Origin of the sequence: Microbacterium sp. NPDC012755, assembly GCF_042901325.1 — a bacterium.
Classification (GTDB): domain Bacteria; phylum Actinomycetota; class Actinomycetes; order Actinomycetales; family Microbacteriaceae; genus Microbacterium; species Microbacterium natoriense.
The window spans coordinates 3,559,066-3,664,117 of sequence record NZ_JBIBCT010000001.1; the positions used below are offsets into that span (position 1 = coordinate 3,559,066).

101 protein-coding genes and 1 tRNA gene (1 of these 102 cut by a window edge) are annotated in these 105,052 nt (G+C 68.8%); 21 read left to right on the forward strand and 81 right to left on the reverse strand.

Features of this window, described 5'->3' with window-relative positions:
- From dnaE to ACFY5A_RS16695, 5 genes are all read right to left on the reverse strand, one after another.
- Window positions 1–13: the 5' portion of a DNA polymerase III subunit alpha gene (gene dnaE, locus ACFY5A_RS16675; RefSeq protein WP_341941893.1), read on the reverse strand. Its footprint begins 3,506 nt before the window's first position; the window shows 13 of its 3,519 coding nt (coding positions 1–13); its start codon is at window positions 11–13; its stop codon lies beyond the left edge, outside the window.
- A gap of 178 nt (window positions 14–191) precedes the next feature.
- Window positions 192–764, reverse strand: coding sequence for a GNAT family N-acetyltransferase (locus tag ACFY5A_RS16680; RefSeq protein ID WP_341941892.1), 573 nt, complete (start codon window positions 762–764; stop codon window positions 192–194).
- A gap of 34 nt (window positions 765–798) precedes the next feature.
- On the reverse strand, window positions 799–1,521 hold the full coding sequence (locus ACFY5A_RS16685; RefSeq protein WP_387235701.1) for a hypothetical protein: 723 nt from the start codon (window positions 1,519–1,521) through the stop codon (window positions 799–801).
- Window positions 1,518–1,967, reverse strand: coding sequence for a DUF6114 domain-containing protein (locus tag ACFY5A_RS16690; protein ID WP_387235704.1), 450 nt, complete (start codon window positions 1,965–1,967; stop codon window positions 1,518–1,520). Before ACFY5A_RS16690 ends, ACFY5A_RS16685 begins: the two co-directional genes overlap by 4 nt.
- Window positions 1,958–2,575, reverse strand: coding sequence for a DUF6230 family protein (locus ACFY5A_RS16695; RefSeq protein ID WP_387235707.1), 618 nt, complete (start codon window positions 2,573–2,575; stop codon window positions 1,958–1,960). Before ACFY5A_RS16695 ends, ACFY5A_RS16690 begins: the two co-directional genes overlap by 10 nt.
- Before the next feature lie 98 nt (window positions 2,576–2,673).
- On the opposite strand from ACFY5A_RS16695, the gene ACFY5A_RS16700 reads away from it, so the two are divergent.
- Window positions 2,674–3,273: a TetR/AcrR family transcriptional regulator gene (locus tag ACFY5A_RS16700; RefSeq protein WP_341941889.1), complete on the forward strand. Its 600-nt coding sequence runs from the start codon at window positions 2,674–2,676 to the stop codon at window positions 3,271–3,273.
- Here the strand turns inward: ACFY5A_RS16700 and ACFY5A_RS16705 are convergent.
- From ACFY5A_RS16705 to ACFY5A_RS16795, 19 genes are all read right to left on the reverse strand, one after another.
- On the reverse strand, window positions 3,270–4,199 hold the full coding sequence (locus ACFY5A_RS16705; protein WP_341941888.1) for an RluA family pseudouridine synthase: 930 nt from the start codon (window positions 4,197–4,199) through the stop codon (window positions 3,270–3,272). The two genes, ACFY5A_RS16700 and ACFY5A_RS16705, sit on opposite strands and share 4 nt — an antisense overlap.
- A 2-nt stretch (window positions 4,200–4,201) precedes the next feature.
- Complete coding sequence (locus ACFY5A_RS16710; RefSeq protein WP_387235711.1) at window positions 4,202–4,747, reverse strand: signal peptidase II; 546 nt, start codon at window positions 4,745–4,747, stop codon at window positions 4,202–4,204.
- Window positions 4,748–4,843: 96 nt separating this feature from the next.
- Window positions 4,844–5,446: a DivIVA domain-containing protein gene (locus tag ACFY5A_RS16715; protein WP_105676458.1), complete on the reverse strand. Its 603-nt coding sequence runs from the start codon at window positions 5,444–5,446 to the stop codon at window positions 4,844–4,846.
- A gap of 153 nt (window positions 5,447–5,599) precedes the next feature.
- Window positions 5,600–5,896: a YggT family protein gene (locus ACFY5A_RS16720; RefSeq protein WP_341941887.1), complete on the reverse strand. Its 297-nt coding sequence runs from the start codon at window positions 5,894–5,896 to the stop codon at window positions 5,600–5,602.
- Window positions 5,897–5,899: 3 nt separating this feature from the next.
- Window positions 5,900–6,373 (reverse strand): cell division protein SepF, encoded by a 474-nt coding sequence (locus tag ACFY5A_RS16725; protein WP_105676460.1) that lies wholly within the window; start codon window positions 6,371–6,373, stop codon window positions 5,900–5,902.
- Window positions 6,374–6,416: 43 nt separating this feature from the next.
- The gene (locus tag ACFY5A_RS16730; protein WP_341941886.1) at window positions 6,417–7,100 is read right to left on the reverse strand and encodes a YggS family pyridoxal phosphate-dependent enzyme; all 684 of its coding nucleotides are present in this window, start codon (window positions 7,098–7,100) and stop codon (window positions 6,417–6,419) included.
- Complete coding sequence (ftsZ, locus tag ACFY5A_RS16735; RefSeq protein WP_105676463.1) at window positions 7,097–8,239, reverse strand: cell division protein FtsZ; 1,143 nt, start codon at window positions 8,237–8,239, stop codon at window positions 7,097–7,099. The genes ACFY5A_RS16730 and ftsZ overlap by 4 nt, the downstream gene beginning before the upstream one ends.
- Before the next feature lie 202 nt (window positions 8,240–8,441).
- Entirely contained in the window at window positions 8,442–9,362 is a 921-nt protein-coding gene (locus tag ACFY5A_RS16740; RefSeq protein WP_341941884.1) for an FtsQ-type POTRA domain-containing protein, read from the reverse strand.
- Window positions 9,363–9,366: 4 nt separating this feature from the next.
- Window positions 9,367–10,767, reverse strand: a complete 1,401-nt coding sequence (gene murC / locus ACFY5A_RS16745) for a UDP-N-acetylmuramate--L-alanine ligase (RefSeq protein WP_387235716.1) — start codon at window positions 10,765–10,767, stop codon at window positions 9,367–9,369.
- A 12-nt stretch (window positions 10,768–10,779) separates the two neighbouring features.
- Window positions 10,780–11,859, reverse strand: a complete 1,080-nt coding sequence (locus ACFY5A_RS16750) for a glycosyltransferase (protein WP_387235719.1) — start codon at window positions 11,857–11,859, stop codon at window positions 10,780–10,782.
- The gene (gene ftsW / locus ACFY5A_RS16755) at window positions 11,856–13,061 is read right to left on the reverse strand and encodes a putative lipid II flippase FtsW (RefSeq protein ID WP_105676468.1); all 1,206 of its coding nucleotides are present in this window, start codon (window positions 13,059–13,061) and stop codon (window positions 11,856–11,858) included. The genes ACFY5A_RS16750 and ftsW overlap by 4 nt, the downstream gene beginning before the upstream one ends.
- Complete coding sequence (murD, locus tag ACFY5A_RS16760; RefSeq protein WP_341941881.1) at window positions 13,030–14,562, reverse strand: UDP-N-acetylmuramoyl-L-alanine--D-glutamate ligase; 1,533 nt, start codon at window positions 14,560–14,562, stop codon at window positions 13,030–13,032. The genes ftsW and murD overlap by 32 nt, the downstream gene beginning before the upstream one ends.
- Window positions 14,552–15,664: a phospho-N-acetylmuramoyl-pentapeptide-transferase gene (gene mraY / locus ACFY5A_RS16765; RefSeq protein WP_387235724.1), complete on the reverse strand. Its 1,113-nt coding sequence runs from the start codon at window positions 15,662–15,664 to the stop codon at window positions 14,552–14,554. The genes murD and mraY overlap by 11 nt, the downstream gene beginning before the upstream one ends.
- A complete protein-coding gene (gene murF, locus ACFY5A_RS16770) occupies window positions 15,661–17,073 on the reverse strand; it encodes a UDP-N-acetylmuramoyl-tripeptide--D-alanyl-D-alanine ligase (protein ID WP_387235727.1) in 1,413 nt (470 codons plus the stop codon). Before murF ends, mraY begins: the two co-directional genes overlap by 4 nt.
- Before the next feature lie 31 nt (window positions 17,074–17,104).
- Window positions 17,105–18,883 (reverse strand): peptidoglycan D,D-transpeptidase FtsI family protein, encoded by a 1,779-nt coding sequence (locus ACFY5A_RS16775; protein WP_387235730.1) that lies wholly within the window; start codon window positions 18,881–18,883, stop codon window positions 17,105–17,107.
- A gap of 32 nt (window positions 18,884–18,915) precedes the next feature.
- Window positions 18,916–19,482 carry a hypothetical protein gene (locus tag ACFY5A_RS16780; RefSeq protein WP_105676475.1) on the reverse strand — a complete coding sequence of 189 codons (567 nt, stop codon included), beginning with the start codon at window positions 19,480–19,482 and terminating at the stop codon, window positions 18,916–18,918.
- A complete protein-coding gene (gene rsmH / locus ACFY5A_RS16785; protein ID WP_341941878.1) occupies window positions 19,479–20,417 on the reverse strand; it encodes a 16S rRNA (cytosine(1402)-N(4))-methyltransferase RsmH in 939 nt (312 codons plus the stop codon). Before rsmH ends, ACFY5A_RS16780 begins: the two co-directional genes overlap by 4 nt.
- Before the next feature lie 102 nt (window positions 20,418–20,519).
- Window positions 20,520–20,951: a division/cell wall cluster transcriptional repressor MraZ gene (gene mraZ, locus ACFY5A_RS16790; protein ID WP_105676477.1), complete on the reverse strand. Its 432-nt coding sequence runs from the start codon at window positions 20,949–20,951 to the stop codon at window positions 20,520–20,522.
- Window positions 20,952–21,221: 270 nt separating this feature from the next.
- The gene (locus tag ACFY5A_RS16795) at window positions 21,222–21,596 is read right to left on the reverse strand and encodes a DUF3040 domain-containing protein (protein WP_105676479.1); all 375 of its coding nucleotides are present in this window, start codon (window positions 21,594–21,596) and stop codon (window positions 21,222–21,224) included.
- A gap of 85 nt (window positions 21,597–21,681) precedes the next feature.
- Between ACFY5A_RS16795 and ACFY5A_RS16800 the strand changes: the two genes are divergently transcribed.
- Window positions 21,682–22,782: a polyprenyl synthetase family protein gene (locus tag ACFY5A_RS16800; protein ID WP_387235733.1), complete on the forward strand. Its 1,101-nt coding sequence runs from the start codon at window positions 21,682–21,684 to the stop codon at window positions 22,780–22,782.
- Here the strand turns inward: ACFY5A_RS16800 and ACFY5A_RS16805 are convergent, their stop codons facing one another.
- The gene (locus ACFY5A_RS16805) at window positions 22,783–23,142 is read right to left on the reverse strand and encodes an Rv2175c family DNA-binding protein (RefSeq protein WP_387235736.1); all 360 of its coding nucleotides are present in this window, start codon (window positions 23,140–23,142) and stop codon (window positions 22,783–22,785) included.
- Between the two features lie 122 nt (window positions 23,143–23,264).
- Here ACFY5A_RS16805 and ACFY5A_RS16810 point away from each other — a divergent pair, with 122 nt between their 5' ends.
- The 3 genes from ACFY5A_RS16810 to ACFY5A_RS16820 all read left to right on the forward strand — a co-directional run bounded on the left by ACFY5A_RS16810 (window position 23,265) and on the right by ACFY5A_RS16820 (window position 29,336).
- Window positions 23,265–24,416 carry a LysM peptidoglycan-binding domain-containing protein gene (locus ACFY5A_RS16810; protein WP_387235739.1) on the forward strand — a complete coding sequence of 384 codons (1,152 nt, stop codon included), beginning with the start codon at window positions 23,265–23,267 and terminating at the stop codon, window positions 24,414–24,416.
- Window positions 24,417–24,492: 76 nt separating this feature from the next.
- A complete protein-coding gene (gene pknB / locus ACFY5A_RS16815) occupies window positions 24,493–26,448 on the forward strand; it encodes a Stk1 family PASTA domain-containing Ser/Thr kinase (RefSeq protein ID WP_387235742.1) in 1,956 nt (651 codons plus the stop codon).
- 125 nt (window positions 26,449–26,573) lie between these two features.
- A complete protein-coding gene (locus tag ACFY5A_RS16820) occupies window positions 26,574–29,336 on the forward strand; it encodes an esterase-like activity of phytase family protein (RefSeq protein WP_387235745.1) in 2,763 nt (920 codons plus the stop codon).
- Window positions 29,337–29,402: 66 nt separating this feature from the next.
- On the opposite strand, the gene ACFY5A_RS16825 is transcribed toward ACFY5A_RS16820, so the two are convergent.
- Together ACFY5A_RS16825 and ACFY5A_RS16830 are read right to left on the reverse strand one after the other, a co-directional pair.
- Window positions 29,403–30,743 (reverse strand): class II 3-deoxy-7-phosphoheptulonate synthase, encoded by a 1,341-nt coding sequence (locus tag ACFY5A_RS16825; RefSeq protein ID WP_105676486.1) that lies wholly within the window; start codon window positions 30,741–30,743, stop codon window positions 29,403–29,405.
- A 26-nt stretch (window positions 30,744–30,769) separates the two neighbouring features.
- The gene (locus tag ACFY5A_RS16830; protein ID WP_341941871.1) at window positions 30,770–31,468 is read right to left on the reverse strand and encodes a lysophospholipid acyltransferase family protein; all 699 of its coding nucleotides are present in this window, start codon (window positions 31,466–31,468) and stop codon (window positions 30,770–30,772) included.
- A 128-nt stretch (window positions 31,469–31,596) separates the two neighbouring features.
- On the opposite strand from ACFY5A_RS16830, the gene ACFY5A_RS16835 reads away from it, so the two are divergent.
- Window positions 31,597–33,429, forward strand: a complete 1,833-nt coding sequence (locus tag ACFY5A_RS16835; RefSeq protein ID WP_341941870.1) for a long-chain fatty acid--CoA ligase — start codon at window positions 31,597–31,599, stop codon at window positions 33,427–33,429.
- Window positions 33,430–33,492: 63 nt separating this feature from the next.
- On the opposite strand, the gene def is transcribed toward ACFY5A_RS16835, so the two are convergent.
- The 3 genes from def to ACFY5A_RS16850 form a co-directional block, all read right to left on the reverse strand.
- Window positions 33,493–33,984 (reverse strand): peptide deformylase, encoded by a 492-nt coding sequence (def, locus tag ACFY5A_RS16840; RefSeq protein WP_387235748.1) that lies wholly within the window; start codon window positions 33,982–33,984, stop codon window positions 33,493–33,495.
- A complete protein-coding gene (locus ACFY5A_RS16845) occupies window positions 33,984–35,948 on the reverse strand; it encodes an AAA family ATPase (protein WP_387235751.1) in 1,965 nt (654 codons plus the stop codon). Before ACFY5A_RS16845 ends, def begins: the two co-directional genes overlap by 1 nt.
- A 68-nt stretch (window positions 35,949–36,016) precedes the next feature.
- Window positions 36,017–39,424, reverse strand: coding sequence for a pyruvate carboxylase (locus ACFY5A_RS16850; RefSeq protein WP_387235754.1), 3,408 nt, complete (start codon window positions 39,422–39,424; stop codon window positions 36,017–36,019).
- 93 nt (window positions 39,425–39,517) lie between these two features.
- Here ACFY5A_RS16850 and ACFY5A_RS16855 point away from each other — a divergent pair, with 93 nt between their 5' ends.
- Window positions 39,518–40,330, forward strand: coding sequence for a ParA family protein (locus ACFY5A_RS16855; RefSeq protein ID WP_387235756.1), 813 nt, complete (start codon window positions 39,518–39,520; stop codon window positions 40,328–40,330).
- A gap of 60 nt (window positions 40,331–40,390) precedes the next feature.
- Here ACFY5A_RS16855 and ACFY5A_RS16860 read toward each other — a convergent pair whose 3' ends face one another.
- The 3 genes from ACFY5A_RS16860 to ACFY5A_RS16870 all read right to left on the reverse strand — a co-directional run bounded on the left by ACFY5A_RS16860 (window position 40,391) and on the right by ACFY5A_RS16870 (window position 42,207).
- Entirely contained in the window at window positions 40,391–40,936 is a 546-nt protein-coding gene (locus tag ACFY5A_RS16860) for a MerR family transcriptional regulator (protein ID WP_105677517.1), read from the reverse strand.
- Between the two features lie 99 nt (window positions 40,937–41,035).
- A complete protein-coding gene (locus ACFY5A_RS16865) occupies window positions 41,036–41,722 on the reverse strand; it encodes a MerR family transcriptional regulator (protein WP_223586247.1) in 687 nt (228 codons plus the stop codon).
- The gene (locus ACFY5A_RS16870; RefSeq protein WP_105676937.1) at window positions 41,722–42,207 is read right to left on the reverse strand and encodes an FHA domain-containing protein; all 486 of its coding nucleotides are present in this window, start codon (window positions 42,205–42,207) and stop codon (window positions 41,722–41,724) included. The genes ACFY5A_RS16865 and ACFY5A_RS16870 overlap by 1 nt, the downstream gene beginning before the upstream one ends.
- A 99-nt stretch (window positions 42,208–42,306) precedes the next feature.
- Here ACFY5A_RS16870 and ACFY5A_RS16875 point away from each other — a divergent pair, with 99 nt between their 5' ends.
- Together ACFY5A_RS16875 and lpdA are read left to right on the forward strand one after the other, a co-directional pair.
- Window positions 42,307–42,939, forward strand: a complete 633-nt coding sequence (locus ACFY5A_RS16875; protein ID WP_387235758.1) for a copper resistance protein CopC — start codon at window positions 42,307–42,309, stop codon at window positions 42,937–42,939.
- A 9-nt stretch (window positions 42,940–42,948) separates the two neighbouring features.
- Window positions 42,949–44,346 (forward strand): dihydrolipoyl dehydrogenase, encoded by a 1,398-nt coding sequence (gene lpdA, locus ACFY5A_RS16880; RefSeq protein WP_105676939.1) that lies wholly within the window; start codon window positions 42,949–42,951, stop codon window positions 44,344–44,346.
- A 57-nt stretch (window positions 44,347–44,403) separates the two neighbouring features.
- Here lpdA and ACFY5A_RS16885 read toward each other — a convergent pair whose 3' ends face one another.
- The 6 genes from ACFY5A_RS16885 to ACFY5A_RS16910 are packed head-to-tail and all read right to left on the reverse strand — an operon-like array spanning window position 44,404 to window position 48,774.
- Window positions 44,404–45,510 carry an FAD-dependent oxidoreductase gene (locus ACFY5A_RS16885; protein ID WP_387235761.1) on the reverse strand — a complete coding sequence of 369 codons (1,107 nt, stop codon included), beginning with the start codon at window positions 45,508–45,510 and terminating at the stop codon, window positions 44,404–44,406.
- On the reverse strand, window positions 45,503–46,219 hold the full coding sequence (locus ACFY5A_RS16890; protein WP_387235764.1) for a methyltransferase domain-containing protein: 717 nt from the start codon (window positions 46,217–46,219) through the stop codon (window positions 45,503–45,505). The genes ACFY5A_RS16885 and ACFY5A_RS16890 overlap by 8 nt, the downstream gene beginning before the upstream one ends.
- Entirely contained in the window at window positions 46,216–47,376 is a 1,161-nt protein-coding gene (locus ACFY5A_RS16895) for a type III polyketide synthase (protein WP_387235767.1), read from the reverse strand. Before ACFY5A_RS16895 ends, ACFY5A_RS16890 begins: the two co-directional genes overlap by 4 nt.
- 52 nt (window positions 47,377–47,428) lie before the next feature.
- The gene (locus ACFY5A_RS16900; RefSeq protein WP_387235770.1) at window positions 47,429–48,061 is read right to left on the reverse strand and encodes a CYTH domain-containing protein; all 633 of its coding nucleotides are present in this window, start codon (window positions 48,059–48,061) and stop codon (window positions 47,429–47,431) included.
- Window positions 48,054–48,266 carry a response regulator gene (locus tag ACFY5A_RS16905; RefSeq protein ID WP_105676946.1) on the reverse strand — a complete coding sequence of 71 codons (213 nt, stop codon included), beginning with the start codon at window positions 48,264–48,266 and terminating at the stop codon, window positions 48,054–48,056. The genes ACFY5A_RS16900 and ACFY5A_RS16905 overlap by 8 nt, the downstream gene beginning before the upstream one ends.
- 4 nt (window positions 48,267–48,270) lie before the next feature.
- Entirely contained in the window at window positions 48,271–48,774 is a 504-nt protein-coding gene (locus tag ACFY5A_RS16910) for an A24 family peptidase (RefSeq protein ID WP_341941860.1), read from the reverse strand.
- A 154-nt stretch (window positions 48,775–48,928) separates the two neighbouring features.
- Between ACFY5A_RS16910 and ACFY5A_RS16915 the strand changes: the two genes are divergently transcribed.
- Genes ACFY5A_RS16915 through ACFY5A_RS16925 form a run of 3 tightly spaced genes read left to right on the forward strand, consistent with a single transcriptional unit; the run spans window position 48,929 to window position 54,674 of the window.
- Window positions 48,929–49,678, forward strand: coding sequence for a hypothetical protein (locus ACFY5A_RS16915; protein ID WP_387235773.1), 750 nt, complete (start codon window positions 48,929–48,931; stop codon window positions 49,676–49,678).
- Window positions 49,675–51,213, forward strand: a complete 1,539-nt coding sequence (locus ACFY5A_RS16920) for a DNA polymerase Y family protein (RefSeq protein ID WP_387235776.1) — start codon at window positions 49,675–49,677, stop codon at window positions 51,211–51,213. The genes ACFY5A_RS16915 and ACFY5A_RS16920 overlap by 4 nt, the downstream gene beginning before the upstream one ends.
- A complete protein-coding gene (locus ACFY5A_RS16925; RefSeq protein ID WP_387235779.1) occupies window positions 51,213–54,674 on the forward strand; it encodes an error-prone DNA polymerase in 3,462 nt (1,153 codons plus the stop codon). Before ACFY5A_RS16920 ends, ACFY5A_RS16925 begins: the two co-directional genes overlap by 1 nt.
- A 19-nt stretch (window positions 54,675–54,693) precedes the next feature.
- Here the strand turns inward: ACFY5A_RS16925 and ACFY5A_RS16930 are convergent, their stop codons facing one another.
- Together ACFY5A_RS16930 and ACFY5A_RS16935 are read right to left on the reverse strand one after the other, a co-directional pair.
- On the reverse strand, window positions 54,694–55,074 hold the full coding sequence (locus ACFY5A_RS16930; RefSeq protein ID WP_105676952.1) for a hypothetical protein: 381 nt from the start codon (window positions 55,072–55,074) through the stop codon (window positions 54,694–54,696).
- Between the two features lie 276 nt (window positions 55,075–55,350).
- Window positions 55,351–55,935, reverse strand: coding sequence for an NADPH-dependent FMN reductase (locus ACFY5A_RS16935; protein ID WP_341941856.1), 585 nt, complete (start codon window positions 55,933–55,935; stop codon window positions 55,351–55,353).
- A 96-nt stretch (window positions 55,936–56,031) separates the two neighbouring features.
- Between ACFY5A_RS16935 and ACFY5A_RS16940 the strand changes: the two genes are divergently transcribed.
- The gene (locus ACFY5A_RS16940; RefSeq protein ID WP_223586240.1) at window positions 56,032–56,400 is read left to right on the forward strand and encodes a VOC family protein; all 369 of its coding nucleotides are present in this window, start codon (window positions 56,032–56,034) and stop codon (window positions 56,398–56,400) included.
- Window positions 56,401–56,405: 5 nt separating this feature from the next.
- Here the strand turns inward: ACFY5A_RS16940 and ACFY5A_RS16945 are convergent, their stop codons facing one another.
- The gene (locus ACFY5A_RS16945; RefSeq protein WP_387235782.1) at window positions 56,406–57,053 is read right to left on the reverse strand and encodes a TetR/AcrR family transcriptional regulator; all 648 of its coding nucleotides are present in this window, start codon (window positions 57,051–57,053) and stop codon (window positions 56,406–56,408) included.
- 119 nt (window positions 57,054–57,172) lie between these two features.
- Between ACFY5A_RS16945 and ACFY5A_RS16950 the strand changes: the two genes are divergently transcribed.
- Entirely contained in the window at window positions 57,173–57,952 is a 780-nt protein-coding gene (locus ACFY5A_RS16950) for an alpha/beta fold hydrolase (protein WP_387235785.1), read from the forward strand.
- Between the two features lie 2 nt (window positions 57,953–57,954).
- Here the strand turns inward: ACFY5A_RS16950 and ACFY5A_RS16955 are convergent, their stop codons facing one another.
- Together ACFY5A_RS16955 and ACFY5A_RS16960 are read right to left on the reverse strand one after the other, a co-directional pair.
- Window positions 57,955–58,551 carry a TetR/AcrR family transcriptional regulator gene (locus ACFY5A_RS16955; RefSeq protein WP_105676964.1) on the reverse strand — a complete coding sequence of 199 codons (597 nt, stop codon included), beginning with the start codon at window positions 58,549–58,551 and terminating at the stop codon, window positions 57,955–57,957.
- Window position 58,552: 1 nt separating this feature from the next.
- On the reverse strand, window positions 58,553–60,562 hold the full coding sequence (locus tag ACFY5A_RS16960; RefSeq protein WP_387235788.1) for an MDR family MFS transporter: 2,010 nt from the start codon (window positions 60,560–60,562) through the stop codon (window positions 58,553–58,555).
- Window positions 60,563–60,733: 171 nt separating this feature from the next.
- On the opposite strand from ACFY5A_RS16960, the gene ACFY5A_RS16965 reads away from it, so the two are divergent.
- Window positions 60,734–61,084 (forward strand): VOC family protein, encoded by a 351-nt coding sequence (locus ACFY5A_RS16965; protein ID WP_387235791.1) that lies wholly within the window; start codon window positions 60,734–60,736, stop codon window positions 61,082–61,084.
- Between the two features lie 60 nt (window positions 61,085–61,144).
- Here the strand turns inward: ACFY5A_RS16965 and ACFY5A_RS16970 are convergent, their stop codons facing one another.
- The 4 genes from ACFY5A_RS16970 to ACFY5A_RS16985 all read right to left on the reverse strand — a co-directional run bounded on the left by ACFY5A_RS16970 (window position 61,145) and on the right by ACFY5A_RS16985 (window position 64,957).
- Window positions 61,145–61,819: a GNAT family N-acetyltransferase gene (locus ACFY5A_RS16970; protein ID WP_387235794.1), complete on the reverse strand. Its 675-nt coding sequence runs from the start codon at window positions 61,817–61,819 to the stop codon at window positions 61,145–61,147.
- The gene (locus ACFY5A_RS16975; RefSeq protein ID WP_387235797.1) at window positions 61,816–63,675 is read right to left on the reverse strand and encodes an alpha/beta fold hydrolase; all 1,860 of its coding nucleotides are present in this window, start codon (window positions 63,673–63,675) and stop codon (window positions 61,816–61,818) included. Before ACFY5A_RS16975 ends, ACFY5A_RS16970 begins: the two co-directional genes overlap by 4 nt.
- Window positions 63,672–64,271 carry a TetR/AcrR family transcriptional regulator gene (locus tag ACFY5A_RS16980; RefSeq protein WP_387235800.1) on the reverse strand — a complete coding sequence of 200 codons (600 nt, stop codon included), beginning with the start codon at window positions 64,269–64,271 and terminating at the stop codon, window positions 63,672–63,674. The genes ACFY5A_RS16975 and ACFY5A_RS16980 overlap by 4 nt, the downstream gene beginning before the upstream one ends.
- Before the next feature lie 119 nt (window positions 64,272–64,390).
- Window positions 64,391–64,957 carry a nitroreductase family protein gene (locus ACFY5A_RS16985; RefSeq protein ID WP_387235803.1) on the reverse strand — a complete coding sequence of 189 codons (567 nt, stop codon included), beginning with the start codon at window positions 64,955–64,957 and terminating at the stop codon, window positions 64,391–64,393.
- Between the two features lie 66 nt (window positions 64,958–65,023).
- On the opposite strand from ACFY5A_RS16985, the gene ACFY5A_RS16990 reads away from it, so the two are divergent.
- Window positions 65,024–65,443 carry a GNAT family N-acetyltransferase gene (locus ACFY5A_RS16990; RefSeq protein WP_341941844.1) on the forward strand — a complete coding sequence of 140 codons (420 nt, stop codon included), beginning with the start codon at window positions 65,024–65,026 and terminating at the stop codon, window positions 65,441–65,443.
- A gap of 198 nt (window positions 65,444–65,641) precedes the next feature.
- On the opposite strand, the gene ACFY5A_RS16995 is transcribed toward ACFY5A_RS16990, so the two are convergent.
- The 5 genes from ACFY5A_RS16995 to ACFY5A_RS17015 form a co-directional block, all read right to left on the reverse strand.
- Window positions 65,642–65,896: a hypothetical protein gene (locus ACFY5A_RS16995; protein ID WP_387235807.1), complete on the reverse strand. Its 255-nt coding sequence runs from the start codon at window positions 65,894–65,896 to the stop codon at window positions 65,642–65,644.
- A gap of 126 nt (window positions 65,897–66,022) precedes the next feature.
- Window positions 66,023–68,989, reverse strand: a complete 2,967-nt coding sequence (locus ACFY5A_RS17000) for a DEAD/DEAH box helicase (protein WP_387235810.1) — start codon at window positions 68,987–68,989, stop codon at window positions 66,023–66,025.
- Window positions 68,986–69,798: a Hachiman antiphage defense system protein HamA gene (locus tag ACFY5A_RS17005; protein WP_387235813.1), complete on the reverse strand. Its 813-nt coding sequence runs from the start codon at window positions 69,796–69,798 to the stop codon at window positions 68,986–68,988. The genes ACFY5A_RS17000 and ACFY5A_RS17005 overlap by 4 nt, the downstream gene beginning before the upstream one ends.
- Window positions 69,799–70,448: 650 nt before the next feature.
- Complete coding sequence (locus tag ACFY5A_RS17010) at window positions 70,449–70,640, reverse strand: helix-turn-helix transcriptional regulator (RefSeq protein ID WP_387235815.1); 192 nt, start codon at window positions 70,638–70,640, stop codon at window positions 70,449–70,451.
- A 229-nt stretch (window positions 70,641–70,869) separates the two neighbouring features.
- Window positions 70,870–70,943: transfer RNA gene (locus ACFY5A_RS17015), tRNA-Pro, on the reverse strand.
- Between the two features lie 110 nt (window positions 70,944–71,053).
- Here ACFY5A_RS17015 and ACFY5A_RS17020 point away from each other — a divergent pair.
- From ACFY5A_RS17020 to ACFY5A_RS17040, 5 genes are read left to right on the forward strand one after another with little or no spacing between them, the layout of a single operon-like run.
- Window positions 71,054–71,638, forward strand: a complete 585-nt coding sequence (locus ACFY5A_RS17020; RefSeq protein WP_387235818.1) for a GNAT family N-acetyltransferase — start codon at window positions 71,054–71,056, stop codon at window positions 71,636–71,638.
- 16 nt (window positions 71,639–71,654) lie between these two features.
- Window positions 71,655–72,110, forward strand: a complete 456-nt coding sequence (locus ACFY5A_RS17025) for a hypothetical protein (protein ID WP_387235821.1) — start codon at window positions 71,655–71,657, stop codon at window positions 72,108–72,110.
- Complete coding sequence (locus tag ACFY5A_RS17030; RefSeq protein WP_387235824.1) at window positions 72,110–72,769, forward strand: lysoplasmalogenase family protein; 660 nt, start codon at window positions 72,110–72,112, stop codon at window positions 72,767–72,769. Before ACFY5A_RS17025 ends, ACFY5A_RS17030 begins: the two co-directional genes overlap by 1 nt.
- Window positions 72,769–73,152, forward strand: a complete 384-nt coding sequence (locus tag ACFY5A_RS17035; RefSeq protein WP_223586219.1) for an RNA-binding S4 domain-containing protein — start codon at window positions 72,769–72,771, stop codon at window positions 73,150–73,152. The genes ACFY5A_RS17030 and ACFY5A_RS17035 overlap by 1 nt, the downstream gene beginning before the upstream one ends.
- Window positions 73,153–73,190: 38 nt before the next feature.
- On the forward strand, window positions 73,191–74,780 hold the full coding sequence (locus tag ACFY5A_RS17040; RefSeq protein ID WP_387235827.1) for a DUF222 domain-containing protein: 1,590 nt from the start codon (window positions 73,191–73,193) through the stop codon (window positions 74,778–74,780).
- Between the two features lie 182 nt (window positions 74,781–74,962).
- Here ACFY5A_RS17040 and ACFY5A_RS17045 read toward each other — a convergent pair whose 3' ends face one another.
- The 28 genes from ACFY5A_RS17045 to ACFY5A_RS17180 form a co-directional block, all read right to left on the reverse strand.
- A complete protein-coding gene (locus tag ACFY5A_RS17045; RefSeq protein ID WP_387235830.1) occupies window positions 74,963–75,859 on the reverse strand; it encodes an NUDIX domain-containing protein in 897 nt (298 codons plus the stop codon).
- A 112-nt stretch (window positions 75,860–75,971) separates the two neighbouring features.
- Window positions 75,972–77,444, reverse strand: a complete 1,473-nt coding sequence (gene der / locus ACFY5A_RS17050) for a ribosome biogenesis GTPase Der (protein WP_223587458.1) — start codon at window positions 77,442–77,444, stop codon at window positions 75,972–75,974.
- Window positions 77,445–77,484: 40 nt separating this feature from the next.
- Window positions 77,485–78,192 (reverse strand): (d)CMP kinase, encoded by a 708-nt coding sequence (gene cmk / locus ACFY5A_RS17055; protein WP_387235832.1) that lies wholly within the window; start codon window positions 78,190–78,192, stop codon window positions 77,485–77,487.
- Window positions 78,185–79,312 (reverse strand): prephenate dehydrogenase, encoded by a 1,128-nt coding sequence (locus ACFY5A_RS17060; RefSeq protein WP_387235978.1) that lies wholly within the window; start codon window positions 79,310–79,312, stop codon window positions 78,185–78,187. The genes cmk and ACFY5A_RS17060 overlap by 8 nt, the downstream gene beginning before the upstream one ends.
- Before the next feature lie 8 nt (window positions 79,313–79,320).
- The gene (locus ACFY5A_RS17065) at window positions 79,321–80,124 is read right to left on the reverse strand and encodes a pseudouridine synthase (RefSeq protein WP_374197870.1); all 804 of its coding nucleotides are present in this window, start codon (window positions 80,122–80,124) and stop codon (window positions 79,321–79,323) included.
- A gap of 386 nt (window positions 80,125–80,510) precedes the next feature.
- Window positions 80,511–81,092 (reverse strand): SMC-Scp complex subunit ScpB, encoded by a 582-nt coding sequence (gene scpB, locus ACFY5A_RS17070; protein ID WP_341941791.1) that lies wholly within the window; start codon window positions 81,090–81,092, stop codon window positions 80,511–80,513.
- Window positions 81,082–81,843: a ScpA family protein gene (locus ACFY5A_RS17075; protein WP_341942563.1), complete on the reverse strand. Its 762-nt coding sequence runs from the start codon at window positions 81,841–81,843 to the stop codon at window positions 81,082–81,084. The genes scpB and ACFY5A_RS17075 overlap by 11 nt, the downstream gene beginning before the upstream one ends.
- 172 nt (window positions 81,844–82,015) lie before the next feature.
- Window positions 82,016–82,906: a ParA family protein gene (locus ACFY5A_RS17080; protein WP_105676861.1), complete on the reverse strand. Its 891-nt coding sequence runs from the start codon at window positions 82,904–82,906 to the stop codon at window positions 82,016–82,018.
- A gap of 44 nt (window positions 82,907–82,950) precedes the next feature.
- Window positions 82,951–83,685 (reverse strand): gamma-glutamyl-gamma-aminobutyrate hydrolase family protein, encoded by a 735-nt coding sequence (locus tag ACFY5A_RS17085; RefSeq protein WP_387235835.1) that lies wholly within the window; start codon window positions 83,683–83,685, stop codon window positions 82,951–82,953.
- On the reverse strand, window positions 83,678–84,457 hold the full coding sequence (locus ACFY5A_RS17090) for a 3-oxoacyl-ACP reductase (RefSeq protein ID WP_105676864.1): 780 nt from the start codon (window positions 84,455–84,457) through the stop codon (window positions 83,678–83,680). Before ACFY5A_RS17090 ends, ACFY5A_RS17085 begins: the two co-directional genes overlap by 8 nt.
- A gap of 46 nt (window positions 84,458–84,503) precedes the next feature.
- A complete protein-coding gene (locus ACFY5A_RS17095) occupies window positions 84,504–85,904 on the reverse strand; it encodes an aldehyde dehydrogenase family protein (RefSeq protein WP_341941789.1) in 1,401 nt (466 codons plus the stop codon).
- Window positions 85,905–86,258: 354 nt separating this feature from the next.
- Complete coding sequence (locus ACFY5A_RS17100; RefSeq protein ID WP_387235838.1) at window positions 86,259–87,641, reverse strand: glutamine synthetase family protein; 1,383 nt, start codon at window positions 87,639–87,641, stop codon at window positions 86,259–86,261.
- 26 nt (window positions 87,642–87,667) lie between these two features.
- The gene (locus tag ACFY5A_RS17105) at window positions 87,668–88,390 is read right to left on the reverse strand and encodes a FadR/GntR family transcriptional regulator (protein WP_105676869.1); all 723 of its coding nucleotides are present in this window, start codon (window positions 88,388–88,390) and stop codon (window positions 87,668–87,670) included.
- Between the two features lie 9 nt (window positions 88,391–88,399).
- Window positions 88,400–89,944: an amino acid permease gene (locus tag ACFY5A_RS17110; protein WP_341941787.1), complete on the reverse strand. Its 1,545-nt coding sequence runs from the start codon at window positions 89,942–89,944 to the stop codon at window positions 88,400–88,402.
- A 391-nt stretch (window positions 89,945–90,335) separates the two neighbouring features.
- A complete protein-coding gene (locus tag ACFY5A_RS17115; protein ID WP_341941786.1) occupies window positions 90,336–91,655 on the reverse strand; it encodes an ABC transporter permease in 1,320 nt (439 codons plus the stop codon).
- Complete coding sequence (locus ACFY5A_RS17120; RefSeq protein WP_105676889.1) at window positions 91,655–92,377, reverse strand: ABC transporter ATP-binding protein; 723 nt, start codon at window positions 92,375–92,377, stop codon at window positions 91,655–91,657. Before ACFY5A_RS17120 ends, ACFY5A_RS17115 begins: the two co-directional genes overlap by 1 nt.
- 53 nt (window positions 92,378–92,430) lie before the next feature.
- On the reverse strand, window positions 92,431–94,041 hold the full coding sequence (locus ACFY5A_RS17125) for a hypothetical protein (RefSeq protein WP_341941785.1): 1,611 nt from the start codon (window positions 94,039–94,041) through the stop codon (window positions 92,431–92,433).
- 3 nt (window positions 94,042–94,044) lie between these two features.
- On the reverse strand, window positions 94,045–95,061 hold the full coding sequence (locus ACFY5A_RS17130) for a hypothetical protein (protein ID WP_341941784.1): 1,017 nt from the start codon (window positions 95,059–95,061) through the stop codon (window positions 94,045–94,047).
- A gap of 114 nt (window positions 95,062–95,175) precedes the next feature.
- Window positions 95,176–96,078 carry a site-specific tyrosine recombinase XerD gene (xerD, locus tag ACFY5A_RS17135; RefSeq protein ID WP_341941783.1) on the reverse strand — a complete coding sequence of 301 codons (903 nt, stop codon included), beginning with the start codon at window positions 96,076–96,078 and terminating at the stop codon, window positions 95,176–95,178.
- Between the two features lie 2 nt (window positions 96,079–96,080).
- Window positions 96,081–96,674, reverse strand: a complete 594-nt coding sequence (locus ACFY5A_RS17140) for an NUDIX domain-containing protein (protein ID WP_387235843.1) — start codon at window positions 96,672–96,674, stop codon at window positions 96,081–96,083.
- A complete protein-coding gene (locus ACFY5A_RS17145; RefSeq protein WP_105676878.1) occupies window positions 96,667–98,361 on the reverse strand; it encodes a CTP synthase in 1,695 nt (564 codons plus the stop codon). Before ACFY5A_RS17145 ends, ACFY5A_RS17140 begins: the two co-directional genes overlap by 8 nt.
- Before the next feature lie 17 nt (window positions 98,362–98,378).
- On the reverse strand, window positions 98,379–100,070 hold the full coding sequence (recN, locus tag ACFY5A_RS17150; protein WP_387235846.1) for a DNA repair protein RecN: 1,692 nt from the start codon (window positions 100,068–100,070) through the stop codon (window positions 98,379–98,381).
- Window positions 100,067–100,987 (reverse strand): NAD kinase, encoded by a 921-nt coding sequence (locus tag ACFY5A_RS17155; protein WP_105676881.1) that lies wholly within the window; start codon window positions 100,985–100,987, stop codon window positions 100,067–100,069. Before ACFY5A_RS17155 ends, recN begins: the two co-directional genes overlap by 4 nt.
- Complete coding sequence (locus tag ACFY5A_RS17160; protein ID WP_387235848.1) at window positions 100,984–101,781, reverse strand: TlyA family RNA methyltransferase; 798 nt, start codon at window positions 101,779–101,781, stop codon at window positions 100,984–100,986. The genes ACFY5A_RS17155 and ACFY5A_RS17160 overlap by 4 nt, the downstream gene beginning before the upstream one ends.
- Window positions 101,778–101,951, reverse strand: a complete 174-nt coding sequence (locus ACFY5A_RS17165) for a hypothetical protein (protein WP_181155975.1) — start codon at window positions 101,949–101,951, stop codon at window positions 101,778–101,780. The genes ACFY5A_RS17160 and ACFY5A_RS17165 overlap by 4 nt, the downstream gene beginning before the upstream one ends.
- Window positions 101,952–101,995: 44 nt before the next feature.
- Window positions 101,996–103,033: an HAD-IIA family hydrolase gene (locus ACFY5A_RS17170; RefSeq protein WP_386951643.1), complete on the reverse strand. Its 1,038-nt coding sequence runs from the start codon at window positions 103,031–103,033 to the stop codon at window positions 101,996–101,998.
- Window positions 103,033–103,992 (reverse strand): hypothetical protein, encoded by a 960-nt coding sequence (locus ACFY5A_RS17175; protein WP_387235850.1) that lies wholly within the window; start codon window positions 103,990–103,992, stop codon window positions 103,033–103,035. The genes ACFY5A_RS17170 and ACFY5A_RS17175 overlap by 1 nt, the downstream gene beginning before the upstream one ends.
- On the reverse strand, window positions 103,929–104,828 hold the full coding sequence (locus tag ACFY5A_RS17180; protein ID WP_387235853.1) for a hypothetical protein: 900 nt from the start codon (window positions 104,826–104,828) through the stop codon (window positions 103,929–103,931). The genes ACFY5A_RS17175 and ACFY5A_RS17180 overlap by 64 nt, the downstream gene beginning before the upstream one ends.
- Window positions 104,829–105,052 lie beyond the last annotated feature (224 nt).

Here is a 105,052-nt window from a genome sequence, read left to right on the forward strand (position 1 = left end):
AGTCGGATGCCATGCTTCGAGTCTACGGCGGAGCCCCGACACCGGAGGCCGGGGCGGGGGCTCCGATGGAGGTATGCGGCGCCGGGGGCGCATCGTCCGCGAGGCAGGGCCCGCCTGGTTCACCGACCGATCGTCGGATGATCGCTCCCCTGTGCGTCCTGGGAGATCGCGGGATCGGCTTCACGAATCGCTCATCTCAGGTCGAGTCTCATCAGCACCCGAGGGAAGCCGTCGAGCACCGAGCCGGTCTCGGCGGCCTTCGTGAAACCCGCCTGTTCGAAGAGGCTCCTCGTGCCGACGTAGGCCATCGTCAGGTTCACCTTCTCGCCGCCGTTGTCGACCGGATACCCCTCGACGGCAGGGGCGCCTCTCTCGCGTGCGTAGGCGATCGCGCCTTGGATCAGGGCGTACGAGACACCCTGCTTGCGGAATCCTGGTCGCACACGGAAGCACCACAGCGACCACACGTCGAGATCATCGACGTGCGGGATGAGCCGGTTGGTCGCGAAGCTCGTGTCCCGCCGCGGGTGGAGCGCGGCCCACCCCACCGGCTCCCCGTCGAGATAGGCGATGACCCCGGGCGGCGGATCCTGGTGGCACAGCTCGCGCACCCGTTCTGCGCGCTCTGGGCCGCGAAGGGAGACGTTCTCCTTGTTTCCGATCCGGTAGCTCAGGCAGAAGCACACGTTGGACGTCGGCTTCTTGGGGCCGACGAGCAGCGCCACATCGTCGAACTCGGTAGCCGGACGCACCTCGATGCTCATGCGCCCAGTCTCGCGCACGCCTCCGACATGCCTGCTATCTCGCCGCGACGATGCGCTGGTCGGTGTTCGAGTAGGTGATCCGATCGGCGATGCTGCCCACGAGGCCCATGCTGACGTTCAGCAGCCCCGGTTCGACGTCGGTGAGCGGCGGCGGCGTGTCGGTGCCGAGCGTCAGCGGGGCGCCGCCCATCGACGAAGCGGTCACCGACCCGATGTAGACGGTGACGTCGCCCTGCAGGGACATGGTGTCGGCCGTCGTGACCAGGCCCGGCCCGTCCGGTGGCCGCACGGTGAGGGAGAAGCCCTCGATCGTGATGGAGTCGGCGGTGATCTTCACCGCGCGAACGCTGCCTCCGCCGACCGTCGGCACGCTGACGATCGATATCCCCTTCAACCCCGTGAACGAGAGGGAGCTCGACCCCATCGACGCGGGCGTGCCCGTGAACACCGGCGCGCCCTCGTCGATCGGCGCAGGCACGGGCTCGGACGGCTCCGGTGTCGCTGACGGATCGACGGGCGCCGCCGGGTCGACGGGGGTCGTCGGAACCGCGGGCGCCTCCGGGGCGGCAGGGGGCGCCGGATCCGTCGGGGACGGCGCCGAGGGTGTCGGGCTCGGTGAGGGCGACGGGCAGTAGATCAGGGGGATGCAGAAGCCGGCGTCGCGGTACTGCGGCGCCGCCGCGGCGCCGAGGATCGACGGCATCACGACCAGGGACGCCACCAGCAGAGCGGCGAGGCTCGGGCGGCGGGAGGTCACGACGTCGTCACCTCGTCCGCTCCGTCCGGCACCGCCGCGGGTGTCGCCTTCGGTCCCATCCAGGCCACGACGAGGATCCCGCCGACCGTGGAGAGCAGCATGCCGATCAGGAATCCGCCGAGGTTCACCCCGATCAGCGAATAGATCGCGACGGCGAGGGCGATGACGCCGTAGAAGATGTGATGCGTCGGCATCGCGATGGCGAGGATGCCGAGCAGCAGCAGGAGCACAGGGATGATCGTGGCCTGCATGCCCTCGATGCCCATCTGCACGTGCAGGTGCCCGATGTCCAGCTGCCCGGAGAAGAACATCTCCACGCCGCCGAGCGCGACGAGCACCCCGCCGATGAAGGGGCGCCGCCTGCGCCAGGATCGGAATCCCCCGGGCTCGGCAGGAACCATTGCGGCTTCCTCATCGATCACGGCATCCGCTCCGTTCAGAAGCATCCCTGCGAACCGTCCGTGAGCTCGAGCGTCATGCCGGTCAGCGTGAACACGGACGCCTGGGTGCTCCATGCCGTCTGCTGCAGGTTCTTGATCGAGACCGTGTCGGAGTCCTGGGCGAAGTCGCCGGCGCTGCCCTTGGCCTCGGTGTTGACCGTGGAGGCGTCGACGCCGATCCTGATCTTGCCGAAGGAGGCATCGCCCTTGAGTCCGGTCATTCCGATCTGCAGATCGCTCGCGGTCGCCGGGTTGCCGCCGCCACCCGCTTTGATGAGCACTCCGACCGTGCCGAGGGGCGTCTCCGTGATGACGGACTGGCAGAGATCGCTCAGCGTCGCGCTCTTGATGTTCGCGATCGCGACCGTGTGCTCGACGCCCTCGGAGTCGGTGGCCACTCCCGCGTACTGCGAGAAGCCGGTGCCCTCGAGCTGGCTGGCGCCGATCTGGAACTGGCTGCCCGAGACGGCGAACGACACGGGAACGGCGCCCTGCGCCACTCCCCCGAGCAGGGATGCCGCGACGATGCCGACGGGGACGGCGACGAGCGTGATCCGGCCGGCGTGAGATGCCGTGACTTTCGACAGCGCCTGAGAGAGCTTCGGGAACTTCATCGATCCTCCTCCTTCGCACGGACGACGGCGTCCACGCGATATCTCGATACTAAGCATAATTGACCAGGAGTCAATACCATTCTGGCTAGGCTTCTCGCATGTCCTCCGAGCAGCGATCTCGCCTCAGCCCCGATCAGCGCCGCGCGCAGCTCATCGCCATCGGAGTGGGCTTTCTCGCCGAGCACCCGCTGGAGGAGCTGACTATCGAGGAGCTCGCCGCCCGCGCGGGAGTGTCCAAGGCACTGATCTTCCACTACTTCGACAGCAGGCAGGGCGTGGAACGCGCGATCGTGACCACTGCGCGCGACAGCCTCCTCCTGGCCAGCGAGCCCCGCCCTGACCTGCCGCCGCGCGAGCGCATCCACGACACGCTCCTGCGCATCGCCGGATTCGTCCGCGAGCACAGCGGGACCTTCTCCTCGCTCGTCCGGGGCGTGGCCAGCGGCGACTCCGCCGTGCGCGCGATCGTCGACGAGTCGCGCGAGCTGAACGCCCTGCGCCTCCTCGAGGCCTTCACCGAGCTCGACATACCCGACTCCGCAGCTCTCAGGGTGGCGCTGCGCGCGTGGGTGTCGTTCACCGAGGAGACCCTGCTCGAGCTCATCGTCGATCGCCGCGCCGATGACGACGCGGTCGTCGAGTTCCTGGAGCAGACATTGGACGGCGTCGTGGACGCCGCAGGGAGAGCCCGCTTCTAGACGCCGGCTTCGCCGCGCAGCACAGCGAGCGCGTGCCGGAAGTCCTCCGGGTACGGCGACTCGAACTGCACCCACTCCCCCGTCGCGGGATGGGTGAACCCCAGCTGGTGGGCGTGCAGCCACTGACGGGTGAGTCCCAGCCGCGCGGAGAGAGTCGGATCGGCGCCGTAGAGCGGGTCGCCCACGCACGGATGCCGCAGAGCGGCCATGTGCACGCGGATCTGGTGCGTGCGCCCCGTCTCGAGATGGATCTCGAGCAGAGAGGCGCCGGGGAACGCCTCGAGGGTCTCGTAGTGGGTCACCGACGGCTTGCCGTCCGGCGTGACGGCGAACTTCCACGAATGGTTCGGATGCCGTCCGATCGGGGCGTCGATCGTCCCGACCAGCGGGTCGGGGTGCCCCTGCACGACCGCGTGGTAGATCTTCTCGACCGTGCGCTCCTTGAAGGCCCGCTTCAGGGCGGTGTACGCGGATTCCGTCTTCGCGACGACCATGAGGCCGCTGGTGCCGACGTCGAGCCGATGGACGACGCCCTGACGCTCGGGGGCGCCCGTCGTCGCCACGCGGAAGCCGGCCGCGGCCAGTGCGCCGACGACGGTCGGTCCCTCCCAGCCCAGAGAAGGGTGCGCCGCGACGCCGGTGGGCTTGTCGACGACGACGATGTCATCGTCGTCGTACACGATGCCGAGTTCAGGAACGGCGATCGGCACGATCCGCGGCTCCTCCTTCGGCTGCCACTCGACGTCCAGCCAGCCGCCGCCACGAAGGCGGTCGGACTTGTCGAGAAGCGCGCCGTCGAGCCGCACACCGCCCGCGGCCGCGACGTCGGCGGCGAAGGTGCGGGAGAACCCCAGCATCTTCGCGAGAGCCGCATCGACGCGTACGCCGTCGAGCCCGTCCGGGACCGGGAGGGACCGCGATTCCACGGTCAGCGACTCTCGGAGGGCGCGTCGTCGCTGGTCTCGCCGTCGACGCGATCCTGGCCCGCCGCACGACTCTCGGCGATCGCGACCGCCTCGGCCTCCTCGTCGGTCTCGACGACGACGTGATCCCGCTCACGCGTGCCGTCGAAGCGCAGTCCGAACACGACCAGCAGGGCGACGGAGATCATGCCGGTGACGATGAAGATGTCCGCGACGTTGAAGATCGCCGGGAGCATCCACGGCATGGAGATCATGTCGACGACGTGCCCGACGCCGAAGCCGGGCTCGCGGAACAGGCGATCGGTGAGGTTTCCGAGCACGCCGCCGAGCAGCGCGCCGAGCACGACGGCCCACAGGCGCGAACGCAGGCCGAAGGCCTTCCAGACGATCACGCCGGCGACCACGGTGAGCGCGATCGTGAAGATCCATGTGACCTCGGAGCCGAGCGAGAACGCGGCGCCGGAGTTGCGGATGTAGAAGAGCTGCAGGAAGTCACCCAGGACCGGAACGGCCTCCTCTTTGGGGAGGTTCTCGATGGTGAGGTGCTTCACAAACTGATCGGCGGCCAGCACGACCGCTGCGAGAATCGCAACGATCGCACCGGCCGCCGACCGACGAAGGGGACGGCGTCCTGACAAGAGGGCGCCTTACAGACCGATCGCGGAGACCGGCGTGGAGTCCGTCGACGCCGACTTCTCGTCGAGGTCGCGGAGCTGGCCCTCGATGTAGCCGCGCAGCTGCGAACGGTAGTCGCGCTCGAAGTTGCGGAGCTCGGTGATGCGGGCCTCGAGCGTGTTGCGCTCGCGCTCGAGACGAGCGGTCTCTTCGCGCTGCTTCGCCTCAGCCTCGGTGCGGATGCGGTTGACCTCATTCTCGGCGTCGGCGATGAGCTGGTTGCGCTTCGCCTCACCCTCGGCGACGTGCTCGTCGTGCAGACGCTGCGCGAGCTCGATGATGCCGGCAGTGGCCGTGGCGGAGCCGGACGGAGCGGGCTCGGCGGCGACCGGAGCGGGCACCTCGGCGACGGGAGCGGGGGCGGGAGCCTCGGCGACAGGTGCGGCCTCTGCGGGCGCTGCGCCGGACTCGTAGGCCGCGAGCTTCGCCTTCAGCTCGGTGTTCTCCTCGATGGCCTTGCGCCACTCGATGACGATCTCGTCGAGGAAGTCGTCCACCTCGTCCGGGTCGAAGCCGTCCTTGAAGCGGACGTGCTGGAACTGCTTGGTGACGACGTCATCCGGGGTGAGTGCCATGGTGGCTCCTTCGATGATTTCGGTTGCCAGTTGTGAATGGCGCGGTCGTGATGTGGCGCGAACCCGGGGCGCGCACCTGGGAGCCAAGCATAGTCCTCGCTCCTGTCAGCCGCGACGCCGCAACACCAGGGCGCGACGAAAGTCGGGAATCTCTCAGATGAAGATCCGCACGATGTTCATGAGGATCAGCACGACGAGGATCGTCAGCGAGAAGCCGAAGTCCAAGGAGATCGAGCCGATGCGCAGCGGCGGGATGAACCGCCGGAAGAACCGGATCGGCGGGTCCGTGAGCGTGTAGGCGAACTCGGCGGCGACGAGGCCGGCGCCCTTGGGACGCCACTCCCTGTTGAACATCGGGATGTAGTCGAGGATCAGGCGCGCGAAGAGCACCAGAAGGTACAGCAGCAAAGCCAGGTGGACGATGCCGGCGACGACGGAGACCAGCTCCACGGGCTACGACTGATCGAAGCCCGCAGACTCGGCGTCTGCGTGCGCGATTCCCCCGTGACCGGAGATCGCGATGTTCTCCGGAGACAGCAGGAACACCTTCGAGGTGACCCGCTCGATACGGCCGTAGAGGCCGAGCGAGAGCCCGCTGGCGAAGTCGATGAGACGCCGCGCGTCGGCATCGCTCATCTGCGAGAGGTTGATGATGACCGGCACACCCTCGCGGAAGCTCTCAGCGATGAGCTGAGCGTCGCGGTACTGCTTCGGGTGCACGGTGAGGATCTCGTTCACTGCCCCTCCTGCGGGCTGACGCACGGCGACCGGGCGGCGCAGCGGCGTGATGGGAGCCGGGGTCGGCTCTTCGCTCGCGCGCTCGCGCTCCCGGTGGGAGCGGGCCGGTGCCTGCGTCTCTTCTTCGTAGACCTCTTCCTCGTCGGCGAGGCCGAGATACACCATGGTCTTCTTCAGCGGGTTACCCATTGTGTCCTCCGGTTCGAACGATTCGGGTTGGTCTTGTGACAGGTTAACCCCGGTCTGGCCGGGGTCCGGTGATTGCGGAGCCGATCCGCAGGTGTGTCGCGCCCGCCTGTATCGCCTCGACGAAGTCGCCGGTCATGCCGGCGGAGATCCAGGTGGCGGATGGGTCGAGTGCGCGGATGCCATCGGCGACGTCGCGCAGACGTGCGAAGGCGGATGCCGGTTCCTCGTCGAGCGGTGCGACCGCCATGACCCCGCGCAGACGCAGGGAGGGGAGGGTCATCACGTGTTCGGCAAGAGCGGCAGCGGCGTCGGGAGCGACGCCTCCGCGTCCGACGTCGTCGGTGAGGTTCACCTGCACCAGGACATCGAGCACACTGTCATCCTCGGCCGCTCGGTGCAGCGCATCCGCCAGCCGATCGCGATCGATGGAGTGCACGACCTGAGCACTGCGCCGGATCGCCGACGCCTTGTTGGTCTGCGCCTGCCCGATGAAGTGCCAGCGCAGGTCGTCCAGTTCGGACAGCTCCGCGCTCTTCGCGCTGAGCTCCTGCTGCCGGTTCTCCCCCACCTCGCGAACGCCGAGGCCGTGGAGTTCCCGAACGAGGGATGCCGGGTGGAACTTCGTGACGACGATGCGGGTGATCTCGTCCGCGTCCCTTCCGGCCAGGCGCGCGGCGTCGGCGATCTGCTCGTCGATCGCCGACAGCCGCGCTCCCAGGTCGGTCACTTCAGGAATTCGGGGATGTCGATGTCGTCGTCGACGATGGCGGGCTCGATGCTCGTCGTGGTGAAGCGCTGCACCGGCTCGGCGTCGACCTTCTCGGACGATGCGCTCTCGGGCTCCTCGGTGAGGGCGACCTCCGGCAGCGTCGTCGTCGCCGGGCGGGACACGACCATCGGGTCGAGGCGCAGCGACGGCTCTCCGCCGTCGAAGCCCGCCGCGATCACGGTCACGCGCACCTCGTCGCCGAGGGTGTCGTCGATGACCGTTCCGAAGATGATGTTCGCCTCGGGGTGAGCGGCTTCCTTGACGAGGTCGGCCGCGTCGTGGATCTCGAAGATGCCGAGGTTCGAACCGCCCTGGATCGAGAGGAGCACACCGTGCGCGCCCTCGATCGACGCTTCGAGCAGCGGCGACTCGACCGCGAGCTCGGCGGCCTTGATCGCACGATCGGCGCCGCGGGCGGAGCCGATGCCCATGAGCGCGGAGCCCGCGCCCTGCATGACCGACTTCACGTCGGCGAAGTCGAGGTTGATCAGACCGGGAGTCGTGATGAGGTCCGTGATGCCCTGCACACCGGCGAGGAGCACCTGGTCTGCCGTCGCGAAGGCCTCGATCATCGAGATGCCGCGGTCGCTGATCTCCAGCAGTCGGTCGTTCGGGACGACGATGAGGGTGTCGACCTCTTCCTTGAGCTTCGCGACGCCGGCCTCGGCCTGGCTCTGCCGACGACGCCCCTCGAAGGAGAACGGCTTGGTCACGACACCGATGGTCAGTGCGCCGATCGACTTGGCGATGCGCGCGACGACGGGTGCGCCGCCGGTGCCGGTTCCGCCGCCCTCGCCCGCGGTGACGAAGACCATGTCGGCGCCGGTGAGCGCCTGCTCGATCTCCTCCGCGTGGTCCTCCGCCGCACGTCGACCCACCTCGGGGTCGGCGCCGGCGCCGAGGCCGCGCGTGAGCTCGCGGCCCACGTCGAGCTTGACGTCGGCGTCGCTCATGAGCAGCGCCTGGGCGTCGGTGTTGACTGCGATGAACTCGACACCGCGCAGACCGAGATCGATCATGCGGTTCACGGCGTTGACGCCGCCACCGCCGACGCCGACGACCTTGATCACGGCGAGGTAGTTCTGGTTCTGGCTCATGGCCGGCCTCCGAAGTATTCGAGCCTGGATTTCTGACGAATACCGAGGGTTGAACCTTAAACCTCAACTAGAGGTGTAAAGTATTTCCCGGTATTGGTTTCTCTTGTTCGAAGGTAAGCGCCGCATACGCGCGCGCCCGCAGCGACACGGGCGTGTCGTCTGTTTGGCGTGCCGATTCGCCGATCACGCGACCGCGGCGCGGTCAGCCGATGACGGCGACGTGCGGCGAGGTGACGTCGATCGATGCGGCGCCGGGGTTCGCGGCCATCGCGGCTGCGAGTGCCAGGCCCTTCAGCGCCGACTCGTCGGAGCTCCCCCAGATGACCGTGAGCCCGCTGTTCAGCGTGAGGGTCACGTCGTCCGCCGTGCTCGCACGAACCCCCGTCAGCGCAGCCCGGACATCGGCGGGGAGGGACCGGATGACGAGCCCCGTGCTCTCGAACGCGCGGGAGTCGATGCCACCTTCGATATCGAGCAGCGGCTGCCCCGGGGGCTGATCCGTCGTCGTCGCGAGGGCGACCCCTGCCGCATCGACGAGGGTGTACCCGGCGTCGGAGCGGATGACGCCGATCGGCGTGCGCTCGACGATCCGGACCGTCAGATCGTTCGGCGGCTTCGCCTCGAGCGCATACGTCTCGATGAGGGGGAACGCGAGGAGAGCGGCCTTGACCTCGCTCGTGCTGACCAGCGCCAGCGGCGTGCCGATCTGGTCCGCGAGCGCGGCCTCGACGGCAGCCGGGTCCAGCGTCGTCGCGCCGACCACCGTGATGCGCTGCACCGCGAACAGGGGGCTGTACGCCGCGGCGACGCTGCCGCCGATGAGCAGCAGCACGGCGCCGATCACGCTGAGCCAGATGATCCTGCGGCGCCGGGAGCGCTGAGTGAAGCGGCGAATCTCGGCGCGGAGCGCCTTGCGACGAGCGCGAGCAGCGCGCCAGACGTCGCGCGCCGATGTCGGCTGCACCTCGGGCTCCTGCCCCGAGCTCGTCTCGTCGACGTCGTTCAGGTCTTCGGATGCGGCATCCGCCTCTGCACGCCCCCGGATGCGGGAGACCGGCCGCAGCGGTGTCTCCTTCTCGTCCGGGTTCTCCCGCGCGGCCGGGAGCGGAGCGGGGCGACGCATCGGCTCAGTCCTCTGACGACGCGCGCAGAGACTCGAGGACCTGCGGGATGATCTGGTACACGTTGCCGCATCCGAGAGTGACCACGAAGTCGCCGTCTCGTGCGACGCTCGCCGTGTAGTCGGCCGCCTGCTGCCAGTCGGCGACGTAGTGCACGTTGCCCTGATCCTGGAAGGCGTCGCTGACGAGCTCGCCCGTCACGCCGGGCACCGGGTCTTCGCGCGCCCCGTACACGTCGAGCATGACGGTGTGGTCGGCGTAGTGCTCGAGGACCTCGGCGAACTCGCGGAACATGTGCTGCGTGCGCGAGTACGTGTGCGGCTGCTGGATCGCGATGACACGTCCGCCGTCGGCGATGGAACGCATCGCCTCGAGCGCGGCGCGCACCTCGGTCGGGTGGTGCGAGTAGTCGTCGTAGACGGACACGCCCCGCTCGACGCCGTGCTTCTCGAGGCGGCGAACCGTGCCGGCGAAGCCCTCGACGGCACGGGCGGACTCCTCGAGGCCGTAGCCGAGTGCGCCCAGCACCGCGATGGCGCCCGCGGCGTTGATCGCATTGTGCAGCCCCGGGACCGCGAGCTGCAGCCGGACGCTGTCGTCACCGCGCGTGATCGTCGCGGCGACCGGCCCCGCGGCGACGACGTCGGAGACGCGCACGTCGGCGTCGTCGGCCTGCCCGAACGTGATGACGTTGCGGTGCGAGAGGCCCGCACCCACGCGCAGAGCGCCCGCGTCGTCGCTGGAGATCACGACGGCCTCGGACGCGGCATCGGCGAACCGCACGAAGGCGTCGTGGAAGGCCTCGTCGGAGCCGTAGTGGTCAAGGTGATCGGGGTCGACGTTCGTGATGAGAGCCACCGCGGTGTCGTACAGCAGGAAGGTGCCGTCGGACTCGTCGGCCTCGATGACGAAGAGGTCGTCCGCTCCGGTGGCGCTGGAGAGGCCGAGCTGCTCGATCACACCGCCGTTGACGAAGTTGGGGTCGGCGCCCAGGGCCTGCAGGGCCGTCACGATCATGCCGGTCGAGGTGGTCTTGCCGTGGGCCCCAGCGACCGAGACCAGTCGACGCTTGCCGATGAGCCAGTGCAGGGCCTGCGAACGGTGGATGACGTGCAGCCCGCGCTCCTTGGCGAGGAGGAACTCCGGGTTCTCCGGCCAGATCGCTCCGGTGTGCACCACGGTGTCGGCGTCGCCCAGGTGGGCGGCGTCGTGTCCGACGTGCACGGTGGCCCCTGCCGCGGCGAGGGCGCGCAGGTTGTCGCTGTCCGCACGGTCGGAACCGGAGACGCGGATGCCGGCATCGAGGAACATCCGGGCGAGGCCGCTCATACCGGAACCGCCGATGCCGATGAAGTGCGCGGAGGTGATGTTCTCGGGGATCGGGAGGGAGAGGTCGGGTCTGATCATGTCCGTCTCAGTTTAGTTCGAGGCGTCGAGCGCGCGGTCGACGAGGGCGATGACGTTGTCGGTGCCGCTGCGGGTTCCGACGCGCTCCGCGGCCGCGGCCATGCGCGCGATCCGCTCGGGGTCGCCGAGGAGCGGCACGACGATGCGGCGCACAGCGTCGGCGTCGAAGGTGGGGTCGTCCAGCAGCTCAGCGGCGCCTGCGGCCACAGCGGAGGCGGCGTTGAGGCGCTGTTCCCCGTTGCCCACCGAGTACGGCACGTAGAGTGCGGGGATGCCGAGGGCGCTCACCTCGCTCACGGTCGCGGCTCCGGAGCGGGAGACGATCAGATCGGCCAGGGCGAACGCGAGGTCCATTCGGTCGACGTAGCGCCGCAGCGCGTATCCGGGCACGCCGGGGTCCGCCAGGTCGCTGCGCTCCCCCGTGACGTGCAGCAGCTGCCACCCGGACGCGAGGATGTCGCCCCACGAGCCCGCCAGCGCCTCGTTGAGACGCTGCGCCCCGAGCGATCCGCCGAAGACGAGGAGCACGGGGCGGGATTCGTCGAGGCCGAAGTACTCGGCGGCCTCGGCGCGGCGGGCGGCGCGATCGAGCTCGATGACCTCGCGGCGCAGCGGCATGCCCACCACTTCGCTCCCCCGCAGCGGGGTGCCGTCGAAGGCGACTCCCGTCGCGGCGGCACGGCGTGCGCCGAGCACGTTCGCGAGTCCGGGCTTCGCGTTGGCCTCGTGCACGACGAACGGAACGCCTTCTCGGCGCGCCGCCACGTAGGCCGGAGCCGAGGCGTAGCCGCCGAAGCCGACCACGACGTCGACGCTGTGCGTCCGGATGTGCTCCCGCACCTGTGCGATCGCACGGCGGAAGCGTCCGGGGAACGCGAGAGCCTGCCCGTTCGGACGACGAGGGAACGGCACCTTGGCGACGATCAGCAGCTCGTAGCCGCGGGCGGGGACGAGACGGGCCTCGAGGCCTTCGGCCGTGCCCAGCACCAGGACGGATGCGTCGGCGTCCCGCTCGCGCAGCCCATCGGCGACGGCGAGCAGGGGATTGACATGGCCGGCGGTGCCCCCGCCGGCGAGAAGGTACGTGGTCACCGTGTGACTTTACCCCGCTCGGCTGCGGGGATCGTGCGCGCGAAGGCCAGCAGCACCCCGCACGCGATGAGCACGGCGAGCAGCGCCGTACCGCCCTGCGACATGAAGGGCAGCGGCACGCCCATGACCGGGAAGAGCCCGATCACGACGCCGATGTTGAAGATCGCCTGGCCGACGATCCACACCGTGATTCCGCCGGCGGCGACCCGGATGAACGGATCCTGCGTCTTGCGGATGATGTGGAACACGCCGACAGCGAAGGTGGCGAACAGGGCGAGCACCACAAGGCATCCGATGAGCCCGAGCTCCTCGCCGACGATCGCGAAGATGAAGTCGTTTCCGGCGGCCGGCAACCAGCCGTACTTCTCCTGGGAGTTGCCGAGTCCGACGCCGAAGATCCCCCCGGATGCCATTCCCCACATGCCGTGGATCGACTGGTAGCAGTCGCCGGTGTAGTTGTTCATGTCGGAGCAGACCGCGGTGATGCGGCGCATGCGGTCGGTGCTGGTCACTGCGAGGAGGACCACCGAGAGCACGCCGAGCAGCACCGGGATGATGAACAGCCGCAGCTTCACCCCGGAGAAGAACAGACAGCCGAGGAGGATGAGCACGAGCACCATCGCCGTGCCCAGGTCTTTGCCTGCGAGGACCGTGCCGATCGCCAGCGCCCCGACCGGAACGACCGGGATGAACACCTGATGCCAGGTGCCGAGCATGGTCCGCTTGCGCAGCAGCACGTAGGCGATCCAGAGAGCGAGAGCGAGCTTGAGGAACTCCGAGGGCTGGAGGGTGAAACCTCCGACGAGAATCCAGTTCCTGTTGCCGCCGTCGGCCTTGCCGAGTGGGGTGAAGACCAACAACTGAAGTGCGATGGCGCCGAACAGGGCGGGCCACGCCATCTTCTTGATGAAGTCGATCGGGAACCGTGAGATGACGAACATCAACGGGATGCCGAGCACCGCGAAGATGCCCTGTCGGAGCGCGCCGTCCATGGGGTTCTCGCCCTTGGATACGGCGACGGCGCTCGTCGCCGACAGCACCATCACCAGGCCGAAGATCGTGAGCAGCAGAGCCGTCGACGCGATCATCATGAACTCGGTCGACACCGGGGTGAACCGCCGACCGAGCGAGACCCTGGCGGCGAGACCGCGCGACTCGGAGCGCGCGGGATCAGAGCGAGGTGTGCGAGCCACCTGCGTCATCGGTGCTCCCCCGGTCGATCCATTCCCGCACCGCTTCGGCGAAGCGGTGGCCGCGATCCGCGTAGCTGGAGAACTGATCGAAGGATGCCGCGGCGGGGGCCAGCAGTACGGTGCCCTCGTCGACGATCCCCGCAGCGATCTCCACGACGCGGTTCATGACCTGTCCAGTCTCGCCAGCATCCACCTCGAACACCGGCACCGTCGGCGCGTGTCGCCGGAATGCCGCGACGACGGCCTCGCGCTCGACGCCGATCACCACGGCCGCACGGGCGGTGCCGCCCACGTCGGCGACCAGCTCAGCGATGTCGACGCCCTTGAGATCGCCGCCGACCACCCAGACCGCGCCGGGATAGGCGCGCAGGGACGACGCCGCGGCGTGCGGGTTCGTGGCCTTCGAGTCATCGACCCACGTGATGCCCGCGTGCCGCGCGATCACCTGGATGCGGTGGGCGTCCAGACGGAACCTCTGCAGCGCGGAGTGGATCGCCTCGGGCTCCACGCCGAGGGACCGAGCGAGCGCGCTCGCGGCGAGGATGTTCTGCACGATGTGCGGCGCGGCGAGGCCGACATCGTCGAGATCTCGCAGGGTCGTGAGCTCGAGGGCGCTGCGCGCGCGATCGTCGAGGAAGGCCCTGTCGACGAGCAGTCCCTCCACGACGCCGAGGTCGCTGGGGCCGGGGGTGCCGAGGTCGAAGCCGATCGCTCGCGCCCCCTCGATCACATCGGCGTCCTCGACCATCCGCCTCGTCGCCTCATCCGCCTTGTTGTAGACGCACGCGACCCTGGTGTTGCGGTACACGTACGACTTCGCCTCGCGATAGGCGTCGGCGCTGCCGTGCCAGACGAGGTGGTCGTCGGCGAGGTTCAGGCACACCGATGCGTACGGGTACAGCTGGCCCTCCGCGCTCGACTGGCCGATGTACCAGAGCTGGTGACTGGAGAGCTCCACGACGAGCACGTCGAACCCGGCGGGGTCGCGCACGGCGTCGAGCACGGGCACTCCGATGTTGCCGCACGGCGCGGCTCGCAGCCCGCCCTCGACGAGGAGGGAAGCCGTGAGCTGCGTCGTCGTGGTCTTGCCGTTCGTGCCCGTGATCAGGACCCACTCTGCCGGAGTGCCATCGACACGGGTCACCTTGTCGCGCACGCGCCAGGCGAGTTCGATGTCGCCCCAGATGGCGATCCCCGACTCCTGCGCCCAGCGGATCACCGGATGCGACGGAGAGAACCCCGGCGAGGCGATCACGACGTCGGCGTCGAAGCTCTCGAGCGCCTCGGGCACCTCGGAGAGGGAGCCCAGCTCGAGGCGCGCGCCGATCACCGGGAGCAGTCGCGCGTACTCCTCCTCGGCGGACTCGCTGAGGACGAGGACGTCGGCGCCCAGCTCGGCGAGGGTGTCGGCGACGGAGAAGCCGGTCATCGACAGTCCGAGCACGGCGACCCGCAGACCGGACCAGTCGGAGTGCCAGCTCGTCAGAGTCGAGAGGCGCTCAGCTGACACGCGTCAGCCACTCCACGTAGAACAGGCCCACCGCCGTCACCGCGAGGAGTCCGGCGATGATCCACATCCGCACGACGATCGTGACCTCGGACCAGCCGCGCATCTCGAGGTGGTGGTGGAAGGGACTCATGAGGAAGAGCCTCTTGCCGCGCGTGATCTTGAAGTAGGTGCGCTGCAGGATGACCGAGCCCGAGGACAGCACGAAGACGCCGGCGATCACGAACAGGAGCAGCTCGGTGCGGGTGAGGATCGCCATCGCAGTGATCACGCCGCCGATCGCCATCGAACCGACGTCACCCATGAACACCTTGGCCTTGGGGGCGTTCCACCACAGGAAGCCGATGAGGCCGGCGGCGAAGGCGGCGGCGACGATCGCGAGATCCAGCGGATCGCGCACCTCGTAGCAGCCTCCGAGGGCGGCCTTCTCGATCGACTCGCCGACGCAGGACTGCTGGAACTGTCGGAAGGAGATGAGGCCGTAGGCGCCGACGACGATGATGCCGGCGCCGGCCGCGAGGCCGTCGAGCCCGTCGGTGAGGTTCACGCTGTTCGACGTGGCGACGCCGATCACAGAGATCCAGACGAGGTAGAGCGCCCAGCCGATGACAGCGGCGAACGCGAAGAAGTTGAGCCACGGGATGTCGCGGAACAGCGAGACGGCCCCGGATGCCGGGGTCTGCCCTGCGTGGTTCGGGAAGTTGAGCGCGACGATGCCGAAGGGCACGATGACGAGCAGCTGTCCGATCACCTTGCGCCAGCCCGACAGGCCGAGGCTGCGCTGACTGCGGACCTTCATGTAGTCGTCGATGAACCCCACGACGCCGAAGCCGACCATGAGCCAGATCACCAGGATCGACGAGAGCGCGGGGACCCGCCCGCCGGCGAAGACACCGGCGAAGTAGCCGACCATGGTGCCGACGATGAAGATCACGCCGCCCATCGTCGGGGTGCCGCGCTTGGCCTCGTGGCTGGGGTTCTCGACCGCCTCGGGGGTGCGGATGACCTGCCCCCATCCCCACTTCCGGAACAGTCTCAGGAAGATGGGGGTCAGGAACAGGGTGAAGGCGAGCGAGATCGCCGCCGCGATGATGAGAGACCTCACGAGAACAATTCTCCCAGACGATCGCCGAGATGCCTGAGGCCTACGGAGTTTGATGACTTCACGAGGACCCTGTCCCCGTCGCGCAGCTCGGTGCGCAGATACTCGAATGCCGCATCCTGATCGGGCAGATGCACGGCCTCGCTGTCCCATGACCCCTCGCCGACGGCGGAGAGATACAGTCGACGCGCCTCGGGCCCGACCACGACGATGCGCTGGATGTTGAGTCGCACCGCGAGCAGGCCGATGCGGTCGTGCTCCTCGCCCGCGGTCTCGCCGAGCTCGCTCATCGCGCCGAGGACCGCGACCGTGCGCTCCCCCGGTCCGGTGATCTGCGCGAGGGTCCTCAGGGCGGCCGCCATCGAGTCGGGGCTCGCGTTGTAGGCGTCGTTGATGATGCGGATGCTGTCGTTGCCCATCGGCTGCATGCGCCAGCGCTCGGCGACGTCGAGCGTCTCCAGGCGGGCGATCGCATCGGCGGCCGGGATGCCGAGTGCTCCGGCTGCCGCGATCGCGGCGAGGGCGTTGCTGATGTGATGGGCTCCGAGCACGCGCAGGTGCAGCGGCATCCGCTTTCCGTCCGCCTCGATGATGCAGGAGGTTCCGGATGCCGACACGACGAGGTCGTGGGCCCGCACGTCTGCCGCAGCGGTCTGGCCGAAGCCGATGACGCTCATGCCGCGGGACTCGGCGAGCTCGCGCATCGCTGCGACGCGCGGGTCGTCGAGGTTGAGCACGGCGACCCCGTTCGGCGTCGCCGCGGCGACCAGCTCCGATTTGGCCTTGGCGGTCTCCTCGATGCCTCCGAAGCCGCCCGCATGCGCCATGCCGACCATGAGGACGACGGCGACGTCGGGCTCGACGAGTCCCGCGAGACGCGCGATGCTGCCGGGAGCGGCGGCCCCGAACTCGCTGACCAGGTACCGGGTGCTCTCCGTGACGCGCAGCATCGTCACCGGCGCTCCGACCTCGTTGTTGTACGAGTTGATCGGGGCGACCGTCTCGCCCTCGTCCGAGACGATGCGCGCGAGGAAGTTCTTCGTCGTGGTCTTGCCGTTGGATCCGGTGATGCCGACGATCTTGAGATCTCCCCGCGCGCGCACGCGCGAGACGACCTCACGGGCGAGATCGGCGAGGGCGGCGACGGCGTCGGCCACGACGATCTGCGAGACCGGCTCGTCCACGGGATGCTCGACGATGGCGAGGCGGGCGCCCGCGGTCACGGCGGCGCCGACGAAGCGGTGGCCGTCGGTCTCGGCGCCGGGCTTGGCGACGAAGATCGACCCCGCGGACATCGTGCGGGAGTCGGTGTCGACGACACCGTCCAGGACGGTCTCCGCCGTATCGGTTCCGATGAGGCGCAGCTCACCGCCGAGGATGGCGGCGATCTCAGCGAGCGACAGGGCGATCATGACATCTCCAGGCGCGGCATGGGGGTGCCGGCTATTCGAACTTGGGAAGAAGGGCGTCCATGGGGACGGTCGAGGGCATCACGCGGTAGGTCTTCATCACCTGCGTCATCGCCTTCTGGAAGGCGGATGCCGTCGCAGCGGACGATGTAACTCTAGTCGGCTGGTCGAGAGTGACGATCACGACGTACTGCGGATCGTCGACCGGCGCGAAGCCCACCATGCTGGTGTAGTAGACGCCCGACTTGTAGCCGCCGTTGCCGTCGGGGATCTGCGCGGTGCCGGTCTTGCTGGTCACCCGGTAGCCGGGAACCTTGATCCGCTCGGCGTTGCCGCCCTGCACCGCGACGTTCTCCAGCATGCGCGTGAGCTCCGCAGCCGTCTCCGGCTTGATGATCTGCTCCTTCTTCGGCGCGGCCGCCTCGTGCACGGTGCCGTCGGCGTCGGTGCACGACTCGATGAGCGAGAGGTCGATCTTCTCTCCGCCGTTCGCGATGGCCTGGTATGCGCCGGCCACCTGCGGGGCGGTGACGGTGAAGTGCTGGCCGAACGTCGTGGTGTACAGCGACTGGTTGTCCCATTCGCTGGTGGGGTGCAGCTCTCCGCTCGTCTCGCTCGGGAACCCGACCGTCTCGGTGCCGACGCCGAAGCGCTGGAGGTAGTCGTAGCGCACGTCGGGGCTGACCATGGTGCCGAACTTCGACAGCGCGACGTTCGAGGAGTCGATCAGGGCTCCGGCGAGCGTGTAGTTGTAGGTCGGGTGCACGAACGCGTCGTTGATCACGGCGCCGTTCTCGAACTTCTCCTTCGAGGAGGCGGTGACGGTGGGGCTGGTCGGCGTCACGCCGGCGTTCTCCATGATCGCTGCGGCCGTCACCGGCTTGAATGTCGATCCGGGCTCGAAGGCGTAGGTGAACAGCTTGCTGTACCAGGAACTCGGCGACGATCCGTCGAGGTTGTTGGGGTCGACCGTCGGCCACTCGGCGGCGGCGCGGATCTTGCCTGTCTTGACGTCGACGACCGTGACGGTGCCGCCCTGCGCTCCCTGAGCCTGGGCTTCCTCGGCGATCATCTGCTGCATGTACCAGTTCAGGTCGCTGTTGATCGTGAGCTGCACGGTGCCGCCGTTCACGGCGTCCACCGTGCGCTCACTGCCCGGGATCACGACGCCGTCCATACCCCTGCGGTAGCTCTGCGTGCCGTTGCTCGGCGCGAGGCACTGCCCCTCCATCTTCTCGATCCCGGCCTGGGCATCGCCCGACCCGTTGAGGAAGCCGATCACGTTGCCCGCGACAGCGCCGTTCGGGTACACCCGCTTCTCGCGCTCGGTAGCGTGGAGATAGGGGAGCTTGAGCGCCCGCAGCTGCGTGTACTGCTCGGCGTTCAGGCCGTTCTTGAGCTGGTACCACTGCGTGTCGGGGTTCTCCGCCTGAGCGGCGGCGACGCCTGCGCGCAGCTCGTCGGCGTTCAGGCCCATGATCTCGGCGATCTTCGTGGAGGCCTCGGCCCACGGGAGCTTCGGCGGGTTCTTCTCGTTGTCCTCCACCGTCTTCATCGCCTTCGGGTCCATGACGTAGTCGTAGACCGTGACGCTCTCGGCGAGCACCGTGCCGTCGGCGTCCACGATGTCCCCGCGCTGCCCGGGGATGGAGTCTCCCTCGCCGAGATACTTCAGCGACTGGTTGACGTGCTCGTCGGCGCTCACGACCTGGATGTCGACCAGGCGCACGATGAACACGCAGAGGATCGACAGGATGACGGCGAGTGCGACGACGGTGCGTCGCCGGGGACTCCGGGTGGCTCGTGTCGTCATGGACTCTCTCCGTCAGATGGTGGTCGTGGGTGTCAGTGGGTCGTGGGGCTGGGAAGGCCGTCGGTGATCGCCGGCGGCAGCTGCTCTGTGGGCGTCGTCGCGTCCTCGGTCACGGGGCCGTCGGTCGCGTCGTTCGTCGGCGCCTGCAACAGGGAGTTGCTCACCGCTCCCGCTCCGTTCGGATCGACCGTCGAGGCCCATCCCGCCCCGGTGCCCGCACCGATCACGGCGCCGTCGCTGAGCCGCAGGTACGAAGGAGCGCCCGCCACGACCATGCCGAGAGCGGAGGCGCCCGTCGCCAGCGCCTGCGGGGAGCTCACTCCGGTGAGCTCCTCCTGCAGCGCCTGCGTGCGCAGGTTCAGATCCCCCTGCTGCGACGACAGGGAGGCCAGCGTGAAGGAGTCCTGGGTGATCGCGAGCGAGAGCCCGATCTGCGCGGCGCCGATCGCCATAGCTCCCCCGAGCGCGACGAGCGCGTAGGCGAGTTTCGGCTTGCGTCGAGCCCGCGGCGCGGTGACCGGCTCGAGACGCGCACGGGGCGCCCGAGACGGCGCCTCGGGGGCGACCTTGGGCGTGCGGACGACGGCGTTCAGACTCATGCGCTCTCCCGCACCTTCTCGGCTGCGCGCAGCCGTACCGGGATCGCACGCGGATTGCGCGCGCGCTCCTCGTCGTCGGCGAGCTCTGCTCCCCGCGTGATGATGCGGAACTTCGGTGCGTGCTCGGGAAGCTCGACCGGCAGCCCCTTCGGAGCGGTGGATGCCGCGCCCGCCGCGAACGCCTGCTTGACCAGGCGGTCTTCGAGGGACTGATAGGACATGACCACGATCCGCCCGCCGACCGCGAGCGCGTCCATCGCGGAAGGGATGGCGTCGGCGAGCACGTTGAGCTCGGCGTTCACCTCGATCCGCAGCGCCTGGAACACCCGCTTTGCGGGGTGACCCGCGCGCTGAGCGGCCGCCGGTGTCGCGGCGATGAGGATCTCGACGAGCTCTCCCGATCGGGTGATCGGCTGCTTCTGCCGCGCATCGATGATGAAGCGCGCGTAGCGGCCGGCCAGTTTCTCCTCGCCGTATCGCTCGAAGATGCGACGGAGGTTGCCCTCGTTGTAGGTCGCGATGACCTCGGCGGCGGTGATGCCCTTCGTCTGATCCATGCGCATGTCCAGCGGCGCATCCTTCGAGTACGCGAAGCCGCGCTCGGCCTCGTCGAGTTGCAGGGAGGAGACGCCGAGGTCGAACAGGATGCCCGCGGCGCCCTGCGCGTGCAGGCCGATCTCGTCGTAGACCGTGTGCACGAGGGTGATGCGGTCTTTGAAGCGCGCGAGCCGCTCCCCCGCGATGCGGAGGGCGTCGGTGTCGCGGTCGAGACCCACGAGGCGGATGTTCGGGAACCGCTCGAGCAGAGCCTCGGAGTGCCCGCCCATCCCGAGGGTGGCGTCGACGAGCACCGCTCCGTCCGCCTGGAGGGCGGGAGCGAGCAGCTCGATGCAGCGCTCGAGCAGGACGGGGGTGTGTATGTCTCGGAGGTTCATGATCTTTCTCGGGGTGACCTTCGGCTCTGATCCCCCTCCGCTGCTCGACCCGGCACCGGGGAAGTGTGTCGGGGCGGGAGCGGCGGGGCATCACAGCCGTGGTCAGAAGAGTCCCGGAATCACCTCCTGCTCCAGCTCGGAGTAGGTCTCCTCGCCGGCGGCGAGGTAGGTGTTCCAGCTCTCGGCGTCCCAGATCTCGGCGTGTGCGCCGACACCGGTGACGATGAGCTCCTTCTGAAGCCCGGCGTACTGACGCAGGTGAGCGGGGATGGTGATGCGGTTCTGGCTGTCGGGCATCTCCGCACTCGCACCGGAGAGGAACAGGCGCATGAAGTCGCGCGCCTGCTTGTTGGCGAGCGGCGCCTGACGGATCCGCTCGTGCATGGACTCGAACTCGGCCGTGCTGAAGACGTAGAGGCAGCGCTCCTGACCACGGGTGACGACGATGCCGCCGCCCAGGTCCTCGCGGAACTTCGCGGGCAGGATGACCCGCCCTTTGTCGTCCAGCTTCGGTGAGTGCGTACCCAGCAGCATCGGCCATCACCCCCTCTCCGTCCGGCCAACTCGAGGTGCGCCCCACTTTACTCCACTTCCCTCCACTTTCCTACGACAATTCGGTGAAATACCAGCATCGTCCGATCAGAGCACCCCAAGTTTCCGCGGAAAGACGCGGTGGAGGAGAGTGGAGTGCCAGTGGAGGACGGGTGGAAGCCCGTGGAGGACGGCTCCAGCCCCCTCCAGCGCCACACCGAACACGAAAAAGGCCCGGATGCTGAGCATCCGGGCCTTGAGAAGTTTCTGCGGTCAGTGACCGTCTTGGCGGCGATCCCATCGATCGTTCATGCGATCCATGAAGGAGGCCGAGTTCTGCTGCTGCTTCTTCGCGCGCTCGCGGGGAACGGCGGAGACGGGGCGTCGAACCGGGGTGACGGCGAGCATCACACCGCCGAGCATCGCGGCGAAGGCGACGACGCCGACCACGATCCCCCAGACGTCACCGAGGATGACGCCGACGATCAGACCGCCCACGCCTGCCAGGAGCAGCAGGGCTCCGTAGACGAGATTGCGATAGCTCAGAGTGCGGTCGCCGGTAGGCGCGCTCACGACATCCGCGTCGTTGTGGAGGAGATGGCGTTCCATCTCATCGAGCAGACGCTGCTCCTGTTCGGAGAGTGGCATTTCGTCCCCCTCGGGTTTCTTCCGACCATTCTACGCGCGCCTCGGCGCCTCGGGGTAGCCGTTCGTGCCCGGATTCCCTTTACGTATGCTGGGAGTCGTGCCGTCACCCAATCCCGTCCCCGACGCCGTCGCCGAACGCCTCGATCTCTTCATCGAGAGGATGCGCGTCGAGTCCGTCGAATACGGCCCCGACGCGGCCGCGATGCTCCACGCGGCCGCGGACACCCTCGTCGGAGGCAAGAGGCTGCGCGCCCGGTTCTGCCATTCGGGCTGGAGCGCAGTAGCACGGTTCCGCGACCGCGACGCCGCCGAGACACCTTCTCTCTGGGACGTCTGCGCCGCACTGGAGATCTTCCAGTCGGCCGCGCTGGTCCACGACGACCTGATCGACAACTCCGACACGCGACGGGGCCGGCCGGCCGCGCATCGCGCCCTCGAGGGTGCTCACGAGAGCTCGGGCTGGACCGGAGACGCCGCCGCGTTCGGACGCTCGGCAGCCATCCTGCTCGGAGACCTCCTCGTCGCGTGGAGCGACGATCTGCTGGAGGACGCGCTGGAGACGCATCCGCACGCCGCTCGCGTGCGACGGGAGTACGCACGGATGCGCCGCGACGTCACGGTCGGCCAGTTCCTGGACATCGCGGAGGAGTCGGCATGGAGCGTGAACGCCGCCGACTCCCACGTCGAGCGCGCACTGCGCGTCGTCTCCCTGAAGTCGGCCCGCTACAGCATCGAGCAGCCGCTCGTGCTGGGCGCGTCCCTCGCGGGCGCCGACGAGGAGCAGCTGCGGGCGCTGCGCAGGTTCGGACATCCGGTGGGGATGGCGTTCCAGCTGCGGGACGACGTCCTCGGCGTCTTCGGCGACACGGCGGTCACCGGCAAGCCGGCCGGAGACGATCTCCGTGAGGGCAAGCGCACCGTCCTCGTCGCACTGACGAGGCAGACCCTCGACGCCTCCGCCAGGAATCTGTTCGACGAGATGCTCGGGGATCCGGATCTCGACGCGCAGCAGGTGTCCTTCCTGCAGGCGACGATCGACGGCTCCGGCGCCCTCGCCCGCGTCGAGGAGATGATCGATACCTATGCGAAGGATGCCGACCGTGCGCTCTCGGGCGCTCGGCTCGACAACGCCGCCGTCAGCGGCCTGCGCGACCTCGCCAGGGCGGCGACGACGCGATCCGCCTGATCAGGCGAGCGTGCGCGCGATGCGCCGCACCTCGCTCTTGTGCCCGGCGAGCAGCGCGGCGATCGGCGAGCGGCCGAGCGTCTCCTCTTCGCCGCGGAGCCAGTCGATGACCTCGTCGTCGCTGAATCCGGCGTCCTGCAGCGCGATGATGGTGCCGCGCAGCGACGGGAGCGGGTGGCCGTCCACGATGAACTCGGCGGGAACGGCGAAGACGCCGCTGCGCTTGGAGCCGATGAGGTAGTGCTCGTCGATCAGGCGGCGCACGCGGCCGAGCGGCACATCGAGCACCTCGACGAGATCGGGCATGGTCAGCCAGGCGGACTCGGTGGATGCAGCGACGTTCTCAGACACGTTGCCCACTATCTCACCTCTGCGCGCGCGGCGCATATCGTCACACCCGTCACATCCTTCACTTGAGTCACTATTGTTGACTTCTGTTTACTTACGTGTCAGCGTGGGCAGACGTCGAACAAGGGGGACCCGTGAGACCGAACTCCGCAGCGCGACGCATGCGCTACCTGCAGCTGGGGGTGCCCGCTGCCGTGCTCGGCACCCTCGCCGGAACGATCGCCGCGGCCCCGGCATCCGCCGACACGTCATCGGCGCAGATCGAGCGTCTCCATCTCTCCGGCCATCGGATCGTGCCCGCCACGGCTACGCCGACGAGCTACGTCGTGCAGCCTGGCGACACGGTGTCCGCCATCGCGCAGCAGCACGGTCTGCGCACCACCGATGTGCTCGCATGGAACGGCCTCACCTGGCGCTCGGTGATCTACCCCGGCCAGACGCTCACCCTCACGGGCGCCGCAGCGCCCGCCTCTCCCGCGCCGTCGGCTGCGGTCGGGCAGAGCCACCTGGTCGTCGCTGGGGACACCGTCTACGGCATCGCGCAGAAGTACGGCACCACGGTCGACGCCGTGCTCGCTGCCAACGGTCTCACCAGGGCATCCGTGATCTACCCGGGCCAGACCCTTGCGGTCACCGGACCCTCGGCCCCTGCGGCCGCTCCGGCGGTCGTCGTCGCACCGGCGCCGACGGGCGGGCAGACCTACACGGTGGTCGCGGGCGACACGCTCTCCGCGATCGCCCAGAACCACGGCACCTCGACCGCGAACCTGTACGCGTGGAACGGCCTGGGCCCGGGATCGATCATCTATCCGGGGCAGAGCATAACCGTCTCCGCTCCCCCTGCCGCAGCGGCATCCGGCACCGAGCAGCTCAGCGCGAGCCTCGACGCCGAGCAGACGGCGAACGCGGCGCTCATCGTCCGCATCGGCCGCCAGCTCGGGGTCTCCGATCGCGGCGTCGCGATCGCACTGGCCACCGCGATGGTCGAGTCGGGCATGCGCAACCTCTCCTACGGGGACCGCGACTCGCTCGGACTCTTCCAGCAGCGCCCGAGCACCGGGTGGGGCGCCGCGGAGCAGATCATGGATGCCGACCGCAGCACCCGCGTCTTCTACGGCGGGCAGAGCGACCCCAACGGGCAGAACTCCCGCGGTCTGCTCGACATCCCCGGATGGGACGGCATGGCGTTCACAGACGCCGCCCAGGCGGTGCAGATCTCCGCGTATCCCCTGCGTTACGGCCAGTGGGAGTCCCAGGCATACCAGTGGCTCGCCCACCTCGGGTGAACCTCCCGGCAAACCCGCAGCCCTCAGGGGCGAGCCGTTCCGCAGGCTTTCAGCCTGTCTTCCATAGAATCTTGACGTGACGACCAATCAGCAGGCCGACCCCCTCATCGGGCGGCTCGTCGACGGTCGGTACCGGGTCAGGGCCCGGATCGCGCGAGGCGGCATGGCGACGGTGTACGTCGCCACCGACCTCCGCCTCGAGCGGCGCATCGCCCTCAAGGTCATGCACGCGCACCTCAGCGACGACTCGGCCTTCCAGAGCCGGTTCATCCAGGAGGCCCGTTCGGCGGCGCGTCTGGCCGACCCGCACGTCGTCAACGTCTTCGACCAGGGCCAGGACGGCGAGCTCGCCTATCTGGTGATGGAGTACCTGCCGGGCATCACCCTGCGCGAGCTCCTCCGCGAGCAGAAGCGCCTCACGATCTCGCAGACGATCACGATCATGGATGCGGTGCTCTCCGGTCTCTCCGCCGCTCACCGCGCCGGCATCGTGCACCGCGACGTGAAGCCCGAGAACGTGCTGCTGGCCGAGGACGGCCGCATCAAGATCGGCGACTTCGGCCTCGCACGTGCCACCACGGCGAACACCGCGACCGGTCAGCAGCTGCTCGGCACGATCGCCTACCTCGCCCCCGAGCTCGTCACACGCGGCACCGCCGATGCCCGCAGCGACATCTACGCGCTCGGCATCATGCTCTACGAGATGCTGGTCGGCGAGCAGCCCTACAAGGGCGAGCAGCCCATGCAGATCGCCTTCCAGCACGCGACGGAATCGGTGCCGAGGCCGAGCGCGCGCAACCCCGGCGTGCCAGAGCAGCTCGACGAGCTCGTGCTCTGGGCCACCGAGAAGTCCCCAGACGACCGTCCGGACGACGCGGGCCAGATGCTGGAGCGCCTGCGCGAGATCGAGCGTTCTCTCGGCATCGCCCCCGCCGTCGCCTCCGCCACCGCGCCACAGCGCGCGCACGCCGACTCCGGCGATCTCACCAAGGTCATGCCGGGAACGCTGCCCATCGCCGACCCCACGGCTCCCGTGCCGCAGACGGTCGACAACGCGACGCTGCTGCGTCGCCGGTCGTCCAAGCGACGTGCCCGCGGCGCCTTCCTGCTCACGCTCGTGCTGCTGCTGGCCGCGGTCGCTGGCGGCGTCGGCTGGTGGTTCGGATCGGGCCCCGGTTCGCTCGTGGCCGTGCCCGGTGTGGCCGGGATGTCGTACCAGGACGCCGCGGATACGCTGACGGCCGAGGGATTCGTGCCGGTGCAGAAGGACGAGTTCTCCGTCGACATCCCCGCAGGAGAGGTCATCAAGACGGACCCCGGAGAGGGCCAGCGTCTCGACAGAGGCGTGACGGTCACGGTGATCGTCTCCACCGGACCCGCACCGCACGATCTCGCCCCCGTCGCCGGAGTGGACGTCGAGACCGTCCGCGGTCAGCTCGACGCGGCGAACCTCGACATCACCGACGACGAGAAGTACTTCGACGACCTCGACGACGGCATGGTCCTCAACGTGCGCATCACCCCTCGTGGCGGCGGCGACGCCTTCGGCTGCGACCAGGGCTGCACGGTGCACGAGAAGGACACGGCGACCATCCAGGTGTCGGTGGGCCCTGTCCCCGACGTCAGCGGCATGAACGTCAACCAGGCGACCAAGACGCTGACCGACAAGGGTCTCGTGGTCAACCCGGACAGCCAGACCGTGTTCAGCGAGGACGTCGCCAAGGACAAGGTGATCGGGTACGCCGACCGCGCCGAGGCGGGATCCTGGCGACCGGGCGACACCATCCAGCTCATCGTCTCGAAGGGGCCCGAGCTGTTCGACGTCCCCGATGTGAAGGGGATGACGCGGGACAAGGCGAAGGAGGCCCTCACCAACGCCGGGTTCAAGTGGAGCTACACCAGCGACACCATGATCCCGGATGGCGCGTGGGACCTGCTCGACAACAAGAACACCAAGGTCGTCTCCTACAGCCCGACCGAGCCGCAGCGCAAGAGCACCACCATCGTGCTCCAGATGGGACTCAGCGGCTAGCATCCGCTGCGCGTCACCCGCCGTTCACCTCCCGGCCACGGCGGGGCAACTCCCCCGGCATCTGCCGGATGCCTGACGCCCACACTCTGTCGAGTACCCCCGTACTCGCCGACCCGGAGTGTGCCATGCCCTCTCGTCCCCTCTCCGCCGCGGTGCTCGCGACCTGCCTTCTGGCCGGCACGATCACCGTCGCCGCCGTCCCGGCATCCGCGGCCCCCCGCACCGCCGACGTCTTCTCCCGCGCCGCGACCTACCCCGTGTACCTCAACGCTCCTGCGGGGGTGGACCCGGCATCCGCCACCGTCGCGGAGATCTCCACGATCACCGCCGACGGCACCGTCGTCTACACCGACGCTCTCGGAAAGCGGATCGGCTTCGTCGATGTGGCCGACCCGTCGAACCCCCGCGGAACCGGAACGGTCTCACTCGCCGACCTCGGCCACCCCGACGACCAGCCCACGTCGGTCGCCTCCTACGGCGACTACATCCTCGTCGTGATCGACGAGACCGGCGGGCAGTTCACCGATCCGCACGGGCGGCTCGACGTGCTGCGCGCATCCGACCGCTCCCTCGTGCGCTCGATCGATCTGGGCGGCCAGCCCGACTCCATCGCGATCTCGCACGACGGCGCGTACGCGGCGATCGCGATGGAGAACCAGCGCGACGAGGAGATCAAGCCCGCCGGCGGCAAGAAGGGGGATCTCCCCCAGCTGCCCGGCGGATTCGTCCAGGTGCTCGACCTCGGCGAGGACCCCGCCGCCTGGACCACGACCCCCGTGCGCTTTCTCGCCGAGGACGGCAGCCCGCTGCCGATCGTCGCGGCATCCGGAATCGACACCCCGCAGGACCCGGAGCCGGAGTACGTCACCATCGACGATCGCAACCGGCTCGCGGTGACGCTCCAGGAGAACAACGGCATCGCCGTGATCGACCTGGAGACCAAGACGCTCACGTCCGTCTTCTCGGCGGGCGCGGTCGCGCTCAGCGGCGTGGACACCGTGAAGGACGGCCGCATCGACCTCACCGGATCGCTGCCGGCGACGCCTCGCGAACCCGACTCGATCGCGTGGGTCGGCGATGGACTGGTGGCCACGGCCAACGAGGGCGACTGGAAGGGCGGCACCCGCGGTTGGACGGTGTTCGACACCGCGACCGGTCTGCCGGTGTGGGACGCGGGGAACAGCTTCGCGAACATCGCCGTGCAGTACGGCCTGCACAACGAGGACCGCGCGGCCAAGAAGGGGGCCGAGCCCGAAGGGCTCGCGTTCGCCGAGTTCGGCGGCACGCCGTATGTGTTCGTCGCCAGTGAGCGCTCCAACTTCGTCGCCGTGTACGACATGACCGACCCGGCCTCCCCCGTGTTCGATCAGATCCTGTTCACGACCAACGGCCCCGAGGGCATCCTGCCGGTGCCGGGGCGCGATCTGCTCGTCGTGTCCAGCGAGACGGACGACGCGAGCGTCGGCGTCCGCGCCTCCGTGAGCCTGTTCTCCTTCGGCGCCGGTGCGCCCGCGCAGCCCAGCATCCTGTCCGATGCCGTCGGCGGCGCACCGATCGGATGGTCCGCGCTCGGCGCGCTCTCCGGGCACCCGACGAACTCCTCGCTCGTGTACGCCGCGAGTGACGCCGTCGTCTCCCCGGCGACGATCTACACCGTCGACGTGTCGCAGACTCCTGCCCGCATCACCGCCTCGACGGCCGTCACCGAGAGCGGCTCGCCCATCGCGCTGGACGTGGAGGGCATCTCCGCCGCCGCGGACGGCACCTTCTGGCTGGCCGTGGAGGGCGCGGCGGGAGCCGGGAACACCATCGTCCACACGGATGCGGCAGGAGCCGTGCTCTCACGTCACCCGCTGCCGGCCGAGGTCGCCGCGCACATCGGCAAGTGGGGCTTCGAGGGCGTCACCGTGACCGGCGAGGGTGCCGACCTCCGCGTGTGGAGCGTCATCCAGCGTCCGCTCTGGACCGACCCATCGAACCTCGCCGCCGGCACCGTGGACGGAGCCGACATCACCCGCATCGGCCGCCTCGACCCGGCGACGGGCGCGTGGGAGTGGTTCGGCTACCGCCTCGACGCGACGACCACCCAGGGAGACTGGATGGGGCTGTCGGAGATCACGGCGATCGACGACGACACGTTCGCGATCATCGAGCGCGACAAGCTCAACGGCCCCTCGGCCGCGGTGAAGCGCGTGACCCGAGTCGACATCCCGGCGGATGCTGCGCCCAGCGCGTTCGGGCAGCCTCTGACCCTGCTCGAGAAGACGACCGCGATCGACGTGCTGCCCCAGCTGAGGGCGACGGCCGGCTGGACCCAGGAGAAGCTCGAGGGCTTCGCGATCGCGGCGGACGGCCGCCTGTACGGGGTCACCGACAACGACGGGCTCAAGGACGCCACGGGCGAGACCGTGTTCCTGCGCCTCGGCGCCGCCTCCGAGGTCTTCCCGGACACGTCGACGCCCGCGGTGCCGTCGCTCACCCTGAGTGCCGCGAGCGTGAAGGCCGGTGCCGAGCTCACCGTCACGGGAACGGGGTTCCCCGCCTCGACGGAGGTGCGCATCGAACTGCACAGCGATCCGGTCGTGCTGGGCACCGCTTCGACCGACGCCCAGGGCGCCCTGCACTTCACCGGGGCGGTCCCCGCGGGCACCGCGCCGGGAGCGCACGAGATCGTCGCCGTCGCGGGCGAGGTCACGGCCCGCACCCCGCTGACGGTGACCGCGTCCGGCGGGGCGACGACCCCCGGCGCCGGAGGCTCCGTGCGACCTGGCGACCTGGCCACGACCGGCGGTGACGCATCCTGGCTCCTGCCGGTGGCCGTGGGCGCCGGCATCCTGCTCCTCGCGGGTGCCGTGCTGCTGATCGTCCGCCGCCGCACGCGTTCCTGACCCGACATGAAGAAGGGCCGGAACCCAGGAGGTTCCGGCCCTTCTTCATTCGGCGTTCGGCGCGTGTCAGCGCTTCTCGAGCTCCTCGGCCACGAGGAAGGCGAGTTCGAGCGACTGCATGTGGTTCAGACGCGGGTCGCACAGGCTCTCGTAGCGCGTGCCGAGCGCGGCCTCGTCGATCTGCTCAGAACCGCCCAGGCACTCCGTGACGTCGTCGCCGGTCAGTTCGACGTGGATGCCGCCGGGGAACGTGCCCACCGCGCGGTGCGCCTCGAAGAATCCGCGGACCTCGTCGACGACGTCGTCGAAGCGACGGGTCTTGTACCCGGTCGGCGTGGTGATGCCGTTGCCGTGCATCGGGTCGGTGACCCACAGCGGCTGCGCACCCGAATCACGGACGGCCTCGAGCAGCGGCGGAAGCGCATCGCGGATCTTGCCGGCGCCCATGCGCGTGATGAAGGTCAGCCGACCGGGCTCACGGTTCGGGTCGAGCTTGTCGATCAGCGCGAGCGCCGTGTCGGGCGACGTCGTCGGGCCGAGCTTGACGCCGATGGGGTTGCGGATCTTCGAGAAGTAGTCGACGTGCGCGCCGTCGAGCTCTCGGGTGCGCTCGCCGATCCAGAGGAAGTGCGCCGAGGTGTTGTACGGGGTGTCCGTGCGGGAGTCGATGCGCGTCATCGGCCGCTCGTAGTCCATCAGCAGGCCCTCGTGACCGGTGAAGAACTCGACGCGCTTGAGCTCGTCGAAGTCCGCACCCGCGGCCTCCATGAACTTGATCGCACGGTCGATCTCGGCGGCCATGCGCTCGTAGCGCTGGTTCGCCGGGTTCTGCGCGAAGCCCTTGTTCCACGAGTGCACCTCGCGGAGGTCGGCGAAACCGCCCTGCGTGAAGGCGCGGATGAGGTTCAGCGTGGACGCGGCCGTGTGGTACCCCTGCAGCAGTCGGCCGGGGTCGGCCTGACGGGATCCCTCGGTGAAGTCGTAGCCGTTGACGATGTCGCCGCGGTAGGCGGGGAGCGTGACGTCGCCGCGGGTCTCGGAGTCGCTGGAGCGCGGCTTGGCGAACTGCCCGGCCATGCGTCCCATCTTCACGATGGGCATCGACGCCCCGTAGGTGAGCACCACGGCCATCTGCAGGACCGTCTTGATGCGGTTGCGGATCTGCTCGGCGGTCGCTCCGGCGAACGTCTCGGCGCAGTCGCCGCCCTGCAGCAGGAACGCCCGGCCGGATGCCGCGCGGGCGAGGCGATCCCGGAGGTTGTCGACCTCACCGGCGAAGACCAGCGGAGGGAGGGTCGAGATCTGGCGGGAGACCTCGGCGACGCGCTCTGCGTCGGGCCACTGCGGCTGCTGCTTGATCGGGAGCGAGCGCCACGCGTCAAGGGCGTCGATGTGGTGCGGGAGCATGCCCCCAGCCTAGCGGGAGCTGAGGCTCAGGAGCGCCGTGTGGCAGCGGCCGGAAGGCGGTCCTTGACGGTCGACGCGTAGACGTCTTCGTACTCCTGCTCCCCCAGCCGCTGGAGGGCGACCATGATCTCGTCGGTGACGGACCGGAGGATGTAGCGGTCGTTCTCCATGCCCGCGTAGCGCGAGAAGTCGAGCGGCTCTCCGATGACGATCCCCACGCGCATGATCCGCGGGATGCGCCGGCCGATCGGCATCGCCGTGTCGGTGTCGACCATGATCACCGGGACGACGGGGACCTTGGCCTCGAGCGCCATCCGGGCGATGCCGGTGCGCCCCCGGTACAGCTTTCCGTCGGGGCTGCGCGTCCCCTCGGGATAGATGCCGAGGAGGTCGCCGCCGCCCAGCACCTGCAGCCCCGTGTTGAGGGATGCCTCGGACGCCTTGCCACCCGACCGGTCGATCGGCAGCTGACCCGTGGCCTTCATGAAGAACTTCGTGGCCCGGCCCTTGATGCCGCGCCCGGTGAAGTAGTCGCTCTTGGCGAGGAAGGACATGGACCTGTCGAGCATGAGCGGCAGGAAGATCGAGTCGGCGAACGACAGATGGTTGCTGGCGAGGATCGCCGCGCCGCTGGCGGGCACGTTCGCTCGGCCCACCACCCATGGTCGGAAGATCGCCTTCACCAGAGGGCCGATCACGACGTACTTCATCAGCCAGTAGAACATCGTGGTGAAGTCTAGCGCCGTGGATGGCTTCCGTTCACGGTGGCGACTGAGTTTCACCCTGAATGAAATTCAGTCCCATGCCTTAGACTCGGGTGAACACGTGCCCGACCGGTACCGAAGGAGCTGCCGTGGTCCAGTTTGAAGTCCCCGCCGTCGTCCCCGCCGACCCAGATGCGAACATCTCCGACATCCTGGCGAAGCGCGTCGAAGCCACTCCGAACCTCGCGCTCTTCTCCGTGCCCGACGGAGAAGGCTGGCGCGACATCACCGCCGCCGATTTCCAGACGGCCGTGATCGCCCTGGCCAAGGGGTTCGCCGCCGCCGGCATCCAGCCGGGAGAGAAGGTCGGCTTCCTCGCTCGCACGACGTACGAGTGGACGCTCGTCGACTTCGCGCTGTTCTACGCCGGGGCCGTGATGGTCCCGATCTACGAGACCAGCTCGCCGTCGCAGATCCAGTGGATCCTCGAGGACTCCGGCGCCATCGCCCTCCTCGTGGAGTCCCCCGAGCACTTCTCCCGGGTCGACGAGGTCCGCGGCGACCTCCCCCTGATCCGCGAGGTCTGGCAGATGCACCTCGGAGCGATCGACGCCCTCACCGCGCAGGGTGCCGCGGTGACGGATGACGAGATCGAGCGTCGACGCAACCTCGCAGTCGGCAGCGACATCGCGACCCTCATCTACACGTCGGGCTCGACCGGCCGCCCCAAGGGCTGCGTGCTCACCCACAGCAACTTCGTCGAGCTCTCCCGCAACGCGGCGAAGTCCCTCAACGAGGTGGTGCAGACGCCCGGCGCCTCCACGCTGCTGTTCATCACCACGGCGCACGTGTTCGCGCGCTTCATCTCTATCCTCGACGTGCACGCCGGCGTCCGCACCGGCCACCAGCCCGACACCCGGCAGCTGCTGCCGGCGCTCGGCTCCTTCAAACCGACCTTCCTCCTCGCGGTGCCCCGCGTGTTCGAGAAGGTCTACAACTCGGCCGAGCAGAAGGCCGAGGCCGGCGGCAAGGGCAAGATCTTCCGCGCCGCCGCCGAGGTCGCGATCGAGCACTCGAAGCTCCTCGAGGCCGGCAAGCCGATCCCGTTCGGCATGCGCCTGAAGTTCGCGCTCTTCAACAAGCTCGTCTACAGCAAGCTGCGCGAGGCCATGGGCGGCAACGTCGTCTACGCCGTGTCCGGCTCCGCCCCCCTCGGCGCGCGTCTCGGCCACTTCTTCCACAGCCTCGGCGTGGTGATCCTTGAGGGCTACGGCCTGACCGAGACCACGGCGCCCGCCACGGTCAACCTCGCGGACAAGTCGAAGATCGGCACGGTGGGCCCCGCGCTCCCCGGCGTCGGCATCCGTCTCGCCGAGGACGGCGAGATCGAGGTCCGCGGCATCAACGTGTTCAAGGAGTACTGGAACAACCCGCAGGCGACCGCCGACGCGTTCAGCGAGGGCGGCTGGTTCCGCACCGGCGACATCGGCACCTTCGACGCCGAGGGCTTCCTCACCATCACGGGTCGCAAGAAGGAGATCATCGTGACGGCGGGCGGCAAGAACGTCGCCCCCGCCGCGCTCGAGGACCCGATCCGCGCGAACCCGATCATCGGTCAGGTGGTCGTCGTGGGCGATCAGAAGCCGTTCATCTCCGCACTCATCACGCTGGACCCCGAGATGCTTCCGACCTGGCTGGGCAACAACGGGCTCCCGGCCGACATGTCCCTCGCGGAGGCGTCGACGAACGCCGCCGTGCGCGCCGAGGTGCAGAAGGCGGTGGATGCCGCGAACACCCGCGTCTCCCGCGCGGAGTCGATCCGCAAGTTCACGATCCTCGACAGCGAGTGGACTGAGGCATCGGGCCACCTCACGCCCAAGCTCTCCATCAAGAGGAACGTCATCATGAGCGACTTCGCCGACGAGATCTCGGCGATCTACGACGAGCCCGTCGCCACCACGAACGTCGCGATCGGCGGCTGAGCTCGGATCCACCACGGTCATGCAGAAGGGCTCCGCCTCGGCGGGGCCCTTCTGCATGACCGGTCAGAACCAGGAGCTCTCGCGCACCTCGCGCATGGCGACCTTGCGGGTCTCCGGATCGAGTCGGGTCAGGTACAGCTTGCCGTCGAGGTGATCCGTCTCGTGCTGCAGGGCCTGGGCCAGCAGACCGTCGCCCTCCAGCACCACGGGGTTGCCGTCGAGGTCGATGCCCTCCACACGGGCCCAGGGATGCCGCAGAGCGTCGTGCCAGAGCCCTGGCACCGAGAGGCAGCCCTCGCCGGTCGGCACGGCCTCACCGCGGACCTCCGTCAGCACCGGGTTCAACACGTAGCCGATGTCGCCGTCGATGTTGTAGCTGAAGGCACGCAGCGCGACGCCGATCTGCGGCGCGGCGACGCCCGCCCGTCCGGGCAGCTCCACGGTCTCCACCAGATCGGTCACCAGGGCGCGCACGCCGTCGTCGATCTCCTCGATCGGCGCGCACACGGTGCGCAGCACGGGGTCGCCGAACACGCGGATCTCACGGACGGCCATCAGGCGGCCTTCGCCCGAAGGCCCTCGACCAGCAGCGCCGCGAGCTCTCGCGCCGCGACACGGGTCTCCGGCTGCAGGTTCGCGAAGACGATCGTGCCGCCTCCCGCGATCTGGGAATCGTACGGCACCCGGACGACCTTCTTGGCTCTGGTGCGGAAGTGCGCCTCGAGCTCGTTCAGCCGCACCAGCGGAGCACCGGGCGTGGACTGGTTGAGCACCACGATGGCCTCCCGTGCCTGCTCCGCGTATCCGTTGGTCTCCAGCCAGGTCAGCGTCTCGGACGCCAACCGCGCCTCGTCGACGCTGAGGCCCGACACGATCACGACCTGGTCGGCGAGGTCGAGCGTCGCCGACATCACGGAGTGGACGATGCCCGTGCCCGTGTCCGTGAGGACGAGGGAATAGTAGTGCGCCGCGACGCCTGCGACGTCGCGGTAGTCGCTGTCGCTGAACGCCTCCGCGATGCGGGGGTCGGAATCCGAGGCCAGCACATCGAGACGGGTGGCGTCGCGTGCGACGATCGAGGAGATGTCGTGGTAGCCCTTCACGTCATCGTGGATGCGCACGAGGTCGCGCACCGTCCGGCTGTGGGCCGACCGCACGACGCGATCGGCGAGAGTGCCCCTGTCGGGGTTGGCGTCGACCGCGATGACCCTGTCCTCGCGAGCATCCGCGAGCGCCATTCCCAGGAGCGCGGTGATCGTCGTCTTGCCGACACCGCCCTTGCGCGACAGAACGGGCACGAAGCGCGCGCCGCCGGACAGCGGGGCCGCGATCCTCGCGCTGAGCGCCTTTCGCTCGCGAGCACGCCTGCCGTCGCCGATGTTGATGCGGCGCCCGGAGACCGTGTAGAGGAAGTGGCTCCACGCGCCCTCCGGCTCGGGCCTGGTGACGCGGCTCGGGTCGAGCAGACGGTCGGCGGTGAGCAGATCGGCGCTCTCGCGCGAGGCCTCCCCCAGATCGTCGAGGCGCTTCGACGAGAGCGCCACTTCGGTGCGCGACGCACGGGTGGGCTGCGTCGCCACGGACTTCTCCTTCGCAACGTTCACGACGGGGATCTCCTTTCGGGATGCGGCAGTCGGCGAAGGGGCGAGAGCCGTCGCCTTGGCCTCGAGATCGGCCTTCGCGCGCGCGATGAAGGCAGCGGCCGCTGCTGCCTCGGCAGCGACGAGGTCCTCGGGCTCGGACTCGGGCTCGGACTCGGGCTCCGTCCCGGTCTCGGTCGCAGTCTCGGGCTCAGTCACGGCTTCCGGCTCGGGCTCAGCTGCGAGTTCAGGTTCGGGCTCAGCCGTGGGCGCGGGCGCCGACTCCGGCTCAGCCTCAGCCTCAGCCTCAGCCTCAGCCTCAGCCTCAGCCTCAGCCTCAGCCTCAGCCTCAGCCGAGACCACCGCGGCTGTGCTCTCGGCGACCGTGGGCTCGTCGACCTCGATGCGATCGGCCACGGCGATGCGATCGGCCGCTGCGATCTCGGCCTCGGCGTCGGCGGCCTCGACGGGCTCCGACTCGACGACCTCCGACACGATGACCTCTGCGACCTCGGAGTCGAGAGGCTCGGATTGGAGAGGCTCGGGCAGCGCGGCCTCGGGCGCGGACTCCTCGACGGTCCCGTCAGACGACGCCGGCATCTCGACCGCCTCCGCGGACGGCACGGTGTGCGGCATCTCCGCGTCCGCGGGCAGCTCGATGACGATCGACTCGATGACGGCATCCGCCTCGGGCGCGATCTCGTTCTCGACGAACGCTGTGCGATCGTAGACCGGTTCGTCGTCGATGATCAGATCGACGACCTCGCCGTCGACGACGCCGTCGTCGGCGAGATCGTCATCGTCCGCCTGCGGAAGGATCACGTTCACCTGGGCCGTGCCGCCGAGGATGCCGATCCCGGACGTGTCCAGGGACGCGGCTTCGTCGAGCACCCCTCTCGACTCTTCGTCTTTCGGGGTGGACCCCTTTTTCACGGTCACGATGTCACTCCAAGCTTGTGCGGGCCTCGGGTGCGTCACGTGCGTGCGCGGCCCTCGCCCGCACAAGATTAGTGCGCGGGGCGGATCACGACCAAAAGATCTCCTGCGTCCACCTGCTGCGTCTCTCCGATCGCGAGGCGCTCGATGACCCCGTCGACCGGCGCCGTGATCGCCGCTTCCATCTTCATCGCCTCGATCGAGGCGACGGGCTCCCCTGCCCTGACGGCGGAGCCTACCTCGACCTTCAGGGTGACCACGCCGGAGAACGGCGCCGCCACCTGACCGGGCACGGAGGTGTCGGCCTTCTCGACCTCATGGGCGTCGACGACGATCGAGCGATCGCGCACGAACACCGGGCGCAGCTGCCCGTTCAGGGTGGTCATGACCGTGCGCATGCCCTTGTCATCCGCCTCGCCGATCGCCTCGAGCCCGACGTACAGCTGCACGCCGCGGTCGATCTCGATGAGGTGCTCCTGTCCCTGGACGAGCCCGTAGAGGTAGTCGCTCGTGTCGAGGACCGAGAGATCGCCGAAGAGTTCGCGCATCTGAGCGAACTCCTTCGTCGGAGCGGGGAACAGCAGGGTGTTCAGTCGCTCCCGACGCGCGGCGCTGTCTCCCGCGAGTGCGGCCTCGTCGTCGGCGGAGATCTCGGTCATTCCGGTGCGCACCGCGCGCCCGGCGAGCACCTTCGTGCGGAAGGGCTCGGGCCAGCCGCCGGGAAGATCGCCCAGTTCGCCGGCCATGAATCCGACCACCGAGTCCGGCACGTCGTACTTCTCGGGATTCGCCTCGAAGTCCGCCGGATCCGCCTTGACGGCGGCGAGGTGCAGCGCGAGGTCTCCGACGACCTTGGAGGAGGGCGTCACCTTCGGCACGCGACCGAGGATGCGGTCGGCCGCCGCGTACATGTCCTCGATCAGCTCGAAGTCGTCGGCGAGTCCGAGAGCCTTCGCCTGCTGGCGCAGGTTGGACAGCTGGCCGCCCGGGATCTCGTGGTGGTATACGCGTCCGGTGGGTCCGGGCAGGCCGGACTCGAACGGCGCGTACTGACGGCGCACGGCCTCCCAGTACGGCTCGAGGTCGGAGACCCCATCGAGGTCGATGCCGCTGTCGCGCTCGGTGTGCGCGAGCGCCGCGACGAGAGACGAGAGCGAGGGCTGGCTCGTGGTGCCCGAGAGCGGAGCGGATGCCGCATCCACCGCGTCGACGCCGGCAGCGCTCGCGGCGAGCAGGGTCGCGAGCTGGCCGCCTGGCGTGTCGTGCGTGTGCAGGTGCACGGGCAGATCGAAGCGCTCGCGAAGAGCGGCCACGAGCTTCGACGCCGCCGCGGGGCGGAGCAGACCCGCCATGTCCTTGATCGCGATGATGTTGGTTCCGGCGGCGACGATCTGATCCGCGAGCGCCAGGTAGTAGTCGAGGGTGTAGAGGTCCTCGGCGGGGTTCAGCAGATCTCCCGTGTAGCAGAGAGCGACCTCCGCGACCGCGGTGCCCGTCCGACGCACGGCCTCGATCGCTGGACGCATCTGCTCGACGTCGTTGAGCGCGTCGAAGATGCGGAAGATGTCGACGCCGCTGGCGGCCGCCTCCGAGACGAACGCCTCGGTGACCGCAGTGGGGTACGGCGTGTAGCCGACCGTGTTGCGCCCCCGCAGCAGCATCTGGATGGCGACGTTCGGCAGAGCCGCCCGCAGCTTGTCGAGCCGCTCCCACGGGTCCTCGCCGAGGAACCGCAGCGCGACGTCGTAGGTCGCGCCGCCCCAGGCCTCCACCGACAGCAGTCCGGGGGTCAGGCGGGCGAGGTAGGGAGCAGCGGCGACCAGGTCCTTCGTGCGCACACGCGTCGCGAGCAGCGACTGGTGAGCGTCGCGGAACGTCGTGTCGGTGATGGCGAGGGCGGACTGCGCACGCAGGCTCTTCGCGAACCCCTCCGGTCCGAGTTCGAGCAGCCGCTGCCGTGATCCGGGAGCGGGCGCGGCTGCGAGGTCGATCGTAGGGAGCTTCGCCACCGGATCGATGACGCCGGGGTGGGCCCCGTGCGGCTTGTTCACCGTGACGTCCACCAGCCAGTTCAGGATCTTCGTCCCGCGGTCCTTGGAGATCCGTCCGCGGAGTAGCTCAGGACGTTCGTCGATGAAGGACGTGCTCACATCTCCGGCCACGAAGGCGTCGTCGTCGAGCAGCGCCTGCAGGAACGGGATGTTGGTGGAGACGCCACGGATGCGGAACTCGGCGAGGGCGCGGCGCGCGCGGGCGACCGCGGCGGGGAAGTCGCGTCCTCGACAGGTCAGCTTCGCGAGCATCGAGTCGAAGTGCGGGCTGATCTGCGCGCCCTGGTGCACGGTGCCGCCGTCGAGACGGACGCCCGCACCGCCCGGTGACCGGTACGTGGTGATCTTGCCCGTATCGGGCCGGAACCCCTGGGTCGGGTCCTCCGTGGTGATCCGACACTGCAGGGCCGCACCGCGCAGGTGCAGGTTCTCCTGCTGCAGCCCGAGGTCGGCGAGGGTCTCCCCCGCGGCGATCCGCATCTGGCTCTGCACCAGGTCGACGTCGGTGACCTCCTCGGTGACCGTGTGCTCGACCTGGATGCGCGGGTTCATCTCGATGAAGACGACCTCTCCCGCGCGCTCCCCCGCCGTCTCCAGCAGGAACTCGACGGTGCCGGCGTTCTCGTACCCGATCGAGCGGGCGAAGGCGACCGCGTAACCGTGCAGGGCGGTGCGGATGCCGTCATCGAGGTTGGGTGCCGGAGCGATCTCGACCACCTTCTGGTGGCGCCGCTGCACCGAGCAGTCCCGCTCGAAGAGGTGCACGGTCTCGCCGGTCTTGTCGGCGAGGATCTGGACCTCGATATGACGAGGTCGCAGGACGGCCTGCTCCAGGAACATGCGCGGGTCGCCGAAGGCACTGGACGCCTCGCGCATGGCCTCCGCGAGAGCGGGGGCCAACTCGCCCTTCGTCTCCACGCGGCGCATCCCTCGTCCGCCGCCGCCGGCGACGGCCTTCGCGAAGAGCGGGAAGCCGATCCCGTCGGCCTGGGCCACGAGAGCCTCGACGTCATCCGACGCCTCGGTGGAGCGGAGGACGGGCACGCCCGCCTCGATCGCGTGGCGCTTGGCCTCGACCTTGTTCCCCGCCATCTCGAGCACGTTCGCGGGAGGCCCGATGAAGACGATGCCGTTGGCGGCAGCCTTCTCTGCGAGCTCGGGATTCTCCGAGAGGAAACCGTAGCCCGGGTAGATCGCGTCCGCGCCGGCCTCCAGCGCCACGCGGATGATCTCGTCGACGTTCAGGTAGGCCCTGACCGGATGACCACGCTCCCCGATCTCGTATGCTTCATCGGCCTTCAGCCGGTGAACGGATCCGCGGTCCTCGTGGGGGAAGACCGCCACGGTCCTCGCTCCCACCTCGAAGGCCGCACGGAAGGCGCGGATCGCGATCTCGCCGCGGTTCGCCACAAGGATCTTCGTGAACATGCACACCTCTAAGAGCTCGATGCACGGCGTTTTCGACGCGCATGGGGCGGGGCTGAGTGTTCCCCCAGCCTAGGGGAAGGTAACGTGGTGTCCGTGCACGTACTCAGCGTCAGCTCTCTCAAGGGAGGCGTCGGCAAGACGACCGTGACCCTCGGCCTGGCCTCAGCGGCCTTCGCCCGTGGTGTCCGGACGCTCGTCGTCGACCTCGACCCGCAGTCCGACGTGTCCACCGGGATGGATATCCAGGTGGCCGGCCGGCTCAACATCGCCGACGTCCTGGCGAACCCGAAGGAGAAGGTCGTCCGTCAGGCGATCACCTCCAGCGGCTGGGCGAAGGTGCACCCCGGCACGATCGACGTGCTCATCGGCAGCCCCTCGGCGATCAACTTCGACGGGCCGCACCCCAGCGTCCGCGACGTGTGGAAGCTCGAGGAGGCGCTGGCATCCGTCGAAGCCGACTACGACCTCGTCCTGATCGACTGCGCTCCATCGCTGAACGCGCTGACCCGTACGGCGTGGGCCGCGAGCGACCGCGTCATGGTCGTCACCGAGCCCGGCCTGTTCTCCGTGGCCGCGGCGGATCGCGCCCTGCGCGCGATCGAGGAGATCCGTCGTGGACTCTCTCCTCGCCTCCAGCCGCTGGGCATCGTGGTCAACCGCGTGCGCCCGCAGTCGATCGAGCACCAGTTCCGCATCAAGGAGCTGCGCGACATGTTCGGCCCGCTCGTGCTCTCCCCCCAGCTGCCGGAGCGCACGTCGCTGCAGCAGGCCCAGGGTGCGGCCAAGCCGCTGCACATCTGGCCGGGAGACTCCGCACAGGAGCTCGCCGCAGACTTCGACCAGCTGCTCGACCGGATCATCCGCACCGGACGCATCCAGGTCGCGGAGGCCGGCCCTCAGGCCTGATCCCCACCGCTACGCGAAACGCCCGCTCGATGAGCGGGCGTTTTCCGTTTCCGGTGACGTTCAGGCGGAGCGCTTGGACCGTCGGGCCGAGAGCTCGTCGACGGGGTCGGGCGCCGTGGGATCGAACTCCACGAGAGTGGACTCCACCTCGCGCAGGACCTTCCCGACGGCGATGCCGAACACGCCCTGGCCGCGGCTCACGAGGTCGATGACCTCGTCGTTCGAGGTGCACAGGTAGACCGAAGCGCCGTCGCTCATCAGCGTGGTGCCCGCGAGGTCGCGGATGCCGGCGCGGCGGAGCTCCTCGACCGCGGTGCGGATCTGCTGCAGCGAGATGCCCGTGTCGAGAAGGCTCTTCACGAGCTTGAGCACGAGGATGTCGCGGAAACCGTAGAGGCGCTGCGAACCCGAGCCGCTGGCGCCACGGACGGTCGGCTCCACGAGCTCGGTGCGCGCCCAGTAGTCCAGCTGACGATAGGTGATCCCGGCTGCGCGAGCAGCCACCGCGCCGCGGTAGCCGACCTCGTCATCCATCGCCGGAAGACCGTCGGTGAAGAGGAGTTCGGTCACGAACCGCGGGTCGCCTGCACGCTCATCCGCACTCATCTGAAGTCCTCCCTGGAGCTGTTACCTCCACGCTAGAGCAGCGTCCAGGCAGCGGCAATGACATCCGTGCGACCTCGAAGGTGTGTCGCAATCAGTTCGTTACGAAAGCACCCTGGTGAGCGCGTCCTTGACGAAGAGCGAGCGCACTTCGTCGATCTTCGCGGCGAGCTCGGGAGCCATCTCGCTCGCCTTCGCCCGCGATGCCGCATCGGTGCGACGCAGCAGTGCGGACAGCGCGGATTCGATCAGCGCGACCTCCCGCTCGGCTCCCTGTCGCAGAGACCGGAGGTGCCGCGGCTCGATGCCGTGGCGATCGAGGCCCACGAGGCTGCGCAGCAGCGTGACCGTCGCCTCCGGATAGTTCTCCTGCGCCGTGATCACTCCGGTGCTGATCGCGTCGTTGAGCAGCTGGGGCCCGGCGCCCGCCGCGGCCAGCAGCTCCTCTCGGCGGTAGCGCCGAGGGGTGGGGGTGATCGACGGGGGCGGGACGATTCCCGCCGCCTCGCCGCTCGCATCGGCGTCGTCGAGCTGTTCGCGGATGACGCTCAGCGGCAGGTAGTGGTCGCGCTGCAGGGTGAGCCCCAGGCGCAGCCGCTCGATGTCGGCGGTCGAGAACTTCCGGTATCCGGACTCGGTCCTGGACGGGGTGACGATCCCCTGCACTTCGAGGAAGCGCAGCTTGCTGGAGGTCAGATCGGGGAACTCCGGCGTGAGCCGGGCGAGGACCTGACCGATGCTCAGCAGGCCCGCGGACGCAGACCGTTCGCGGGCGGGAGCGGCCGCCATCAGTCGTTCGCCGCGACGCGGTCGAGCGGTGAAGCGAAGAAGTTCAGCCGGAACTTGCCGACGCGCAGCTCGGAGCCATCGACGATGGGGCTGCGGTCGACCCGCTCGCCGTTGACGTAGGTGCCGTTGAGCGACCGCTGGTCGATGATCTCGAAGGAGGTCCCCGTGCGGGTGATCTCGGCGTGACGGCGCGACACGGTCACGTCGTCGAAGAAGATGTCGGCCTCCGGGTGACGGCCGACCGTGGTGACGTCGGTGTCGAGGAGGTAGCGGGCCCCTGCGAGAGCGCCGGAGCGGACCAGCAGCAGGGCGGATCCCGACGGAAGGGAGGCGATGGCGCTCTGCTCCACGTCTGTGAGCTCCACGCCGAACGGCACGAAGGAAAGATCCGAATCGTGCCCGAACGTCTGCGTCACGTCGTGCTTCTGCTCACCGGAACGGTGAATCGCGGCGTCGCCGGCCGGTCGGCTGTCGTTGTCTGTCACTGTGCCCTCCTGATCGTCCAGACTAACCGATCGAAGGCGGCCTCCGGGAGGTGCAGGTGCACTCAGCCATCCCATACGGAGGATTCATAGGCTGGAGCGGTGAAGACCACAGCTCGCAGCATCCCTCTCGCCCCCGCAGCGCTGGCGGCGGCCCTGCTCACCGCCTTCGTCGTGCTGTTCGCGCCGCTCTCCGCCTCGGCGCACGATGCGCTCATCGCGTCATCCCCCGCCGCGGACGGCACGGTCGAGACGCTGCCCGGCGAGATCACCCTCACCTTCAGCGAGAAGCTGATCACCGGCGAGGGCGCGACCGAGGTCGTCGTGACGGATGCCGCCGGCGCCTCGGTGACCGACGGACCCGCGACCGTGGACGGCGCCATCGTCACGCAGCCGCTCGCCGCCGAGGGCGACGCCGGGGTCTATCACGCCGTCTGGAAGATCGTCTCGAGCGACGGCCACCCGACCTCGGGCGAGTTCTCCTTCACCGTGACGACGAGCACGGTCACGGCCCCCACCGCCACGCCGACAGCCACCGCCTCCACGACACCGTCGGAGACCCCCGAGGCCGTCGCGACTCAGGCCCCGCAGGATGCCGTCGAAGGCGCGGACCCGGTCGGGTTCTGGGTCCTCGGGATCATCGGCGTCCTCGTCGTCGCGGCCGTCGTCATCGTGCTTCTTTCACGACGTGGAAACCGGCCTCCGGCCGGCTCCGACGCCCCCTCAGAACGATAGGCTGGGAGCATGCCACACTACGACGTCGTCATCCTTGGTGCAGGTCCTGGCGGATACGTCGCTGCAGTTCGCAGCGCGCAGCTCGGCCTCTCCACCGCCATCATCGAGGAGAAGTACTGGGGCGGTGTCTGCCTCAACGTGGGCTGCATCCCCTCCAAGGCCCTCCTGAAGAACGCGGAGCTCGCACACACCCTGAACCACAAGGCCGACTTCTTCGGCATCTCGGGCGAGTTCACGATCGACTTCGGCAAGGCGTTCGACCGCAGCCGCGAGGTCGCTGAGGGCCGCGTCAAGGGCATCCACTTCCTGATGAAGAAGAACAAGGTGACCGAGTACAACGGTCGCGGCACCTTCACCGGCCCCAAGGCGATCTCCGTCGCCAAGGCCGACGGGACGACCGAGGAGGTCACGTTCGACAACGTGATCATCGCGACCGGCTCGAGGGTGCGCCTGCTGCCGGGAGTGCAGCTCAGCCAGAACGTCGTGACCTACGAAGAGCAGATCATGACCCGCGAGCTCCCCGAGTCGATCGTCATCGTCGGCGCCGGCGCGATCGGCATGGAGTTCGCGTACGTGCTGACGAACTACGGCGTGAAGGTCACGATCATCGAGTTCCTCGACCGCGCCCTCCCCAACGAGGACGCCGACGTGTCGAAGGAGATCACGAAGCAGTACAAGAACTACGGCGTCGACATCCTCACCTCGACCAAGGTCGAGACGATCGTCGACAACGGCTCGTCCGTCACCGTCACGTACACCGGCAAGGACGGCCAGCAGGCCTCCATCGAGGCCGGCAAGGTGCTGATGTCCGTCGGGTTCGCCCCGAACGTCGAGGGCTTCGGCCTGGAGAACACCGGCGTGAAGCTCACCGAGCGCGGCGCGATCGACATCGACGACCACATGCGCACCAACGTCGAGGGCATCTACGCCATCGGCGACGTGACCGCCAAGCTCCAGCTCGCCCACGTGGCGGAGGCACAGGGCGTCGTCGCGGCCGAGACCATCGGCGGCGCCGAGACCCAGACGCTGGGCGACTACCGCATGATGCCGCGTGCCACGTTCTGCTCCCCCCAGGTCGCCTCGTTCGGCCTCACGGAGCAGCAGGCGAAGGACGAGGGCCGCGAGATCAAGGTCGCGACCTTCCCGTTCATGGCCAACGGCAAGGCCCACGGCCTCGGCGAGCCCGTCGGCTTCGTCAAGCTCATCGCGGATGCCGAGCACCTCGAGCTCATCGGCGCCCACATGATCGGCCCCGACGTGTCTGAGCTGCTTCCCGAGCTCACCCTCGCGCAGAAGTGGGACCTCACGGCCCTCGAGCTGGCCCGCAACGTGCACACCCACCCGACGCTGTCGGAGGCGCTGCAGGAGGGCTTCCACGGCCTCGCGGGGCACATGATCAACTTCTGATCGACGCAGGATCGAACGGGGTGACGACGGTTTCGTCGTCACCCCGTTCTGCGTCTGCTACAGGCGCCCCATCGTCAGGATGTCCGCCGTGCGCTCACGCAGCAGGGGCGCGCCGAGCGCCCGGATCAGGCTCTCCCGCACGCGGAGCGGCATCCCCACGGCGGGGGCGCCCATCGACATGTAGAAGCGTGCTCGCCGCTGCACCCGCCCCGCCGCTCTGGTTCCGCGCCGCGCGAACTCCGACAGATCGGCGGCCCCCGACGCGCTGACGGATGCCGCGAGACGCTGCGCATCGATCCAGCCGAGATTCATCCCCTGTCCGCCGATCGGACTGATCTCGTGAGCGGCGTCGCCGAGCAGCACGATGCGCCCTCCGACGACGACACGGTCGACCCGGTGCTGAGCGGCGTCGAACACGACGGGCGCCGGATCCGCCTCCAGCTCGGCGCCGATGCGCTGAGCGAGCGCGGTCCGGAACGCGGAAGGATCCCCGAGACCCTGCCCGTCCTCGCGCAGCACCCATCGCCGCATGCCGCCCGGAAGCGGGAAGCTCTCCACCAGTCCCCCCGGCTCGCAGTGGAGGCGCGCACGATCTCCTCCTGACCGGTCGACGACGTCGGCCATGGCGTACGTCGCCGCTCCCGGACGCTGCGTCCACGAGAGCCCCAGACCGTCGCGCAGGCCGCTGCGCACTCCGTCGGCGACGATGACCAACGACGCGGTGAGCTCTTCACGGGCACCATCGGACTCTGTGACGACCCGCACGCGGTCGTGATCCTCCCGCATGTCGACGACGGCGCACCCGAGGCGGAGAGCGTCGGGCGCGAGCCCCTCGAGCCGTTCCGCGAGCAGCGCCCCGGTCCGACGCTGCGGAAGGATCAGGACCCGCCGCCCCTCGGCGAAGTCGACGGAGGCGAGCATCCGGCCCCGGCTGAGGACGTCGCCTCCGCGGAGCGCCAGCGCCTCCGCGCGCACCGCGTCTCCGACACCTGCCGCATCGAGCGCGCCGAGGCCGGGGGGGTGGATGCCGATCGCCCTGTTGCGCGGGTCCACGCCCTCCCGTTTCTCCCGCACCGCCACGTCGAGCCCGCGCCCGATCAGCAGACACGCGGCGAGGAGACCCACCGGACCCGCGCCGACCACGACGGCATCGTGATCAGGCATCCGCCGCATCCCATCTCAGCTCGATCCGTGCGGGCAGACGCCGACGCACCAGCCACCCCGGAGGGGCGACCGCGACCAGCTCCCGCGGCGAGTAGGAGCGGCGGATGCTGGTGAGGCCGTCGGCGCGGATGAACGATCCGGCGAGCAGGTTCCGCGAGAACGGCAGGGTGGATGCCGCGAACAGCGCATAGGCCGTCCGGCTCCGCGCGATGTCGCCGTGCACCACGACCCCGCCCTCTCCGACGAGCTGCCTGGTCTCCCGGAGCAGCTGCTGCAGCTCACCCGGTTCGAGGTGGTGCAGCAGATGATTGGACAGGACGACATCGAAGACCTCGCCGTCGCGCACGAGCTCGGCCGTGAGCGCGCAGCGGTACCGCACGCCCGCACCGCCGTCATGCGCCTGCGCCCACCGGGTCGCCCTGCCGTCGGCGTCGAGAGCCGTGATGTCGGCATCCAGCCGGTCGCGGCGGAGACGAACCGCGAGCCCGCGGCAGAGGTCGCCGCCGCCGGATCCCACGTCGAGTATCCGCAGCGGTCGCTGCCGGGCTCGCGGACGGATGTCGCGGCGGTACAGCGCTCCAGGACGGGAGACGACACGGTTCACCAGCTCGAAGCGCAGATAGGTGCGCTCCAGCATCCGCTGGTCCGCCTCGGGGTCGTCCATCAGCTCCCTGGCGTCGACGGCCCTGGCCGAGAGGTCGGGGCTCATGACCCCTCGGGGGACTCGACCGTCATCAGTGCGCTCTCCGCGGTGAGCCCCGGTCCGAACGCCATGGCAGCGACGCGGTGGCCGTCGCGGGAGTCCTCCTGCTCCAGGATGCTCCTCAGCACGAACAGCACGGTCGCGCTCGACATGTTGCCGTTCACCCTGAGCACCTCTCTCGCCGGGTGCAGCTGGTCATCGCTCAGGTGCAGCCGCTCCTGCACGCGGTCGAGGATGCTGCGGCCTCCGGGGTGGATCGCCCAGTGCTGCACGGCCTCGGAGACCTCTCCGCCGTCGTAGGCCTCGAGCAGCTCCTGCTCGCCCGCGTACAGCGGTCGCAGGGCGCCGATGATCGCCTCCCCGATGATCTGCGGGACCGCGGTGGAGAGGATCATCTCGAAGCCGTTGTCTCCGATGGTCCAGGCCATGTCCTTCTCCCCCTCGGGGGCGATGGCCGTGTGGAATCGGTCGAGCCTGAGCGCCGTCACCGGCGTGGGCAGGTCGCGCGCGGTGACGATGCCCGCGGCGGCCCCGTCTGCGAACAGCGACGATGCCACGATCGTGTCGGGGTCCTCCGAGGAGCGCAGGTGCAGCGTGCACAGCTCGACGCTGACCACGAGGACCACCGCCTCGGGGTCCGCGGCGCAGAACTGACTCGCCGCTCGCAGCGCCGGCATCGACGCGTAGCAGCCCATGAAGCCGAGGTGGTACCGCTGCACCCCGTCGGGGAGACCGAGGGCCCTGACGATCTCGTACTCCGGGCCCGGCGCGTGGAAGCCGGTGCAGGACACGGTGACCACGTGGGTGATGTCGGCCGCCTCGATGTCGGGGTCGACCGCGATGGCGCGCCGGGCGACCTCGACGAACAGCCGCGAGGCCTCGCGGACGTACCGCTCGTTGCGCTCCCGGGTGCCAGGGGACAGCAGACGCCCGCTCGCCCGATCGAAGAACACCGGGTCGGCGACGTCGGCCGTCAGCGACAGCTCGTCGATCACCGTGTGGCGGGTGTCGATGCCGGAGCCGTTGAACGAGGCCCCGACGATGCGCTGCGCCAGCCGTCCGATGTCGGGCTGGGCGGCGAAGACGTCGCGCACCTCGTCCTGCACGAGGAGGGTGTCGGGGACGATCGTCTGCAGGGAACGGAGCCTGGCGGGTGGGCGCATGCTGTCACTCAAGCATGCGCCGGGTCCGCGCGGAAGGGGGTTGCGCTCGCCCTCAGAACCCCAGTGCGCGCGCGAGCTTCGAGCCGGATGCCGCGTCGCGACCACCGGCGGCGAAGATCGCCCTCTCCGCGGCGGCGAACAGCTCCTCCCGCCCCTCGGGATCGTCGGGGGCTGCGGGGCCGAGTTCCAGCTCCCACTCGCGCCACTCGCGCTGCATTCCGTGGCGGAGGTCGGTCGCCCTGACCCTGTCGTCCACGAACTCGGCGACGACGCCGGCCGGCCCCGTGAGCAGATAGGCCGTGCGGCTGTTCTCGATGCGCGCGAGGGGTGTCAGCTCCGCGGTGGTCCACCGGGCGAGAGCAGCGGAGACGGCGTCCGGAATGCCGTCATCTTCGCCGAGCGGCCAGCCGATCTCCAGCCGACCGTCACCCTCGCGGGGTCCCTTGATGTGCCAGCCCGCGTCAGGCCCGCCCGTGCGGCGTCGCAGCGCCACGCCGGAGCGGGAGAGGGCGGCGTCGGCCGTGTCGAGGTAGCGCGCGTCGAGCTCGCGCAGCTCTCCCTCCGACACCGCATCGACTCCGGGGATGTCCCGCCAGTCGGGCAGCGTCGTGTCCGCGTCGACGTCGTACTTGCGCTCGACCTCGACGGTGTGCGAGGGCTCGGATCCGGACGGCGCCTCAGACATCCGCGGGATTGATGTCCTCGAGGGACTCGTCGTACCAGTAGTCGATCTCGGTGGGGCCGTCGTGCGAACCGGTGTTCTGCGGTTCGCCCCGTCGGTTGTACACCACCTGGGTCTCGCTGTAGGGGACGATCAGCTTGTCGTCCGCGTCACCGAGGGGGATGATCTGCCCGTCCAGCGGGCCGCCGTGGAGTCGTGCGAGTGCCATGCCCTCACCCTAGCGCCGTCACCGTCGGCAGGGGCGCCCACGTCACGGCGATGCCGAGAAGCGCCCCGAGCAGCATCCACGGACCGAAGGCGATGCGCGTGGCCCCGTCCGCCCTGCGCAGCGCCATCAGCACCAGGGCGTACAGCGCGGCGAGGACGAAGGCGGATGCCGCCCCCGCGGCGAGCGCGGTCCAGCCGTGCCACCCCAGCACCAGGCCGATGAGGGCGGCGAGCTTCACGTCGCCGCCGCCCATCCCCGACCTTCCGAGGATCCGCAGCGCCGCGTAGAAGCCGCCGAGGAGCACCATCCCCCACCCGGCGCGGATGAGCGCCGCGCTCTCCCCCGTGAGCATCGCCTCGGTCGCCGCGAGCAGCGCGGCCCCCGCCAAGGTCGGCAGCACGATGCGGTTCGGCAGTCGATGCGTGCGGGCGTCGATCACGGCGAGCGCGACGGCGATGACGAGGAGGGCCACGTGGGCGAGCACCACGAGCACAGTGCGGAGATCCATGACGGAAGGCTAGGCGAGCGGGAGCACCCGCGCCCGGCCCCTGTGGAGAACCTCGGTTGCACCTGTTCTCCGGCATCACGCGTCATGTCCGACGTTCGAACTATCGTCATCACGTCACCTTGTTTTATTCGTATATATGTTCGAGGATGGATGCATGGGTCAGTCCGCCGATGTCCGCGCCGTGGAGGTGCTGCGGCTGCGCCGTGAGATCAGCCGGATGCAGCGCCGCCGCAGCGAGCATCCGCTGCTCCCCCTCGACCCCGCGCTCTCCTCCCTGTTGCCGGAGGAGGGCCTGCTGACGGGCAGCGCCTACACCGTCTCCCCGTCCCCGTCCCTCGTGCTCGCCCTCCTCAGCGCGGCATCGCAGAAGGGGCACTGGTGCGCGGTGATCGGCATGCCGACGCTCGGCGTGGAGGCGGCATCCGCCTTCGGCATCGATCTCGCCCGACTGATCCTCGTTCCGGCTCCCGGCGATCGCTGGCTGGCCGCGACCTCCGCCCTCGCCGAGGTCGTCCCGCTGATCGTCGTGCAGCCCGGCTCCCGTGTGCGCGATGCCGATGTCTCACGCCTGAGCGCCCGACTGCGAGACCGCGGCACCACGCTGCTCGTCGCCGAGTCCTCCGCGTTCGGTCTCTGGCCGCAGAGCGAGGGCAGCATCCGTCTCCACGATCAGCACTGGCACGGGCTCGGCGCCGGCTGGGGCCTGCTCTCCGGCTGCACGGCGACGGTGACGGCGCAGACCAGACGGAGCCCCGCGCCGTCGAGCGTGCTGGTGCGGCTGCCGGGGAGCAGCGGCGCCATCGAGACCGTGTCGCCGCCCCCCTCTCTCACCGCGCTGCCTCCCCTGCGCGACAGGACCGCAGATGCTCCCGCCGATGAGGCGTCCTGGGCGGTGGCGGGATGACTGCTCCTCTCCGCGTGATCGTGCTGTGGTTCCCCGACTGGCCGCTGCGCGCTGCTCTGGGCGGCGCCCCACCGCATCCGCCCACGGCTCTCGTGCAGGCGAACACGGTCGTCGCCTGCACCGCATCGGCTCGGGAGCACGGCGTGCGCATCGGCCAGCGCCGCCGCGTCGCCCAGGGCCACCTCTCCTCGCTGCGGGTGCTCCCCCACGACCCGGCCGCAGACGAGCGGGCCTTCCTCCCCGTGCTGCGGATCCTCGAGCGGCACGCCCCCGGGGCGACGATACTGCGACCGGGGCTCGCCGCCATCCGCGCCAGGGGCGTCTCCCGCTACCACGGCGGAGAGGATGAAGCCGGTCGCGCGCTGATCGCCATCCTCGCCGACGCCGGCTTCCCCGAGGTGCGCATCGGCATCGCCGACGGCCCGTTCACCGCAGAGCTCGCCGCGCGTGCAGCCGAACCCTGCGCCCTCGTCCCGGCGGGGAGAGCCCGGGAGTTCCTCGCCCCGCTGCCCGTCCAGGTGCTCCGCGACGAGCATCTCTCGGGGCTCCTGACCAGGCTCGGCGTACGCACTCTCGGCGCGTTCGCCGCACTCGACGGACTCGAGGTGCGCGACCGGTTCGGCGAGCGCGGGGCGCGCCTGCACGGCCTCGCCGCCGGTGCGGACTCCCGCCCTCTGACGCCGCTGCCTCCCGACCCGGAGCTGGTGCGGACGGTCGAGTTCGAACCTGCCCTGGCCGGCGCCGATCAGGTGGCGTTCGCGGTGCGGCAGACAGCGGATGCCGTGCTGCTCGCGCTCGCCGACGCCTCCGTCGTGTGCACCGAGGTGCGCATCGATCTGACCGACGACAACGGGAAGGTGTTCTCCCGCACCTGGCTGCATCCGACCTGCTTCGACGCCGCCGATCTCGTCGACAGGGTGCGCTGGCAGCTGGAGGCGCTGGCGACCGCGCAGGCGAAGGAGCCGATCGATGAGGCCAGGGCGTTCGGCGGCATCGTGGCGGTGCGCATCATCCCCGCCGCGGTCGACGACGCCGCCCATCATCAGCCGGGGCTGTTCGGTTCCGGCACCGACGAGCGGCTGCACCACGCCGTCTCGCGCGTGCAGACGATGCTCGGTCACCAGGGGGTCGTCACCGCGACGGTCTCCGGAGGCCGCTGGCTCTCCGACCGTCAGGTGCTCACGCCGTGGGGAGAGCGCGGCACCGCCCCCAGGGATCCGGAGCGTCCGTGGCCGGGCAGCCTCCCCGACCCGGTCCCCGCCGAGGTGTTCGCACCGCCGCGGCCGATCGGAGTGGTCGATGCCGCCGGAGCGTCCGTCGACATCGACGAGCGCGGGGCGCTCTCGGCTCCTCCCGCGCAGATCGACGGCGCCGCGGTGCAGGCATGGGCCGGCCCCTGGCCCGTGCACGAGCGGCTCTGGGATCGCGCGCAGGGGCGGGTCGGGCATCGGCTGCAGATCGTCGACGAGAGCGACAGGGCGTGGCTCGTGTTCCGCACCGGCGTCCGCTGGTGGGCCGAGGGGAGGTACCGCTGATGGGCTGGCACAACCCGCCGCTCTCCTGGACGGAGCTGGAGCGCACCCTGAGCGGCAAGGAGCCGCTCTCCACTCCGACCCCCGCCGAGCCGCAGGGCACGAGAGAGGACGCGGGTCCGGTCAGCCGGCGCCGGCAGCGCATGCTCCCGACCGAGATCCCCCGCCCCGAAGACGCCGTGCCCTATGCCGAGCTGCACGCGCACTCGTCGTACTCCTTCCTCGACGGCGCCTCCTCCCCCGAGGAGCTTCTCGCCGAGGCGGAACGGCTCGGCCTCTCCGCCCTCGCGATCACCGACCACGACGGCTTCTACGGCGCCGCACGCTTCGGCGAGGTCGCCGAGCACATGAAGGTCCAGGTGCAGACCGTGTTCGGCGCCGAGCTGTCCCTGGATCTGCCCGCACCGCAGCGCGGAGCTGCCGATCCCGCGGGCGAGCATCTGCTCGTCCTCGCCAGGGGCATGGAGGGATACCACCGCCTCTCCGGGGCGATCACCCAGGCGCAGCTGCGCGGCGGAGAGAAAGGACGTCCGGTCTACGACCTCGACGCGCTCGCCGACCGAGCGGGCGGCGAGTGGGCGATCCTGACCGGATGCCGCAAGGGCGCCGTGCGCCGAGGTCTGGAGCAGGGCGACGCCGAGACCCCGCTGCGGCGACTCGTCGACCTGTTCGGCCGCGATCACGTCGCCGTCGAGCTTTTCGACCACGGCGATCCCCTGGACACCCGGCGCAACGACGCCCTCGCCGACCTCGCCAGGCGGATGCGGCTGCCCGTGGTCGCGACGAACAACGTGCACTACGCGTCCCCTGACCGCGCCCGGCTCGCCGAGGCCATGTCCGCCGTGCGGGCGGTGCGCAGCATGGACGATCTCGACGGCTGGCTCCCCGCTCACGACGGGGCCCACCTGCGCAGCGGCGCGGAGATGGCCGCCCGGTTCCGGCGCTACCCCGGGGCGATCGAGCACGGGCTGGAGCTGGCCGCGGCATCCGCCTTCCCCCTCCGACGCGCGCGGCCCGCCCTCCCGACGCAGAAGGTGCCGGCCGGACACACCCCGATGAGCTGGCTGCGCAGGCTCGTGTGGGATGCCGTGCCCCAGAGGTATCCGAACCTCGACGCCGGCGGCCGCAGCCGGATCGAACGGGAGCTGAACGTCATCGAGGAGAAGGACTTCCCCGGGTACTTCCTCATCGTGCACGGGATCGTCGCGAAGGCGAGGGAGCTGGGCATCCTCTGCCAGGGGCGGGGCTCGGCCGCGGCGAGCGCGGTCTGCTACCTGCTGGGCATCACCGCGGTCGATCCGATCCTCTACGACCTCCCCTTCGAACGGTTCCTCGCCACCACCCGCGAGGAGGAGCCCGACATCGACGTGGACTTCGACTCCAGCCGCCGGGAGGAGATCATCCAGTGGGTCTACGACGAGTACAAGCGCGATCGGGCCGCTCAGGTCGCGAACGTCATCCAGTACCGGCCGAAGAACGCGGTGCGCGACATGGCGCGGGCGCTGGGGTTCTCCCCCGGCCAGCAGGACGCCTGGTCCCGCCAGGTCGACGGCTGGGGGTCTCAGCTGTCGGAGCAGGACGACACCGACCTCCCCGAGATCGTCCGCGACTACGCGAACCAGCTGATGAAGGCGCCGCGGCACCTCGGCATCCATTCCGGCGGCATGGTGCTCACCGAGCGCCCCGTGGGCGAGGTCGTGCCCGTGGAGCACGCGCGGATGGAGAACCGCACCGTCATCCAGTGGGACAAGGACTCCGCAGCCTGGATGGGGCTCGTGAAGTTCGACCTGCTGGGGCTGGGCATGCTCTCCGCCCTCCGGCACTGCTTCGACCTCATCGAGGGGAGCACCGGCGAGGTCTGGAAGCTCGAGACGATCCCCAAGGAGGAGCCGGCGGTCTACGACATGCTCTGCCGGGCCGACTCCATCGGCGTCTTCCAGGTGGAGTCGCGGGCGCAGATGGGTCTGCTCCCCCGCCTGCAGCCGCGCTGCTTCTACGACCTCGCGATCCAGATCGCCCTCATCCGCCCCGGCCCCATCCAGGGCGGAGCCGTGCACCCGTTCGTCCGGCTGAAGATGGAGAAGGACAGGACCGATGCCGAGAACGAACGGCGCGAGGAGCGCGGCGAGGAGCCGCTGACGATGCACGTCCCGTATCCGCATCCCGCCCTGAAGAAGGTGCTGGAGCGCACGCTCGGCATCCCCATCTTCCAGGAGCAGCTCATCCACATGGCGACGATCATCGGCGACTGCACGGCGGACGAGGCCGATACGCTGCGTCGGGCGATGGGGTCGAAGCGCGGTCTGGAGAAGATCGACAGCATCCAGAAGCAGCTCTACGCGGGGATGGCGCGGCACGGGCTGTCGCAGGAGGCATCCGACCGGATCTACGCGCAGATCCAGGCGTTCTCGAACTTCGGCTTCGCCGAGTCCCACTCCCTCTCCTTCGCCCTGCTCGTCTACGCCAGCTCCTGGCTCAAGCTGCACTACCCCGCCGCGTTCCTGGCGGGACTCCTGCGGTCTCAGCCGATGGGCTTCTACTCGGCGTCGACACTGACGAGCGATGCGCGTCGACACGGCGTGGAGGTGCGCAGGCCCGATCTGCACCTGTCCGGAGCGACCGAGACCCTGGAGGCCCTGTCGGATTCCCGGGCGGCCACCGGACGGGACTCCTGCCTCATCCAGGCGGAGCCGCCGCTGAAGACCCGGTTCGACCGCACCGCCCCCGATGAGACGGCCGCGCACCGTCGCGACGGCGGCTATGCCGTGCGGCTCGGCCTGGGCGGCATCCGCGGGATCGGCACGCCGTTGGCCGAGAGGATCGTCGGCGAACGAGAGGCGCACGGCCCCTACCGCGATCTCCACGACCTGGTGCGCCGCACGGATGCCACGACCGCCCAGCTCGAGGCCCTCGCGACCGCGGGCGCCTTCGACTGCCTGGGTCTGACCAGACGCGAGGCCATCTGGCTGGCCGGGGCGGCCGCCGAGGACCGCGCGCGCTTCCTCCCCGGCACGACGATCGCCGTGCAGCCGCCGCTGTTCCCCGACCAGTCGGGCTACGAGCAGCTCGCGGCCGATCTCTGGGCGACGGGGGTGTCCACCGACGACCATCCGATGACGCACTTCCGCGCGCAGCTGAGGGAGCGCGGGGTGATCACGTCTGCGCAGCTGCGGGAGCACGAGAGCGGGCGTCGGATCGAGGTCGCCGGGCTCGTCACGCACCGGCAGCGTCCGGAGACCGCCGCCGGCGTGACCTTCATCAATCTGGAGGACGAGCACGGGCTGGTCAACGTGATCTGCTCACGGGGCGTGTGGGCGCGCTACCGGCGCATCGCCCGAGACTCCCCCGCCCTCATCATCCGCGGCATCCTGGAGAGATCCGCCGAGGGGGTCGTGAACGTGCTCGCCGATGCCTTCGAGGATCTGCGCACCGGGCTCGCCCACCGATCGCGGGACTTCCAGTGAACGGGCCCCCGCGCCGACGTCACCAGACGCGTTCGGCCGGGGGCTCCGGAGTGCGATCGGCTCCACCCCAGCGGTCGGCCTCGGCCTTCGCCGCCTCGGCGGCGGCATCCGCTCCGCGCAGCGCCGCCTTGGCGCTCGCACCGCCGCCGTCGGGCATCACGGAGAGCACGGTGTGCGCGCCGTGCCCGCCGATCATGACGGTGCAGTCGAGGACGCGCCCGAGCCACCGGCTCACCTCGCCGCGCGGATCCTCGGCGCGGCGGTAGCGGATGCCGGTGTCGAGGTCGATGACGGCGAAGACGACCGCCTCGTCGGCGGCGTCGTCCCTCTGCTCCGTCACCTCGACGCGGTGCCCGCGCGCGATGGCGAGCTGCGCGTTCAGCACGAGCTTTCTGTCCATGGAACCACCCTATGATCCGGCGCGGAGAAGACAAGACCCACGGGCGCTCAGAAATACTCGTAGATTTCTTTGTCCCCCAAATGGCGGACAAGACATTTTCGCGATATTCTGATATGAGTAGCGGGGGCTACCGGCTGAGAACTGGGGAAACAGCCGACGAGAGCAGCGAGATCTTCGCCGCCTCCCCTACCGTCCGGGATGGGCGGTGAGCCCTCTCGAGCGATTCGATCTGGGGCGAAGCGACTCGGGAGGGCAACCAGTTCCCCTGGCGCCGACCTAGTCTCGGTCCCCGACGTGCCCCGGGGCCGTGACGGAGAGCACGCGCTCGACGAACGCCGCGTACTCCTCCATGTAGTGCCGGAGGAAGCCCTCCGTGCCGGCATCCGCCACCTCGCCATCGGGCCCGAACACGTCGGGCTTGAATGTGATGTACGCCTCCGGCGCGTTCAGCTGCGGCGCATTGAGGAAGCTCAGGACGCTGCGCATGGACGACTGCATCACCGCGGTGCCGATCGCCCCGGTCGAGGCACCGATGATCCCTGTGGGGGTGCGCGCGAAGGAGTTGTGCCCCCAGGGCCTGGATCCCCAGTCGATCGCGTTCTTGAGCGGACCGGGGATGGACCGGTTGTACTCCGGCGACACGAACAGCAGCCCCTCCGACTCCTCGACCGCGCTCTTGAACGCGGTCACCGCAGGGGCCGGACTCTGCTCGTCGTCACGATCGAAGAGCGGCAGGTCGCGGATCGAGATCTCGGTCAGCTCCAGACTCGGAGGCGCGAGCCGTACGAGCGCCTTCGACAGGATGCGGTTGATCGAGTCCCGGGAGAGGCTGCCGACGAGATAGCCGATGCGGTAGGTCATGGAGTGCTCCTTCACGGTCGGGGTGTCGTCTCCGGTATACGCCCTCTGGCCCACCGGACGCCAGAAGATCTAGGATCTCGGGCAGAGGGAGTCGACATGAAGCTCATCCAGGTCGCGCAGCGCGCCACGGATCTCGACCGCGCCGCCGCGTTCTACAGCGACCTGCTCGGCACGGAACCCGCCGCACGCTTCGATCCGCCCGGACTGCTCTTCTTCGACCTCGACGGCGTGCGGCTGCTGCTCGATGCGGGAGCGGCGAGCGCGCTGCTCTACATCGAGGTCGTCGACATCCACGGCGCCGTCGAGCGGCTGCGGGCGGCGGGCACGACGATCGTCAGCGAGCCGCACGTGATCTTCAGCCATGCGGACGGCACTCTCGGCCCCGCGGGCACCGACGAGTGGCAGGCGTTCATCGTCGACAGCGAGGGCAACACGATCGGCCTGGTCGAGCAGCGCCCCGCCTGAGCGGATCACCCTTCGGATCGGTGGGCCGCGAGGAACACGTCGAGCGCACGTGCCACGTGCCCTGCCGCATCTCCGTTCGGCAGGGCCTCGTCGTCGCCGAGGAGCATGGCCCGGTTGACGGGCTCTCCCATCACCAGCCAGTTGAGCTGGGTCGCGGCGAGGACGGGATCGGACGCGCGCAGGATGCCGGCGGCATCCATCCTGCCGATCACCTCGGCGAGGGAGTCGATCGCCCGCTGCGGGCCGTTGAGGTGCAGCGAACGGGCGAGGTCGGGGAACTGCGGCATGAGGCCGATGACCAGTCGTCGGAGCGCGAGGAGACCCGGGTCGAGCACGGTCGAGAGCTGCTGCTCGAGGATCGGGGCGAGCACGGTGCGCGCATCCGCTCCGTCGCGCAGAACCGGAGGGGCGCCGAGCACGCGCTCGCTCGCCGCGCTGGTCTGCGATCCGACCAGCGCGAGGAACAGGCCCTCCTTGCCGCCGAAGTGGCTGTACAGCGTCTGCTTGGCCACTCCAGACACCCGAGCGATGGAGTCCATCGTCACCGCCTCGTACCCGTGGGCGAGGAACTGCTCCTGGGCGGCGGCGAGGATCGACTCGCGCTTGCGCACCGAGCTCGGGCGGAGATCCGCTGCACCCCTTGACGATTTCATACTCATGAGTCTAGTTTATAGAAATCATACCGAGCAGTCTTGAAATTGGAGATGACGATGGACAGCAGAAAGCCCCTCGAGTTCGAGGCTGAGCTCACCCACCCGGTCGAGGCCGCGGCGTGAGCGCGCTCACCACCCCACGCGGCGATCGCATCGTCTACGACGACCTCGGAGCACCGGGCGCGCCGACGGCGGTCTTCATCGCCGGCGCCGGCCCCACACGTGCCGACGACCCGATCACCCTCGCCACAGGTGAAGCCTTCGCCGCACTCGGCGGACGCGCCCTGATCGCCGACAGGCTCGGGCGCGGCGAGAGCATATCGGAGGGTCCGATCGAGCTCACCGCCCAACTCGACGCGATCGAGGCGCTCGCCCGAGAGGCGGAGGCTCCCGTCATCCTGATCGGCCACTCCTCCGGATGCGCGATCGCGATGCTCGCGGCGTCTCGCGTGGCGGAGCTGGCCGGTCTCGTGCTGTGGGAGGCTCCGCTCGGACTCTTCGAGGGCGGAGCGCCGTCGTGGTGGGCGCGCGTGCGCGAGTCGATCGACGCCGGCGGCCTCGAGGAGGCCGTCGCGAGGTACATGATCGGGATGCCGCCGGAATGGCTCGAAGAGCTCAAGAAGTCCCCCGACTATCCCGGACTCATCCACAGCTGGATCCCCGATGGAGAGGCTCTGGCCGCGGTCGAGGAGAGCGGCTACAGGAACGCGCTCGCACCTGTCGCCGCCCCCGTCGTCGCCCTCGTCGGCACGGAGACCTTCCCCGGCATGATCGCCACGGCCGACGCGCTCGCGGAGGCCGCGTCAGACGGCTACTCGGAGCAGCTGGCCGGCGCATGGCACTCCTGGGAGCCGCAGGCGATGGCCGAGAGGCTCGCCCGTCTCGCCGGGGTGGCCTGAGCCTACGGACCGACCATCGGCGCGTGGCGAACGGCGATCAGACGGTCCATCGTCTCCAGGAGCCTGACCGAATCCGGTCGGGTGTCGTCGGCCGGACGGTGCATGAGGGTGCGCAGCGAGCTCAGCGCGAGGAGGATCGCGGCATCCGCCACTTCGGGCGACCCGGCGCGCTCCTCGATGAGCAGACCGAACTCGGCCTTCAGCGCTCCCATCCACTGCGTGAAGGTCGCGACGAGCTGCGGCTGCTCCGTGACGAGCTTCTTGAGCCTCGTGCGCTCCACGCCCGAGCTCATCGAGTCGGCGAGGAGATCGCAGATCGCGGGCATGAGCTCCCCCGTCGCCGAGCGGAACCGCGCAGCCGCCTCCGGAGAGATGATCTGCTCCGGCAGGTTGAGGGCCGCCGCCGTCTTCGACGGGAAGTAGTTGAAGAAGGTGCGGGGCGAGACTCCCACCTCCTCGCAGATCTGCTCGACGGTCGTTCCGTCGAGCCCTTGACGTTCGACCAGGCGCAGGGCAGCCTCGTGCAGCGCTTCCCGCCGCAGCTTCTTCTTGCGCTCGCGAAGCCCCTCGGGCTCCCCTGCGCTCTGGTCGTTCGTCATATCAGCTCTGCACCTTGATCGTCCCGGTCTCGCTGATGCCGGCGTCGTCCGCCATCTCCTGCAGAGCCGAGCGGGTGCGCAGCGGCGGAGCCTTGAAGAACCAGCTCAGCACGAACGCGAGCATCAGCACCCCGAAGCCTACCCAGTAGATCACGTCGATCGCCTGGGTGAAGCCGACCATGAAGGGCTTGGTGAGCGCGGCATCCGCGCCGTTCAGGAACGACGTGTCGCTGACCGAGCTGCTCGATCCGTTCGATGCCTCTGACGTGCCCTTGTTGATCTTCTCGGCGATGTCGGGGACGAGCTGGTCCACCCAGTAGGTGCGCTGGGCCTTGTCCGACCAGTCCACAGACACGGTGCCGTCCGTCACGGAGGCGTGAGCCTTGTCGGCGACAGCCTGGAGCGCCTTGGCCTCGGCGGCCGGGGTGGCCTCCGCGACCTTCTGGTCGATCACCGTCTGCGCGGCGGCGGCCGGAAGCTGCCCCGCGGCGACGGCCTGGTTCACGGAGTCGGTCACCGCGGTCGTCACGGCTTCGCCCGCCGAGGCCTTCGCCTCGGTCACGCCCTTGTCCAGCTGCGACTGGATGTTCTCCTGCAGCGGGCCGACGATCGGCGTCCACAGCTGCTCCATGACGGCCTTGTTCTGCTTCTCGCCGGCGACGGCGGGATCCAGCGCGGCGTTCAGAGCGGCCGTCAGCGTGGGCTTATCGCCCATGCTGTGCGTGATGTTCGTCGGCAGCAGGGTGAACAGCACCGACAGCATGATCGCGGTACCCAGCGTTCCACCGATCTGACGGAAGAACGTCGCTGCGCTGGTGGCGACGCCCATGTCGGGCGCCTCGACCGCGTTCTGGCTCGCCATGGTGAGCGACTGCATCAGCTGGCCGAGGCCGAGACCGACCACGAACATGCCGATCATCATGAACCACACCGAGGTGGTCGACGAGACGAACGTCAGGAGCAGGAAGCCCACCGCCGTGGTCAGGGTGCCGGTGCGCGGGAAGATGCCGTACTTGCCGGTGCGCGCGGTGATCTGGCCGGCCGCCATCGAGAAGGCCATGAGACCCACCACCATCGGCAGCATCGCGAAGCCCGACTCGGTCGGGGTGAGACCGGCGACGATCTGCATGTACAGCGGGATCGTCATCATGGCGCCGAACATGCCGAAGCCCACGAGCACGCCGATGATGGTCGCCCACGAGAACGTGTTCGAGCGGAAGAGGCGGATCGGGATGATCGCGTCGTTCTTCATGGCGATCTCGATGAGCACGAATCCGATGGCGCCGAGTCCACCGATCACGTAGCAGGCGATCGAGGCGATGGAGCCCCAGCCCCACTCGCGACCCTGCTCGGCGACCAGCAGCAGCGGTACGAGCGCGACGATCACCGCGGTCGCTCCCCACCAGTCGATGCGCGGGTTGTCGTGCTTCGCGACCTTCGGCAGGTGCAGGAAGGTGATCACCATGCCGAGCGCGATGAGGCCGATGGGCAGGTTGATGAGGAAGACCCAGCGCCAGCCGGAGATCCAGAGGATCTCGTTGGCACCTGCGAACAGACCGCCGACGAGCGGGCCGATCAGCGAGGAGATGCCGAACACGGCGAAGAAGTAGCCCTGGTACTTGGCGCGCTCGCGCGGGGCGAGGATGTCGGCCATGATCGCGAGCGGCAGCGACATCAGTGCGCCGGCGCCGATGCCCTGGAAGGCGCGGAAGCCGGCCAGCATCAGCATCGACGTCGAGAACGTCGACAGCACGGAGCCGATGATGAACACCGTGATGCCGAAGATGAACAGCGGGCGGCGCCCGAAGATGTCGGAGAGCTTGCCGTAGATCGGCACGGAGATGGTCGAAGTGATCAGGTACGCCGTGGTGACCCAGGCCTGCTGGTCGAGGCCGTGCAGGTCGTCGCCGATCGTGCGGATCGCCGTGCCGACGATGGTCTGGTCGAGAGACGACAGGAACATTCCGGCCATGAGGCCGTAGATCACGAGGAGGATCTGACGGTGCGTCATGATCGGCTTCGACGCGTCAGATTTCGCGACCGGCGTGGCACCGGTGCGGGTGGAGACAGTTGACATTCCAGCCCTTCGGAAGGCGTGAGGATTATTGCAGACGTGCAATATTACACGACTGCAAGATTAGTGCGAGCTGAGAGTGTCGGATGCCGTCACCACAATGAATGCATGGACGTGCACCGGATCGTTCCGAACCTCACCGTGACCGACCTCCCGCGCGCGGTCGCCGAGCACACGGCTGCGCTCGGCCTCCGCGTGCTCATGGACCACGGGTGGATCGTCACCCTCGGCGACGACGAGGGTCATCAGCTGAGTCTCATCGCGCGGGATGCCACGGCATCCGTCGCACCCGACGTCTCCGTCTTCGTCGACGATGTCCGCGCCGCACTCGCCCGCGTGGAGTCGGCCGGGTTGGAGATCGTCCATCCGCTCACGGACGAACCCTGGGGCGTCACGCGCTTCTTCTACCGTGGTTCCGACGGGCGGGTCGTGAACGTCGGCATGCACACCGTCGCGTGAGCGCCCAGGCGCGGTCGCACTGCTCACCGTCCGCGCCACGCGCGATGAGCGGAATGTGCGTCAGAGCGCCGGCCGAGCACCCTGCGGATCACGCCAGTAGGTCTGCACCCGAACGCCTCCGACGAGTTCCACGACCGCGCGGGGACGGTACCCGAGCCTTTCGTAACGCGCATCGTGCGCCGGGTTCGACGACTCGAGGTAGGTGGGGATCCCCGCGTCGTCATAGTGGGCCAGGGCCGCTCGGAGCAATGCCATGCCGTGCCCGCCGCCGCGGGCCTCGGGCGCCACACCGAGCAGTGTCAGGTAGGCATGCGGATCGCTGGGCCGGGCATCGGCGAACCTGGCACCGGCCTGCTCCAAGGCGGCAGCAGCCTCCGGGTCGAGCAACTCGCTGACCAGCGCGTCGTAGGCGGCATGGGCCTCGACGGAGATCTCGTCCTCACCCGGCGGGTACCACACGGAGACCGCGCGAAGAGCGCCGCGCGTGCTCGCACCCTGCGACTCGCCCTCGCCATCGGAGCCGCCCTCGAGCACTCGCGACTCGGAGAAGCGCAGGGCTTGTCCGACCATGAACCGCCAGTACGCACCGGCCACCTGCGGACGCGTCTCGACATCGGGGAACGAAGGCCCCCAGACGGGATCGTCCAAGAACGCCGCCGTGAGGATTCGCGTCATCTCGTCGAGGTCGCCGGACGTTGCCGGTCGCAGTCCGTGCGGGAGTGTCTCGTGTGTCATGCGGTCCTCATCTCGTTGCGGGTATGCGGGGCGGTCTGCAGACGAGTCTCACCGACCCGCCGAAGGGTCGCGGGATGACCGAGCAGATCGATGAGCGCGTCGCCGTGGGTGAGCTGCGGATGATGCCCGGCCCCGGGCACAGAGATCAGCTCGACGTGGGGAAGCGACTCCAGGTGCGCGACCGCGGCAGGGTCGAGCGGGTCCTCGCTTCCGGTGATGATGCGCACCTGGCCGTGGAATCGCCCCAGCGCGTCGCGGAGCTCGGCTCGCCATCGCGTCGATCCGGCGGAGGTGAGCTGCTCGGCCGCGCTCTTCGCACGACCTCTCCGGAGGTCGCGGATGCTGCTCTCGAGAGCCTTCGCGCTCGCATCCGCGCCGGTGAGTCGGCGTGACAGCTGCACGGGATCGGCACGCCGCAAGAAGGCGCGAATGAGTATCCGCACACGCGCCGCCCCGCGCACCGGCGCCTGCAGGAAGAAGGGCGCGATCAGCGTGAGGGACTCGATCCGTTCGGGGAACCGGTCGGCGGCGATGACCGCCGCGGCTGCGCCGATCGAGTGGCCGATGAGTTCGACGGGTTCGTCCCCGAGCATCGCGGGCAGCCAGCGCTCCCAGTCGCGAATGCCCGTTCCGCCGCTCAGCCCGAGACCGGGCAGATCCACCGCTCGCGCGCCGATGCCCGATGCCACGTCCGACCAGGTGTCTGCGTTGACGGGCAGCCCGGGGAGGATCACCCGACGGGATCCCGATGCTCCCAGCTCGAAGGTCCGCACACCGGCGACGTCGACGAATCGGCGCTCGTCACCCGCGGCCGCACCGAACCGATGCGCGGCGAGATGGTCAGCCCACCGTTCGAGCGACACCCGCACGTCGGGCAGGCGGAGCCCGTGCCGGTCGGCGAGCTCGATCGCGGATGCTGTGGGATAGCGATCGGCGGACAGGAAGCCGAGGGTCTCGGGGTCAGCCCGGGTGATCCATCGAGGCAGCCGTGTGATCACGCTCGCCGGCACCTTCAGCCTTGGGACGTTCGCCCCGAGGTGTCGTCCGACGCCCGTGAGCAGATCAGCCAGCAGCGGAGTTGCGTCGTCGAGAATCCAATAGGCCGCGCCCACGGCATCGGGATCGACCGCTGCCGTGGCCATGAAGGCCGCGAGATAGTCGACCGTGACGACCGGAAGGAAGGTCGCGGCGCCTCCGGGCAGCGCGGTCGCAGTCCCGTCCCAGATCTGCTCGATGGTGCTCGCCAATCCGATGTGCTGGTCGGACTCCCCCGTCGCGCTGTCCCCGATCACGCTGGCCGGATTGACGATGGTCCAGGGAACGCCGCGCTCCCGGGCCCGGGCCTGGAAGACGGCGTCGGATTCCACCTTCGACGCCTCGTAGCCGCCCAGTTCCGCGTAGACCGCCGCGCGGTGCTCCTCCGACCAGGGAACGGCGTCGGGGTCCTGCCCACCGACGCGGTACCCCGAGACGTGAACCACGCGCTGCAGCATCGGGAGTTCTGCGGCGAGATCGATGAGCTTCTCGACGATGCCGACGTTCGCGGCCCGCGCTTCCTCGGCGGGCATCCCGAATCGGTAGGCACCGGCGCAGTTGTGGATCTCGGTGACGTGCGCGAAGGCCGCCGCGCCACCCACCAGGATCTCCGGCGCGTCGAAGTCGGCGATCTCGATGGCGATGCTGCGCGCCAGACCATGCTTCCGCAGCCATGCCTCGACGCGCGCGCCGGATGCGGCGCTCCGCACTGCCGCGGTGACGTTCACACCGGCCTCTGCGAGCGTCAGCACGAGGTGTCGGCCGACCAGCCCCGAAGCCCCGAGCACGAGGGCGTGACGCGGGGTGTCCTGGGCGCTCACCTGGCTCCCCCGGCGTTCTCGACGCGCCGCTCGATCAGCTCCGCGACGACCTCAGCAGCCGATTCCAGGGGCTGGGTGCTCCGCGTGGCGCGGGAGACGATGACCGCGCCCTCGATCATCGAGACGACGACGGTCGCCAGAGAGCGGGCGTCTTCGGCGGCGAGACCGTTCCCCTCGAGGAGTGCGGCCGTCGGCGCGATCCACGACTCGAACGCGCTGGCGCAGGCCTGCCGCAGCCTTTCGCTCTCGGCGCCCATCTCCAACGTCACGACGGAGACCGGGCAACCGAGCCGGTAGTCGCTCTTGCTGACGATGCTCGCCAGTGCGCCGATTGCCGCGCGTGCCGCACCGGCCGCGCTGCCCGTCGAGACCGCGGCCTCAGCGATCAGCGCCTCGAACTGCGCCGCCGCGAGCTCGACCGCGGCGACACCCAAGCCGACTTTCCCGTCGGGGAAGTGGAAGTAGATCGATCCCTTCGGGGCGTCAGCGTGGTCGATCACTGCGTTCAAGCCCGTGCCGCTGTAGCCGCTGGTCTGGATGAGTTCGAGCATGGACGCCGCGAGTCGCGCCCGGGTCTGATCGCCTTTGGAGGTCATGCGACTCAGAATAGACCGGTCTACATATTTTTACAATCCGGAGTGCTGACCGTCGCAGCGCTGGAGGGCTTCGAGCTTCTCGGCCATGAGTGGCGTCTCCGCAGGCGCAACCGCCGACGTCAACCCACCGCTCGCGCCCACGTGATGTCATCGAGCGGCATCCGCTCCCGGCTCGTTCCCGCGCCCGCGAGCTGTCGAGCACCGGCCTCCGGCACACCGATCGCCGCCATGGTGGTCACTTCCCAGTGCGGAGGAACCTGGAACTCGTCGGCCACCGCTGCCCGGTCGAACGCGCGGAACTGGTGGACGTGCATCCCCATCTCGTAAGCCTGGAACGTCAGGTGCGCCAACGCCTGACCGAGGTCGTAGTGCGCGAACTCCGAGTACTCGAAGTCAGAATCCTCGACGTGACGGTGAGCGAGATTCGCCAGGAGAAGCCCGGCGCCTGCGGCCCAGATCGAGGAACTGCGCGCCAGGTGGGCCGTCAACCGTCGGTGAACATCATCACCGCGGCGCCCCACGATGAACGACCACGGTTGCGAGTTGCCCGCCGAAGGCGCGTGCCGTGCCGCATCGAGGAGGGCATCCACCTCTTCACCGGAAAGAGTGCTGCGCGGATCGAACCGAAGAGGACTGAACCTCCCCCTCACGAACGGGTGCAACTGAACGTGGGTGACTGCCGGCATGGAACCATCCAACCAGCGGGAGGCTCTTCGGATTCCCCCCTGCCGACTTCGTGATAGTCATGGATCATGACCAGCCAGTACTTCTTCTCGAGCGAGTCGGACCGGATCGACCGCACGCTCGTGCACCGGTGGTTGTCTGAGGCGTCGTACTGGGCGGTCGGTCGCCCCCGAGCGGTGCAGGACGCAGCCATCGACTCGTCGCGCAACTACGGCGTGTGGAACGAGACCTCTGGGGAGCAAGTCGCGTATGCCCGCGTCATCACGGACGGCGTGACGTTCGCCTGGCTCTGCGACGTGTTCGTGGCTCCGGAGGTGCGAGGCGTCGGCGTGGGAAAGATGCTGATGTCTGGTGTCATCGCCGACCTGGAGCCGTTGGGGTTGCGCCGGACTCTCCTTGCGACGGCAGATGCGCACGGGCTCTACGAGCAATACGGCTTCTCCGAACTGCCGGTGCCCTCTCAATTCATGGCTCGAATGCAGTCCTGAGACTGCCTCGTTGACGTCGACACGGCGTCAACCGCGATGCGCGGCGTGTCGGGAGCTCCGCCATCATGATCGGCGAGCCGACGGAGACACTTGCCACATACAGCGCTACGCGGCCGCAGCGGTCTTGAGGCGTCGCAACGCCATGCCTGACTCACCGCGAATGCGGCCACGTCAGTCGATCCTTGGCGGGAGGAAGCCCTAGCGGCCGACTCCGAGTTCCTTGGTGAACGGGATATCTGCTGCATCCGGGCCGAACGGCTCGGTCGGGTCCAGGTTCTTCATTACGATCATCTGCCCATCGAAGCTCGCCTGGATGTCGCGATAGAAGTCAGCGACGATCCCTGCAGGAAGCGAATGATCGAGCTGCACCGGCGAACTGCGTCCAGGCGGGTGATAGGTGACTAGCGGCGAGTAGAGCACGATGAAACCCGGGTGCACGATGTCGCGATCCAAGCAGCACTGCGCGAGCCCCACGGCGAACGCAGCATGAAGGACTGCGCAGAAAGAGCGATTCGTACGCTGAGCTCGCGCGCCTCCTTATGACCAGAAGGAGGGCTTCGGCCCCGAGAGGACTTGCCCCTAGATGAGCCTCCTGATTGCCACGTCCGCAACGGTGCGCTGGTAGACCAGCTCGCCCAGGCGAGGAAGCCAGGTGTCAGTGTCCGCGAGAAGGTCCCGGGCGATCGTCCACGGGGTTGAAAGCGAAAGGAGGTTCCCGGGCGAGCTCATCGCCGAGTGCGCGCCAAGTTTCACTGCCGCGGCCCGGTGTCGGACGCCCTTGGCCATCAGTTCACGAGCAGCCGCGGTGGAGACACCGAACCGCAGGAAGTCAGGGAACGAGGTGACCGCTGGGGCGAGGGTGACGCCCTCCGACGCCAGATGCTGCTGGAGGATGGCCACTGCTTGCTCTACCAGGGTCACCAAGTCGAACAAGACGAGCTTGGCGTGGATGCGAAGCAGCACGTCAATGCTGACTCCTGCGCGCGCTGCGAGCGCTGTGAACGGCAGCCCCTCTAGCCAGGCCAGCAGTAGCCCGGACAGGGATACAGCGAGGTCGGTTACGTCCGTCCGCCGGTACACGGTCTCCGCTTCCCGGGTGAAACCGGGCTGTTCGAGTGCCCAGTCGACGACGAGGCGTACCAGGACAGGGTCCAGTGGTGACTCGATGCTCTCCCAGTTCGCATACCGGGGCAGGAGCCCATCGAGCACTGCGTCGACCAGACGAGGTCGTGCCGACGTCTCCTGCGCCATCGAGAGGCGCCCGGACGCCCGCATCTCGACAAGACGTTGCGCGCGGAGCTCGAACACACTGAACAGCATCTGCCGTTCCTGCTCCGTCGCCCGTGCCGCCGCGAAGGTCTCCGCGGCGAGCGTTTCGGCGATGCTGACGAACTGCTCCGCACCCAGCTCGTCTCGAATCAGCTCGATTAGCGCCGCATCAACCCCGTCGACGAGGGAGAACAGCACTGGGTTCGCTTCCAGCACCCGATTGGTGAGTTGCAGTTGCTGGCGGGCGAGCGCGCGTTCCAACCTCTGCACCAAGGTGATCAACGCACCCGCAACCGGTTCACCGGGCTGTCCTTCTGCGACAGGGCTGACGACCGCCCAGTCATCGGGGTTCGCACAGATCACCAGCCCGCGTGTCGAGCTTCCCGCCCGTCCTGCTCGACCGACCAGATTCTTAATGTCGCGGGCGAGCATTGCCTTGGGTGCGCTTCCGTCGGAGCTGCGCTTCACGGAGTAGAGAACCATCGTCCGCAACGGCAGATTCACGCCTTCCGCCAACGTGCTCGTGCACAACACCATAGGTATGCGCCGGTCCGAAACCAGCTCCTCGAGAACCTCGCGGGCTTCCTGTGGCACGTCGCCGTGGTGAACGATCGCGCCCTCGCGGAGTGCCCGCGTTCCCACCCAGTCGTCGCCGAACTCTCCGGTTAGATAAGCCACCGCTGATTCAACGGCCGCGTCGTCCGTCACATAAGCCATCGGCTTCGGCAAGTCGAGACCTGCTGCGATCTGCTTGAGGAGCTCGTTGGCAAGGCCCAGAACGCCCCGGTCGCCGCCCTTCTCCGTCGCGAACACAGCAACCGGGCCCAACGTCAGCGCTTTCCGTGCTGTGGCCACCGCCAAGGTCTTCGTGGAACCGTAGTCGTAGGTGTTCAGCCGCCCCGTCGACGGGTTCGTGAACTGAAAATCCTCCAGACCCAGGAACTCCGGCAATGTATGCGACGGTAACGATGTGGACGGCTCGTGCAGCTCCAGCCCAACCTTGCGTTGTCGACCCGAACCAGAAGGGCGCAGCACCGCGAACTCCGCCACCGCTGGCCGGTATTCACTGCGCACCACCGTACCGTCGGAGCCGCCCAGCCAAGTGTTGATCTCTTCCACGTTGGGGACGATCGCTGACACGAACACGATCCGCGGGGCCGGGGTTCGCGCCTTCAGCCGTGCCAGCAGCAGCTCCAGCCCCACTCCGCGAGACTCACTGTCGAGAAGGTGCCCTTCATCACAGACGACCAGCGAGATCTCCGACAGCAATTCCGGGTGAGCGCCGACGAGCCCGGTCAAGGCTTCCGGCGTGGCGATGATGACGCGGACCTCTTCCAGATCGTCGCTCTCCTCGATCCCCGGAACCGTTCCGCCGTACACCGTCCGCGACCGTAACCCCATTGCCGTCAGGTGCCGGCCGACACTGCCGCGCAGCTCACGGGCCAACGCCCGGTACGGAACCAACAGCACCGCCTTGCTCTCTGGGAAGCGGCTCAGATGGTCGAAGATGAGCGTCTCTGTCAGCGCGGTCTTGCCTGCTCCCGTCGGCATCTGCAATGAATAGGACTCAGAGCTCGTCAGCAGTCCCGCATCGATGGCTTCCATCTGCGACGGGAAGAAGTCCCACACCGGCTGCCTGCGGTCTAGGAACGACTCCACCAGAGGATCCCACCGCCGCGTCGCCCCGTCGGGGAGAACCGCGCGAAGGTTCGTGCGCTGGAAGCGCTCAACCAGAACCGCATACAGGCGATGGGCGACCCACTCGTCAGGACCAACATCCAGCGCGCGACCCGCTTCCTCCTGCGCGGCGACAACCAGCTCGTCGACAATGCTCGTGTTCCCGGCTCGAACCGCGTCGACCAGCACCTGCGTCGAGAAAGAAACAGGATTCACAGACCGAGTGAGGAGCTCGTACGCCGCCCGCTGGGCATCGACCTCCCAGAACTGCGGATCGGCGAGTCGCATCGTCATTACCGCCGAGGCAGGATAGCCGCCCTGATAGAACGCAACCGCCGCAAAGAACAACGCATCCGCACGAGCACCGTCCCGCAGATCCCGGCTCACCGTCTCAAGTGCACGACCGAGCGATGCCCAATCCAGCGGTTCCCCGCCCCCGGTACGCACCATGTCGAACAGCTCGCCGACCAGAGAGTAGTAAAGGTCCGTCGTGCGATTGTCGAGGTAATCAAGTTGTCCCAGGTGGGCCGACAACCGGAAGTCCACAATCGTCTGCTGTGTCTCCGCATCTGCGATCCACCGACCCAAACTTTCTCTCACGCGACATCCTCGACGTCTTCTGCGGTCAACAGCGCGGCGTCGAAGACCCGCTCGTAGGTCTCCTTCAAGTCAGGGACCGAGATCACGATCAACGCCCGCTCGCTAGGAGGAGGGGGGACCACACCGATCAACTCGTCGGCGACCAGACTCGCGCAGATAACTGCCACCGCGCGGAACTCCCGTGTCGCCTCCGGATGGTCTACAGGGTGGATGAATCTGTCCAGCTGCTCGATTGAGATAGTTGACAGCCCCGTGTTGATCGCTCGTTCCTTGAGCCAGTTCAGCGTCTTCACGAACCGTCGTGAGCTGTCCTTTTCCGAGTCCGCGATCGCACTGGCGATCGGCGTGGACGTACCGCTGGTGGACTTCGTCTTCACCTCAGCACAGATGATCCGATCATCCGCCGACGCCGCTGGCCACAGCGGAAGGATCATCTGCACCACATCAGAACCGGGAGCAGGCTTCGTACGATCCTGCTTCAACCGCCACTTCTTCGGGTCCAGAACGATCCCGGGATGCTCGCTCGCAGCATGGAACAGCGCCGTGAGAATCTCACCGAAGTCACCCGCCATCGTCGATCCACGATCTGGAAGCTTCGACCCAACGATCGTGCGAGCAGACACCGACGTCTCCGCGATTCGGGCTTGCAGACTCGGATCAGAGATGTAGCACCGCCGCACCGGAACGCCTAGACGATCCGCGAACGTGGCAGCCTGCTCCACATCAATCTCGATTACCGCGAACGGAGTACTCTGCGTCGTCGAGAAGACCTCTCCGAGGGCCTCGAAATCGAGCTCTAGCTCCAGCACAACAAACCCCTATCCGCACACCCAGTTCACCAATACACGCCGTCTACCAGTCCGACACTACGAGATACATTTCAATACAGTCTGCTGGATAGCCCGGAGAGAACCGAGCCGCAGCGTCTCCGTCGCTCGCCAGGTGCAGAAACCGGCGGTCCCCGACTTCCTTTGTCAAGACGGACGGGATGCGGCGATACGCGCAACCCGCTGGGTTCCGCGGACATCCGGTACCGGTGTCGATCTCATGTCCTCCGTCGCGTCGGCCACTGTTGGCTGAATGAACAAGGCCCGCGATCTCCTTGAAGTTGCCACTACTGTCCTTGCCCCGTCCCCGCTGACGTCGGCCGTTTCGTTCATCCGTGTCTCGACTGTTCTCCTAGCTGACCGTGGAGCGGGGTGGCTCCTCTATCCCTGCCCAGCGTGAGGCAAATCAAATACACGCGCACGGACGTGGAACCCCTCGTTTCAGCCAGTTCGTCAACCGCGGACACTCGGGACGGGACGCCGACCGGACCAGAGCGCAGACCGATGCTCACCTATGCGCGGGAGCACTCCGTCGACTACGCCATCGTCCACAAGCTTGACCGGCTGGCTCGATCTCGTGCCGGCCGATCGACCCGAAGGTGCCGATGGTCAGGCGCTGCCGGCTCATCGGATCACCGCCCACCCGCCGGTGCAGGCAGCTCTGGATCGCGCTGCTGCTCGATCCAGATCTGCACGTCCGCGAGCGCGAACTTCAGATGCTTCCCGAAGCGATACGCGCGCGGGCCGAGACCATGAGCGCGCCCGTCGTAGTCGGTGGAGGCGGGAACCCCCGGGTACTCGGCGAGATCGCCGACGTCGAGCATCGGCTCCAGGCCCAGGGGTTGCCGGCCGGGCTGTGTTCGGTGTCCATACCGAACAGGTGCGTCCTGCGCCCACCCACGAATCGGCAACAACCAGCACGGTCGCTCCCATGCCGGAGCACGACGGCCCGAATGTGTCGTGAGAACGTCAAAGTGATGGTTCTTCGATGACCGGATCACGTCTCACCAACTGGAAAGTCCCGGAAACTCTTGAGTTTCCGGGACTTTGCGGTCGGGCTGACAGGATTTGAACCTGCGACCCCTTGACCCCCAGTCAAGTGCGCTACCAAGCTGCGCCACAGCCCGTTGTCCGTGGCTTTCGCCGCAGGCAACTCCCCTATCTTAGCCTGATGCTGAGGCCGTCCGCGAACCGAGCAGCGTTGCGTGTGTCGGAGGTCCGGCGTAGCGTCCCGTGCATGGCGACGATCACGACCGAGGTGGCGACGACAGCCCGGTGGAGCGATGTGCAGCACGCGCTCACGGGCGGCGGGGATGGCGCGAGCTGCCAGTGCATCTGGCCCGTGCTCAGCAACAAGGACTGGAATTCGACGACGAAAGACCAGCGCACCGAGATGCTGCGCGCGGAGATCGACGAGGGGCCTCCCCCGGGCATCATCGCCTACGTCGACGGCGACGCCGCGGGCTGGATCCGCATCGGGCCCCGCACGCGACAGGCGCGGGTTCCGCGAACGCGCATCATCGCAGCAGCCTCGACCGAACCGTTCGACGATGCCTCGGTCTGGGCGGTCACCTGCTTCGTGGTGCGCCGAGAGCATCGGGGCTCCGGCCTCAACCTCGACCTGCTCCGCGCCGCCGTCGACTATGCGCGCGGGTCAGGCGCCCGCGTGATCGAGGGCTATCCGGTCGACACCGGTGGCGAGAAGCAGCGCTCGAACGAGCTGTTCCACGGCACCCTCGGCACCTTCCTCGCCGCGGGATTCGAGGAGAAGACAGACCTCAAGCCGGGCCGTTCCCTCGTCGCCCTCGAACTCGCCCCCTGACCACTAGCGTGGAGGCATGAGCGACCAGCATCCGATCGTCGAAGACGCCGAGCTCGGCCCCCTCGTCCGCGCGACCACCGAGCTCACCGACGGCGACGTGCTCGTCTCCGACTGGTACATCGGCGGCATCACGACCGACGGCGGAGAGCTCGACCTCATGATCGAAGGCACGAGCCCCGACGAGATCGCTCCGCTGCTCCCCCGGCTCCGCGAGGTCGTCTCGCGCCTCGACGCACTGCGACGCGTCGCCTCGGATGCCGTGGTCACGCAGTTCAGCACTGGAGACCCCGAGCCGCACGAGCTCGAGGAGGCAGCATCCGACCTGACCCTCGAGACGATCGAGGCGTCGGCCGATGGCACGATCATCCTGCACCTCACCGACGGCTGCGGCGAGCACTTCCCCGATGGGTACTGGCCGGCGGTGCACCTCGGCGCCGATGACCGGGTCGATCAGGTCACCGTCGAGACCTGATGAAGAACCGCGCTCTCCTCTGGGCGTTCGCGCCCTACATCGTCGCGTCGACGCTTCACGTGATCCTGCTCGCCGTGCAGAGTCCTCTGGCCGCGCCGACGAAGCTCATCCTGATGCCGCTCCTGCTGGTTCCCGTGCTGGTGTCGGCCGGACGGCTGAAACCCCGCGCCGCCATGGTGCTGATCCTCGCCGCCCTGCTCTTCTCCTGGCTCGGCGACGGCGCCGGTGCGTTCTTCCCCTCAGCCCCGGAGCTGCCGCTCATGCTCGCGTTCTTCGGCATCGCTCATCTCGCCTACATCGCGCTCTTCGCACGACACCTTTCTCGACGACGGATGCCGTGGTGGGGGCTCGTCTACGCCGCATGGTGGATCGCCATGGTCAGCGTGATCGGGCCGCACGCGGGAGGACTGTTCCCCGCGGTCGCGGTCTACGGACTCGTGCTCGGCAGCACAGCCGCCTTCTCCACGCGGTGCGGTCCCGTGGTCGCGATGGGCGGCGCGTTCTTCCTCGCGAGCGATTCGATCCTCGCGTTCCGCCTCTTCCTGCCCGACGCGCTCCCGTCGTGGAGCAGCCCCGCCGTCATGCTCACCTACACGATCGGGCAGGGCCTCATCATCGCCGGGGCGCTCCTCGCGCTCCGCACACGGAAGGTCACCTGATGGACTCCGCACGCGTCGACAGCTGGCTCTGGGCGATCCGCGTGTACAAGACGCGCTCCGCGGCAACGACTGCATGCCGCGCGGGGCATGTACGACTCAACGGCGACAAGGTCAAGGCGGCGCAGGCCGTGCGCATCGGCGATGAGCTGCGCATCCGCATCTCCGGATTCGACCGGATCCTCATCGTCCGACAGCTCCTCGTCAAGCGCGTCGGCGCCCCGGTCGCGGCACTCGCCTACGAGGACCGCACGCCAGAGCGCGAGCCGCAGGCCGCGCTGGGGCTGCGCGACCGCGGAGCGGGCCGTCCCACCAAGCGAGAACGCCGGGAGATCGATCGGCTCCGCGGACGCGACCCAGACGACCAGGAGTTCCCCCATTCCTGACGGTTCACTCTTTCGTACGTTTGTTCTAATCTGGATCCATGGCCCACCGCACCGATCTCGACCTCGACCTCGAGGAACGACGTCGTGTTCTCGACGCCTGGGCGCTGAAGCGCCGGCAGATCGCCGTGCTTGAGGCCGAGGCCGCTGAACTGCTGATCGAGCAGTTCGACATCCACGATCAGGATGTGGCGGAGAGTCCCTACCATCGCGACGCCATCTACCGGTCGATGATCGCGGAGTTCTCGGCAGCCGCGCGCATCCCGAGGTCGTCGATGGAGTTCGCGTTCGCCGATGCACGATCCCTCCGCGACAGCATGCCCGGCATCCGTGCCGCTTTCGCCGACGGTCGCATCACCGCCGCCCACGTCCGCGAGATCGTACGGGCGGGAGCGGTCGTCGCCGAGGCGATCGCGAACCGCCGAGCGGATGCAGCCGTCATGGCGCTGTTCGAGGCCGCGGCGCTCGTCGTCGCAGAATGCGACACGGCAGCTCGCACCCGCGCCCACGCGCGAGAGGTCGCCGCGTCTCTCGTGGGAGAGACGCTCGTCGAACGCCATCGTCGCGCCGCCAAGGACCGCGGCGTCTCCGTGACGTCGCTCGACGACGGGCTCGCCCTGCTCACGGCGGTTCTCCCCGAGTGGATCGCCCTTGCGATCCAGGACCGGCTCACGCACGTCGCGCGAGAGGTCATCGATGCCAGGGGAACACGCGAGCCCCAACTCGACCCGTCAGCCATCGACCCCGGCGCGGACTCCCTCCACGCCGAGGACGTCGATCTCGCCGATCCCTTCTTCGACGCGTTCCTCGCCGATCCGTTCGCCCCCGCGAACCTCGCCGATACCAGCGCCGACACCACCGCTGACGCTGCTTCTGCCGAGCGCGACTCGCCGCCGGGGACCGATTCCGGCGCCGACGCGGATTTCGGTGCCGATGCCGATGCCGATGCCGATGCCGATGCCGATGCCGATGCCGGCATGATCTTCAGCGATGATCGAGCGACTTTCGCGCGTGATCCGCTCACCGACGTCGAGCACATCCCCGCAGACGAGCGTTCCCTGGACGAGATCCGCGCCGATGTCCTCACCGACATGCTCCTCACCGCCACTCCGAGCACAGCCTTCGGCGATGCCCTCGACGACGTTCACGCCCGGATTCAGGTCACGGTCGCGGCGACCACACTCGCGGGGCTCGACGATCGACCCGCGCAGCTCGACGGTCATGGGGCGCTCGACGCTGACATCGCACGGGCCCTCGCAGGGAGGAACAGCGGATGGACGCGACTTTTCCTCGATCCGTCCGGCCTCGTCGTCGAGACCGACACGTACACGCCCACCACCGCGATGAAGAGGTTCCTGCGGGCGCGTGACCAGCACTGTCGCTTCCCGGGATGCCGAATGCCGGTGCACCGCAGCGAGATCGATCACAACCACGATCATGCCAAGGGCGGACGGACGGCGGTAGACAATCTGGCGCACTTCTGCAGAACCCACCACGCGCTCAAGCATCCCGACGTGCCCGACCCGCACAGGTGGACGGCTCAACAGCGCCCCGGAGGCTCCATCACCTGGACCAGTCCGCTCGGGCGCGCGTACACCGAGCGCACACCGCGACGGGTGATGTTCGTCTGACCTGCACGCCGGACGATCTCGGAGGCTCCGCGGACGAGGCTCGGAAGGCAGGGCTTAGAGGGCGCCGGAGGCTTGGAGGGGCCGGGGGCTTGGAGGGCCGGGCGTTCGCAGGCCTCAGAGGGCTCAGAGGGTTCAGAGGGTTCAGAGGGCTCTCAGCGCGCAGAGGACTCAGAGCACAAACCTCAGCGATCGAGAGCGCGCAGTAGCCACCCGGCAGACAGCACACGGGCGCCGAGAGCCTCCACCTGCGCAGTGAGGCCGCGGTCGCTGGTGACGACGGTGACCGAGCGGCCTATCGAGAGCAGCCGAGCGGCCTCGTCGATGATCGCGTCGTCCCCGGCGGCATCCGCCCTGACCACCCGCACGGGAGATTCCTCGGATTCGATCGCCCGCGCCCGACCTTCGACGACCAGCGACACCTCGGGGAACCAGGTCGTCGCTCCGATGCCGAGATCCTCCGCCGGCACGGCGAGATCGACTAGGCGGTCCCGCAGCCGCGCTGCCGCTCCGGCTCGGTCCTTCCACCAGCCGTTCGGCACCGAGCCGACGACGTTCGCGGCGTCGACGACGATCGCAGGACGCTCGTCGAGCAGGGTCCGAAGCATCGGCCAGGACGAAGCGAATCCCGGATGCAGCGGACGCGCATCGACGTCCTCGACCGGCACCCACTCCAGCGCCACGCTCTCCGGGTCGCTGATCACGGGTTCGAAGGGCTCTACGACGTCAGCGACGACCGTCGTGTATGACCAGATCGACAGGTCCAGCACGCTCGTCACACGTACGCGCACGGCGCCGTCCGGGACGCCCGCTTCTTCCTGCGCCTCACGCACAGCTCCAATGATGGCGCTCTCGCCCTCGTGCATCGCACCGCCGGGGAGGCCCCAGGTGCCGCCGAAGTGGCTCCAGGCGACCCTGTGCTGCAGGAGCACGCCGCGTGCGGGATCGAAGGCGAGCAGCCCCGCGGCGCCGAACCGGCCCCAGTACCGCTCTCCCGTGTCCGCGATCACCCAGGCGTCGCCCGGGTTGCGCGGCCCCTCGGGGCGGCGCGGTTCACCAGCTGCGGGAGGTACGACCGTCACCCCTTCAGCCTGTCACAGCATCCGGGGTGCGGCGCACCGATCCGACACGAAGGGGAACCGAGCGGGTCCAGAGACGAGTCCCAGCCCTTCAGCCAACGAGCTCCCGGGCCGATCAGCGCTGACGCTTCTCCCGCACGCGCATGTTGACGACGATCGGGGTTCCCTCGAACTCGTACAGCTCGCGCAGGCGGCGCTGGATGAACCGGCGGTAGCCCGGGTCGAGGAATCCGGTCGTGAACAGCACGAACGTCGGCGGGCGCGTCGACGCCTGCGTGCCGAACAGGATGCGCGGCTGCTTGCCTCCGCGCAGCGGGTGCGGGTGCTCGGCGACGAGCTCGGCGAGGAACGCGTTGAACTTGCCGGTGGGGATGCGGCGATCCCAGTTCTCCAGCGAGGTCTCCAGCGCAGGAACCAGCTTGTCGAGGTGGCGACCGGTCTTCGCCGAGATGTTCACGCGCGGAGCCCACGCGACATGCGCGAGGTCCTGCTCGATCTCACGCTCGAGGTAGCGACGACGGTCCTGGTTCTCCAGGTCGTCGTCGTTCAGGCGATCCCACTTGTTGAACGCGAGCACGAGCGCGCGGCCGGACTCGAGCACGAGGTCGATGATGCGCACGTCCTGCTCGCTGATCGTCTCGGACACGTCGAGAACGACCACCGCGACCTCGGCCTTCTCCAGCGCCGCGGAGGTGCGCAGCGACGCGTAGAAGTCGGCGCCCTGAGCCATGTGCACGCGGCGACGGATACCGGCGGTGTCGACGAAGCGCCACAGCTTGCCGCCCAGCTCGACGATCTCGTCGACCGGGTCGCGCGTGGTTCCGGCGAGGTCGTTCACGACGACCCGCTCTTCACCTGCGGCCTTGTTCAGCAGCGACGACTTGCCGACGTTCGGGCGCCCGAGGATCGCGACGCGGCGAGGGCCGCCGATCTCCTGCTTGGCGACGGCCGAGATCTCGGGGAGCGTCTTCAGGATCGCGTCAAGGAGGTCGGCGACGCCGCGGCCGTGGATCGCGGAGACCGGGTGGGGCTCGCCGAGGCCCAGGTTCCACAGGGCTGCGGCCTCCGGCTCCTGGCGCGCGTCGTCGATCTTGTTCGCGACCAGGAACACGGGCTTGCCGCTCTTGCGGAGCATCTTCACGACGTGCTCGTCGGTGGACGTCGCCCCGACCATGGCGTCGACGACGAACAGCACGACGTCGGACAGGTCGATCGCGACCTCGGCCTGCGCCGCCACCGAGCGGTCGATGCCGCGGGCGTCGGGCTCCCACCCGCCGGTGTCGACGAGTGTGAAGCGGCGGTCGTTCCACTCGGCCTTGTACGTGACGCGGTCGCGGGTGACACCGGGGGTGTCCTCCACGACGGCCTCACGACGGCCGAGGATGCGGTTCACGAGCGCGGACTTGCCGACATTCGGCCGTCCGACGATCGCGACGACCGGGAGGGCCGGCATGAACTGGATGCCGTCCTCGTCCATCGTGATCCCGGCGAGAAGCGCAGCGTCTTCATCGTCGAGCTCGTAGTCGGCGAGACCCGCGCGCAGAGTCTCCGCGCGCTGCTCGGCGAGGTGCTCGTCGAGCGCCTCCATCTTCTCTGCGAGGTGGTCGGGGCCGCCTTCGTATTCGTCGTCAGCCACTGTGTGCTCCTCGGAGTCGTTCGATCACCGCGAGTACGGCATCGATGGTCTGGGGGAAATCAAGATCCGTCGAATCGACGACCTCCACGCCCTCTGCGGCGTTGAGGAAGTCGACGACGGCGCTGTCCGATGCGTCGCGCTTGTGCAGCGCGGCGGCGACGGAGGCAGCGTTCTCACCGGCGAGCTCGCCCGCCCGGCGCGCAGCGCGCACCTCGGGGGCAGCGGTGAGAAGGATGCGGACGGGAGCGTCGGGGGCGACGACAGTGGTGATGTCGCGTCCCTCCACGACGACCGCGTCGAACGGGGCCCCGGCCACGAGCGAGCGGAACAGCTCGTTCACCTGCGCGCGGACCTCGGGCACGCGCGCCACGCCACTGACCGCGCCCGACACGTGCGGTGCGCGGATCGCCTCGGTGACGTCGACGTCGCCCACGCGCACCGTGCGGTCGTCGGGGTCGAGCCCCAACCGCACGGGGAAGTCGGATGCCGCGGCGAGGACTGCTGCGGCATCCGCCGTGTCCGCCCCTCGATCGAGGACGTGCCAGGCCAGCGCGCGGTACGCGGAGCCGGTGTCGAGGTAGCCGAAGCCGAGCATGCGCGCGACGGCCTTCGACACGCTGGACTTGCCCGACCCCGCCGGGCCGTCGATGGCGATGAAGTCGGGAGTGCGCGCAGCGGTGGCGGTCGTCGTGTCAGTCATTGGTGTTCCCCGCAATCCGCCAGCCGCGTTCGGTGAGTCCGGTGACCGCGCCGTGCAGCGCGGCCGGGTCGACGCTGATCTCCGCCAGACCGAACTGCGCGCCGGGCGAGTGCTCGAGGCGGAGGTCTTCGACGTTGACTCCGAGTTCGCCGAGCTCGCCGAAGAGGCGTCCGAGCTGTCCTGCGGTGTCGTCGACCATGACGACCAACGACTCGAAGCGGCGGTTCTGTCCGTGCTTGCCAGGCAGACGCTCGACGCCGTCGTTGCCGTGACGGATCGTCTCCGCCACCGCACGCCGGGAACCGGGCGCCTCGGGAGCGCGCAGCGCATCCGACACCTCCCGGAGGTCTTCGGCGAGGGCGTCGAGGATCTCCACGACGGGGGCCGCGTTCGCGCCGAGGATCTGCACCCAGAGCTCGGGGGCGGATGCCGCGATGCGCGTCGTGTCGCGCACGCCCTGACCGGCGAGACGCAGAGCGCCCTCCTCCGCCTCGGCGAGGCGGCCGGCGAGCAGGCTCGCGACGACCTGGGGCACGTGGGAGGTCAGCGCGACCGAGCGGTCGTGCTCCTCCGGTGTCATCTCGATCGGCTGCGCGCCGACGTCGAGAGCCAGAGCCTCGACGAGTGCGAGATCGGCGGCCTTCGTCTCACCGTCACGGCACACGACCCACGGACGGCCGATGAACAGGTCGGCCCGCGCCGAGATCGCCCCGCCGCGCTCGCGACCGGCGAGCGGGTGCGAGCCGATGTAGCGGGCGAGATCGACACCGCGCGAGGTCAGTGCGCGGAAGGGCTCGAGCTTGACGCTCGCGACGTCGGTGACGACGGCATCCGGGTACCGCTCGAGTTCCGCCTGGATGACATCGGCGGTGACGTCAGGCGGCACGGCGACGACGATCAGGACGGGCGCGTCGTCGGCAGACGGGGCACGACCGGCGCCGTAGTCGATCGCCAGGCGCTGCTGTGCGGGAGACGTGTCGGAGAGCACGACATCGACGCCCTTCGCGCTGAGCGCGTGCCCGATGCTCGCACCGAGCAGCCCCGTGCCGACGATGCGGACGGTGCCCGAGAGACGCGACGCGACGGCGGTCGCCGTGCGCGGCGCGCTGGGCGCACTCATCGTGTCGGTCACTCGTTCTCCTGCTGCTCGCCTGGCGCCTCGGCGACACCGGAATCACGGCGCGACAGAGTAAGCAGCGCGCCTAGTTCGATTTTAGTCAGTTCGCGGCTCTTCCCCGCCGGGAGCGTTCCCAGGTGCAGCGGACCGAACTGGCGTCGCACGAGTTCGGTGACGGGATGCCCGACCGCCGCCATCATGCGGCGGACGATCCGGTTGCGTCCGGAATGCAGCGTGAGCTCGACGAGACTCGACCCCCGCGAGGTGTCCAGCAGCCGCGCCTTGTCAGCCGCGATGGGCCCGTCCTCCAGCTCGATGCCCTTCGTGAGCTTCGAGATCGTCTGGGCGGTGACCTCCCCCTCGACCTTGGCGATGTACACCTTGGTGACGCCGAACGACGGATGCGCGAGGACGTGCGCGAGCGCGCCGTCGTTCGTGAGGATCAGCAGTCCGCTGGTCTCGGCATCCAGCCGGCCGACGTTGTACAGGCGCTCCTCGTAGTCCTTCGTGAAGAGCCGCAGATCAGGGCGGCCGCTCTCATCGCGCATGCTGCTCACGACGCCGGTGGGCTTGTTGAGCATCACGTAGCGCTTCGAGACATCGAGCTGCACAGCGGTGCCGTCGACATCGACGAGGTCGGTCTCCGGATCGATGCGGGTGCCGAGCTCGGTCACGACCACGCCGTTGACGCGGATGCGGCCCTCGACGATGTAGTTCTCGACCACGCGCCGGGAGGCCACGCCCGCTCCGGAGAGCACCTTCTGCAGGCGCACGCCCTCGGGGGCGGAGCCGTCTGTCATCGAACCATCAGTCATGAAACCATTCCTTCATCGAAGCACCCGCGCGGCACCGTACCGGCGACATCCGCTCGAGCGCTCATCGAACCAAACCTTCATCGACGCATCCCCACCGAGCCGCGATGGCGCCAACCGCACTCGTACTCATCGAACCAGACCCCCATCGACGCACCCGCACCGAGCCGCAACGGCGCCAGCCACACGCGTACTCATCGAACCAGACCCCCATCGACGCATCCCCACCGAGCCGCAACGGCGCCAGCCGCACGCGTACTCATCGAACCAGACCCCCATCGACGCACCCGCACCGAGCCGCGACGGCGCCAACCGCACGCGTACTCATCGGACCAGACCCCCATCGACGCACCCGCACCGAGCCGCAACGGAGCCAACCGCACTCGTACTCATCGGACCAGCCCCTCATCGAAGCCGTCTGCGCCGTCATCGAGCAGTGGGGAGATCGGAGGCAGCTCGTCGAGCGAGTTGATGCCCAGGTGCTGCAGCAGTGCATCCGTGGTGCCGTAGTTGATGGCGCCCGTCTCGGAGTCGGCGAAGAGCTCGGTGATGAGGCCGCGTGCGAGCAGGGTGCGCACGACGGAGTCCACGTTCACCGCTCGGATCGACGCGACCTGGCTGCGGGTGACCGGCTGCTTGTAGGCGATGACGGCGAGCGTCTCGAGCGCGGCCTGGGACAGTCGAGCAGGCGCCTGGCCGCCGATGAACTCCGCGACGAGGTCGTCGTGGTCCTCGCGCACGTAGAGCCGCCAGCCGCCTCCGACCTCGCGGAGCTCGAAGCCGCGACGCGGACCGCGGCCCTTGCCGTCGTAGTCGTCGACGAGCGTCTCGAGCGCCTGCCGCACGGCGGCCACGGGAGACCCCACGGCGGCGGCCAGCGCCACGAGTCCGATCGGCTCGTCGATGATGAGCATGATCGCCTCGATCTTCTCGGTCAGCACTCCCGCTGACGGTTCGAGGTCATCGGTCATAGTCGGCTCCCAGGGTGGCGAGTGATTCGTCCGACCAGTGGTCGGCGGCCCAGCGCAGCGTCAGCTCGCCGAGCGGTTCCAGTTGCTCGAAGGAGAGAGCCGCGTGGCGGTAGAGCTCCAGCACCGAGATGAAGCGCGCGACGACGATACCCGGTTCGCGGATGCCGGCGACGAGATCGCGGAAGCTCAGCGACTCGGCGCCGCGGAGCAGCGTCACCACGATCGCGGCCTGCTCACGGATGCTGACGAGCGGAGCGTGCAGGTGATCGAGTCCGACGTGCGGGATCTCCTTCGGCGCGAACGCGAGCAGGGCGAGTGCGGCGAAGTCGGCGGCGGAGAGAGACCAGACCAGCTCCGGCGTCTTCTTGCGATGCTTCTCGTCGAGTCGCACAGCGCGGACGTGCCGCCGGTCCTCGCGCTGCAGGCAGCGGGAGAACCACGCGGAGACCTCCTTGAAGGCCCGGTACTGCAGCAGTCGCGCGAACAGCAGATCCCGAGCCTCGAGCAGTGCGACGGCCTCGGCATCCACCAGCTCTCCCTGCGGAAGGAGTCCGGCGACCTTCATATCGAGCAGTGTCGCGGCGACCACGAGGAACTCCGACGCCTGGTCGAGCTCCTCATCGTCGTCCAGCTCCTTCAGGTAGGAGATGAACTCGTTCGTCACGGCGCTGAGCGAGACCTCGGTGATGTCCATCTCATGCTTCGAGATGAGATTCAGCAGCAGGTCGAACGGGCCGTCGAAGTTCGACAGGGAGACACGGAAACCGGAGTTCTCCTCGGGAGATGAGGTGTCCGAGGATTCCCCGGACGACGCGGTACTCGAAGACGACGCAGCCGCATCGGTCTCGTGGCGAGGGGTCTCGTCAGGCGACGCGGTTCCCGAAGACGACGCAGTCGCGTCGGTCTCGTGGCGAGGGGTATCGTCAGGCGACGGCGCCACGGGCGACCAGCTCCCGCGCCAGCCGCAGGTACGCCTGGGCGGCGGCGTGCTCCGGCGCGAACTCGGTGATGGGCACACCCGACACCGAGGCGTCGGGGAACTTCACGGTGCGGCCGATCACGGTCTCCAGGACGTCGTCGCCGAAGGCCTCGACCACGCGCTCGAGAACCTCGCGCGAGTGCAGCGTGCGCGGGTCGTACATCGTGGCGAGGAGGCCGTCCATGGTGATCGACGGGTTCAGCCGGTCGCGCACCTTGTCGATCGTCTCGATGAGGAGCGCGACGCCGCGGAGCGCGAAGAACTCGCACTCCAGTGGGATGATCACGCCGTGAGCGGCGGTGAGGGCGTTCACGGTGAGGAGTCCGAGCGACGGCTGGCAGTCGATGAGGATGACGTCGTACTCCCCCGCCACCTGGCGGAGCACGCGGGCGAGGATCGTCTCGCGCGCAACCTCGTTGACGAGGTGCACCTCGGCGGCGGAGAGGTCGATGTTCGCGGGCATCACGTCGAGTCCCTCGACGCCGGAGCGCACGATCGCATCGTGTGCGTCGCGCTTCGTGTCGAGCAGCAGGTCGTAGACCGTCGGCGTCTCGTGCGTCTGGATGCCGAGACCGGCCGACAGAGCGCCCTGCGGATCGAAGTCGACCGCGAGAACCTTGCGCCCGTACTCCGCGAGGGCCGCGGCGAGGTTGATGGAGGTCGTCGTCTTGCCGACGCCGCCCTTCTGGTTGCACAGTGCGATGATGCGCGCGGGGCCGTGAGACGCCAGCGGCTCCGGCGTCGGGAACCCGTGATAGGGACGACCGGTGGGTCCGATGGGTGTGTCGTCGGCCTTCTTCGCCTTCGCCCTGGACGTTGCCGCTCTCTCAGCCACCGGTTCTCCTGCTCCTTCGTGCTTGCTCGATTGTAGTCGCAGGCTCACCTCTCGTCGCGTCGGCGCGCGGCGCTGTCCCTCGCCGCGTCGACCAGTCCCGCGATCACCCGCACGTCGTCGGTGGTCTCCGGATGCCACTGCACCCCGACCTCGAAGCGGTCCCCCTCGGCCTCCATCGCCTGGAGCACGCCGTCGGCATCACGCGCTGTCGCGACGAAACCGGGGTGGTCCGCGACCGCCTGGTGGTGATGGCTGGCGCTGGTGATCTGCTCACCGAGCAGCGCGGAGACCCGATGCCCCGGATCCACCACCACGGGGATGGCCTCGTAGGAGCTCTCGCCGCCCCCGTGCCGATCGTGGCCGACGACGTCGGGCAGATGCTGCACGAGCGATCCGCCGGCGGCGACAGCCATGAGCTGCATCCCCCGGCAGATGCCCAGCACAGGGAGCCGCAGCGCGTCCGCCTCCCCGAGCAGCCACAGCTCCGATGCGTCGCGGTCGTCGTACCAGCGCACGACGTTCGGGTCCGGCTCCTGCCCGTAGCGCGCGGGGTTCACGTCGGCACCGCCCGCGATGAGCAGACCGTCGAGCCTGCCGAGCACGGCTCGTGCGGCGTCGCGATCGGCGAGCGGCGGGACGAGCACGGGGATGCCCCCGGCCCGCTCCACCGCAAGGGCGTAGTCGCTGGGGAGCAGGTCGGCCGGCACCTCCCGCCAGGCGCCCCAGGAAGCCGCCTGGCGGTAGGTCGTGATGCCGATGATCGGGCGCTGGTCAGTCAAAGTCCGAATCCAGCGGCGTGACGTAGGCGTTGGAGAGTCCGCCGTCGACGAGGAAGTCCATCGCCGTGATGAAGCTCGACTCGTCGCTGCCGAGGAACGCGACGGCGTTGGCGATCTCCTCCGGTTCGGCGAAGCGCCCCATCGGGACGTGCACCAGACGGCGCGCGGCGCGCTCCGGGTCCTTCGCGAACAGCTCCTGCAGCAGCGGGGTGTTCACGGGTCCGGGGCAGAGCGCGTTGACGCGGATGCCCTTGCGCGCGAACTGCACGCCGAGCTCCCGGGTCATCGCCAGCACGCCGCCCTTCGACGCGGTGTAGGAGATCTGCGAGGTGGCGGCGCCCATGATCGCGACGAACGACGCCGTGTTGATGATCGAACCGCTCCCCTGCTCCAGCATGTACGGCAGCACCGCCTTGCAGCACAGGTACACGCTGGTGAGGTTCACGTCCTGCACCAGGTTCCAGGCGTCGATTCCGGTCTTCAGGATGGAGTCGTCGGATGCCGGCGAGATGCCCGCGTTGTTGAACGCGATGTCAATGCGCCCGTATTTCTCCTTGGCGTGGGCGAACAACGCCTCCACCTCTGCGGCATCCGTCACGTTCACCTTGATGAAGGAGCCGCCCAGCTCCTCCGCGATGCGCGGGCCGTTCACCTCGTCGAGGTCGCCGATGACGACCTTGGCCCCCTCCGCAACGAACTTCTTCGCCGTGGCGAGGCCGATGCCGCTGCATCCGCCGGTGATGACGCCCACTTTGCCTTCGAGCTTGCCCATCGTGTGTCCTGCTGCCTTTCTCGGGGTGTGTCAGTGCTGTGTTGTGTCAGTCGTCGGTCGAGATGAAGACGTTCTTCACCTCGGAGAAGCTGTCCGGAGCGTCCGGTCCGAGTTCGCGCCCGAGTCCCGACTGCTTGAACCCTCCGAACGGAGTCCAGTACCGGACGGAGGAGTGCGAGTTGACCGACAGGTTGCCGCTCTCCACCCCTCTCGCCACGCGCAGCGCGCGCCCGAGATCGCGGGTGAAGATGGATCCCGACAGGCCGTACTCGGTGTCATTGGCCTTCGCGATCGCGTCGGCCTCGTCGGTGAACGGCATCACCGCGAGCACGGGGCCGAACAGCTCCTGCGACCACACCGGATCAGCGGCGCTGCGCGGCATGACCACCGTCGGCGGCATCCAGAATCCGCCGGTGCCCTCCACGGTCTGCCCGCGATAGGCGACGTCGGCGTCCGCGATGCCCGCGAGCACGGAGTCGCGCTGCTTCGCGGAGATCAACGGCCCCATCTCGGCGTCAGGACTCGACGGGTCCGTCACCCGGAAGGCTTCGACCGCGGGCTGCAGCAGCTCGAGGAACCTGTCGTAGACGCTCGCCTGCACGAGGATGCGCGAGCGTGCGCAGCAGTCCTGTCCGGCGTTGTCGAGTCCGGCGCCGGGAGCGGATGCCGCGGCCTTCTCGAGATCCGCGTCCTCGAACACGACGTTCGCGTTCTTTCCGCCGAGCTCCAGCGTCAGCCTCTTCACCTGGTCGGCGCAGCCGCGCATGATGCCCTTGCCGACATCGGTCGAGCCGGTGAAGCAGACCTTCCGCACCAGCGGGTGGGTCACGAACCTCTCGCCCACCACGCTCCCCTTGCCGGGGATCACGGTGAACACGCCTTCGGGGATGCCGGCGTCCCTGGCGAGCTCCCCGAGCCGGAGCGCCGTCAGCGGGGTGAGCTCGGCCGGCTTCAGCACGACCGTGTTGCCCGCCGCCAGCGCGGGTCCGAAGCCCCAGCCCGCGATCGGCATCGGGAAGTTCCACGGGACGATGATGCCCACGACACCCAGCGGCTCGTGGAACGTGATGTCCACACCACCGGCGACGGGGATCTGCCGCCCGAAATGACGCTCGGGCGCCGCGCTGTAGTAGTTGAGGACGTCGCGGACGTTCCCTGCCTCCCAGCGGGCGTTGCCGATCGTATGGCCGGAGCCGATCACCTCGAGCGCGGCGAGCTCGTCGATGTGCGCGTCGACGGCCGCCGCGAAGGAGCGCAGCAGACGCGCGCGCTCGCCGGGTGCGATCGCACGCCATGCGGGGAAGGCCGCATGGGCGCGCTCGATGGCGGCATCCGTCGCCGCGAGGTCCGCCAGTGCGACGCTGCCGATCGCCTGGCCGTTGGACGGGTTGAGGACCGTGAAGGTGCCGCCGCCGTCGAAGGGAGAGAGAGGGATCTGGAAGGTCATGCTCACAGCCTCTCGAATCCGCGCGTGAGGGCTTCGCCCATCGGAAGGTACAGAGTCACCGTGTTCGCAGCCATGCTCACAGCCTCTCGAATCCGCGCGTGAGGGCATCGCCCATCGGAAGGTTCAGAGTCACCGTCATGATCACAGCCTCTCGAATCCGCACGTGAGGGCATCGCCCACCGGAAGGTTCAGAGTCACCGCGCTCGCAATCATGCTCACAGCCTCTCGAATCCGCGCGTGAGGGCATCGCCCACCGGAAGGTACAGAGTCACCGCGCTCGCAATCATGCTCACAGCCTCTCGAATCCGCGCGTGAGGGCATCGCCCATCGGAAGGTTCAGAGTCACCGTCATGATCACAGCCTCTCGAATCCGCGCTTGAGTTCCCAGTCGGTGACGGCTGCGTCGAACGCCTCGATCTCGACGTCCGCGTAGTGGGCGTAGTGCTTGACCACGTCCTCGCCGAACACCTCGCGGGCGATCTCCGACTGCGCGAGCGCGTCTCTGGCCTCGTGCATGGTCGTCGGCACGATCGGCGCTCCCGACTCGTAGGCGTTGCCCGCGGTCTCCGGCTCCAGCGCGAGTTCGTGCTCGATGCCGTACAGGCCACCCGCGAGCATGGCGGCGAGCCCGAGGTACGGGTTCATGTCACCGCCGGGCAGACGGTTCTCCATGCGCGCACCGGCGCCGCGCCCGACCAGCCGCACGGAGGTCGTGCGGTTGTCGATGCCCCACGCGACGGATGTCGGGGCGAAAGACCCCTTGACGAAGCGCTTGTAGGAGTTGATGTTGGGCGCGTAGAACAGCGTGAAGTCGCGCATGGTCGCCAGGACGCCCGCGATGAAGTGGTCGTACAGCGGGGTGCGGGAGCCGGTCTCCGCGTCCCAGAAGACCAGAGAGCCGTCGAGTCCGCGCAGGGACATGTGCACGTGGCACGAGTTGCCCTCGCGCTGGTTCGGCTTGGCCATGAACGTGATCGACTGATCGTGCTGGCGGGCGATGTCCTTCGCCGCGGTCTTGTAGACGGCGTGGTTGTCGGCCGTCGTGATGACCTCGTCGTACTTGAAAGCGATCTCGTGCTGACCGAAGTTGCACTCGCCCTTCGCCGACTCGACGTTCAACCCCGACGCGTACATGGTGTTGCGGATCTCGCGCAGCAGCGGCTCGACCACGCTCGACCCGATGATCGAGTAGTCGATGTTGTAGCGGTTCGCGGGGATGAGACCGCGATAGTCGTCGTCCCACGCCTTCTCGTACGGCGTGTTGAAGATCACGAACTCCAGTTCGGTGCCCGCGAGCGCCGTCCAGCCGTGCCCGGCCGCGCGCTCCACCTGCTGCCGCAGGATCTCCCGCGGCGACACCCGCACCGGATGCCCGGACGTCGTGGCGAGGTCGCACTGGATCATCACGCTGCCGGGGCGATGCGGCATCCGCCTGATCGTGGAGTAGTCGGGGATGAACTCCATGTCGCCGTAACCCGACTCCCACGAGGCGTTCTCGTAGCCGTCGACCGTGTTCATGTCGACGTCGACGGCGAGCAGATAGTTGCATCCCTCGGTGCCGTGCTCCAGCACGGTGTCGAGGAAGAAGCGTCCGTGCAGGAGCTTGCCCTGCAGTCGCCCCTGCATGTCGGTGAACGCCAGCACGACCGTGTCGATCTCGTCGGAGAGGATCGCCGATCTCAGCTGCTCGACGGTGAGCATGCGGTCGTTGCGGGCCGGGGCGGGGGTGATGTTCATCTGTGCGCACTCATTTCCAGGATTGCCTACTTCAGGAGGCCCTTGAGAAGGGCGGCGGTGGCCTCGCAGTGCGCGGTCATCACGTCGCGGGCCCGAACGGCGTCGCCGTCCAGGATCGCGGCGACGATGGCACGATGCTCGTCCTCCGCATGATCGATGTTCGTCTTCAGGAAGGGGATCTCGGCGAGGAGTTGATGGATCCGCACCTGCACGCCGCTGCAGGCACGGGCGAGCTCGTCGGAGCCGCAGACGGTGCTGATCGCCAGGTGGAACCGGGCGTCGGCCTGTCGGTAGTCGGCCGGAGTCTGCGCCTCGGCCAGGTCAGCGAGGCTCGTCTCCAGCAGAGCCCGCTGCTCCTCGGTGAGGTCCAGCTGGGCAGCCTGGTAGGCGGCTCCGGGTTCGATGACGGCGCGGAACACGATCACGTCGTCGATCTCGGCACGGCGCGGCGGGGTCTGACCCGCCGGCCACACCTCGGCGAGCGGTTCGACGACCGTGCCCCCTCCGCGCCCCCGGGTCGTGGACACGAACCCGGCGGCGCGAAGGGCGCTGATGGCCTCCCGGAGCGTGGCCCGGGAGACGTTGAGCTTCTCTGCGAGCTCACGCTCCCCCGGCAGCTTCGTCCCCACCCGGAAGATCCCGAGCTGGATGGCGGAGCCGAGCTGCTCGACGCAGGACTCGAAGGCCATGTGCCCGCGGACCGGGTGGAGTGCAGCATCCACCAGAGGGGAATCCATCAGATCGGTCATCGTGCGACCTCACTCCTCCAGCAGCTCGTCGGCGGCCTTGGTGAGGTGCGCCGCCTCTGCGTCGCTCATGAAGTCGCGCTTGCCGTAGGCGAACCAGAGCACGACGGCGAGCACGCCGACCACGACGACCGCGATGGGCGCGTAGTTGAACGTGTCGACCGTGATCGGCGTCACCGGCGGGAGCACGAACAGGATGACGATGAAGATCACCCAGACCACTGCGACCCACCCGACCACGGCGCTCCAGCGGCCGAGGCTCCACGGCCCCGGCGTGAACTCCTTGTTCAGGCGGCGCAGCAGCACAGGCGTGACATACGCGATGTACAGGCCGATGACGGCGATCGAGGTCACCGCGAGGTACGCCGTGATGTTGAACAGCGCGGGCAGCGTGACGATGATCGAGAGCACGACGCAGAGCCAGATCGAGTTGGTCGGCGTGCCGGTGCGCTTGTTCACCTGCGCCCAGAGGCGGGAGCCGGGGATGGCGTTGTCCCGCGAGAACGCATAGCTCATGCGCGAGTTCGCCGTGACCGACGCCATGCCGCAGAAGAACTGGGCGCCGCAGACGATGAACAGCAGGAACTTCGCCACGTCGGGGTTGTTCAGCGCGTCGAGGAAGATCTGCGCCGGTCCGGAGCCCGTGGTCGTGTTGACGATCGTGGACAGGCCTTCCTCGCTGCCGTCCTGGATCGCGGAGACGATCGTGAAGAGCAGGATCCAGCCGCCGATGATCGAGATCAGCACGCTCATGACGATGCCCTTGGGAGCGGCGACAGCGGCGTTCTTCGTCTCCTCGGCGACGTGCGCCGAGGCGTCGTAGCCGGTGTACGTGTACTGCGCCATCAGCAGACCCATGAGGAACACGTACGGTCCGAAGGTCCAGCCGGTCTCGTTGTGGAAGGTCGTGAACGACCACGCCACATCCTGGTGGTGGGCGGGCATGATCCACAGCACCGCGACGATGATGAGGACGCCGACGATGTGCCACCACGCCGAGACGTTCGACAGCATGCTGACGAGATTGACGCCGAAGGTGTTGAGCAGACCGTGGATCACGATGATCACGATGAAGAGGCCGAAGGTGTTGAGCGGGTTGACCTCGACGCCCCACATCAGGTTGGCGAAGGCCATCATCGTCGCCGCGGCGCCGTAGTCGATGGCGGCGGTGACGGCGACCTCGCCAAGGAAGTTGAACCAGCCGACGAACCACGCCCACTGACGCTTGTTCTTCTTCGCGAGCCGACCCGCCCAGAAGTAGAGACCGCCTGCGGTGGGGTACCGGGAGCAGACCTCGGCCATCGCGAGGGCGACGCAGAGGACGAAGACACCCACGAGGGGCCAGCCGATGTTGATCGCCATCGGACCGCCGGACTTCAGCGCGATGTTGAAGGAGGTGATGCAGCCGGCGAGGATCGAGATGATCGAGAACGAGACCGCGAAGTTGGAGAAGCCGGACATGCCGCGGTGCAGTTCCTGCTTGTAGCCGAGCTCTGCGAGTGCGGCCGCATCATGATCGATGGGCTGTGAGTCCGGCGCCTTTGTCGTGTCACTCATAGGGGTGCTACCTGGCTTTCGAGTAGAGGGAGCAGTTGCAGCGATTCTGGCCTCCCTGAACGCCAGCTGTCAATGGTCTGACTTCATACCTTCAACCAGAAGCGCTCGCCGAGACACGCCGGGGCGCCGGATGCCGTCGCACAGGCGCGCGTCCGATCGAATGAGCCACTCGGTCGCCGCGCACTGCCGCGACGGGCAGAGAACACGACACCCGCCGTGCAGCACCACCACAAACGCCGAGCGAACCCGCAGACGACTCAGGCGCCGCGCAGTGCCGCCACGGGCAGAGAACACGACACCCGACGCGCAGCACCACCACAAACGCCGAGCGAACCCGCAGACGACTCAGGCGCCGCGCAGAGCCGCGACGGGCAGAGAACCCGCAGACGACTCAGGCGCCGCGCAGAGCCGCGACGGGCTCGATCCTCGCGGCGCGACGTGCCGGATACCATCCGGAGCCCCAGCCCACGATCGCGCCGAGCACGGCGCCGGCGATGGCGACCCACGGGTCCGTCACGGGAGTCCACCCCTGGACCACAGCCACCACGATCACGGCGAGCACGCCGAGCGCAGAACCGATCAGGCCGCCGATGAAGCCGATCACGATCGACTCGACCATGAACTGCGCGCCGATCTGGCGGCGGGTGGCCCCCAGCGCACGACGGAGGCCGATCTCGCCGATGCGCTCCATCACGCCGAGGAGCGTCACGTTCGCGATGCCGAGACCGCCGGCGAGCAGCGCGATCACTCCGAGGATGAGGAAGACCACGTTCACGTCCGCCTGCACGTTCTGGCTGAGGTCTGATGCGCCCGACGGCGCCTGCGCCTTCAGCGAGTCCGGAGAATCGGGCTGCAGCGCCAGCACGGACTGCTCCGCCACCTGGGGGCCTGCGCCGACCATGATGCGGATGTCGAGCTCGGTGGGCACCGCGAGACCGAAGTCCGCGCGTGCGGCTCCGTTCGGGATGATCACCGAATCCCGCAGCTCGCTCTTGCGCTCGAAGCCGTCGACGATGCCGATCACGGCGTAGGCGACCCCGCCGATGAAGATCGAGGGCTGCGAATCGACACGGTTGATGCCCATGTCCTTGGCGAGCCGGTCTCCCACCACCGCGACCCGATCGCCCCTGGAGTCGTGCCCCGCGTCGAAGAAGCGGCCGGTGATCAGCTCGCCCTCCGCGGTGTCGAGAAGCTCGGGAGACGACGAGAACAGCTGCGGCGATGCGGCGGGTGCCGCTGACGGGTCGTTCACCGGCACCGCGGTGATCGTCTCGTCGTCGGCGAGTTCGACCTCACCGAGGAGGGTCGCGCTCTCGACACCGGCGAGAAGCAGCACCCGCTCCGGAGAATCCCACGGGAGGCGGCCGGCGGCGACGGTCTTGCCCTTGGAACCGGACTGCGCCTCGGCGGCGGTCACGACGACCTGCGTCGACGCTGCGCCGTTGAACTGGCTCGCGATCTGGGCGGCGGCCGTCTGGGCGAACCCGATCGTCGCGACGAGGGACGCGATGCCCAGCACCGTGCCGAGGATGGTCATGACGAGACGCGCGGGGCGGGATCCGATGTCCGCCGTCGCCTCGGCGACCAGGTCCTGGAAGGTGAACCGGTCGGCGTGCTTCTCGCCGACCTTCCTGCGGACGGCGCGTGCACTCCCCTGCTCGGGCTGGTCCGCGTTCTCCGCTGTCGCCTTGCGACGCCAGGGCAGGCGCATCACAGTTCGCTCAATCGGCCGTCGGCGATGCGGATGCTGCGGCGGGCCCGCCGAGCGACGTTGTCGTCGTGCGTGATCACGATGAGAGTGAGTCCGTCTTCGTTGAGTTCTTCGAACAGTGACATGACCTCGCCGGACGTGCGCTGGTCGAGGTTGCCGGTCGGCTCGTCGGCGAGGAGCAGCTTCGGTCCGCTGACGACCGCCCTGGCGACGGCGACGCGCTGACGCTCACCACCCGAGAGCGAGTTCGGGAAGAAGTCGACGCGGTGCGACAGCCCGACCCTGGCGAGGGCTTCGCGCGCCCGCGATTCGCGCTCGCGGCGGGGCACTCCGCTGTACAGCATCGGCATCAGCACGTTGTCGAGCACCGTCCGCCGGGGCATCAGGTGGAATGACTGGAACACGAAGCCGATGAACTGCGCACGCACGGCGGCGCGCTCATCGTCGGAGAGGTCCCCCGTGCGCACGCCGGCGAGGAGGTACTCCCCCACGCTGGGGCGGTCGAGGAGGCCGAGGATGTTGAGCATCGTCGACTTTCCCGAGCCGCTGGGACCGACGATCGAGATGTAGTCCCCCGGTCGCACCTGGAGGGTCGCCCCCTTGAGAGCCTGCACCTCCGGAGGCCCCGGGAAGGACCTGGTGACGTCGCGCAGCTCGACGACGAGCTCGTCGTTCCCGCCGGCATCCTCGAGAGCGTCGCCGACCTCAGGAGCGTCGCCGATCTCAGGAGCGTCGCCGATCTCAGGAGCGTCGGCGGTCGCGGTCTGCTCGTCCGTCACCGTCCCACCACCACGAGGTCGCCCTTCTCGAGGTCGCCGTCGACCGGGGTCACCTCCACGGCTCCCTTCGCCGCGAGACCCGTCTCGACCACGACCGTGCGGGTCTTCGCGTCCTTGCCCTTGCGGGGGTCGGACTCGACGACCTCGACGCGCGACTCGCCACCGGGGCCGGCGGTCAGCGCCGCGAGGGGCACCGACAGCACGTCGCCCTCGGTCGCGCCGACGGCGATCTGCACGCGGACGTTGTTGCCCTGGAGCTGCGTCAGCTGCTCGGCGGTCAGCGGGTCGGGCTCGAAGAGCACCTCCCAGCGCGCCTTGCTGTCCTTGCCCGGCTTCAGCTCCGAGACGACCGCATGGTGCGGAGTGCCGTCGGGCAGCTCGAACGACGCCTCGGCGCCGACCTTGAGCAGTCGCGCATCGGCCTCGGCCGCGGCGCCCGTGAGACGCACGGTCGCGCCGGACACCGTCATGACGGCGCCCTGGATCGTGGTGCCGCGCTTGACGTTGACGGCATCCACTCGCCGCGGGAGCTCGGTGAGGAACAGCACCTCGCCGGCCGGCAGGAACGGCAGCACGGCCTGGCGCGCGCTCTCCAGAGCCTTGTTCGCCGAGTCGACGCCGGCGCGGGCGGAGTCGAGCGCCGCCTTCTCCGGGCCGGTGTTCTTCGACGACCACAGCTGGTCGCGTTCGAGCTTGGCGGTCTGCAGATCCCACTCGGCCTGCTGCACGTTGGGGCAGGTCTCGCCCTCGGGCGGAGTCGTGCAGTTCCGCGCCGCAGCGAGGGCCTGCTCGGCCTGCGCGACCTTGACGTCGGCCTGCCAGCTCTCCAGCTTGGTGGGTCCCGCTCCCGCCGCGGTCAGCGCCTGCTGAGCCTGCGTGACGCTGCTCTGCGCGTCACGGACGCCCTGCTCCGCGCTGCGGACGGCATCGCCCGCCCCCTCCTCGGGGGCAGGGGTCGGATAGCCCGCCTGGGCGTAGAGCTGACCGACGGCGTTCGCCGTCGCCTGGTCGAACAGATTCGAGGCCACGTCGCCCGCATCGATGCCGACGCTCACGAGAGCCTGCTTCAGCTGCAGCACATCGGGTCCGGAGACGCCGAGACGCAGCGTGCGGTAGGCCGGGAGGTCGCCGGGGAGCACGATGACGGGCCGTCCGGCCACCTCGAGAGCGATGGACAGCGGGTTGAGAGTCGCGCCGACCTCGGGGACGGATCCCGTCACGACGCTGCCGCCGCCGCCGGAGGTGTCGATGGTCACATCGACGGCATCCGCATAGCCGACGTCGGCGCGCAGCGTGACGTCGTTGCTCAGCGGACCGAACTCGACGGGAACCGTCACCAGCCCGGCGTCCGGTGCCTCCGCGGCCTCGGCGGGCGAGATCAGGAAGCGACCGACGAGGAGCCCCGCGACGAGGCTGACGACCGCGCACAGGGCGACGATCCACAGGGTGCGGTTGCCGCGCAGGATGCGGCGCCAGCCGCTCACCCGTGACATGTCGACCGCGTCCTTCTCCTCGGCGGAGGACTCGGCATCCGCGGTCTCGTCACCCGCGATGATCTCGGAGAAGTCGGAGGGCAGCTCTGTCGTGGGAGTCTCGTCGTCCTTCATGCGTCAGTTGTTCTGCTCGGCAGCGGCCTTGAACGCCTCGAGGTCGGCCTTGTTGTCCTTGATGAACTTCTCCTCGCGTGCGAACTGGATCTTCAGCGACTCGTCGGCGTAGGAGGTCTTCTCGCGGCATCCCAGGTCGACCAGAGCGAGAGCGATCTCCTTCTCACCGAGCTCCTTCATCTCCGGGCTCTTGTTCGGGTCTTCGACCTTCTCCGGGTCGATCTCCGTCGTGCCGTCGCCGTACGCGGCCTCGTAGATCTTGCTCTGCGCGTCGGAGATCGACTGCTGGGCGTCGGTCTGAGCCTTGAACCCGGGCTCGCCGCCGTCGGCCATGCACGAGGCCCACTTCGCGTTCAGCGCCTTGAGCTCAGACGACTCCTGCGTCGTCGACCACAGCTCGGTCATCTTGTCGCGGAGGTCGGCGAACTGGTCGGACTGCCAAGGGTCGTCGCCCTGCAGCTCGTGCTGAGCCCATCCCTGGCAGCCGCCGTCCTCCCAGTTGTACTCGTAGCTGCCGCCCTCTTCCGTGTCCTCCATCTCCTGAGGAGCGCCGTAGGCGGTCTCGTAGAACGCGGTGCGCTCGGACTCGGAGAGCGAGTCGAGGTACTTCTGGTTGGGGTCGACATACTCCTCGCCGGGGTCGCTCTCGCCCTGCTCGCTGAACGGGTTGTTCACGATGCCGTAGCCGTACTTCTCGACCCAGGACTTCTTCTCGGGCTCCCACTCGACGTCCTCGCCGGAGGAGATCACGGTGCCGCCGTTCTGCAGGTTCGGCTTGTACTCGAAGCCCTCCTTGGCCATGCACTCGGCCATCAGGTCTTCCTGCTTGCGCTGCTGCTCGTCGAGCTTCTTCTGCTGCTCCTCCGGCGACAGGTCTCCCCCGTAGGCGGCGCTGAGGTACTTGCTCAGCGGCGAGTCCTCGTAGGTCAGGCCGCCGTTCCCTCCGCCCGTCGAGCATCCGGCAAGGGTGAGCGCCAGCGCAGCTGCGGCGAGGACCGCAAGAGGACCGGTGGATCGCATGTCGTTACTCCTTCATCGGCCCCGGTTCGACGACCGGAGGGTTGCATACCGAGAAAGCATAATTGAGCATCGCGAGAGCTCGCGTCCCCCATATGGGGGACATTTCGATCCGCGCTATACAGCGCGAGGATGAGATGTGGCGTAGATGTCCCGCAGAGCCTCGACGGAGACGTGCGTGTAGATCTGGGTCGTGGCCACGGACGCGTGGCCGAGGAGCTCCTGCACGACGCGCACATCCGCGCCCCCCTGCAGCAGATGCGTCGCGAAGGAGTGACGCAGCGTGTGCGGCGAGATCTCCGCCGTGATCTGGGCATGCTCTGCCGCCGCTCGGATCACGAGCCAGGCGCTCTGCCTCGACAGGGGCGCGCCCCGCGCGCCGAGGAACAGCTTCGCCGACGCCCTCCCCTTCGCCGCCAGGCCCGGCCGCACCCTCGTCAGATACGAGTCGACGGCCGCACGCGCATACGAGCCGATCGGGACGATGCGCTCCTTCGAGCCCTTGCCCCGCAGACGCAGCACATCGCCGTGCGCCAGATCGTCGACGTCGAGCCCCACGGCTTCGGAGACCCGGGCGCCGGTCGCATAGAGGAGTTCGAGCAGCGCCCGGTCCCGGATGCCGAGGGGATCCTCGCCGGACGGAGCCGACAGCAGCCGCTCGACCTGGTCGATCGTGAGCGCCTTCGGCAGCCGGCGCGGCGCCTTGGGCGGCCGCAGCCGTCCGGTCGGGTCGTCCTGCTCGATGCCCTCTCGAGCGAGGAAGCGATGCCAGCCGCGCACCGACGACTGCAGTCGCGCGAGGCTCGTCGCCGCGGGAGCAGGGACCGCCGAGGATCTCTCGGCGATGAAGCGCCCGACCACGGCCTGGGAGATCTCACCGGAGTCGGTGATTCCGCCTTCCTCGAGCCACGCGAGGTAGCCGCCGAGGTCGCGGCGGTACGCGGAGATCGTGTGCGCGCTGAGCCCGCGCTCGATCGTGACATGACGCAGGTACGCGTCGAGGGCACGGTCGAGCTGCACGGCTACGCCCTCGCGCGGTGCCGTTCGGCCGCGAGCACGCCGATCGCGAGCAGCGCGTTGTGCATGCGCCCGTCGAGCACAGCGCCGACGGCATCCGCCAGAGGGATCCATTCGACGCGGATGTCCGCTTCCTCGTCCTCGCGCGCGTGCGCATCGGGAAGCTCCGACAGACCCGTCGCCAGGAAGAAGTGCACGATCTCGTTGCTGCCCCCTGGTGTCGCGTAGGCGCTGAGAAGCGGCTCCCACTGCGCGGCTCGGAGATCGGCCTCCTCCGCCAGCTCACGCTGCGCGGCGACCACCGGCTCCTCGCCCTCCACATCCAGCAGGCCGGCGGGCAGCTCCCAATCGCGACGGCGGATCGGATGCCGGTACTGCTGGATCAGCAGCACGCGCTCGTCCTCGTCGACCGCGACGATCGCCACGGCGCCGGTGTGATCGATGTACTGGCGGACGATCTCTCCGTCGCCGTAGCGGATCCGGTCCGAACGGACGTCCCAGACCGCGCCGCGGTAGACGAGCTCGCTGTCAACGACCACGGGCTCGAACAGCTCGTCCTGAAGACTCTCGGGCGAGACTCCCCCGGTTCGCTCAGGCATCGTCGCTGACGTCGAACAGCTCGCTGGCGCGGTGCCGCTCGATCGCCGCTCCCACCAGACCGCGGAACAGCGGGTGCGGGGCGGTCGGACGCGAGCGCAGCTCGGGGTGCGCCTGGGTGGCGATGTAGTACGGGTGCACATCCCGCGGAAGCTCCACGTACTCGACCAGATCGAGCTCGGGGTTCAGTCCGGAGAACACCAGACCCGCGTCTGCGAGGCGCGCACGGTACGCGTTGTTCACCTCGTAGCGGTGACGGTGACGCTCGGAGGCGAGAGGGGCGCCGTAGAGCTCGCGGGCGAGCGACCCTTCGGCGAGGGCGGCCTGGTAGAGGCCGAGACGCATGGTGCCGCCGAGGTCTCCGCCGTCGAGGATCTCGATCTGCTCGGCCATCGTCGCGATCACCGGCTCCGTGGTCTCGGGGTCGAACTCGCTGGACGATGCACCGGCGATGCCGGCGACGTCGCGAGCGTACTCGATCACCATGCACTGAAGACCCAGGCACAGACCCAGCGTCGGGATGCCCTGCTCGCGCGCGAACTTGAGCGCGCCGAGCTTGCCCTCGATGCCGCGGATGCCGAAGCCGCCGGGCACGCAGATGCCGTCGAGCTGCGAGAGCTGCTCCTTGGCGCCCTCGGGGGTCTCGCACAGGTCGGAGGGGATCCAGCGGATGTTGACCTTGGTCTCCTGCGCGAACCCGCCGGCCTTGAGTGCCTCGGTCACCGAGAGGTATGCGTCCGGGAGGTCGATGTACTTGCCGACCAGGCCGATCGTGACCTCATGCTTGGGGTTGTGCACGGCGTGCAGCACCGTGTTCCAACGGGACCAGTCGACGTCCGCCGCCTTCTGGTCGAGACCGAGACGACGCACGATGTAGGAGTCGAGACCCTGCTCGTTGAGCGTCGACGGGATGTCGTAGATGCTCGGCAGATCGACCGTGTTGATGACGCCCTCGGCGTCGACGTCGCACATGAGGGCGATCTTGTTGCGATTGCTCTCGCTCACGGGGCGGTCGCTGCGCAGCACCAGCGCGTCGGGCTGGATGCCGACCTGCCGGAGAGCGGCCACCGAGTGCTGGGTGGGCTTGGTCTTCTGCTCACCCGAAGCGCCCATGAACGGCACCAGCGACACGTGCACGAAGAACACGCTGTCGCGGCCGAGCTCGTGACGGAGCTGGCGCGCGGACTCGAGGAACGGCTGCGACTCGATGTCGCCGACCGTGCCGCCGACCTCGGTGATGATCACATCGGGGCGGGGCTCCTCGGTCGCCTGCAGGCGCATGCGGCGCTTGATCTCGTCGGTGATGTGCGGGATGACCTGCACCGTGTCGCCGAGGTACTCTCCGCGGCGCTCGCGCGCGATGACCTGCGAGTAGATCTGGCCGGTGGTGACGTTGGCCGCCTGCGACAGGTTGATGTCGAGGAAGCGCTCGTAGTGGCCGATGTCGAGGTCGGTCTCCGCACCGTCGTCGGTGACGAACACCTCACCGTGCTGGAACGGGTTCATCGTTCCGGGATCCACGTTCAGATAGGGATCGAGCTTCTGCATCACGACGCGCAGTCCGCGCGCGGTGAGCAGGTTGCCCAGGCTGGCCGCCGTGAGCCCCTTGCCCAAAGACGAAACGACACCACCAGTCACGAAGATGTGCTTGGTCGTGTCGTTCTTGGGCCCCGCGGAAGAAGAGTTCATCACGGGCTTCGATCCTATCAGGCGGTGGGGGTCCCGAGGCTGAGAAGTTCTCGGGCGTGTGTCAGGGCGGCATCCGAATCGGTCAGTCCGGACAGCAGTCTGGCCATCTCGGCCTCGCGCTCGGGGCCGTCCAGGCGTCGGACGCTGGACGCCGTGACCGCGCCGTCATTGGCTTTGACGACCGAGAGATGGTTCGTGGCGAAGGCGGCGACCTGGGCGAGGTGCGTCACCGCGATCACCTGAGATCTCTCGGCGAGTCGGGCGAGTCGTCGACCGACCTCGATCGCGGCGGCGCCTCCGATGCCCGCGTCGACCTCGTCGAACACGAAGGTGGGCACGGGGTCGGTTCCGGCGATCACGACCTCGATCGCGAGCATCACCCTGGACAGCTCGCCGCCCGATGCTCCCTTGGCCACGGAGCGGGGTTCCGCGCCGGGATGCGGGGCGAGCAGGATCGCGACGTCGTCACGTCCGTGCGCAGTCTCCGCCCCCTCGCTCACCGAGACCTCGAGGCGCGCGTCAGGCATGGCCAGAGCATGCAGCTCCTCGCTCACCGCGGCGCCCAGCCGCGAAGCAGCTGCGACGCGGGCGTCCGTCAGCGTGCGCGCGTGGCCGTCGAGCTCTGCTCGAGCAGCGTCGCGCTCCTCCTCCAGACGCTCGATCCGGTCTCCGTCGTCATCGAGCTCGGCCAGCCGTGCCGAACCGGTCTGCCACAGCTCCAGCGCGTCCTCGAGAGAGCCGTGGGCGCGGACGAGCACGCCGAGCGCCGCCCTGCGCTCCTCGACCGCGGCCAGTTCATGCGGGCCCGATTCGTCGAGGTCGGCGAGGTAGGCCGAGAGCTGTCCTGCGATGTCCGCCACGCGATAGCCGACATCGGCGAGAGACTGCGCGAGCTCGGTCAGCGTCGCATCCGAGGAGCGCTCCAGCACCCTGCGCGCCTCCCCGATGAGACCGGAGACGTCGGGATCGCCCTCTTCGCTCGACAGCGCCGTGTGGGCGAGGGATGCTGCGAGCCGCAGCTCTTCGGAGTTCGCCAGGCGCTCGGCCCTGGCCGTCAGCTCCACGTCCTCCCCCGTTTCGGGAGCGGTCGCCTCGATCAGCGCCAGCGCCTCGCGCAGACGTGTGGCCTCCTCGAGTCGCCGATCGCGATTCTCGGTGATGTCGGTGATCTCCGCGTCCAGAGCACGCCAGCGTGCGAAGGAGCTCTCATACGCCCTCAGCGCCTCCGCGATGGGCGCACCGCCGAACCGATCCAGGGCATCGCGCTGCGCGGACGCGGACTTCAGACGCAGCTGCTCGGACTGACCGTGCACGACCACGAGCTCCTCCGCCAGAGCGGACAGGACGCCGGCCGGTGCCGCGCGCCCACCGACGCTGGCTCTGCTGCGCCCCTCGGCGCTGAGGCTGCGCGACACGTAGAGCTCGGCCGACCCGGCGCCGACGGGTTCGAGATCGCCCCCGGCATCCGCCACGATGTCGGCCACGTCGCCGGTCTCGGGAACGATCCACACCCCGGCGACGGAGGCCTGAGCGGCGCCGGCACGGACGGCGCCCGAATCGGCACGCTGCCCGAGGAGGAGTCCGAGCCCCGTGACGACCATGGTCTTCCCCGCGCCGGTCTCGCCGGTGATCGCCGTGAAACCAGGGCCGAGGGGCAGCACCGCGTCCGCGATGACTCCGAGGCCCTGCATCCGCATCTCCTCGATCACGACTGCACCTGCGCATCCTGGCCGCGCCACCCGGCGACGGGCAGCTGGAACTTGCGCACCAGCCGGTTCGTGAACGCCGTCGGGTGCAGACGCGCGAGCCGCACGGGGCGGGACGACCGGCGGACGACGACGCGCGCGCCCGGCGGCAGCTCATGTGAGCGGCGTCCGTCGCACCACAGGATGCCCGAGCCGGAGGTGCCCTCGAGCATCTCGATCGCGACGGCCGCATCGGGGCTGACCACGAGCGGCTTCGCGAACAGCGCATGCGCCGACAGCGGGATCACCGCGATCGCCTCGACACTGGGCCAGATCACGGGCCCGCCGGCGGAGAAGTTGTAGGCCGTGGAACCGGTCGGCGTGGACACGACCATGCCGTCGCAGCCGAAGCTCGACAGCGGAAGGCCGTCGATCTCGAGCACGACCTCGATCATCCGCTCACGGCTGGCCTTCTCGACCGTCGCCTCGTTCAGCGCCCAGGTCTCGTAGATCACCGCCCCCGCTGAGTCCTTCACTCGTACGGAGAGCGCGAGACGCTCCTCGACCTCGTAGTCCCTCGCGATCACACGGCGCACCGCGTCGTCCATGTCGTCTCGGTCGATCTCCGCGAGGAATCCGACGTGCCCCATGTTGATGCCGAGAACGGGGGCCGCGCACCCGCGCACGAGCTCTGCCGCGCGCAGGATCGTGCCGTCGCCGCCGAGAACGATGGCGAGCTCGAGCTCGGCCTGGTCGACCGTCTTCCCGAGAACGTCGACATCCGCGAACATCGGATCCACGGCGGAGAGATCCGCGCTGTCGTCGGCCGCGAGCACGGGGCGAGCGCCCGCTTCTCGCAGGGCCTCGACGACACGCCGCGCGGCATGGACCGTGTCCTCACGGCCCGCATGGGCGACGACCAGGATGCTGCGCTCGTTCATCGACTCCCTGCCAGTGCGTTGATGCGGTCTGACCATTCTGACGGATCGCTGCCCCTATCGGGCGCGAGGTGGACCAGATACTCGGTGTTGCCATGGGTGCCCAGCAGGGGCGACGGAAGGATGCCGAGCATCCCGAGTCCGGCGTCCCAGGCGCTCCACACCGTTCGGGCCACGGCATCCGCCCTGGTCGCCGGGTCGGTGACGAGCCCTCCGCGCACGGCGGTGCGCCCGACTTCGAACTGCGGCTTCACGAGAAGCACGATGTCGGAATCGGGGGCGGCGACCCCGGCGACCGCCGGGAGCACGAGTTCGAGCGAGATGAAGGAGAGGTCGCCGACGACGAGATCGGGGCGCGCGGACTCCCCCGTCGCCGCGGCGAGGTTCTCGGGAGTCATGTGCCGGACGTTGTACCCCTCGACGAGCACGACACCGGGATCCGCGGCGATGGATGCCGCGAGCTGATCGTGGCCGACGTCGACCGCGAGAACGCGCCGGGCTCCGCGCTCGCGCAGCACCTGCGTGAATCCGCCGGTGGAGGCTCCCATGTCGAGGGCGAGTCGTCCGTCGACGGCGATGCCGAAGCCGTCGAGTCCCGCGATGAGCTTGTGCGCGGCCCGACCGACGTAGTGATCGGCCCCGGCGACGGTGATCTCCGCCGAGTCGGCTACGGGCGTCGACGCCTTCACGGTGGGACGTCCGTCGACGCTGACCAGGCCCTCTGCGATCAGAGTGGCCGCGTGCGAGCGCGAGCGGGCGAGGCCTCGCGCGGCGAGGGCGGCATCCAGTCGTGTCATCGGGACGCCGTGGTCTCGCGCTGGTCGAGCTTGGCTCCGCTCTCCAGACGACGTGACAGGTCTTCGTGCAGTGCCGAGTACGCCTCTGCGCGATCGGCGAGCGGCTGTCCTTCGATCAGACGCAGGCGGCTCCACAGGCCGTCAGTCGGCGCAGTCGTCTCTTCGCTCACGCTTCTACTGTACGCGGGAGGTCGGACACGCCGTCCGCGCCACGTCAGGGTCGGTGGAAAGGATCGTCGTACAGACGTTCGGGGACGCGCAGCACGAACACCGGCGTTCCGGAGGCCCAGATCGCGGATGCTCCGGCGCGGAGCAGGTCGATCTGCGCGTCGCCCTCGGCGAGGATCTCGACGTCTCCCCCGGTCACGCGCACGCCGGCGCCGTTGACCCAGTGTCCGCCATCGCGCTGCACACTCTCCGGATAGGGTTCGTGAAGCTCGCGGAGATCGCTCAGGATGTACGTGGGACGAGACCCCTCGGGGGCGGCGAGAACGTGCTTGGGCCGATCGATCCCCGTGAGCACCAGAGCGGAGTCGATTCCCGCACGCACGGCGCCGAGGATGTCGGTGTCCAGTCGGTCGCCGATGAAGAGCGCCTGATGCGCGTCGAAACGCGCCTTCGCCTCCTCGAAGATGGGCACCTCTGGCTTGCCCGCGACGGTCGCGAGCCGACCGATGGCAGTGTGCACAGCCGAGACCAGCGTGCCGTTGCCCGGGGCGACGCCGCGTTCACGCGGAATCGTCCAGTCGGTGTTCGTGGCGATCCACGGGATGCCGCCCTCGTCTTCAGGGAGCTTCAGCGCGAAGGCCGCCTCGGCGAGATCCGTCCATGCGACCTCGGGGGCGAACCCCTGCACCACAGCGGCCGGAGCATCCTCCGCGCTGCGGGTCACGACGTAGCCCGCCTTCTGTACCTCGTCGACGAGGCCGTCACCGCCGACGACCATGATCGTCGCCGGAGCGGGAACCATGGTCGTGAGCAGGCGCATGGCGGCCTGCGGGCTCGTGACCACATCAGACGGAGCCACCGTGAGACCCAGCCCGGTGAGGTGCTCGGCGACCGCGGCATCCGTCCGGGACGCGTTGTTCGTGATGTAGCCGAGACGTGCATGCTCCGCCGCCCGGTTCAGGCTCTCCACCGCGTACGGCAGGGCACCAGGACCGGCGTAGACCACGCCGTCGAGATCGGCGAGGACGGTATCGACCCCGTCCAGCGGCGTGCGCAGCGACTGCTTCTTCGAGAACAACCCCATCAGGCGCTCTGGCCGTCGCCTGCGGAGTCGTCCTCCTGGTCTTCTGCCGCCTGCGCGTCGTCGTCTTCGCCGAGGAGCTCCCGGACCTCATCCTCGACGGACGGCTCGGCCGCGCCATCCCCAGGTACGTCGGAGTCGGCTGCGTCGTCTACAACGGCGTCAGCGCTCGCGGTGTCTGCGTCGGCATCGACATCGGCTGCGTCGGCTGCGTCAGCTGCGTCAGCTGCGTCAGCTGCGTCAGCTGCGTCAGCTGCGTCATCAGGGTCATCACCTGCAGTGTCGTCTTCGTCTTCGTCCTCGATCAGGTGATCCTCGACGAAGATCTCCTCGTCGCCGGCCTCATCGATGCCCAACGCCTCTGCGGCGACTTCGGCTCGCTTCATCCAGAACTCGGCTTCCTCGGTGCGACCGAGGTCCTCCAGCACGGCCGCGCGGGCTGCGAAGAGGGCGGGGCTCCAGTCGAAGGCACGATCAGGATCGAGCTCGGGGATCTCCAGCTCGCCGAGGGCGAGTTCGAGGTCTCCCTGGTCGAGGCGGGCGCCGGACATCGCGATTGCGAGGGCGACCCGCACCGGGGTTGCAAGCGACGTGCGGTCGACGGCTCGACCGGTCTCGAGAGCGCGGTCGGGCCGCCCGATGCCGCGCTCGCTGTCGACCATGAGCGCGATCTGGTCGTCATTGCCGGAGATACGACGATAGGTCCGGAGCTCACGCAGCGCGAGCGCGAAGTCCTCGGTCGCGTATGCGGTGATGCCGAGAGTCTCGCGGACGATCGCAATGCGTCCTGCGCTCCGCGACGCGGCAAGAGCGTGCTCGTGCGCGAGCTGGGGGTCTTCATCGATGAGACGAGACGCCATCGCGAGATGCCGCGCGACCCGCTCGGCGTTCTCCTTGCTCAACGTCTTGAGCTCGTTGCGGGCAGACGGGTGCAGATCGCGAGCGGTGACGTCCTCGGGCACCTCCGGATCGTTGTGCCGCGGACGGTCTCCACCGGCCTGCGGAGCCCTGTCACGTCCTGCTCCCCCGCGCTGCGGGAACGAGCGGTTGCTTCGTTCACGATCGTTATCACGGCCGTAGCCACCCTCACGACGGGGTGCTGCGCCGTCACGGTTGTAGCCACCATCGCGGCGCGGGGCGCCACCGTCGCGGTTGTAGCCGCCCTCACGGCGCGGGGCACCACCATCACGGTTGAACCCGCCCTCACGGCGCGGGGCACCACCATCACGGTTGTACCCACCTTCACGACGAGGAGCACCACCATCACGGTTGTACCCACCATCGCGGCGAGGCGCTCCACCGTCACGGTTGAACCCTCCCTCACGGCGCGGGGCACCACCGTCACGGTTGTAGCCGCCATCGCGACGAGGCGCACCACCATCACGGCGCGGGGCACCACCATCACGGCGCGGGGCACCACCATCACGGTTATAGCCACCCTCACGACGAGGCGCACCACCATCACGGCGCGGGGCACCACCATCACGGTTATAGCCACCCTCACGACGAGGCGCACCACCATCACGGTTGTAACCGCCTTCGCGGCGGGGTGCTGCACCGTCGCGGTTGTAGCCACCCTCGCGACGCGGGGCACCACCATCACGGGTGTAAGCGCCTTCGCGGCGGGGCGCTGCACCGTCGCGGTTGTAACCACCCTCACGACGGGGCGCACCACCATCACGGCTGTAACCACCCTCACGACGAGGAGCACCACCATCACGGCTGTAACCACCCTCACGACGAGGAGCACCACCATCACGGTTATAGCCACCCTCGCGACGAGGAGCACCACCATCACGGCTGTAACCACCCTCACGACGCGGGGCACCGCCGTTGCGGGGGGAACCTCCGCCGGAAGATCGGTCTCCGCGCGGTCCGCTATCGTTGCGACGCGGACGGCGCTCTTCCTCTTCCGACATGATGCTCCCTGTTTTGTTCGTGTATATGCAAAATGGCCACCCAGCGATGGGTGGCCATTTTGACTAAAAGGAGTCCGGCGGTGTCCTACTCTCCCACAGGGTC

Coding starts and splice junctions, on each gene's coding strand:
- ACFY5A_RS16680 (WP_341941892.1), bottom strand. CDS start 764: ATGAGCATCGAGGTGCGTCCGGCTACCGAGTTCGACGATGTGGCGCTG.
- ACFY5A_RS16690 (WP_387235704.1), bottom strand. CDS start 1,967: ATGCTTCTGAACGGAGCGGATGCCGTGATCGATGAGGAAGCCGCAATG.
- ACFY5A_RS16695 (WP_387235707.1), bottom strand. CDS start 2,575: ATGAAGTTCCCGAAGCTCTCTCAGGCGCTGTCGAAAGTCACGGCATCT.
- ACFY5A_RS16700 (WP_341941889.1), top strand. CDS start 2,674: ATGTCCTCCGAGCAGCGATCTCGCCTCAGCCCCGATCAGCGCCGCGCG.
- ACFY5A_RS16715 (WP_105676458.1), bottom strand. CDS start 5,446: ATGGCACTCACCCCGGATGACGTCGTCACCAAGCAGTTCCAGCACGTC.
- ACFY5A_RS16725 (WP_105676460.1), bottom strand. CDS start 6,373: ATGGGTAACCCGCTGAAGAAGACCATGGTGTATCTCGGCCTCGCCGAC.
- ftsZ (WP_105676463.1), bottom strand. CDS start 8,239: ATGAGCCAGAACCAGAACTACCTCGCCGTGATCAAGGTCGTCGGCGTC.
- ACFY5A_RS16740 (WP_341941884.1), bottom strand. CDS start 9,362: ATGCGTCGCCCCGCTCCGCTCCCGGCCGCGCGGGAGAACCCGGACGAG.
- murC (WP_387235716.1), bottom strand. CDS start 10,767: ATGATCAGACCCGACCTCTCCCTCCCGATCCCCGAGAACATCACCTCC.
- ftsW (WP_105676468.1), bottom strand. CDS start 13,061: ATGACGCAGGTGGCTCGCACACCTCGCTCTGATCCCGCGCGCTCCGAG.
- murF (WP_387235727.1), bottom strand. CDS start 17,073: ATGATCGCCCTGTCGCTCGCTGAGATCGCCGCCATCCTCGGCGGTGAG.
- ACFY5A_RS16775 (WP_387235730.1), bottom strand. CDS start 18,883: ATGACGACACGAGCCACCCGGAGTCCCCGGCGACGCACCGTCGTCGCA.
- ACFY5A_RS16780 (WP_105676475.1), bottom strand. CDS start 19,482: ATGAGTCTGAACGCCGTCGTCCGCACGCCCAAGGTCGCCCCCGAGGCG.
- rsmH (WP_341941878.1), bottom strand. CDS start 20,417: ATGAACCTCCGAGACATACACACCCCCGTCCTGCTCGAGCGCTGCATC.
- mraZ (WP_105676477.1), bottom strand. CDS start 20,951: ATGCTGCTGGGTACGCACTCACCGAAGCTGGACGACAAAGGGCGGGTC.
- ACFY5A_RS16795 (WP_105676479.1), bottom strand. CDS start 21,596: ATGCCACTCTCCGAACAGGAGCAGCGTCTGCTCGATGAGATGGAACGC.
- ACFY5A_RS16800 (WP_387235733.1), top strand. CDS start 21,682: ATGCTGGGAGTCGTGCCGTCACCCAATCCCGTCCCCGACGCCGTCGCC.
- ACFY5A_RS16820 (WP_387235745.1), top strand. CDS start 26,574: ATGCCCTCTCGTCCCCTCTCCGCCGCGGTGCTCGCGACCTGCCTTCTG.
- ACFY5A_RS16825 (WP_105676486.1), bottom strand. CDS start 30,743: ATGCTCCCGCACCACATCGACGCCCTTGACGCGTGGCGCTCGCTCCCG.
- ACFY5A_RS16830 (WP_341941871.1), bottom strand. CDS start 31,468: ATGTTCTACTGGCTGATGAAGTACGTCGTGATCGGCCCTCTGGTGAAG.
- def (WP_387235748.1), bottom strand. CDS start 33,984: ATGGCCGTCCGTGAGATCCGCGTGTTCGGCGACCCCGTGCTGCGCACC.
- ACFY5A_RS16850 (WP_387235754.1), bottom strand. CDS start 39,424: ATGTTCACGAAGATCCTTGTGGCGAACCGCGGCGAGATCGCGATCCGC.
- ACFY5A_RS16860 (WP_105677517.1), bottom strand. CDS start 40,936: ATGAGTGCGGATGAGCGTGCAGGCGACCCGCGGTTCGTGACCGAACTC.
- ACFY5A_RS16865 (WP_223586247.1), bottom strand. CDS start 41,722: ATGGCGGCCGCTCCCGCCCGCGAACGGTCTGCGTCCGCGGGCCTGCTG.
- lpdA (WP_105676939.1), top strand. CDS start 42,949: ATGCCACACTACGACGTCGTCATCCTTGGTGCAGGTCCTGGCGGATAC.
- ACFY5A_RS16885 (WP_387235761.1), bottom strand. CDS start 45,510: ATGCCTGATCACGATGCCGTCGTGGTCGGCGCGGGTCCGGTGGGTCTC.
- ACFY5A_RS16890 (WP_387235764.1), bottom strand. CDS start 46,219: ATGAGCCCCGACCTCTCGGCCAGGGCCGTCGACGCCAGGGAGCTGATG.
- ACFY5A_RS16895 (WP_387235767.1), bottom strand. CDS start 47,376: ATGCGCCCACCCGCCAGGCTCCGTTCCCTGCAGACGATCGTCCCCGAC.
- ACFY5A_RS16900 (WP_387235770.1), bottom strand. CDS start 48,061: ATGTCTGAGGCGCCGTCCGGATCCGAGCCCTCGCACACCGTCGAGGTC.
- ACFY5A_RS16905 (WP_105676946.1), bottom strand. CDS start 48,266: ATGGCACTCGCACGACTCCACGGCGGCCCGCTGGACGGGCAGATCATC.
- ACFY5A_RS16910 (WP_341941860.1), bottom strand. CDS start 48,774: ATGGATCTCCGCACTGTGCTCGTGGTGCTCGCCCACGTGGCCCTCCTC.
- ACFY5A_RS16915 (WP_387235773.1), top strand. CDS start 48,929: ATGGGTCAGTCCGCCGATGTCCGCGCCGTGGAGGTGCTGCGGCTGCGC.
- ACFY5A_RS16920 (WP_387235776.1), top strand. CDS start 49,675: ATGACTGCTCCTCTCCGCGTGATCGTGCTGTGGTTCCCCGACTGGCCG.
- ACFY5A_RS16925 (WP_387235779.1), top strand. CDS start 51,213: ATGGGCTGGCACAACCCGCCGCTCTCCTGGACGGAGCTGGAGCGCACC.
- ACFY5A_RS16930 (WP_105676952.1), bottom strand. CDS start 55,074: ATGGACAGAAAGCTCGTGCTGAACGCGCAGCTCGCCATCGCGCGCGGG.
- ACFY5A_RS16935 (WP_341941856.1), bottom strand. CDS start 55,935: ATGACCTACCGCATCGGCTATCTCGTCGGCAGCCTCTCCCGGGACTCG.
- ACFY5A_RS16940 (WP_223586240.1), top strand. CDS start 56,032: ATGAAGCTCATCCAGGTCGCGCAGCGCGCCACGGATCTCGACCGCGCC.
- ACFY5A_RS16945 (WP_387235782.1), bottom strand. CDS start 57,053: ATGAAATCGTCAAGGGGTGCAGCGGATCTCCGCCCGAGCTCGGTGCGC.
- ACFY5A_RS16955 (WP_105676964.1), bottom strand. CDS start 58,551: ATGACGAACGACCAGAGCGCAGGGGAGCCCGAGGGGCTTCGCGAGCGC.
- ACFY5A_RS16960 (WP_387235788.1), bottom strand. CDS start 60,562: ATGACGCACCGTCAGATCCTCCTCGTGATCTACGGCCTCATGGCCGGA.
- ACFY5A_RS16965 (WP_387235791.1), top strand. CDS start 60,734: ATGGACGTGCACCGGATCGTTCCGAACCTCACCGTGACCGACCTCCCG.
- ACFY5A_RS16970 (WP_387235794.1), bottom strand. CDS start 61,819: ATGACACACGAGACACTCCCGCACGGACTGCGACCGGCAACGTCCGGC.
- ACFY5A_RS16980 (WP_387235800.1), bottom strand. CDS start 64,271: ATGACCTCCAAAGGCGATCAGACCCGGGCGCGACTCGCGGCGTCCATG.
- ACFY5A_RS16985 (WP_387235803.1), bottom strand. CDS start 64,957: ATGCCGGCAGTCACCCACGTTCAGTTGCACCCGTTCGTGAGGGGGAGG.
- ACFY5A_RS16990 (WP_341941844.1), top strand. CDS start 65,024: ATGACCAGCCAGTACTTCTTCTCGAGCGAGTCGGACCGGATCGACCGC.
- ACFY5A_RS17010 (WP_387235815.1), bottom strand. CDS start 70,640: ATGCTCGACGTCGGCGATCTCGCCGAGTACCCGGGGGTTCCCGCCTCC.
- ACFY5A_RS17020 (WP_387235818.1), top strand. CDS start 71,054: ATGGCGACGATCACGACCGAGGTGGCGACGACAGCCCGGTGGAGCGAT.
- ACFY5A_RS17025 (WP_387235821.1), top strand. CDS start 71,655: ATGAGCGACCAGCATCCGATCGTCGAAGACGCCGAGCTCGGCCCCCTC.
- ACFY5A_RS17030 (WP_387235824.1), top strand. CDS start 72,110: ATGAAGAACCGCGCTCTCCTCTGGGCGTTCGCGCCCTACATCGTCGCG.
- ACFY5A_RS17035 (WP_223586219.1), top strand. CDS start 72,769: ATGGACTCCGCACGCGTCGACAGCTGGCTCTGGGCGATCCGCGTGTAC.
- ACFY5A_RS17040 (WP_387235827.1), top strand. CDS start 73,191: ATGGCCCACCGCACCGATCTCGACCTCGACCTCGAGGAACGACGTCGT.
- der (WP_223587458.1), bottom strand. CDS start 77,444: ATGGAGGCGCTCGACGAGCACCTCGCCGAGCAGCGCGCGGAGACTCTG.
- cmk (WP_387235832.1), bottom strand. CDS start 78,192: ATGACTGACACGACGACCGCCACCGCTGCGCGCACTCCCGACTTCATC.
- ACFY5A_RS17060 (WP_387235978.1), bottom strand. CDS start 79,312: ATGAGTGCGCCCAGCGCGCCGCGCACGGCGACCGCCGTCGCGTCGCGT.
- ACFY5A_RS17065 (WP_374197870.1), bottom strand. CDS start 80,124: ATGACTGATGGTTCGATGACAGACGGCTCCGCCCCCGAGGGCGTGCGC.
- scpB (WP_341941791.1), bottom strand. CDS start 81,092: ATGACCGATGACCTCGAACCGTCAGCGGGAGTGCTGACCGAGAAGATC.
- ACFY5A_RS17090 (WP_105676864.1), bottom strand. CDS start 84,457: ATGGGCAAGCTCGAAGGCAAAGTGGGCGTCATCACCGGCGGATGCAGC.
- ACFY5A_RS17095 (WP_341941789.1), bottom strand. CDS start 85,904: ATGACCTTCCAGATCCCTCTCTCTCCCTTCGACGGCGGCGGCACCTTC.
- ACFY5A_RS17100 (WP_387235838.1), bottom strand. CDS start 87,641: ATGAACATCACCCCCGCCCCGGCCCGCAACGACCGCATGCTCACCGTC.
- ACFY5A_RS17105 (WP_105676869.1), bottom strand. CDS start 88,390: ATGACCGATCTGATGGATTCCCCTCTGGTGGATGCTGCACTCCACCCG.
- ACFY5A_RS17110 (WP_341941787.1), bottom strand. CDS start 89,944: ATGAGTGACACGACAAAGGCGCCGGACTCACAGCCCATCGATCATGAT.
- ACFY5A_RS17115 (WP_341941786.1), bottom strand. CDS start 91,655: ATGCGCCTGCCCTGGCGTCGCAAGGCGACAGCGGAGAACGCGGACCAG.
- ACFY5A_RS17125 (WP_341941785.1), bottom strand. CDS start 94,041: ATGAAGGACGACGAGACTCCCACGACAGAGCTGCCCTCCGACTTCTCC.
- ACFY5A_RS17130 (WP_341941784.1), bottom strand. CDS start 95,061: ATGCGATCCACCGGTCCTCTTGCGGTCCTCGCCGCAGCTGCGCTGGCG.
- ACFY5A_RS17140 (WP_387235843.1), bottom strand. CDS start 96,674: ATGCCTGAGCGAACCGGGGGAGTCTCGCCCGAGAGTCTTCAGGACGAG.
- ACFY5A_RS17145 (WP_105676878.1), bottom strand. CDS start 98,361: ATGAACTCTTCTTCCGCGGGGCCCAAGAACGACACGACCAAGCACATC.
- ACFY5A_RS17155 (WP_105676881.1), bottom strand. CDS start 100,987: ATGAACGAGCGCAGCATCCTGGTCGTCGCCCATGCGGGCCGTGAGGAC.
- ACFY5A_RS17160 (WP_387235848.1), bottom strand. CDS start 101,781: ATGACACGACTGGATGCCGCCCTCGCCGCGCGAGGCCTCGCCCGCTCG.
- ACFY5A_RS17170 (WP_386951643.1), bottom strand. CDS start 103,033: ATGGGGTTGTTCTCGAAGAAGCAGTCGCTGCGCACGCCGCTGGACGGG.